Origin of the sequence: Phycicoccus sp. 3266 (assembly GCF_031456495.1) — a bacterium.
Classification (GTDB): domain Bacteria; phylum Actinomycetota; class Actinomycetes; order Actinomycetales; family Dermatophilaceae; genus Pedococcus.
Genome location: NZ_JAVDUW010000001.1, coordinates 1 through 113,026, shown reverse-complemented (window position 1 = coordinate 113,026; position 113,026 = coordinate 1). Strand labels below are relative to the sequence as shown.

Sequence of the window (113,026 nt, the reverse complement as noted above, 5' to 3'; positions counted from 1 at the left end):
GGGGTCGTCAGCGGCGCAGCGTCACGGGGTGGTGCAGGGATGCGGCGATGTCGTCGGCCGTGCTCTGCAGGAGCTCGTGGGCCAGCTCGGCGAGCGCCCGCGACACGGCGAGCTCCTCGCCGATCTGCGGCACGTCCGGGTCCTTGGGGTTGCGGTCGGCCCAGCCGATGCCGCGCACGTTGGTGCTGCCGTCCTTGTGCAGGCGGATCTCCGCGCGGGTGCGTCCGTCGTGCTCGTCCAGGGAGATCGAGATCCCCCAGGTGCCGTCGTGCGTCATGGCGTCCTCCTCGGTGCGGGCTCACGCCCACGCTCCACCGGGCGCCGATCGCCCACCCGGGTCCGAAGTCCCTGTTCCGGGTCGGGGGCGGCTCCCAGCATGGAACCGGTGCCGGGGGCCGGCGCCGCGCCGAACGGGAGAGGAACGAGGACATGACTGCGGAGAAGGACGACCGCACCAGCAAGGGCACGACCACGGACGAGACGGCGACCCGCGAGCGGATCGACGCCCTGCAGGCGGAGATCGTCGGCCTGCGGATGGAGCTGGCGCGCACCCGGATCGAGCAGTGGGCCGGCCGGCTCGACGACCTCGAGCTGCAGTACCACCTCGGGCGCATGGAGGCGGACGAGCGGCTCTCGGCGGCGCTCGCCGACGTCCGGCACCGGATCGCCAAGGCTCGCGCTCGTGCGGAGAACCGGGGTGAGGCCGCGGAGGAGGCGGTCGAGGCCATCACGTCGGGCGTCGAGCACGCGTTCGACGACCTGCGCCAGGCCATGGTCCGGGCCAGGGACGCCGTCACCCACTGAGGTGGCGGCTCGGGGGGAGCGCGGCCGGCACAGCGGGTCCGTCGGGGGGCGACCGGCGTGTCGGCTGCGCGGTGCGCGACTTTCGAACACGTGTTCGGTAGGTTTCTCCACAGGTGGCGTCCCGCCAGACCAACCGTCCACAGGCCCGCACTCGGCCTCGCGACGGCTGTCGGTGCCGACACCTAGCGTCTGACCCGAACGCAGGAGAGTGCGAGGCCAACCAGAGCCCAGGCTGCAGCAGGGTCGACGGCAGGCGCGCCCGACACGAGACGAAAGAAGGAAGCGTGGCGAAGATGGCCGCACCGACCAACCCCTCCGCAGTGGGAGTGGACCAGAAGTCCAGGTCCCTCGACACCGTCATGGGTCAGATCGAGAAGAACTTCGGCAAGGGCGCGGTCATGCGCCTCGGCGACGACGTCCGACCCCCCATCGAGGTCATCCCCACGGGGTCGATCTCCCTCGACGTCGCGCTCGGCATCGGCGGTCTGCCGCGCGGCCGCGTCGTCGAGATCTACGGCCCGGAGTCCTCGGGCAAGACGACCGTGGCGCTGCACGCCGTGGCGAGCGCCCAGCGCAACGGCGGCATCGCGGCGTTCATCGACGCCGAGCACGCCCTCGACCCCGAGTACGCCAAGAAGCTCGGCGTCGACACCGACGCGCTCCTCGTGTCGCAGCCCGACACCGGTGAGCAGGCGCTCGAGATCGCCGACATGCTGATCCGTTCCGGCGCGCTCGACATCATCGTCATCGACTCGGTGGCGGCGCTCGTGCCGCGCGCCGAGATCGAGGGCGAGATGGGTGACAGCCACGTCGGCCTCCAGGCGCGCCTGATGTCGCAGGCGCTGCGCAAGATCACCGGTGCGCTCAACACCACGGGCACCACCGCGATCTTCATCAACCAGCTCCGCGAGAAGATCGGCGTCATGTTCGGCTCGCCGGAGACGACGACCGGTGGCAAGGCGCTGAAGTTCTACGCCTCGGTCCGCCTCGACGTGCGCCGCATCGAGACGCTCAAGGACGGCAGCGAGCCGGTCGGCAACCGCACCCGGGTCAAGGTCGTCAAGAACAAGGTGTCCCCGCCGTTCAAGCAGGCCGAGTTCGACATCCTGTACGGCCAGGGCATCTCGCGTGAGGGCGGCCTCATCGACATGGGTGTGGACCACGGGTTCGTCCGCAAGTCCGGCGCCTGGTACACCTACGACGGCGACCAGCTCGGGCAGGGCAAGGAGAACGCCCGCAACTTCCTCAAGGACAACCCCGACCTCGCCAACGAGATCGAGAAGAAGATCAAGGAGAAGCTCGGCATCGGCCCGCAGGTCGACAAGCCGGCCGAGGTCGTGCCCGAGGTTCCGGTCGAGTTCTGACCGGACCTGACCTGATCTGACCGCTCCACCGGTCACCGCTCATGACTGACAAGCGCGCTGCGGCCTGGGCTGCCCTCGAGGCAGCCCAGGCCGCGACGTCGGCTGAGGGACCGGCCTGGTTCGGCGACGCCCCACCCACCGCTCCTGAGCCGGGTGGGGCCCCGGAGCACAAGCGCCGGGGCCGCCGCCCGCAGGCGTGGCAGCCGATCCCGGGCGACCCCGAGTCCGACCCCACGACCCGTGACGGTGAGCCGGACGCCGAGGACGTCGCCCGCCAGATCGTGCTGCGGCAGCTCGCGATGGCGCCGCGCAGCCGTAAGCAGCTGGCCGACAAGCTGCGCCAGCGCGGCTGCGCCGACGACGTCGCCGAGCGCGTCCTCGACCGCATGACCGAGGTGGGCCTCATCGACGACGAGGCGTATGCCGGGATGCTCGTCCGCTCCCAGCAGTCCAGCCGCGGGCTGGCCAAGCGGGCGCTGGCGCGCGAGCTGCGCACCAAGGGCGTCGACGACGAGACGGCGCAGGCCGCCCTCGAGGAGGTCCGCCCCGAGGACGAGCGCGAGCAGGCCGAGCGCCTGGTCGCCAAGAAGCTCCGGACCATGCACGGCCTCGACGCCACGGTGCAGACCCGCCGGCTCGCCGGCATGCTCGCCCGCAAGGGCTACCCGGGCGACCTGTCGATGCAGGTCATCCGCGAGGCCGTCCGCGGCGCCCCCGAGCACCAGCGCGACTGAGGTCCGTATCCTCGGCTGCGTGTCATGGTCGCAGTCACCGAGTCCCGTCGGGCTCGCTGCACGGCGGCTTCGCACGGTGGCCGGCGCGACCCGCACCCCTCGCAGGAACCGGCACCTGGCCAACCTCCTGGCCTTCATCGCCGGCATGCTGAACTCCGTCGGCTTCGTCGCGGTGTCGGTCTACACCTCGCACATGACCGGACTGACCGCGACGGTGGCGGACTCGCTGGTCCTGGGGCCGGTGCGCCTGGTCGGCATCGGGGTGGAGGCGATTGCCTGCTTCGTCCTCGGCGCCGGCACCTGCGCCATCGTCTTCAACTGGGGGCGTCGGCGGCACCACGAGGCGCGTTTCGCTAACGTCCTGGTGCTCGAGGCGTTGCTCATCCTCGCGTTCGGGGGCCTGGCCGACCAGCTGACCTGGCGGCACCGGAACCTCGTCTTCGTCGCGGTGCTGTGCTTCACCATGGGCCTGCAGAACGCGATCATCACCAAGATCTCCGCGGCCCAGATCCGCACCACCCACGTCACCGGCATGATCACCGACATCGGCATCGAGCTGGGGAAGGCCGCCTACCGCAGCCGTCGGTCCGGCGAGCCGCCTGTCGTGGCCGACCTGGGCAAGCTCGGCATGCTCGCCGGTCTCGTGACCCTCTTCTTCGTCGGGGGGGTCGCGGGCGCTGCCGGCTACGTGGCGCTGGGCTTCACCGTCCTCCTCGCGCCCGCCCTGGTGCTGCTGCTGGTCGCCGCACCGCCACTCGTCGTCGACCTCCGGGCGCGCTGAACCGTTCGGCGGCGACCCGGCATACGCACGCTGGGGGAGCACGTACCCTTGTCGGTGCGATGACGACCACAGCTGCCAACCCCTCTGCCGGCACGAAGACCTACGACGTGCGCACCCACGGGTGCCAGATGAACGTCCACGACTCCGAGCGGCTCGCCGGCCTGCTCGAGACAGCGGGCTACGTCGACGTCAACAGCCTGCCCGCGGGTGAGCGCCCCGAGGCCGCGGACGTCGTCGTCTTCAACACCTGCGCGGTCCGCGAGAACGCCGACAACAAGCTGTACGGCAACCTCGGCCAGCTGCGTCCCGCCAAGACGAGGAACCCCGACATGCAGATCGCCGTCGGTGGGTGCATGGCGCAGAAGGACCGCTCGACCATCGTCCAGCGTGCCCCCTGGGTCGACGTCGTCTTCGGCACCCACAACATCGGCAGCCTCCCGGCCCTGCTCGACCGCGCGCGGCACAACAAGCGCGCCGAGGTCGAGATCCTCGAGAGCCTCGAGGTGTTCCCGTCGACGCTGCCCACGCGCCGCGACTCGGCCTACGCCGGCTGGGTGTCCATCTCGGTGGGCTGCAACAACACCTGCACGTTCTGCATCGTCCCGAGCCTGCGCGGCAAGGAGGCCGACCGCCGCCCCGGCGACGTCCTCGCCGAGGTGCAGGCGCTCGTCGACCAGGGCGTCGTCGAGGTCACCCTGCTGGGGCAGAACGTCAACACCTACGGCGTCGAGTTCGGCGACCGGCTCGCCTTCGGCAAGCTCCTGCGCGCGTGCGGCGAGATCGACGGCCTCGAGCGGGTGCGGTTCACCAGCCCGCACCCGGCGGCCTTCACCGACGACGTCATCGCCGCCATGGCCGAGACCCCGAACGTCATGCCCAGCCTCCACATGCCGCTGCAGTCCGGCTCGGACAAGGTCCTCAAGGACATGCGCCGCTCCTACCGCAGCGCCAAGTTCCTCGGCATCCTCGAGAAGGTCCGGGCGCAGATCCCCGACGCCGCCATCACCACCGACATCATCGTCGGCTTCCCGGGTGAGACCGACGCGGACTTCGAGGAGACGCTGCGGGTCGTGCGCGAGAGCCGCTTCTCCAGCGCCTTCACGTTCCAGTACTCCATCCGCCCCGGCACCCCGGCCGCGACGATGCCCGACCAGCTGCCGAAGGCGGTCGTGCAGGAACGCTACGACCGCTTGATCGAGCTGCAGGAGGAGATCTCCTGGGCCGAGAACCGCGCGATCGAGGGCCGGGAGGTCGAGGTCCTCGTCGCCACCGGCGAGGGTCGCAAGGACACCGAGACCCAGCGCCTCTCCGGCCGGGCCCGGGACAACCGCCTCGTCCACTTCGCCGTGCCCGAGGGCGCCGAGAAGCCGCGCCCCGGCGACATGGTCACCGTCGGCGTCACCTACGGCGCGCCGCACCACCTCGTCGCCGACGCCGCCCTCTCCGGCGGTGCGTATGCCGTGCGCCGCACCGCCGGCGGCGACGCCTGGGCGGCGCTCCAGGACCAGCCCACCGGCGGCGGCAAGCCGGCCGTGAGCCTGGGCATGCCGGGCGTCGGCCGGCCCGCCCCGGTAGCCGCCCCTGGCTGCAGCTGAGGTTTCGGCCCCCGCCGGACGCGACCGCACCGATCTGGAAGACTCCCCGCATGACCGTGCGCCCCATCGTCATCACGGGCGAGCCCGTCCTGCACCGTCGGGCCGAACCCGTGCAGCACTTCGACGCCGAGCTCGCCGAGCTCGTCGCCGACATGTTCGAGACCATGGACGCGGCGAACGGCGTCGGCCTCGCCGCACCCCAGATCGGCGTGGGGCTGCGCATCTTCACGTGGCAGATGGAGAACGACGACGGGGTCCCGGCGCGCGGTGTCGTCGTCAACCCGTACGTCACGGCGTCCAAGCCTGCGCTCGAGGACCCGGACCCGCACGACGAGGTCGAGGGCTGCCTGTCGGTGCCGGGGGAGAGCTTCCCGCTGAAGCGCGGTCTCAGCGCCAAGGTGACGGGCTTCGACGTCGAGGGCAACGAGATCGCGTTCGAGGCCAGCGGCTGGTTCGCCCGGTGCATGCAGCACGAGTACGACCACCTCAACGGCTTCCTCTACGTCGACCGGCTCAACGACCGCTGGGGCCGGAAGGCCCGCAAGGCCGTCAAGAAGCAGGGTTGGGGCGTGCCCGGGCACTCGTGGATGCCGGGTGTCGACGAGGACCCGTTCGGCCACGACGCGCCGGACGAGCACGATCTCTGACGCGGTGACCTCCCACCCCGGGACCGCCCGACCCCTCGTGGTCGCCGTGGTCGGGCCGACTGCGACTGGCAAGTCCGACCTCGGCCTGCACCTTGCGGAGGAGCTCGGCGGCGAGGTGGTGAACGCCGATGCCAGCCAGCTCTACCGCGGCATGGACATCGGCACGGCCAAGCTCCCCGTGGCGCAGCGCCGTGGCATCCCGCACCACCAGCTCGACGTGCTGGAGGTGACGCAGGAGGCCAGCGTCGCGGCATACCAGCAGGCGGCACGGGCCGACATCGCAGCCGTCCAGGACCGCGGTGCCCATCCCGTGGTGGTGGGCGGCTCGGGGCTCTACGTCCGGGCAGCCCTCGACGTCCTCGACATCCCGCCCACCGACCCGGCGGTGCGCGCCCGGCTGGAGGGCGATGCGGACGCGGTCGGCCCCGAGGCGATGTACGAGCGCCTCCGTGACGTGGATCCCGTTGCGGCCCGGGGGATCGAGTCCCGCAACGTGCGCCGGGTGGTGCGCGCGCTCGAGGTGGTCGAGCTCACGGGACGGCCGTTCTCGGCCACCATGCCCCGTCGCGAGCACCTCCAGCCGACCGTCACGATCGGGCTGCGCCTGGACCGCGGCGTGCTCGACGAGCGCATCGGGCGCAGGGTCGCCCGCATGTGGGAGGACGGGCTGCTCGACGAGGTCCGCGACCTGGAGCGTCGAGGCCTGCGCGAGGGCCGCACCGCCTCCCGGGCGCTCGGCTACGCGCAGGCCCTCGCCGAGCTCGACGGCACGATGACGCGCGACGAGGCGCAGCAGCAGACGACCGCGATGACGCGGCGGTTCGCCCGGCGGCAGGAGTCGTGGTTCACCCCCGACCCGCGGATCGCCTGGCTGGACCCGACGGACCCCGAGCTCGTCCCGCGGGCCGTGGCGCTGGTCCGGGCTGCGATCGGCGACAATGGCGAACATGGCTGACCAGATCGCCTTCACCAAGGGGCACGGCACCGAGAACGACTTCGTCCTCGTCCCCGACCTCGAGGGCGCCCTCGACCTGACCGCGCAGCAGGCCGCCCGCCTCGCCGACCGGCACGCCGGCATCGGCGGCGACGGGGTCATCCGGGTCGTGCCGAGCGCTGCAGCCACCGAGCCCGGCGTGCTGGCACAGGCCACGCACGCCCGCTGGTTCATGGACTACCGCAACGCCGACGGCAGCGTCGCGGAGATGTGCGGCAACGGGACCCGCGTGTTCGCCACCTACCTGCGTCGTGAGGGGCTGGAGACCGCGGACGAGTTCGCCATCGCCACCCGCGCCGGCACCAAGGTCGTCCGGTTCGAGGGGCAGGGCTCGGACGCGCTCATCGCCGTCAACCTCGGCCCGTGGCGGCTGGCCCAGCCCGCGATCGCCGAGGACGAGGGCTTCGACGCGCTCGTCCACCTGCCCGGGCACGAGCCGATGTCTGCCCTGAGCCTCGACCTCGGCAACCCGCACACCGTCGTCGCGCTGCCCGAGCAGGTCGACCTCGACGCCCTCGACCTGCACCTCGCGCCACTGGTCAACCCGGCCCCCGAGCACGGCACGAACGTCGAGCTGGTCCGCCCGCTCGGCGCCGGCCACGTCCGCATGCGCGTGCACGAGCGCGGGGTGGGGGAGACCCGGTCCTGCGGCACGGGCGCTGCGGCCGCCGCCCTGGCGACCCGCTTCTGGGCGGGTGGCCAGGGGGACACCTGGACGGTCGACGTCCCGGGTGGCCGCCTGCGGGTCCGCGCCCTGCCGGGCGACGAGGTGGAGCTCGCCGGCCCGGCGGTCCTCGTCGCCGACGGTGTCACGTCGCTGGGCTGAACCGATCCCTCGCCGCCTCGGACACCGGGGTGAAGAGGTTGACCAGGTTGCCGTCCGGGTCGCGCAGCAGCATGGACCGGTTGCCCCACGGCATCGTCGTCGGGACCTGCTCGACGACCTCCACGGAGTCGCGCAGCCGGTCGTGCTCGGCGTCCACGTCGTCGACGAACCACTCGATGATCACCGAGCGGTTGGCGCTTGGTTCGGCCAGCCGGTCGCCGAAGAAGGCGAGGGTCTCGGTGCCCGCGACGGCCAGGGTGGCGCGGTCGCTCGCCAGCTCGGCGAAGGCGGGGGTGACCCAGCGGGCGGCGCGGCCGGTGACGAGCTCGTAGAAGGCGACCAGGCGCGCGACGTCGTCGGTGATGACGCGGACGGAAGCGAAGGTCGTCGTGGGGGTGGGGCTCTGTGCGTTTGTGGTCATGTCGGCGACGCTAGGCTTGCTTGCGGCCAGTTCCTGACCGGTATGCCGGTGGGGCCGGTCCTCAGGACGGCTGGGGTCGGTCCTCAGGAGGCCCGGCGGACCTCGAGCACCCGGAAGCCCTTGTCAGAGGCGTACCGGGACACGGCATACACCTCGGCCGGAAGCTGCTCGGAGAGCCAGCGCTGCAACGAGTCCGCGCCGAGGTTCTTCTGCACGACGAGGTAGGCCACCCCGCCCGGCGCGAGCCGCGGCAGCCAGGTGAGCATCAGCTCGTGCAGGACCGCCTTGCCGACCCGGATCGGTGGGTTGGACCAGATGAGGTCGAACGACAGGTCGGCGGGCACGTCCTCCGCCCGGCCTGCGTGGACGTGCGGCAGGTCGAGCGAGCGGGCGTTGGTGCGCAGCAGGTCGAGCGCGCGCTCGTTCACGTCCACGGCATACACCCGCGCCCCCGGCGCCCGCAGGGCCAGGGTGAGGGCGATGGGTCCCCAGCCGCAGCCGAGGTCGAGGAAGGTCCCGGTGGTCGGGGGCTCGGGTGCCTCGCGGAGCAGCACCGCGGTGCCCTTGTCGAGGCCGTCGGGGCTGAAGATGCCGCCCGCGGTGCGGACGGTCACGTCCCGCCCCGCCAGCCGGACGGTCAGGCTGCGCTGCTGCTCGGGACTCGCGGGGGAGGCGGTGAAGTAGTGGTCGCCGGTGCTCATCACGGGACACCGTAGCGGCGCACCGGGACGCCTCCTCGGGACCACCCGTCGGACCTCGCCGCACCCAGCGAGCGGCCGGTCCGGACTAAACGGTTCGCAGCAGGTGTTGCAGGGTGAGAACCTAGAGGGGACATGACGAAGCAGAACATCTTTGACCAGAGGGCCACGGCGCTGGCCGACGAGGAGCAGATCCTCGACAGCGACCTGGCCACGTTCGACGGCGACCAGTACGACCGCGAGGAGCGGGCGGCCCTGCGCCGTGTCGCCGGGCTGTCCACCGAGCTCGAGGACATCACCGAGGTCGAGTACCGGCAGCTGCGCCTCGAGCGCGTGGTCTTGGCCGCGGTGTGGACCGACGGCACGCAGGAGGACGCCGACAACTCGATGCGCGAGCTCGCCGCGCTGGCCGAGACGGCCGGCTCGGAGGTGCTCGCAGGTGTCGTGCAGCGGCGCAGCCACCCCGACAACAGCACCTACCTCGGCAAGGGCAAGGCGCACGAGCTGCGCGACATCGTCGTCGCCGAGGGCGCCGACACCGTCATCTGCGACACCGAGCTGACCCCGTCGCAGCGGCGCGCGCTGGAGGACGTCGTCAAGGTCAAGGTCATCGACCGGACCGCCCTGATCCTCGACATCTTCGCCCAGCACGCGAAGTCCCGGGAGGGCAAGGCCCAGGTCGAGCTGGCCCAGATGCAGTACCTGCTGCCGCGCCTGCGCGGCTGGGGTGAGTCGATGTCCCGCCAGGCCGGTGGCCAGGCCGCGGGCGGCCAGGGCATGGGCTCGCGTGGTCCCGGTGAGACGAAGATCGAGCTGGACCGGCGCCGCATCAACCAGCGGATGGCCAAGCTCCGGCGCGAGATCAAGGAGATGAAGACCAGCCGCGACACCCGGCGGCTCTCCCGTCGCGCCAACGCGGTCCCCAGCGTGGCGATCGCCGGCTACACCAACGCCGGCAAGTCCTCCCTGCTCAACCGGCTGACGAACGCCGGCGTGCTCGTGCAGAACCAGCTGTTCGCCACCCTCGACCCCACCGTGCGCCGGGCCGAGACCGAGGACGGCCGCCTCTACACGCTCGCCGACACCGTCGGGTTCGTCCGCCAGCTGCCGACCCAGCTCGTCGAGGCGTTCCGCTCGACGCTGGAGGAGGTCGGCGACGCCGACCTGCTGCTCCACGTGGTCGACGGCTCGCACCCCGACCCCGAAGGCCAGATCAGCGCCGTCCGTGCGGTCCTCGCCGACGTCGACGCCGCCGACGTCAAGGAGGTCGTCGTCGTCAACAAGGCCGACGCGGCCGACCCCGAGGTCCTCGACCGGCTGCGCCGCCACGAGAAGCACTGCGTCGTCGTGTCGGCCCGCACCGGACAGGGCCTGGCCGAGCTCCGCGCGCTCATCGCCGACGAGCTGCCGCGGCCGTCGATCGACGTCGACGTCCTGCTGCCGTACGACCGGGGCGACCTGGTCAGCCGGCTGCACCAGGAGGCCGACGTGATCGCCAGCGAGCACACGTCGGACGGCACGCGCGTCAAGGCCCGGGTCAACGCCGACCTCGCCAGCGAGCTCGCGGCATACGCCGCCTGACCCGCACCACTCGGTCCTCGGCGTCCGCGAGACACTGGCACCCATGGAGATCCGGCTCGGCGGACTCGACACGCCCGAGGTGGCGGTCGTGCTGGCCGAGCACCTCGCCGACATGCACCGGTACAGCCCGCCCGACAGCGTGCACGCCCTCGACCTCGAGCGGCTCGCCGCGCCCGACCTGACGTTCTGGAGCGTCTGGGACGGCGAGCAGGCCATCGGCTGCGGCGCCCTCCGCGAGCTCGACCCGACCCACGGCGAGGTGAAGTCGATGCGCACGGGCTCGGCGCACCGCCGCCGCGGCGTGGGCGCCCTGGTGCTGCGCCACCTCGTCGCCGAGGCCCGCGGGCGCGGCTACCGGCGGCTCAGCCTGGAGACCGGCCCGCAGGCCGAGTTCGCCCCCGCGCGCGCGATGTACGCGCGGCACGGGTTCGTCGAGTGCGGGCCGTTCGGCCCGTATGCCGCGGACGAGTTCAGCGTGTTCATGACCCTCGAGCTCGACGGGGTGCCCGTCGACCTCCGGTCCGGTGGCGTGGCGTCCGGCGAGGAGCGACGAGCCGGAAACCCTCGCCGGGCGTAGCGTCGGCGCATGGCTGACCACAGCGCGACCGTGATCGGGCTCACCGGGGTCACCGGGCGGTTGGGCCGCAAGGTCCTCGACCGCCTGGTGGCTGCAGGCGCCCCGGCCGTGCTCCTCGCGCGCCACCCCGACCGCGTGGAGGCCCCCTCGCAGTGGGTGCGGCGCCGCTGCGACTACGCCGACCCGACCGGTGCGCGGGAGTCCCTGCGTGGGATCGACGTCCTCCTCATGGTCTCCGGGGCGGAGACGCCCGACCGGGTCGACCAGCACATCGCATTCGTCGACGCGGCGGTGGCAGCCGGGGTGCGGCACGTCGTCTACACCTCGTTCCTCGGCGCCGCGGCGGACGCCACGTTCACCCTGGCCCGCGACCACTGGGCCACCGAGGAGCACCTGCGCGCGAGCGGGCTGTCGTGGACCTTCCTGCGCGACAGCCTGTATGCCGACTTCCTGCCGATGATGACCGTCGACGGCGCGATCCGTGGGCCCGCGGGCGACGGACGGGTGGGGGCCGTGGCGCAGGACGACATCGCCGACGCGGTCGTGGCCGTCCTCACCGACCCCGAGCAGCACGCCGGTGCGGCGTACGACCTCACCGGTCCCGAGGCCCTCACCCTGGACGAGGTGGCGCAGGTGGTCAGCGAGGTGACCGACACGCCGACCCGCTACGAGCCGGAGACGCTCGAGGAGGCCTACGCCTCACGCGCGTCCTACGGCGCCCCGGACTGGCAGGTCGATGCCTGGGTCTCGACGTACACGGCGATCGCCGCCGGTGAGCTCGCGACCGTCAGCGACGCCGTGCCGCGGCTCACCGGCCACCCGGCGACCAGCCTGCGCGAGCTGCTCCAGCGCGGCTGACACGGGTCACGCGCTCTCGGGGAGGCGGTAGACGGACACGTGCGAGCGGGACTCGGCCGTGAACTCCGAACGGTCCCAGTCGGCATACCTCGCCTCCAGCTCGAACCCGGCCAGCCGGCCCATGAGGTCGAGCTCCGCTGGCCAGATGTACCGCTGCGCGCTGATGCCGTGCCGGGCGTCGCGGCCACGCCCGAAGCGGAAGTGGTGCGAGACGACCTGCTGCGCGACGGTGTCGTAGGTGTCGAGGCCGACGTACCCCGGTTCGGCGGCGAAGACGGTGGCCGGTGACCCCGGCGGCAGCTGGCGCAGCTGCGGCACCCACAGCTCGACGACGAACCGGCCACCGGGCGACAGGTGCCGCGCGGCGTTGCGGAAGCACTCGACCTGGGCCTCCTGGGTGAGCAGGTTCGAGACCGTGTTGAAGACGAGGTAGACGAGCCCGAACTCGCCGTCGACCCGCGTCGTCGCCATGTCGCCGACCGTCACGGGCAGCTGCGCCTCGCCCACCTTCTCGCGCAGCCTGGCCACCATCGGCTCGGACAGCTCGATGCCGGCGACGACGACGCCACGTTCGCGCAGCGGTATGCCGACGCGGCCGGTGCCGATAGCGAGCTCGAGGGCGGGGGAGTCCCCGGCGAGGCCGGCGAGGAAGTCCACGGTCGGGCCGAGCACCTCGGGGGCGAACATGCCCTCGCCCGGGGTGTCGTATAGCGCGGCCGCCGTCTCGTCCCAGCTCTCGTCCTGCTCCATGGCCGTGACGGTGTCAGGTGCACGCGCCGGCCGTCCACGGCATTTCGGTCACAGGCGGCGGTCAGAGGCGGCGGTCAGAGGACAGGTCAGAGGCGGCGCAGGGCGGTGGTGAGGACGACCGGCTCGCCGGCCTCGTCCGACGCATCGAGGTCGACCGTGGCCTCGACGACCCAGTCGTGGTCGTCGTCGGGGTCGGCCAACGTCTGCCGGACCAGCCACAGCCGGTGCTCGGGTGCCTCGTCCTCGCCCTCGGGAAGCCCGGTTGGAGGTCCGGTCGTGACGTCGACGGCCAGGAGCGCCGGTCCGCGGGCGGCCGCGTCCGTGCCGATGGCGTCGTGGTCGTCCCAGTAGGCGCCGAGGGCCGCGTCCCACGCGGCCTCGTCCATGAGGGGCTGGCGAGGCGGCTCGGGCAGCGCGGCATTCGTCCGCTCCAGCGCGGCGAGGTCCACGAACCGGTCGCGGCTGGCCAGCTCGACCCGGCGGAACATCGCGTTGCGCACCATGACCCGGAAGGCGCGTTCGTTGCCGGTGATGGGGCGGCTCGGACGCGTGCCGAGGTGCGCGTGCAGCCCCTCGAGGTCGGCGAGCCGCTCCTGGGCGTCGGGGTCGGTCAGCGCCTCCCACTCGTCCAGAAGTGAGGAGTCGGTCTGGCGGATCGTCTCGCCGAGCCACTCCAGCAGCTCGTCGAACTGCTCGTCCCGCGCGGCAGCCGGGACGAGCTGGCGCAGCGTCCGGTAGGCGTCGGTGAGGTAGCGCAGGACCGTGCCCTCCGAGCGCGACAGCTGGTACGCCGACACGAACTCGGTGAACGTCATGGCGCGCTCGTACATCTCGCGCACCACCGACTTCGGCGACAGGGCGCTCTCGCCCACCCAGGGGTGGCTTCGCCGGAAGATCTCGAACGTCGCCTCGAGCAGGTCCTCCAGCGGCTTGGGCCAGGTGACGTCCTCGAGCAGCGTCATCCGCTCCTCGTACTCGATGCCGTCGGCCTTCATCTCGGCGACCGCCTCGCCCCGGGCCTTGAACTGCTGGGCCAGCAACACCTGCCACGGGTCGTCCAGGATCGCCTCGACGACGGAGACGACGTCGAGCGCGTGGGTGGGGGACTCGGGGTCGAGCACCTCGAACGACGCCAGCGCCAGCGGCGACAGCGGCTGGTTGAGGGCGAAGTCGTCCGACACGTCCGGGTCGAGCTCGACGCCCCGCCCGTCGGGGCCTGGAGGTGAGACGCGTTGCAGCACACCCGTCTCGAGCAGCGACCGGCCGAGGGTGATCGCGCGTCGGGCGAGCCGTGCCCGGTTGCGCGGCGTCTCGTGGTTGTCGCGCAGCAGCCGGGACAGCGCGCGCACGGGGTCGCCCGGGCGCTGGACGACGTTGAGCACCATGGCGTGGTCGACCCGCATCCGGGACACCAGCGGCTCGGGCTCGGCGTGCACGAGCTTGTCGTAGGTCTGCTCGGTCCAGGAGACCGTGCCCTCCGGCGGCTTCTTGCGCTGGACCTTGCGCTGCTTCTTCGGGTCGTCGCCCGCCTTGGCAAGGGCCTTGGCGTTCTCGATGACGTGCTCGGGTGCCTGCACGACGACCGAGCCGCTCGTGTCGAACCCCGCGCGCCCGGCCCGCCCCGCGATCTGGTGGAACTCCCGGGCGCGCAGCACCCGCTGCCGCGACCCGTCGTACTTGACCAGCGCGGTGAAGAGCACCGTGCGGATCGGCACGTTGATCCCGACGCCGAGGGTGTCCGTGCCGCAGATGACCTGGAGCAGGCCGTCCTGCGCCAGCTGCTCGACGAGCCGCCGGTACCGCGGCAGCATCCCCGCATGGTGGACGCCGATCCCGTTGCGCACCAGCTGCGACAGGGTCTTCCCGAAACCTGCGGTGAAGCGGAAACCGCCGATCCGCGCGGCGATCGCCTCCTTGTCGACCGAGCGGGTCGCCTTCTGCGCGAGGAGGGCCTTGGCGTGGTCGAGCGCCGCCGCCTGGGTGAAGTGGACGACGTAGACCGGGGCCTGCCGCGTCGTCAGCAGCTCCTCCACCGTCTCGTCGAGGGGTGTCATGGCCCAGGAGAAGGACAGCGGCACCGGCCGCTGGGTGCCCGTCACGAGGGCGGTCTCGCGGCCGTTGCGCCGGGTCAGGTCCTCGGCAATCGGCGTGACGTCGCCGAGCGTGGCGGACATGAGCACGAACTGGGCCTGCGGCAGCTCCAGCAGTGGCACCTGCCACGCCCACCCGCGGTCCGGTTCGGCGTAGTAGTGGAACTCGTCCATGACGACGAGCCCGACGTCGGCGTCGCGGCCCTCGCGCAGCGCGATGTTGGCGAGGATCTCCGCGGTGCAGCAGATGATCGGCGCGTCCGGGTTCACCGACGCGTCGCCGGTGAGCATCCCGACCTCCGAGGCACCGAACAGCTCGCACAGGTCGAAGAACTTCTCCGACACCAGGGCCTTGATCGGCGCCGTGTAGAAGCTGACCCGGTCGCTCGCCAGCGCGGCCAGGTGCGCACCCGTGGCGACCAGCGACTTGCCGGAGCCGGTCGGGGTCGACAGGACGACGTTCTCGCCGTCGAGCAGCGCCACCAGGGCCTCGTCCTGGTGCGGGTAGAGCGGCAGCCCGCGCTCCTCCGACCAGCCGGCGAACGCGGCATACACGTCGTCGGGGGAGGCGCCCACGGGCACGAGGTCGGCGAGCGGCGCGGTGGAGGTCATCGCGAGCATCTTCGCAGGTCGCCAACCGGGTGAGCCCATGGCGCCCGGCGGGGTACGGCCGACTCGGCCATACTCGGGGCGTGCGGGTGGAGTTCGAGCGCAGCCGGGGGAAGAGCCTGCTGGCGCTGCTGGGGTGCATCGGGTTCATCGCCGTGTCGGTGCTGCTGGTGCTGTTCGGCGGGGCGTTGGGCGTCGTCGTGGGGGTGCTCGGGGCCGTCACGTTCGGCGTGTTCCTCGTGTCTGGGTGCGCATGGCCGTGCGGGGCGGTGGCCTCGTGGTCGACGGCGAGGGGCTGGACGACCACAGCTCCGCCACCGCGGTGGGTCGGGTGCCGTGGGCCGACGTCGTCGAGGTGTCGGAGCGGACCGACCTAGGCAGTCCGGTCGTCGTGGTCACGGTGCGGAACCCCGACAGCTACCTCGCGCGCATGGGGCGGCTCCGACGCTCCGCGGCCCGCGCCAACCTGGGTCTGGTCGGGTCGCCGGTGACCCTGGCGAGCACCGGCCTGCGGACCGACCACGCGCGCCTGCTCCGGACGCTCCAGGAGGCGTTCCTGGACTACCAGCTGCGCCACCCTCCGGTGCCCGGGCGCGGCGTCGGTGGGCCCCGGTAGCGTCCGGCGCGTGCCCGCACCACCCTTCCAGACAACCACCCGCCGCCTCGTGCTGCGGCGTCCCACCGAGGCCGACCGCGACTTCCACTCGACGGTCCACAGCGACCCGCGGCTCTACACGCACGCGCCGCACGTGCTGGGCACCCCCGAGACCAACGCCGAGTTCCTCGCCCGGATCCTCCGGCACTGGGACGAGCACGGTTTCGGCTACTGGGTGGCGCAGGACCGCGAGTCCGGTATGCCGGTCGGCTGGGTGGGCGTGCAGCGCGGCGACGCCTACCTCAACCTCTACTACCGCTTCGTGCTCGAGGCGCAGGGGCGCGGGCTGGCCCGCGAGGCCGGGCGTGCGGCCGTCGCGATGGCGACCGAGTGGGGTCCCGACCTGCCCGTCCGTGCCCTGGTCAAGGAGCACAACACCGCCTCGGTGCGGACAGCCCTCGCGAGCGGTCTGGCGCGCACGGGGCGAGAGGTCGTGCTGGCCGACGACCGGCCCGACGAGGCGCTGTCGCTCGTGTTCGAGGCGCCACGGGTGGAGCGGGTCGACCTGCTCGACGCCGCCACCCGCGAGGACCTCGTCGACCTCTGGCAGCGGGTCAACGACGCCGGGGGAGCGGTGGGGTTCCTCCCGGGGGCTCCCCGGGAGGACGTCGCCGCCGTCGTGGCGCGGCACGAGGAGCAGATGGCCGCCGGCAACGCCGTGGCCGGAGCCCTGCGCGACCCCGACGGCGAGCTGGTCGGCTGGGCGTGGTGGGTGCGGCCGGAGAACCCGCTGCTGCACCACGGCCGGTGGCTGTACCGGCTGATGGTGGACCCCGACCGGCAGGGTCGCGGCCTCGGGCTCGTCCTCATGGCCGGGCTGCACCGGTTGGCTCGGCAGGAGGGTGCGGAGCTGCTCCAGCTGTCGGTGCGCAGCGGGTCCGGTGCGAGCCGGCTCTACCGGCAGGTCGGGTACGTCGAGGTCGGCAGGATCCCGGGTGCGATCCGGGTCGGCGCGGGCGACGACCGCGACGACGTCACCATGGCCCGGCGGGTCGACGGCGGCCCGCTCGTGGCCCATGGCGGGGACTGAACCGCGGTCCGCGGGGCCCGTGTGCACACCCCTCCGGGCTGACACCGCCACCCCATAGGCTGGCCCAATGGCGACCCTCGACGAGCTCCTGCACGCCGCCGTCCAGGGGGTCGGCGGCATCGAGCGGCCCGGCCAGGTCGCCATGGCCCACGCGGTCCAGGAGGCGGTCGAGAAGGACGAGCACCTCCTCGTGCAGGCGGGCACCGGCACCGGCAAGTCCCTCGCCTACCTCGTCCCCGCGATCCTGCACGCCCAGGCCACCGGCAAGCCCGCCGTCGTCGCGACCGCGACGTTGGCTCTGCAGGCCCAGATCGTCGACCGCGACATGCCGCGGCTGGCCGACGCCCTCGCGCCCCTGCTGCGGCGCCGGCCCACCTACGGCCTGGTCAAGGGCCGTCGCAACTACCTCTGCGCGCACAAGCTCGAGGGCGGCTTCCCCGACGACGAGGACGGCCTCTTCGACGTCGGCGAGGTCGACCGGGCCGCGTCGAGGCTCGGCGCCGAGGTCGTGCGGCTCCGGGAGTGGGCGGAGGTCACCGAGTCCGGCGACCGCGACGAGCTCGTGCCCGGCGTGAGCGAGCGGGCCTGGCGGCAGGTGTCGGTCAGCGCGCACGAGTGCATGGGCGGCAAGTGCCCGATGATCGCCGAGTGCTTCGTCGAGCGGTCGCGCGAGGCCGCCAAGGAGTGCGACGTCATCGTCACCAACCACTCCTTCATGGCGATCGACAGCTTCGAGGGCCGGCAGATGCTCCCCGAGCACGACCTGCTCGTCGTCGACGAGGGACACGAGCTCGTCGACCGGGTCACCTCGACGGTGACCGACGAGATCACCGCCAACGCGGTGGCCGCCGCGGCGAAGCGTGCCTCCCGGCTGGCCGAGTCGACGGAGGCGGTCGACGACGCGGCGGCCTTCCTGCAGGGGGTCCTCGACGAGCTGCCCGAGGGGCGGCTCACCGGCATACCGGACTCGCTCGGGCTCGCACTCGCGCGGGTGCGGGACACGACGCGCCAGGTGCAGTCCGAGCTCAAGCCCGAGAAGGGGACCGAGGCCGACGGCACCCGCAAGGTCGCCCAGGCCGCCATCGACGAGGTCTTCGAGAACACCGCCCGGGTGCTGGAGGAGCGCGAGCTCGACGTCATCTGGGTGAGCCGTGACCCGCGCCGCGGCACGATCCTGCGGGTCGCCCCGATGAGCGTTGCGATGCTGTTGCGCGACAAGGTGTTCGGCGACCGCACGGTGGTGCTCACGTCGGCGACCCTCGAGCTCGGGGGCACGTTCGACGCCGTCGCCGGGACCATGGGGCTGCGCGGAGAGGGTGCGCCCGAGTGGCGCGGGCTCGACGTCGGCAGCCCCTTCGACTACCCGCAGCAGGCCATTGCCTACGTCGCCCAGCACCTGCCTGCGCCGGGGCGCGACGGCCTCAGCGACGCGGCGATGGACGAGATCGAGGCGCTCGTCCGGGCGGCCGGCGGCCGCACCCTGGGGCTGTTCTCCTCGATGCGGGCTGCCAAGGCCGCCACCGAGGAGATGCGCAAGCGGTTCGACGGCGACATCGGGTTCCTGTGCCAGGGCGAGGACCAGGTGACGACACTGGTGCGCCAGTTCGCGCGTGACCCGCAGACCTGCCTGTTCGGCACCCTCACGCTGTGGCAGGGCGTGGACGTGCCGGGCTCGTCGTGCCAGCTCGTCATCATCGACCGCATCCCGTTCCCGCGCCCGGACGACCCGCTCGCCTCCGCGCGCTCGCAGGCCATCGCCCGCATGGGCGGCAACGGGTTCATGGCCGTGTCCGCGACCCACGCCGCGCTGCGGCTCGCGCAGGGCGCCGGGCGGCTCATCCGCCGCTCCGACGACCGCGGCGTGGTCGCCTTCCTCGACTCGCGCATGATGACGGCGCGGTATGCCGGGTTCCTCCAGCGCTCGCTGCCGCCCTTCTGGCCCACCACCGACCGCGAGCGCGTGCTCGCGGCCCTGCGCCGCCTCGACGAGACCGCACCGCCGCCGGTCGAGGTGCGCGAACCGGCGCTGCGCGGCGCCACCGGCGCGCTGGCCGGCACGACGATGGGCCGCGTTGGGGAGGACGCCGCAGAGCACCCCCGGCCGCCGGTGGAGGACCCCCGACCCGTGGCCGAGGACCCGCCGCCGGCGCCGTCGGCCCGCACGGCCGTGACCGGCGGGCACGCGTGGACCGCCGACGCCGACGAGGAGCTGCGCGACGGTGTCGAGCTCGGCCTGTCGGTGGAGGAGCTGGCCGAGAGCCTGGAGCTGCCGCCGGACGTCGTCGCCGCCCGGCTCAAGGGACTGGGCCTCGACGCCTCGGGCGCCACCACGATGTCCTTCGACTGAGCCACCTTCTCGACTGGGTCAGCGCTTCGACGGAACCGGCCGCGTGGGCTGGGCGCGCCATACTGGCCGCATGGGTGACACGTTCTCGATGCGGGTGGTCGGCGACGGTCCGGTGGCGGACGCGTTGCTCGCCATGACCCCGCCCCTCGGCTGGGACGTCACGGTCACGGCCGACGACACCAGCATCCCCGACGGGCTCGACGCGCTCGTCGTCACCAGCCACCACGACGGGGTCGACGGTCCGGCCATCCTGGCCGCGCTCGCGGCCGGCACGGCATACATCGGGGCGATGGGGTCCCGACGCACCCAGGCGAGGCGGCGCGAGTGGCTGCTCGCGCAGGGCGTCGCGCCGGAGGAGCTGGACACGGTCCGGGCGCCCATCGGACTCGACATCGGCGCGGACTCGCCTGCGGAGATCGCGGTGTCGGTGCTCGCCGAGGTGGTGGCGACCCGCGCGGGCCGCACGGCCGTCGGATCGGTCGCCGACCGCGACGGCGCGATCCACCCCGGCCTCGCGCCGGGTGAGGCCACCTGCCCGGGAGGCTGACGGGCAGACCCGGGGCGGCCCACGGCGCCTTCGGCGCTGTCGTCCCCACGTGGCAGGCTGTGCCCGTGACCGCGACACCCACCCGCAGCGTGCCGCCGCTCGTCCTGATCGCCGGTCCCGAGGGCGTGCTCGCCGAGCGCGCCCTGGCCAGCACCCTGGAGGAGCTCAAGGCGACCGCCCCGGACCTGGAGGTGGTGCGGCTCGCGGCGGCGACGTACGAGGCGGGCTCGATCGGGATCCACGCCAGCCCGTCCCTGTTCGGCGGCGAGAAGTGCCTCGTGGTCGAGGACCTCGACGAGGCGCCGGACGAGCTGCAGGAGGACCTGCTCGCCTTCCTCGCCGCTCCCGAGCCGGACGTGACCCTGGTCGTCACCCACAAGAGCGGGCAGCGCGGCAAGAAGGTCCTGGACACGCTGAAGAAGTCCAAGGCGCGGGTGCTCGACGCGCCCGCGATCAAGACGGACCGCGACAAGAGCGAGTTCGCGACGCACGAGTTCCGCCGTGCCGGCCGCAAGGTGACCCCCGACGCCGTCCGTGCCCTCATCGAGGCCGTGGGCAAGGACGTCCGCGAGCTCGCCGCAGCCTGCAGCCAGCTCGTCGCCGACACCACCGGCGTGGTCGACGAGGAGCTCGTTGCCAGGTACCACGGGGGCAAGGTCGAGGCGACCGGCTTCCGGGTCGCCGACGCCGCGGTCGCCGGCCAGACCGGCGAGGCGCTGCGGCTGCTCCGGCACGCGATCGCCACCGGCGTGGACCCCGTGCCGATCGTGGCCGTCCTGGCCCAGCAGCTGCGCCAGCTGGTCAAGGTGGGGGCGGCGGGACGGGGCCGGTCCGCCGATGTCGCGCGCGAGCTCGGCATGGCGCCGTGGCAGGTCGACAAGGCCCGGCGCGGGCTGTCCGGCTGGGGCCCCGAGGGCCTCGCCGAGGCCATCCAGGCGGTTGCGCAGGCGGACTTCGAGGTCAAGGGCGGCGGCCGTGATCCCGTGTATGCCGTGGAGCGGGCGATCCTAACCATCAGCGAGGCCCGCACGGGGCGCTGAGTGCCCGCACCTGTGCGCGCGTGAATGGAGTTGCGAAGCAGGCCCTGGAACAGCCTCCCGGGGGCGGTCGCAGGCAAGGCTCGCCGTTTTGGGGGAGTGGGGACCCGGCTGGTAGATTTCCTCCTCGCGTGCGCGCCTAGGTCGTGCGCGCACGACAGCAACACCCAGAGCCGCTCAACCACAGGTGCCCCACGCCTGGTCCCGAGTGGCTTCTGCCGCCCTCTAACGGCAACCCACCGACCAACCAGAAAGAAACACCCTGTGGCAAACATCAAGTCCCAGCTGAAGCGGATCAAGACGAACCGCGTGGCGACCGAGCGCAACAAGGCCGTCAAGAGCGAGCTCAAGACCCACATCCGCAAGTTCCGCGAGGCTGCCGCTTCCGGCGACGCCGCCGCGGCGCAGGAGGCGCTGAAGATCGCGTCCAAGAAGCTCGACAAGGCTGTGAGCAAGGGCGTCATCCACGCCAACCAGGCCGCCAACAAGAAGTCGGCCATGGCGAAGAAGGCCGCCTCGCTCTGAGGCACCCCTGACGTCTCGAAGGGCCGGTCACCGTCACGGTGACCGGCCCTTCGTCGTGCCGCGGCCCGGTCGGCGGACCGTCCGGGCCGCCCTCGGCTCGGGCGACCGCCCTCAGCTCGGGCGACCGCCCTCAGCTCGGGCGACCGCCCTCGGCCCACGGCGTGCCCCCTCAGCCCAGGGCGAGCGCCTTGAGCCGGGTCAGGTCCCCGTTGAACCAGTCCTGGTCGAGCGGGCTGTCGGTGTACTGCCAGAACGTGTAGTACGACCACCCCGCGGGAAGCGTGCCGACGGTCGAGCTGTACCGCGCGATCCACAGCGGGTTCGTGCTGGCGAACTGGCTGGTGTTGCCGGTGCAGGTCGTCCACCAGCTCGTCGTGCTGTAGATGACCGCGTCCCGCCCCGTGCGCGCCTTGTACCGGCTCGTGAACGCCGCGATCCAGCTGCGCATGGAGGACTGGCTCAGGCCGTAGCAGGTCGCGCCGTAGGGGTTGTACTCGATGTCGAGGACGCCGGGCAGCGTCTTGCCGTCGGCCGACCAGCCGCCCCCGTGGTCGACGAAGTAGTCGGCCTGCGACGTGCCGGAGGAGTTGTCCGGTAGGGCGAAGTGGTACGAGCCACGGATCATGCCGACGTTGTACGAGCCGTTGTACTGCTGGGCGAAGTAGGAGTTCTGGTACGACGTGCCCTCGGTGGCCTTGACGTAGGCGAACCGCTTCCCCTGGGACCACCACGAGGCCCAGTCGACGTTGCCCTGCCACTTCGACACGTCCATGCCCGGGGTCTGGGTGGCGGCTGCCAGGCTCGTCGCGCCCGACGGGGCCGTCACGGGCGGGGCCGGCCGCGACGTCGGGCCGCCGTCCTGCTCCCACCCCATGTAGGCGTCGCCGCCGGCCCGGATGCCGGCGTCGCGCGCGGCCGGGGTCGGGCGGGCGCCGGCGGTCGCTGTCCCGGGCGAGGTCGTCCCGGAGGGTGCGGCGTCGGCCGGCGCGGCCATTAGGGTCGCCACGCAGGCGAGTGCGGCGGCGATGGTGGCCGCGGCGGTCGTGGCCCTGCGTGGAAGCGTGCGGGTGTTCATGTGTCCCCCTCGTCTCGGTGGTCCCCTGGCCATCCGTGACGCTAGGGGCGGCATCCCATCGACAGGTCAGCGCGCGGTGAGGGGTTGCCCAAGAGGGAGGCAAATCTGCGCCAAGACGCCCCAGCCCGTCGAGCCGCTCAGCGGTGGGCGTCGCGGACCGCGTCGGCGACCTGCTCGAACCGTGCCCGGTCGAGCACGGAGCCCTCGCGGCGCACGGCCGCGGGGTCGACGCGCAGCACCCGGTCGACCCTGACCTCGCTCGGGCGACGCTGCCGGTCCCACGCGCCCACGCCGATGTCGACCCACTGCCGACCCCACCGCGCCTCGTCGGCGGCGTCGCGGTCGTGGTCCTTGCTGGTCAGCATGAGGCCGAGCAGCCACGCGCCGTCGCGGCCGACGACCAGCACGGGGCGGTCCTTGCCCTGGGCATGGTCCTCCTCGTAGGGCACCCACGTCCACACGATCTCGCCCGGGTCGGGCTCGCCGTCCGGGCTGGGGGAGTAGGAGAGCCGGGGAGTGCCCGTGTAGTCGCCCGGATAGGCACGAGCACCGGGGGTGGTGGCTGCCGGACCGCGGGCCGCCTGCCCGGGCACCCGGGTCGGCGGCTGGGTGCCGTCCCTGCGGCGTGCCGGGCGGGCCCGTCCGAGAAGTCGCTGCAGGAGTCCGCGCATGCGGGCACGCTACGCGAGAGCGGCTGGGGGAGCCGGTCTCACCACCCCCGGCGGTGGGCGAGCCAGGCCAGGAAGGTCCGTGCCATCTGGGCCTGGTGCGCCCGGACGGCCGACTGCGTGCTGTCGACGTCGGGGTGGCTCGCGTGCTCGACCATGAAGCCGATGATGACGGCGAGGAACGCGTCCACCGCGTCGGGGTGCACGCCCGCCAGCAGCGGCGACTCGAGCGCCAGGCGGTCGGCGTCCAGGCCCTGGTGTGCCATGAGGGGCAGCAGCCCGACGAAGTCGCACCAGCCCGGCCCGCGGGCCACCCAGTTCCAGTCGACGAACCGGGCACGCCCCTCCGGTGTCATGAGCATGTTGTCGGGCCGCAGGTCGCCGTGCACCAGGCAGTCCCCGACAAGGGCGCCGGCGGCGCTCCGGCCGAGCTCGGCGACCTCGTGCGCCTGCTGGGGGCTCAGTCTGGGGCTGCCGTCGGGCCAGGGCCGTGCTCCCGTCGCGAGGTCGTCGAGGCAGGTCAGCGCCACCTCGTCCCCACCGACCTCCTCCGCGACCGTGGAGTCCGTGAGCTGCACGACGAGGTCCGCGGGCAGAGCGGCCCACTCGACGCAGGCCTCGTGCGCCGCCGCGGCCTCGGCGGGCGTCCACGGCATACCAGGTAGGTGGCCGTGGATGGCCTCGAGCACGCTCACGTTCCACACGTCGGCCGCTCCCGTCCCGAGGAGACGGGGCGCGCCGGCGCGCCCGTCCAGCAGGGCCAGCACGGCCGCCTCGCGGGGGAGGGCGGCGTGCGCGAAGGGGTGGTGGGGGTCGGCCGCCTTGGCGAAGACCCGGCGACCGTCGCGCAGCTCGAGCAGCCCGGCATACGCCCCGGTGAACCCGCTCGTCACGGCCGGGTGCGCATGCGCCACCTCGGCCCCGGCCACACCGGCGATGCGCAGCCGGACGACCTCGGGCAGGTCGGCGAACTCGGGCCGACGCGACGTGAACCGGTAGTCGACGTCCGCGGTCATGCCGTCCTCGGGGGCACCGAGCAGAGGTTCACCGCGTCCCACCTGCCGCCCCACGCCTGCGGACTGCTTCCGCGACCTCGGCGAAGCGCGCGGCATCCAGGGCGGCACCCTCTCGTCTGACCCTGCGGGGATGGATTCGGACGACCCGGTCGACGCGGACATCGCTCGGGCGCCCCTGCCGGTCCCACGGCCCGCTGCCGATGGCCACCCAGCACGGGCGTGTGTACCCACGCTCGGCCTCGATGCTGCTCCGCGCCCGCGTCGTCAGCATCAGTCCCAGCAGCCACCTGCCGTCGCGCCCGATGAGCAGGACAGGACGGTCCTTCCCCTTGCGGTGGTCCTCCTGGAAGGGCACCCATGTCCACACCACCTCGCCCGGATCGGGCCGTCCATCCTGCGCGGGTGCATACGTCATCTCCGGTACGCCCACGAAGTCCCCGGGGTAGGCGCCGGTCAGTCGCCGCCAGATCCGGATCCACCAGGAAGTTCCCTCGGCCGCCTGTGTCGACGTCGGTCCCGGCGCGGTCACCCGCGGTCCTTGGGGCGCCACAGGAGGCGACCGGGGCGGCGGCGGTCGCGCAGCGCGTGCGAGCGCCAGACCAGGACCGGGTGGGACGCGAGCGCGTTGACCCACCACACGAAGAAGCCGGTCTCGGTGGTCGCGCGGTCGGCCAGGGCGTTCACGTCGACTGTGCGGTTGAGGTACTTCCCCGCCGCGAGGGTCGCCATCGCGGCGGCGCTGCCCTGGGGAACCATCGCGTATCCGAAGTTGTCGGCGGTGTACTCCTGGCTGCGGGACAGGGTCGAGCCGAGGAACGGGATCCACGACGCGCCGCTGATCCCCAGCAGCCGCCAGTAGCTCGTGTGGCCCGCCGCGATGTGGCCGACCTCGTGTCCGATGATGAACCGCAGCGCGTCGGGGTTGCGCGCCTCGCCACCGATCTCGAACAGGTCGCTGTAGACGAAGATGAACTTGCGGAACCCGTGCCCGGACGCGGCTGCGTTGATCATGCCGTTGCCGAGGACGACGTAGGCGTCGGGCAGCTTGGTCAGGCCGTGGTGGGCTGCGGCCTCGACCAGCATCTGGTGCGCCTGCGGGTACTGGGTGGGGCTGATCTTGACGCCGCTGAGGCGCAGCTGGGCGTAGAGCTGCCCGCGCGCGAAGTAGACGATGACGGGTGCGGCGAGGAAGAAGACGGCGTACGGGTCGGGCTGGCGGCGCTCGACGATCGCCGACGCGACCTCGTACCCCGCGAACGACCACACGAGCACCGACCCGAGCAGGACCAGGACGAGGCAGAGGTTCTCGAGCGGGTGGCGCAGGTGCGTGCGGACGCCCTTGCGGTACCCGGGCGGGAACATCGGGCCCATCGGTCCGGTCGGGCCGACGGGCGGTGCGTACTGGGTCTGCTCGGCCATGGTCCCCTCGATCTGTGCGCGGTCGCCCCGATCGTATGTCGGGTTCCTCCGCATCCCGTGGACGCCCCGGCGCCCGGTGGGTGGACGGGCGGACGCCCGGTGGGCGGACAGGTGGACCGTGGGGGAATGCCGCACGCGAGCCGTCCCGTTGCACCTCGCGTGACCGACGCCCAGACCGCCGTGCCCGTCGTCGACCAGGTCGACCCTGTCGGTCCCGAGGTCCGGCCGGCGCACATGCGGCTCGCCCTGCTGGCGCTGGCGGTGGGCGGGTTCGCCATCGGCACCACCGAGTTCGTGACGATGGGACTGCTGCCGCAGGTCGCCGACGGCGTCGGCATCGACATCCCGACCGCCGGTCACGTCGTGTCTGCGTATGCCGCCGGCGTCGTCGTCGGCGCGCCGGTGCTGGCGACCCTGGGGTCGAAGCTGCCGCGCAAGACCCTGCTGCTGTGGCTGATGCTGGCCTTCGCCGTCGCCAACGGCCTCTCGGCGCTGGCGGGCAGCTACGGCCTGCTCATGGTCGCCCGCTTCCTCTCCGGCCTGCCGCACGGCGCGTACTTCGGCGTCGGCTCGCTCGTCGCCGCCTCGCTCGTCCCGACGCACCGCCGCACGTGGGCGGTGTCGATGATGATCGCGGGGCTCACGGTGGCGAACATCGTGGGTGTCCCGCTGACGACGCGCCTCGGCCAGGCCTACGGGTGGCAGTGGCCGTATGCCGCGGTGAGCGTGATCGCGCTCGTCACCGTGCTGGCGGTGTGGCGCTGGGTGCCGTTCTGCCCGGCCGACGGCGGGGTGTCCGTGCGCTCGGAGCTGTCGGCGCTCAAGCGGCCGCAGGTGTGGCTCGCGCTCGGCATCGGGACCGTGGGCTTCGGCGGCATGTTCGCGACGTTCTCCTACATCGCGCCGACCATGACCGACCTCGGTGGCTTCTCGAGCGCGACCGTGCCGGTGATCCTGGCCCTCTACGGGGTCGGCATGACCGCCGGCGCCATGCTGTCCGGACCGGTGTCGCGGTTCGGGCTGCTCCGCGGGATCACGCTCTCGCTGGTCACGATCGCCGTCATGCTCGCCCTCTTCGGGCCGGCCGTGCAGGCGTCGCAGGTGCTGGCGCTCGTCGCGGTCTTCCTGCTCGGCCTGCTGCCGAGCGTGCTCGTGCCCATGCTCCAGACCCGCCTCATGGACGTCGCGCACGAGGGCCAGGCGCTCGCGGCCGCGCTCAACCACTCGACCCTCAACATCGCCAACGCGCTCGGCGCCTGGCTCGGGTCGATCGTGCTCGCGGCCGGTCTGGGGTACGAGTGGCCCTCGCGGGTCGGTGCGATGCTCGCCGTCCTCGGCGTGGGCATCGCCCTGTGGTCGCTCGCCCTCGACCGTCGGACCGCGGCGCGCTCGGCCTGACAGAGGGCGCCGAAGTCCCAGACCTCGGCGCCAGGGGGTGGGTGGAACCCCGAAGTCCCAGACTTCGGCCTACAGGGGTGCGTGGAACCCCGAAGTCCCAGACCTCGGGGCGCAGGTGGTCGGGAACGGCAGGCCCGGGTGGGGCGTCACCGGCACACCGCGGCGCATGGGAGGATGGACCGATCCGTCCGTCCGACGTCCTCGTGAGGTTCGAAGCACCCGTGTCCCCCCTGGCCCGCACCGCGCTGCAGCCTGCCGCGACGCCGCCGGAGCTGATCCGGAACTTCTGCATCATCGCCCACATCGACCACGGCAAGTCGACGCTGGCCGACCGGATGCTTCAGATGACCGGCGTCGTCGACGAGCGGGCCATGCGCGCCCAGTACCTCGACCGCATGGACATCGAGCGCGAGCGCGGGATCACGATCAAGTCGCAGGCCGTCCGCATGCCGTGGGAGCTCGACGGCACGACCTACGCGCTCAACATGATCGACACCCCCGGGCACGTCGACTTCACCTACGAGGTGTCGCGGTCCCTGGCGGCGTGCGAGGGCGCGGTGCTGCTCGTCGACGCGGCGCAGGGCATCGAGGCGCAGACCCTGGCGAACCTCTACCTCGCCATGGAGAACGACCTCACGATCATCCCGGTCCTCAACAAGATCGACCTGCCCGCGGCGCAGCCCGAGAAGTATGCCGACGAGCTGGCCGGGCTGATCGGGTGCGACCCCGAGGACTGCCTGAAGGTGTCGGGCAAGACCGGCGTGGGTGTCGAGCCGCTCCTGGACGAGATCGTCCGGCAGCTGCCCGCCCCGGTCGGCGTGGCCGACGCCCCGGCCCGGGCCATGATCTTCGACTCGGTCTACGACACCTACCGCGGCGTCGTCACCTACGTGCGAGTGATCGACGGCCACCTCAGCCCGCGCGAGCGCATCCAGATGATGTCGACGCGGGCGACGCACGAGCTGCTCGAGATCGGCGTCATCAGCCCGGAGCCCGTGCCCTCCAAGGGGCTCGGGGTCGGCGAGGTCGGCTACCTCATCACGGGCGTGAAGGACGTGCGCCAGTCCCGCGTCGGCGACACGGTGACGAACCAGTCCAAGCCGGCCAAGGACGCGCTCGGTGGTTACCGCGACCCCAAGCCGATGGTGTTCTCGGGGCTGTACCCGATCGACGGGTCCGACTACCCCGACCTGCGCGACGCCCTCGACAAGCTCAAGCTCAACGACGCGGCGCTGGTCTACGAGCCGGAGACCTCGGCGGCGCTGGGCTTCGGCTTCCGCATCGGCTTCCTCGGCATGCTGCACCTCGAGATCGTCCGCGAGCGGCTCGAGCGGGAGTTCAACCTCGACCTGATCTCGACGCTGCCGAACGTCGTCTACGACGTGACGATGGACGACGGCAAGGAGATCGTCGTCACCAACCCGAGCGAGTTCCCCTACGGCAAGGTCGCCTCGGTGACCGAACCGGTGGTCCGGGCCACGATCCTCGCCCCGAGCGAGTTCATCGGCGCCATCATGGAGCTCTGCCAGCAGAAGCGGGGGAGCCTGCGCGGCATGGACTACCTGTCCGAGGACCGCGTCGAGATGCGCTACACCCTGCCGCTGGCCGAGATCGTCTTCGACTTCTTCGACCAGCTGAAGTCGCGCACGCGCGGCTACGCCTCGCTCGACTACGAGCCCGACGGCGAGCAGGAGGCCGACCTGGTCAAGGTCGACATCCTGCTGCAGGGCGAGACCGTCGACGCGTTCTCGGCGATCGTCCACAAGGACAAGGCCTACGCGTACGGCGTCATGATGGCCAGCAAGCTCAAGGACCTCATCCCGCGCCAGCAGTTCGAGGTGCCGATCCAGGCGGCCATCGGCGCCCGCATCATCGCCCGCGAGAACATCCGCGCCATCCGCAAGGACGTGCTGGCCAAGTGCTACGGCGGTGACATCAGCCGCAAGCGCAAGCTGCTCGAGAAGCAGAAGGCCGGCAAGAAGCGGATGAAGAGCATCGGCACCGTCGAGGTCCCGCCGGAGGCCTTCATCGCAGCCCTGTCGAGCGACACGGAGAAGTCCAAGAAGTAGGGGTTACCGGCCGGTAGCATCGCCGGCATGGTCGACACGTACGCGCTCTACCGACGGCTCGCGGCATACCCCCAGGGGAACCGGCTGTTCTCGCTCGTCTTCGAGCAGGCGGCGCCCTACTTCCGCTCGGCACGGCCGCGGTTCGTGAGCCTCGAGCCGAACCGCGCCGTGCTGACCGTCCGCAAGCGCCGGCGGGTGCAGAACCACCTGGGCACCGTGCACGTCATCGCCATCTGCAACGGCCTCGAGGCGGCGATGGGGGCGCTGGCCGAGGCGAGCATCCCGCCCACGCGGCGCTGGATCCCCAAGGGGATGGACGTGGCCTACACCGCCAAGGCGACGTCCGACATCACCTGCGTCGCCGAGACCGACCCGGCCGACTGGGAGCGCGGTGGCGACACCGACGTGCCGGTCCGGGTGCGCGGCGTCCGGTCCGACGGCACGACCGTGGTCGAGGGCGTCATCCGCCTCTGGGTGACCGACAGGCCCGACAGGGCCGCCAAGGCGGCCGGCGCCGCCACCTGAGGCTCAGTCGCGCAGGCGCCCGCGGAGCTGGGCGACCTGGTCCTCGCTCCAGCCGTTCTCGAGCAGCCAGCCGGCTGCGCCGCCGTGGCGCTCGGCGAGCACCGCGAGGATGCGCTGCATGGTCTCCGGCCGCGGCAGGTGGTGGCTCATCGGCTGGTCCCGGAGCACCTCCTCGTATGCCGGCCGCGCCATGAGGCGCGCCACGATCGCCTCGATCCGCTCACCGGTGGCGACGTAGTCGGCGACGACGTCCTCGTCCGCGACCCCGGCCACCGAGAGCGCGAGGCCGACCACTGTCCCGGTGCGGTCCTTGCCCGCGGCGCAGTGCACGATCGTCGCTCCACGGCTCTCGGCCACGACCTGCAGCGCGCCGAGGACGGAGTCCGGGCGGTCGGCGAGGTAGCCCAGGTAGTGGCTCGCCCAGTAGTCGTCGTCGCGCCGCGGCGGCTTCGGGCGCTCGGTGCCGGCGGACTTCGACCACGGCAGGACCAGGGCGTCCTCGGCGCTGACCTCCATCTCGTCGTCGCGGAAGAGCGAGTGCCGGTGGTGGGTGGCGAGCTCGCGCACCTGCAGCGGGCCCGGCCCCTCGATCCGCACCTCGATGTCGCTGCGCAGGTCGACGATGTCGGTGACGCCCACCTGCTCGACGAGGTGCCGGACGTCGGCGTCGGTGAGGTCCTGCAGGTTGTCCGAGCGCAGGAGCCTCCCACTGGCGACCGTGGCGCCGTCGGTCGTGGGGAGTCCGCCGACGTCGCGCATGTTGACGACGCCGTCGAGGTCGATCCAGCCGGAGGTGCTCACCCGACCGACTCTAGGTGCCGTCGGTGTCGAGCAGGTGGCCGGCACCCGACGACTCGGCCGCGTCGGCGACGGCAGCCGCGACGACGAGGTCGCTCAGGCCGTTGCCCAGGTTCTGGCAGACGACCCGGCCCGCGGGACGGTCGTGCTCGAGCAGGTCGCCGGTCCAGCCGGAGGGTGACGGGTAGTCCCCGAGCCGCCCGGTCGCCCGGACGGCCTCGAACTGCTCGACGTCGTCGGCGGCCAGCACGGCACCCGTCGCCAGGCCGGGGCCGACGGAGGTCGCGTAGTCCAGCGGCAGCAGCAGCGCGTCCGGGGACACCCACGACGGGTCCAGGTGGGCCCCCACCACCCCGATGCTGAGGGCGGTCACCACGACGGCCGCACCACGCACCGCCTCGGCCGGGTCGTCGGTGGAGCGCAGGCTCACCTCGGGCACCTCGCGGGCGGCCCAGTCCTGCAGGTCCCGCCGCGCCGCCTCGCGCCGGGCGTAGACCCGCACGTCGGTGTGGCCCAGGGCTGCCAGGACGCGCAGGTGCGAGCGCGCCTGGACCCCGGCACCGGTGATGGCCACCGCGGCGCCGTCCGGTGCGAGCGCCTGGATGCACGCCCCGGAGACCGCGGCTGTGCGGGCGGCGGTGAGCACCCCGGCCTGCAGGACGCATCGGGTGCGCCCGGTGCCGCCGTCGTTGACCACCACGAGGCCGTCGGCGGTCGGGAGCCCGGCGGCAGGGTTGTCGGGGAAGATGGTGATCCACTTGCACCCCAGCAGGTTCCGCGCGGGCCACGCGGCAGGCATCGCGTTGGCGAAGCTGCCGGGGACCGTGTGGACGGCCGGCTTCGGCGGGACCTCCACGTCACCGGACGCGCGGGCAACCAGGGCGTCGCGGGCCAGGGCGACGGTCTCGAGCGGTGTCGGGAGCAGGGCCGCCACATCGGCGTCGGTGAGGAAACGCACTCGCCGAACCTACGCGGGACCTGCCCCCGAGGGTTTCCCGGGGCACAAGGTGAGGGCCTCGGAAAGTATGAGTTTCCGAGGCCCTCTACGACTCGGACCGAGGTCCGGGTCGGCGCTCCCACCGAGGTGGGGGCGTGCCACCATTTCTAGTCGCCGGACCGCGGCTCCACAAGGGCTTTCCCGCAGGTGGGAGGCCCTTTTTCGACGGCGTCCGGCGTGTCGCCGGGACACGCCGGACGCGCTGTGACGGGTGGGACGACGGCCTGCCCGGCGGCCGCGGCCGAGCGGCCCCGGAAGCCCTGAGACAATGGTGCCCATGCCCAGCGCCCTGCCCGACGGCGACCCCGCGCCGCCCGACGGGCGGCTGCCGGAGGCCTCGCTCGCGACCCTCGCGGAGCGGCCCTTCGGGGTCTACCTGCACGTCCCGTTCTGCCGGGTCCGCTGCGGCTACTGCGACTTCAACACCTACACGCTGCTCGAGCTCGGCACGGACGGCGCCGGCGTCTCCACGTTCGCCGACGCCGCCCTCAAGGAGCTGGCGCTCGCGGGCGAGGTGCTCGGACCGGCCGTCCCCGAGGTCGGGACCGTCTTCGTCGGCGGCGGCACGCCCACGATGCTGGCCGCCACGGACCTCGCCCGGATGCTGCACGGCATACGGGAGCAGTGGGGGCTCGCCGACGACGCGGAGGTGACGACCGAGGCCAACCCGGACTCGGTGACACCCGAGTCGCTCGGCGTCCTCGCCGACGCCGGCTTCACCCGCGTCTCGCTCGGGATGCAGTCGGCCGTGCCGCACGTCCTGCGCACCCTCGACCGCACCCACGACCCGGCGAACGTCGCCCGCGCGGTCGACGCGGCCCGCGCGGCGGGGCTGCAGGTCAGCCTGGACCTGATCTACGGGACGCCGGGGGAGAGCCTGGCGGACTGGCGCACGAGCCTGGACGCCGTCGTCGCGCTGCAGCCGGACCACGTGTCGGCCTACGCCCTCGTCGTCGAGGACGGCACCCGGCTCGCCGCCCAGGTGCGGCGCGGTGAGGTCGCCGCGCCCGAGGACGACGACGAGGCCGTGAAGTACGAGCTCGCCGACGAGGTGCTCTCGGCCGCCGGCTACGACTGGTACGAGGTGAGCAACTGGGCGAGCCGCCCGGCCGCGCGCTGCCGCCACAACGAGGGCTACTGGGACGACGGCAACTGGTGGGGCGTCGGCCCCGGCGCGCACAGCCACGTCGGCGGCGTGCGCTGGTGGAACGTCAAGCACCCGACCGCGTATGCCGGCCGGGTCGCGGACGGGGTCAGCCCGGCCCACGGCCGGGAGACCCTGACCGCCGAGCAGCGGTACGACGAGCGGGTCCTGCTCGGGGTGCGGCTGGTCGACGGGCTGCCGCTCGCGGACCTGCGCGACGAGGGGCGCACCGCGGTGGCCGGACTCATCGCCGACGGGCTGGTGGACGCGGCAGCGGCCCTGCGCCGCCAGCGCGTGGTGCTGACGAGGCAGGGCCGCCTGCTGGCCGACACCGTCGTGCGACGGCTCCTCGGCCTGCGTTAGTGCTCGGGCAACCGCCCGAGCCGGCTCACTTGACGAAGCGGATGGTGAACGGCGGGTCGTACCACTCCCCGGCGTTGGCCCGCATGGCGGCGATCGCGTGGAGGACCACCGCTGCGACCACGACAATCGGGTAGAGGACGAAGCCGACGAGCACGACCATCAGGACGCCCGAGACGATGAGGCCGATCAGGGCGGTCAGCTGCACGTTCACGGCGTTGGCCGCGTGGGCCCGGACGAACGGGCCGCGGTCGCGGTAGACGAGGTAGATGATCAGGCTGGCGACGAAGCCCAGGGTGCCGGCGCTGACGACCATGGCCACGCCGGAGATGACGTGGGTCAGGGTGGCCCAGGTCCTCTCCTCCTGCTGCGACATCGGCTGCGCGGGCTGCGGCTGGTACTGCGGTTGTTGGGTCATTTCTCCTCCGTGGATGGTGCCTTCACCCAGTCAAGCGCATGGGGACCACGGATCGTCCCGGTTTCGGGGTGCGCTCAGGGCAGCGTCAGGGCCGACCCTGAGCGGTGGCCGCCGCGGCGTCAGTGACCGGGCTCGGTCACGAAGTCGATGAGCTCCTCGACGCTGGCCAGCAGGGTCGGCTCGAGGTCGGCGTACGTGCGGACCGTGCCCAGGATCTGCTTCCACGCCCGGGCGATGTCGGCCTGGCTGTCATGGGCCCAGCCGAGATGGGCGCAGATTCCGTGCTTCCAGGAGGTCCCGCGGGGGATGACCGGCCAGGCGTCGAGCCCGAGCCGCTCGGGTCGCACGCTCTGCCACACGTCGACGTACGGGTGCCCGAGGATCCGCACGTGCGCGGCATACGGCTGCAGGCGGCGGGCCTCCTCCACGACCCGGTGCTCCTTGGTGCCGGGCACGAGGTGGTCGACGAGGACGCCCATCCGGCGTCCGGCGCCGGGGGAGAAGTCCCGGATGGCGGCGGACAGGTCGTCGACGCCGTCGAGCATCTCGACGACGACGCCCTCGATGCGCAGGTCCTCGCCCCAGACCTTCTCGACGAGCTCCGCGTCGTGCCGGCCCTCGACGAAGATCCGGGACCCGCTCGCCACCTTGGCGCGCACGCCCTCGACGGCGCGCGACCCCGAGGCGGTGCGAGACGAGGCCTCCTTCGCCGCGGCGAGCTGGGCCCGCGCCGCTGCTGTCGGGGGAGTCAGGACGACCGGGGCGCCGTCGAGCAGGAAGCCGGGGCCGAGCGGAAAGCCCTTGGTGCGGCCCCGCCGGTCCTCGAGGTGGACGACCCGCATGCCGCCCGCCTTCTCGACCCGGACGACCGCGCCGCACCAGCCGGTCTCGACGTCCTCGACGACCAGGCCGGTCTCGGCCTCCACCTCCGTCGCGCGCCCGCGAGGGGGCTTGCGCCAGTCGGTGGAGAGCACGTCGGAGCCATAGCGGTCGGGCACCGGGGAAGGGTATGCCGGGTGCGCCGGCCGTCCACGCGGACGCGCCGGTCGATGCGGCCGGGACGCGCCGAACGACATAGACTTGGCACTCCGAGGGTGTGAGTGCCAACGTGGGGAGCTGCCACGGACGGCCCCGCCCGCGGTCGAAGTGCCAGCCGAACGGAGGAGCGCCATGAGCGAAGAACGACGCCTCGCCGTGCTGCGCGCCATCGTCCAGGACTACGTCGAGACGTCCGAGCCGGTCGGGTCCAAGGCGCTGCTCGAGCGCCACCACCTCGGGGTGTCAGCGGCGACGGTCCGCAACGACATGGCCGTGCTCGAGGAGGAGGGGCTGATCGCGGCCCCGCATACCAGCGCCGGGCGGGTCCCCACCGACGCGGGGTACCGCCTGTTCGTCGACCGGCTCAGCTCGGTGAAGCCCATGTCCGCGGCGGAGCGCGCCGCCATCGCCCACTTCCTCGAGGGTGCCGTCGACCTCGACGACGTCGTCGACCGCACGGTCCGGCTGCTCGCGCAGCTGACCCGCCAGGTCGCCGTCATGCAGTACCCGTCGCTGACCCGGTCCTCGGTGCGGCACATCGAGTTCGTGCCGATGGGCGGCCAGCGGCTGATGGTCGTGCTCATCGTCAACACCGGCCGGGTCGAGCAGCGGGTCATCGAGACCACCGCCGACCTCACGACGACCGAGGGAGAGGCCACCCTCGGGCTGGTGCGCGCCAAGGTCAACGCCCGGGCCGTCGGGGAGCGCCTCGTCGACGCGTCCGCAGCGCTGTCGTCGCTGCCGGAGGAGTTCGAACCCGCCGACCGCGACCTCGTGCGTGCCGTCGTCCAGTCGCTGGAGGACGCCCTGGTCGAGGAGCGCGAGGAGCGGGTCGTCCTCGCCGGCACGGCCAACCTCGCCCGCGTCGGCACCGACTTCCCGCTCACCATCGGGCCGGTCCTCGAGGCGCTCGAGCAGCACGTCATCCTGCTCAAGCTGCTCGGGACCGCGCGCGAGACCTCCGACGCCGTCTCCGTGCGGATCGGCCACGAGAACCCGTTCGCCGGGCTGCAGTCGACCTCGGTCGTCTCGACCGAGTACGGCACCGGGGCCGACCTCGTCGCCGGGCTCGGTGTCCTCGGCCCGACCCGGATGGACTACCCGACCACCATGGCCTCGGTCCGGGCGGTCGCCACCTACGTCTCCCGGATCCTCGCGCAGTGAGCGCCGGGTCCACCTCCCGCAGGGCCGTCACCGCCGCCGGCTCCCCGACCGTGTCGATGCACCACTGACAAGGATCTTCGTGAACGACTACTACCAGGACCTCGGCGTCTCGCGGGACGCCACCGCCGAGGACATCAAGCGGGCCTACCGCAAGAAGGCCCGCACCCTGCACCCGGACGTGAACCCGAGCCCGGAGGCGGAGGAGCAGTTCAAGAAGGTGTCCCAGGCCTACGACGTGCTCTCCGACCCGGAGAAGCGCCGCTCGTACGACATGGGCGCCGACCCGTACGCCGCCGGGGCCGCGGGCTTCGGCCATGGCTTCTCGTTCAGCGACATCATGGACGCGTTCTTCGGCGCCGGTGCCGGCACCGCCCAGCGCGGCCCGCGCTCGCGCCAGCGCCGCGGCCAGGACGCGCTGATCCGCCTCGACATCGACATGGCCGATGCCGTCTTCGGTGCCGAGAAGGAGCTCACGGTCGAGACGGCCGTCGTCTGCTCCACCTGCCACGGCGACGGCGCCCAGCCGGGCACCTCGCGCCGGACCTGTGACGTCTGCGGCGGTCGCGGGGAGATCCAGCAGGTGCAGCGGTCCTTCCTCGGCCAGGTCATGACCAGCCGTCCCTGCATGACCTGCCAGGGCTACGGCGAGGTGCTCGTCAGCCCCTGCTTCGAGTGCTCCGGCGACGGCCGCGTCCGCACCCGCCGCACGCTGACCATCAAGGTCCCGGCGGGCGTCGACACCGGCACCCGCATCCAGCTCACGGGCGAGGGCGAGGTCGGCCAGGGCGGCGGCCCCGCCGGAGACCTGTACGTCGAGGTGTCCGTGCGGCCGCACGCGACCTTCCAGCGTCGCGGCGACGACCTGCACGCCACGGTCGAGCTGCCGATGACGGCAGCCGCGCTCGGCACGACCCTGAAGCTCGACACCTTCGACGGCTCCCAGGAGCTCGAGGTCAAGCCGGGCACCCAGGCCGGTGACGCGGTCACGCTGCGCGGTCTCGGCGTGACGCACCTGCGCGGCGGCGGCCGTGGCGACCTGATCGTCCACGCCAACGTCATGACCCCGACCCGCCTCGACGAGCAGCAGGAGGAGCTCCTGCGCCAGCTCGCGGTCCTGCGTGGGGAGGAGCGCCCCGAGGGCCGGCTCGCACCCGCCAACCAGGGCCTGTTCGGCAAGCTGCGCGAGGCGTTCAAGGGCCGCTGAGCCCCCACCCGGCCATGACCCTGCCGCTCTTCCTCGTCGACCCGGCCCTCGTGGCCTCCGCCGCGCCCGGCTCCGCCGTGGTGCTCGACGGTCCCGAGGGCCGGCACGCGGCCACGGTGCGCCGCATCGCCGCGGGCGAGCGCGTGCTGCTCGCCGACGGTGCGGGGAGACGTCTGGTCTGCGAGGTTGCGGGAGCCGGCCGCGCCGAGCTCGACCTGCGGGTGCTGGAGGTCGAGGAGGTGGCCGAGCCCCGGCCGCGGTTCGTGCTGGTGCAAGCCCTGGCCAAGGGCGACCGGGACGACCAGGCGGTCGAGGCGGCGACCGAGTGCGGGGTCGACGAGGTGGTCCCCTGGCAGGCGGCCCGGTGCATCGTGCAGTGGCGCGGGGAGCGCGGGGAGAAGGCCCGCGGCAAGTGGGTCGCGACGGTCGTCGCAGCGGCCAAGCAGTCCCGCCGGGCGCGGGTGCCCGTCGTCGCCGAGCTGGCCACGACGAAAGCGCTCGCCGACCGCGTGGCCGGCGCCGCGGCGGCATACGTCCTGCACGAGGACGCCACCACGAGCCTGGCGAGCCGGACGCTCCCGACCGAGGGCGACGTGGTCGTCGTGGTGGGGCCCGAGGGTGGCATCACCCCTGAGGAGGTGGCTGCCCTCGAGGCGGCCGGCGCGGTGGCCGTCAGGTTGGGCGACACCGTGCTGCGGTCCTCCAGCGCCGGTCCGGCCGCGCTCGCGGTGCTGAGCGCGGCCGGACGCTGGCGCTGAGGGCAGGGCCCGCCGACCGGGATCCCGCCGTGGGTCCAGCCGGGGGAGTCAGCCGACGGTGAAGGGCACGGTCCGCTGGGCGGTGATCCCCTGGCCGTCCGCCTGGCTGACCTCGAAGACGCGGATCGAGTAGCTCCCCGCGGGCAGCGTGCCGAGCTGGATCGAGTAGGAGCCCTGTTGGGGCGCACCGGCCGAGGCCATGGTGTGCCCGCTCCTGACCTTCGTGCCGTCGCGGTCGAGCTCCCAGCTCACGGTCGCCTCGAACACGATGGCCTGGCCGGTCACCGTGACCGGCTGCGTCGCGGACACGAGCTGGTCCGGGCGGGGTGAGGTCACCCAGATGGCAGCCAGGTCCTCGTACAGGCGGTCCGCCGACGGCCGGGTGAAGGTGCGGCCCGCCGTCGCGATCGCCCCGAACAGCTTGGCGTCCTTGCCCTGGACCGTGAAGCGGACCGGGACGTTGCCCTTCTGCACCGCCGCCTGCGCCGTCCAGACGAGCTCCTGGACCGCCAGCCGTCGCACGTCGGCCGTCGTGTCCGCGCCCGAGGCGCCCGGCGTGGCGAGGTCGACGGTGATCAGCTTCGGCGAGACCGTGACCGCGCGGATGCTCTGCCCTGCCCACGGCGCGAGGTAGCCACCGTCAGGCGTGGTGGAGGTGGGCGGGCGCAGGGCGAGCCCGAGGGCGGCCTTGGCCCGCGCCGCCGCGTCCCCGGTGGTCACCGGGCCGGGCAGGAACTCGCGGTACAGGCCGTACGCGGTCCTGTCGCCGCCCTGCGGGCCGACGAAGTAGACCGGCAGGGTGGTCGGTCCGGGGCCGGCCGTGAGGATCGCGCTCCCCGAGGTGACGGCCGACGGCGTGGACGGGCCGCTGCCGGTCGGCGCAGGCGCGACCTGCGAGGTGGTGGGCCCGGTCGTGGCAGGCGCTGCCGTGCGCGTGGAACGGTCCTGGCCGGCCCACCACACACCGCCCGCGATGAGGGCGACGGCCGCCGCGGCGGCGACGGGCACGAGCCAGCGGCGCGGGCCGGAACCGGCGCGGGCGCTCACCGGCCCTGCCTCTCGGGCCTGGTGCAGGATCGCCTCGAGGCGGTCTGGTGGTCGGACACTGCGGGTCTCCTCTGCGAGTTCGGTGCGGAGCTGGTCCTCGAGCCTGCGGAGCTCCCCGGGCTCGAGGCGGGGGTCGAAGCGGGCGTCAGGCGTCGGGTGGTCGGTCACGACACCTCTCCCATCCGGTCGCGCAGGCCGGCGAGCCCGCGGTGGGCGTGGGCCTTGACCGAGCCGGCGGAGATGCCGAGGGCGTCGGCGATCTCCGCCTCGCTGAGGTCGAGGTAGTAGCGCATCGTCAGCACCTCTCTCTGGCGCTGCGGCAGGCTGCCCAGCGCTCGGACCATGGACCGCCTCGCCTCCGACCCGAGCGCCCGGTCCTCGGCGCTCGCCTCGGCGCGCCGGCCGGGTGTCCCGGCGTCGGCGCGCTCGCGGGCGAGGTGCCGCTCCTCGACGCCCCGGTGCCGAAGGCTCGACCGCGCGCCGTTGACGACCGACCGGCGCAGGTATGCCGTGGCCTTCTCCGGGTCGCGCAGCGAGTCCCAGCGCCGGTGGACCGCGATGAAGGCCTCCTGGACCACTTCCTCCGCGGCGAGGTCGTCGCGCAGGAGCAGCCACGCCAGCCGGACGAGGCCGGCCCAGTGGGCGGCATACAGCTCCCGCACGCCCTCGTCGGCGCCCGGGTGCCCTTCGTCGCTCCGGTCGCGCACGGCCACGCCCAACGGTCCCACGCCCCTTCGACGCGTTGGTCGACCCCGAGGTTGACGCGCCGGTCGACCGACCTGCGCCGGTTTCCCGGCGCCCCCCACGAGCGGTCCCGGCGCGCAGCCTGCGCCAGGCGCTGGCTAGTCTCTGGACATGGCCGACGCCGACTGCATCTTCTGCAGGGTCCTCTCGGGTGACATCCCCGCTGACGTGGTGCGCGAGGACGAGCACACGGTGGCCTTCCGCGACCTCGAGCCGCAGGCGCCGACCCACGTGCTGGTCATCCCGCGTCGTCACGTCCCGGACGTGGGCACGCTGGCGGTGCAGGCGCCGGACGAGGTGGCCCCGCTGTTCGCGGCCGTGCGCGCCGTCGCCGAGCAGGAGGGGGTGGCCGAGCGCGGCTACCGCAGTGTCTTCAACACCGGGGCCGAGGCCCACCAGACCGTCTTCCACGCCCACGTGCACGTCCTCGGCGGCCGGGCAATGACGTGGCCGCCCGGCTGAGGCGCACCGTAGACTGGGCGGACCATGGCAGACGCTGATCATTCGACCTCACTGGGCGCTGACGCCGACGAGGCCCGCCCAGTGCCCACGCACACCGTCGTGATCCCGCCGCAGGTGCAGATGGTGACCCTCCTCGGTCCGCGCGACGAGCTGCTGCGCACCATGGAGCGGGCCTTCCCGCAGCTGCAGATCCACGTGCGGGGCAACGAGTTCCACCTGTCCGGGCCCAGCGCCGAAGTGGCGCTGGCCGAGCGCACGGTCGACGAGCTGCTCGCCGTCATCGAGGGCGGCCAGCCGCTCAACCGCGACGCCGTCGAGCGCTCGATCCAGATGCTCCGGGCACAGACCGTCGAGCGCCCGGCCGACGTGCTCACCATGAACATCGTCAGCAACCGTGGCCGCACCATCCGCCCCAAGACGCTGAACCAGAAGCACTACGTCGACGCGATCGACGAGCACACCGTCGTCTTCGGCATCGGCCCCGCCGGCACCGGCAAGACGTACCTGGCCATGGCCAAGGCCGTCCAGGCACTGCAGGCCAAGCAGGTCAACCGGATCATCCTGACCCGGCCCGCGGTCGAGGCGGGCGAGCGGCTCGGGTTCCTGCCCGGCACGCTCAACGACAAGATCGACCCGTACCTGCGCCCGCTCTACGACGCGCTGCACGACATGATCGACCCGGAGTCGATCCCGCGGCTCATGGCGGCCGGCACGATCGAGGTCGCGCCCCTGGCGTACATGCGCGGCCGCGCGCAGCCGGTCGACACCCGGGTGCTGACGCCGCAGGGGTGGGCACGGTTCGGCGACCTGCAGGTCGGCGACCTCGTGGTCGGCTCCGACGGCCTGCCGACCCCGGTCCTGGGGGTGTACCCGCAGGGCCGCAAGCCCGTGTACCGCGTGACCGCCCAGGACGGTGCCTCCACCCTGGCGTGCGGTGAGCACCTGTGGACGGTCCGGACTCGCGACGACCGACGTCGTGGGAAGTGGCGCACGCTGCAGACCCAGGACATGGTCGGGTCCCTCCGGTCCTTCCACGCCCACCGGTACGAGCTGCCGCTCGTCGACCCCGTCGAGTTCGTCGGGCACGAGGTGCCGATGCACCCGTACGCGCTCGGTCTGCTGCTCGGTGACGGGTGCACGACCACGTCGACCACGCCGTCCTTCTGCACTGCTGACCCGCAGCTCGCCGAGTCCCTGCAGCGGAAGCTCTCGTCGATGGGCATCGAGGTCACCCACAAGGCCGGCTACGACTACGTCCTGCGCCACCCCGCAGTCGGCCGCGGCGGTCTGCGCGTCGCGAACCCGGTGACCACGGTCATCCGCGACCTCGGCCTCGCGGGCGCGACGTCCGGCCTCAAGTTCGTTCCGGATGTCTACAAGTTCAACGCCGCGTGGGTTCGCTTCGCCGTCCTCCAGGGCCTCCTCGACACCGACGGCGGCCCGGTGACCCAGCGAGGTCGCACCTGCCGCATCCAGTACTCGACGACGTCCCCGCAGCTGCGCGACGACGTGGTCTTCCTCGTGCGCTCCCTGGGCGGTGTGGCGTATGCCCGAACCCGCCCCGCGGAGGGACGCGAGCCCGGCTTCGCCAACGGGCGTCCCGTCACCCACAACAGCGACGCCCACGTCGTGGACATCCGTCTCCCGGAGGGCTTCGTGCCCTTCGGCCTCGAGCGAAAGCGCGCGGCATACGACGCCATGGGTGGTGGGCGGCCCCAGCGGTACATCGAGTCGATCGAGCCGGCCGGCGAGGCTGAGACGATGTGCATCTCGGTCGCGGCGCCGGACAGCCTGTACGTCACCGAGGACTTCCTGCTGACGCACAACACCCTCAACGACGCGTTCATCATCCTCGACGAGGCGCAGAACACCTCGCCCGAGCAGATGAAGATGTTCCTCACGCGCCTCGGCTTCGGCTCCAAGATGGTCGTCACGGGTGACGTCACCCAGGTCGACCTGCCCGACGGCACGCGGTCCGGCCTGCGCGTGGTCCGCGACATCCTGGCCGACGTCGAGGACATCCACTTCTCCATCCTCACGCCGCAGGACGTCGTCCGGCACCGGCTCGTCGGCGCCATCGTCGACGCGTACGGCCGCTGGGACGACGCGCAGCAGAGCCGCGGCCAGCAGGCCCGGGGTGGCCGCGAGCAGGGAGGGCGAGGGCAGCATGAGCGTCGACGTCCTCAATGAGACCGACTACCAGCTCGACGAGCTCGAGCTGGTGGCGCTGAGCAAGTACGTCATGACCCAGATGCGGGTCCACCCGGGCGCGGACCTGTGCCTCCGGCTGGTCGACGAACCGGCCATGGAGGTCCTGCACGTGCAGTGGATGGACCTGCCGGGACCGACCGACGTCATGAGCTTCCCGATGGACGAGCTGCGTCCCGGCCGCGAGGGCGAGGAGCCCGAGGAGGGCGTCCTCGGCGACATCGTGCTGTGCCCGAGCGTCGCGGCCCGGCAGGCCAAGGAGGCCGGCCACGCGACCGAGGAGGAGCTGCTGCTCCTCACGACGCACGGCATCCTGCACCTGCTCGGCTACGACCACGCCGAGCCGGACGAGGAGCGCGAGATGTTCGAGCTCCAGCGGCAGCTGCTGCTGACCTTCCTCGCCGGCCGCGGCCGGCCCTCGTCCTGAACGGGGAAGCCGTGACCGGAGTCGTCGTCGCCGCCCTCCTGTCGATCGTCGTCGCGTTCGTGCTGGCCGCGGCCGAGGCGGCGATCTGGAAGATCTCCCGCGTCCGCGCGAACGAGCTGGTCGAGGAGAACCGCACCGGCGCGAAGTCGCTGGCGCGCATCATGGGCGACTCCGCGGCATACCTGTCGGTCACGGCGTTCCTGCGCGTCGTGGCGGAGGCGACGACGGCCGTGCTCATCACGCTGGGGACCATCGACCTCGTCGACGGCTTCTGGACCCGGCTGCTCATCGCGATCGGCGTCATGGCGCTCGTGTCGTTCGTCATCGTCGGTGTCTCGCCGCGCACCCTGGGCCGGCAGCACTCCGACACGGTCGCCCTGCTCGCCTCGCCGCTCATCATCGGGCTGCGCACCATCCTCGGCCCGGTGGCACGGGTGCTCATCGCGCTCGGCAACGCCGTCACGCCGGGCCGCGGCTACCGGGACGGCCCGTTCCAGAGCGAGTCCGAGCTGCGTGACCTCGTCGACCTGGCGGGGGAGAGTGCCGTCATCGAGGCCGACGAGCGGCAGATGATCCACTCCGTCTTCGAGCTCGGCGACACCGTGGCGCGCGAGGTCATGGTGCCGCGCACCGACATGGTCACCATCGACGGCGAGAAGTCCCTGCGGTCGGCGATGTCGCTGTTCCTGCGGTCCGGCTTCTCCCGCATCCCGGTGGTCGGCGACGGGTCCGACGACATCCTCGGGCTCCTGTACTTCAAGGACGTCGCGCGTCGCGTCAACGCCGACCCCGAGGCCGTCACGCTCCCCGTCACCGCGCAGATGCGGCCGATGCACTACGTCCCGGAGAGCAAGCCGGTCGACGACCTGCTGCGCGAGATGCAGCACGACCAGAGCCACTTCGCCGTCGTGGTCGACGAGTACGGCGGCACTGCCGGCCTGGTGACGATCGAGGACATCCTCGAGGAGATCGTGGGCGAGATCGCCGACGAGTACGACCGCGAGGCGCCGGGCGTCGAGGACCTGGGGGACGGCACGATCCGCGTGCCGGCGACGATGGACATCGACGACCTGGCCGACCTGTTCGACGTCGAGATCGAGGAGGACGAGGTCGACACCGTCGGCGGCCTGATCGGCAAGATGATCGGCCGGGTGCCGATCGTCGGCTCGAGCTGCGAGGTCGCCGGGCTGCGGCTCACCGCCGAGCGGATGGCCGGGCGGCGGCACCGGATCGCGAGCGTCATCGTCGAGCCCGTCCGGCTCGAGGAGGGCGCCGCGGTGCACGGTCACGGGTCGGGTTCGGCGGGCACTACGGTGGAGCCTGAGCGCGAAGGAGTGTCATGAGCCGCAACGGGTCCACGGGTGGAGGCGCCTCCGCGTCGCAGGGCGGTGCCGGCGGTCCTGCCGCCGGGCAGGCAGGCGGGTATGCCGGCCGGCAGGCAGGCGGGTATGCCGGCCAGCAGCCGGGCGGGTACGTTGCCGGCTTCGCGTGCCTGGTCGGGCGCCCGAACGCGGGCAAGTCGACCCTGACCAACGCCCTCGTCGGCCAGAAGGTCGCGATCACCTCCTCCAAGCCGCAGACGACGCGCCACACCATCCGCGGCATCGTCACCACCGACAGCTCGCAGCTCGTTCTCGTCGACACCCCGGGACTGCACAAGCCCCGGACGCTGCTTGGGGAGCGGCTCAACGACGTCGTGCGCGAGACCCTGCTCGAGGTCGACGTCATCGGCTTCTGCCTGCCGGCGGACCAGAAGCCCGGGCCCGGTGACGCGTTCATCGCCCGCGAGCTGGCCGAGGTGCAACGGGCCAAGCGCAAGCCGGTCGTGGCCATCGCCACGAAGATCGACCTGGTCGACCGGCAGCGGCTCGCCGAGCACCTCATCGCCATCGACCAGCTCGGGTCCTGGGACGAGATCGTCCCCTGCTCGGCGACCAACGGCTCGCAGGTCGACGACGTCGCCCGCCTCCTGTCCTCTCACCTGCCGTCATCGCCCGGCCCGCTCTACCCCGAGGGGGTCCTCACCGACGAGCCGGAGGCGGTCATGATCGCCGAGCTGGTCCGCGAGGCCGCGCTCGAGGGCGTCCGCGACGAGCTGCCGCACTCCCTCGCCGTCGTCGTCGAGGAGATGGTCCCGCGTGAGGGCCGCCCCGCGGACAACCCACTGCTCGACGTGCGGGTCAACGTGTTCGTCGAGCGGCCGTCGCAGAAGGCGATCGTCATCGGTCGCGGGGGCTCGCGGCTGCGCGAGGTGGGGACCAACGCCCGACGCGGTATCGAGGCCCTGCTCGGCCAGAAGGTGTTCCTCGACCTGCACGTGAAGATCGCCAAGGACTGGCAGCGCGACCCCAAGCAGCTCCAGCGCCTCGGTTTCTGACGCCTCCCTTCGATGGGCGTGGCGAAGGTCACGTCTGCGGATTGGTCTGTGCGACAACGGTCTTCGCCGACACGGCGTGGTTTGTCCGTTACCTGATTTGTCTGTCGCCGTTGACCTCGGCACAGTGGTGCGTTGGCCCGAAGAGGTTTTGATACGCAACCAACGAGAACAACGGAGGAGTGGCACGCCTGCGTGCCAGACACCACGTGACGACACAGCTGACGAAGACAGGTCCGGCCGGACCCGGTGAAGCCGGCCACCAGACCGACACCCTCGAACCCGTCCACCCCGCCCTCGACCCCGTGATCGAGGACCACCCCGCGGAGGAGCCGCAGAAGCTCGACTCGATCGTGTTCGGCGTGACCGCCGTCATCGCGATCGGCTTCGTGCTGTGGGGCTTCCTGTCGACCGACACCCTCAGCACCGCCTCGACCAGCAGCCTCGGCTGGGTCGTGCACAACATGGGCTGGCTGTTCGCCCTCGTGGCGTCCGGCTTCGTGCTGTTCGTGATCTGGCTCGCCGCGGGCAAGTTCGGTCGCATCCCGCTCGGCCGCGACGACGAGGAGCCGGAGTTCAAGACGGTCTCCTGGATCGCGATGATGTTCAGCGCGGGCATGGGGATCGGCCTGATGTTCTACGGCGTCTCCGAGCCGCTGTCGCACTTCGTGAAGCCGCCGCCGGGCACCGGCGCCGCCGGCAACGAGCACGCCGTCCAGACGGCGATGGCCACGACGCTGTTCCACTGGACCCTGCACCCCTGGGCGATCTACGCGGTCGTGGGCCTCGCCGTTGCCTACGGCGTGTTCCGCAAGGGGCGCTCGCTGCTCATCAGCTCCGCCTTCGCACCGCTGCTCGGTGAGAAGCGCGCGGGCGGCCCGGCGGGCAGGGTCATCGACATCCTGGCCATCTTCGCCACGCTCTTCGGCTCCGCGGCCTCCCTCGGCCTCGGCGCCCTCCAGATCGGCTCCGGCCTCGAGATCGTCACCGGCATCGGCAAGGTCGGCAACGGCGTCCTCGTCGCGATCATCACGGTGCTGACCGTGTGCTTCATCCTGTCCGCGGTCTCCGGTGTCGCGAAGGGCATCCAGTGGCTGTCCAACATCAACATGGTGCTGGCCGTCGTGCTCGCCGTCTTCGTGTTCGTCGTCGGTCCGACCGTCTTCATCCTCGACCTGGTCCCGACCGCGGTCGGCTCGTACTTCCAGGACCTCGCGATGATGTCCGCCCGCACCGACGCGGCCGGTGGCAGCGCGATGCAGGAGTGGCTGTCCGGCTGGACGATCTTCTACTGGGCCTGGTGGGTCAGCTGGACGCCGTTCGTCGGCATGTTCATCGCCCGCATCTCGCGTGGCCGCACGATCCGCCAGTTCGTGACCGGCGTGCTGCTGGTGCCGAGCGTCGTGTCGCTGGTGTGGTTCGCCATCTTCGGTGGCGCCGGCATCGACATGCAGCGCGGTGGCACCGACCTCGCCAGCGAGGGCTCGTCCGAGGCGTCGCTGTTCGCGATGCTCGGCCACCTGCCGCTGTCGACGATCACCTCGGTCATCGTCATGGTGCTCGTCGCGATCTTCTTCGTCTCCGGCGCCGACGCGGCCTCGATCGTCATGGGCACGCTCTCCGAGCGCGGGACCCTGGCGCCGAGCCGCAAGACGGTCATCTTCTGGGGTGCCGCGACCGGCGCCGTCGGTGCGGTCATGCTGATCGTCGGCGGCGAGGACGCCCTCTCCGGCCTGCAGAACATCACCATCGTCGCGGCCCTGCCGTTCCTGCTGGTGATGGTGGGCCTGGCGGTCGCGTTGGTGAAGGACCTCAGTGCCGACCCGCTCATCGTGCGCCGGGCGTATGCCGTGGCCGCGGTCGAGCAGGCCGTGGTCGCCGGCGTGACCGAGCACGGTGACGACTTCACGCTCACCTTCGAGGAGGCGGCGCCCGGCGAGGGCGTGGGCGACCTGGTGACCACCCCCACGACGACCACGACGGCCGCCGCGAGCCCTGCCAACGACCGCGAGGATCCGGCCACATCGTGAGCCGCTGACCGGGCCGCAGTCCGAGCCGACCTATCCTTGGTCCCATGCGAGTTGGAGTGTTTGGGGCCACAGGACAGGTCGGCTCGGTCATGCGTGCGCTGCTCGACGAGCGCGGCTTCCCGGTCGACGAGATGCGCTACTTCGCGTCGGCGCGCTCAGCCGGCACCACGCTGCCGTGGAAGGGCGAGGACGTCACGGTCGAGGACACCGCCACGGCTGACTTCACCGGCCTCGACATCGCGCTGTTCTCCAACGGCGGCTCCACCTCCAAGGAGTGGGCGCCGAAGGTCGCGGCCGCCGGTGCCGTCGTGGTCGACAACTCGAGCGCCTGGCGCAAGGACCCCGACGTGCCGCTGGTCGTGAGCGAGGTCAACGCCGACGACCTCGACACGATCCCCAAGGGCATCGTCGCCAACCCGAACTGCACCACCATGGCCGCGATGCCGGTGCTCAAGCCGCTGCACGACGCGGCCGGGCTCGTGCGGCTCACCGTCGCGTCCTACCAGGCCGTGTCCGGCTCGGGTGGCAAGGGCGTGGCCGAGCTCGACACCCAGCTGCGCGGTGGGTATGCCGCGGGCGACCCCCGAGGCCTCGCGCTGGACGGGCGTGCCGTCGCCGTGCCGGAGCCGAACGTGTACGCGGTTCCCGTGGGCTTCAACGTGATCCCGCTCGCCGGCTCGATCGTCGACGACGGCTCGCTGGAGACCGACGAGGAGCAGAAGCTGCGCAACGAGTCGCGCAAAATCCTGCACATCCCCGACCTTCGCGTCTCGGGCACCTGCGTGCGCGTCCCCGTCTTCACCGGCCACTCGCTGGCGATCCACGCGGAGTTCTCGCAGGACCTCAGCCCCGAGCAGGCGCTCGAGCTGCTCGGCCGCGCGCCGGGTGTCGTGGTGAGCGACGTCCCGAACCCGCTCGAGGCCGCGGGCCGCGACGAGGTGTTCGTCGGCCGCGTCAGGGTCGACCAGTCGGCTCCCGAGGGCAAGGGCCTGGTGCTCTTCGTCGTCGGCGACAACCTGCGCAAGGGCGCGGCGCTCAACGCCGTCCAGGTCGCCGAGGAGCTGCTCAAGCGCCGCTGACGGCGTCGCGCGCGCATCGCCGCCGGGCGGAACACGCTGGTCTGCGCACAGACGAGCGTGTCACTGCGCGCAGATCCGCTCGCTGCGCACTGGTACGCGGATCTGTGCACAGACGGGCGGTTCGGGGGACCAGAACGGGCGACCCGTGACAAACGGCACCCCGCGCATACGCGATGTGACCGTTTCGTCCCTGCTCCTTGTGCCGGTACCCGGGGAGCCCTCCGCGGGTGTTCCTTGGACGGGCGGACCGGCAGGCGACGGGCGTGCCGGCCGCACAGTCGCGAGGAGCTCACAGTGGAACGACGAATGTGGCGGGTCGTGGTGGCAGGGGCTGCGGTGGGGATGTCCGCCGTCGCCTTCCAGGCGGTGCCCGCGCTCGCAGCGGCCGGGGGAACGGGGCACACGGTCACGCAGACCGAGACCCAGCACGGCACGTGGACCGAGACAGGGGACAACGACTTCTGCACCGGCGAGACGATCTCGCCCACCATCACCGGCAACTCGGTCATGCACGTGACCTGGTTCCCCGCCGGTGACGAGGTCTGGGGGACCTTCACGACGGAGGGGACGGGATCCTTCGTCCAGCCGTCGACCGGCCTGACCTACAGCGGCCGCGTCACGGTGTGGGGCAACTTCAACGTCAACGAGAAGAACAGCAACGACACCTTCACGGCGACGTTCACGCTCTCCGCGGTCGACGCGAACGGCGTCACCCACCTCGAGGTCGGGCACGAGGTCGCGCACGTCGCGTTCAACGCCGTCGACCCGATCGACCCGGTCGTGTCCTTCGACAAGATGTCGGTGACCTGCTCCTGAGCCGTCGGCCGACCAGCGAGCGGGGTCGAGACGGCCGCGCCGGACGACGTCAGCGGACGGCGCGCCAGACGGACTCGACCTCGCTCGCGCCCGGCGACCAGGGAGCGATCCACGGGCCGGTGCCCTCGCTCGGGTCGAGCACACCCTCCTCGAGCCAGGTGTAGTCGCCGGCCAGCACGCCCTGCGCCAGGCGGCGGTCGTCGTCGTCGGTGTTGGACCACAGCGCCGTGAAGAGCGCCTCGACCCGCAGCCGGCTCTGCTCGCAGAACGTGTCGGCGAGCCGGTAGGCCGAGCGCCCCCTGGCCTCGTCGTCGGTCCGCAGCATCTCGGCCCGGCTGCACGCCGCCGTCATCGCGAACAGCTCGGCACCGATGTCGACGACCCGGCCGAGGAACGCCTGGCGGTACTCCATCCCCGCCTGCCACCGCGACATCCCGTAGAAGGTCTGCCGGGCCAGCTTGCGGCTGGACCGCTCGACGGACCGCAGGTGCCGCGCGAGGTGGCCGAACTCGGCATACGACGTCGGCACCGCGCCCCTGCCGGCGACGAGCTGGGGCAGCCACTTCGCGTAGAAGCCGCTGGCGCCCGCCGCGGCCCGCGCCTTGTCCTCGAGCGTCGCGTCCTTCTCGGCCAGCGCGCCGGCGGCCTTGAGGTGGGCGTCGACGGCCTCGCGGGCGATGAGCAGGTGCATGATCTCGGTGGAGCCCTCGAAGATCCGGTTGATGCGCAGGTCGCGCAGCATCTGCTCGGCCGGCACGGCGCGCTCGCCCCGGGCGCGCAGCGACTCCGCCGTCTCGTACCCGCGCCCACCGCGGACCTGCACCAGCTCGTCGGCGATCCGCCAGGCCATCTCGCTCGACCACAGCTTGGCCAGGGCCGCCTCGATCCGGATGTCCTTGCTGCCGGCGTCGGCGAGCTGGGCCGAGAGCTCGAGCACCGACTCGAGCCCGTAGGTCGTCGCGGCGATGAACGCGATCTTCTCGGCGACCGCGCCGTGCTCGCCGATGGGCCTGCCCCACTGGACCCGTTCGGCCGACCACTCGCGCGCGATCTTGAGCGACCACTTGCCCGCCGCCGCGCACATCGCCGGGATCGACAGCCGCCCGGCGTTCAGGGTGGTGAGGGCGATCCGCAGGCCCTCACCCTCCTTGCCGAGCCGGTTCCCAGCGGGCACCCGGACCTGGTGGAAACGGGTCAGCCCGTTCTCGATCCCCTTGAGCCCCATGAACGAGTTGCGCCGCTCGACCGTGATGCCCTCGGCCGTGCCATCGACGACGAACGCGGTGATCCCGCCCCTCTGGCCGTCGTGCTCGGGCACCCGGGCCATGACGACGAGCAGCTCCGCGACGACACCGTTGGTGGTCCAGAGCTTCACCCCGTCGAGCAGGTATGCCGTGCCGTCCTCGGTGGGCGTCGCCGTGCTCGCCATCCGCGCGGGGTCCGAGCCGACGTCCGGCTCGGTCAGCAGGAACGCCGAGATCGAGCCGGCGGCGCAGCGGGGGAGGAAGGCCTGCTTCTGCTCGGCCGTGCCGACGAGCTTGACCGGCTCGGGGACACCGATCGACTGGTGCGCCGACACCAGCGCGCCGAGGCTCGGGTGCGCCGAGCCGATGAGCATGAGCGCCTTGCCGTAGGCGGACATGGTCAGGCCGAGGCCGCCGTACTCGCGCGGGATCTTCATGCCGAACGTGCCGATCTCGGCCAGCCGGGCCAGGTCTTCGTCCGGGATCCTCGCCTCGCGCTCGATCCGGGCGCCGTCGATGGTGGCGCACACCTCGCGCAGCCGGGCCAGGAACTCCTCGCCGCGTGCCTCGTCCTCGCTGCTGGCCCGGGGGTGCGGGTGCACGAGGTCGAGGTCGAAGTGGCCGAGGTAGAGCCCCTTGGCGAAGCTGGGCCGCCGCCACTCGGTCTCGCGCGCCTCCTCCGCCACGGCGCGCGACTCGCGTTCGCTGGCGTCGACCCGCGGGGTCGTCCCCGCGCCCTCGCGCTGCCCTGCTTCCTGGCCTGCTCCCTGCCGGACGTCACTGCTCATGACATCGCCTCCCTCGCCCCAGTCTCGCCCCGGGGTGCGGGAAGCGAAAGCCCGGCGCGGACGCCTCTGCGCCCGGGGCGCCGGTCGTCAGAGGTCGGTCATCCAGTGGCGCCACGTCTGGGTGACGTGCATGCCGACGTGCTCGTAGAGACCCAGCGCGCCCGTGCGCGAGTCGGTCGACAGCTCGCTCACCGTCGCGCCGTGCTCGCGGGCGCGCTCGAAGGCGTCGACGAGCAGCGCCCGTGCCAGCCCCAGCCCGCGCTGGTCGCGGCGGACCGCGATGGCGTCGACGTAGCCCGTGTCGCCGGCGAGGATCGTGTAGCAGACGCCGACTTCGGTACCGCTGCCGTCGGTCACGAACCGGATCTGCCACGGCTCGAAGCCCGGCCGCAGCGGACCCCGGGGTGCCCAGTCGTCGTAGCTCGACGGGTCCCGGTCCGGCCACTCGTTGAAGGCGTCCTCGATGAGCTGGAAGGCGGTGCGCCCGTCCCGGTCGCCGGGCACGAGCTCGCGCAACGCATATCCCTGCGGCAGCGGCTGCGGCTCGATGGCGCTGTCGGCCGGGACCTGGAGCACCCACGACGTCCAGCCCTCGCGGTAGCCGCGCTCCTTGAAGAAGTCCTCGGCGCCGCTGCCGCCGGGGACCGTCTGCCCCACGAGCCGCGAGCCACCGGACCGCGCGCACTCCTCGAGCCAGTCGGCGACGAAGGTGCCGATGCCCCGGCCGCGGTAGTCGGGGTGGACCGCGGCGTCGGCGCGACGTCCCTTGAACACCTCGCCGAACGCGGCCAGTCGCTCGCGATGCCACACGCCGATGCTCTGGGTCGCGAGGTCGAAGCTCGCGCGCGCCCAGTCGCCCTGGATGTCCTCGAGCTCGATCGCGGCCTGGCCGATGTCGTGCGTCTCCGCCGCGCGGACGACCTCGACGACGGCCTGGGCGTCGGCCGGCTGGTGCGGGCGGGCGGTGAACCCGTCGGGAAGTGCCATGGCCGCATCGTGCCGGGTGTGGGGGAGCGCCTGCACGCCGTTTTCGTATGCCGCGGGGCCGGCGCCGGTCGAGCGGCCACGACGTGCCGACGAACCGGACGAGATGTCGGCGTGTCCTGACCCCTCGACCAGGTCGCGCAGTTGTGAGAGAGTCCTCTCGAAACAGTCCTCTCACATCTGCCGAGGTTCTCCCATGGCCAACCCGTACGGCGACGTCGAGCTCGACCCGAGGGGCATGCGGGCGCTCGCCCACCCGGTCCGGCTCGCGATCCTCAGCCGGCTGCAGGGCGACGGGCCCAGCACGGCCACGGCCCTGGCACCCCTCGTGGGCGCGACCCCATCGGTCACGAGCTGGCACCTGCGCCACCTGGCCGAGCACGGGCTGGTCCGCGACGCGGACGTCGAGTCCGACGGCCGGCAGCGCTGGTGGGAGGCGGTCGGCAGCGGCTTCCGCTTCGCGGCGACGGACGAGGCGAGCCTCGACGCCGCGACCGTGCTCGAGCGGACGATCATGGAGCAGGCAGCCGCCCTGCCCGAGCGCTGGGCGCGGGACGTGGAGCCCCTCCTCGAGGTGGACTGGCGGCGGTCGGCCGGGCTGTCGAACACGACCGTCGAGGTGACGGCCGACGAGCTCGCCGACATCGAGGCGGCCATCGAGCAGGTGCTCGCGCCGTACGTCCTGCGCAAGCGCGGCCGCCGTCCTGAGGGCGCCCGGCGGGTGCGGATGCTGCGCTACGTCCTGCCCGAGGCGCCCGCCGTGGACGACCCCGGCCACGGCGTCGGTGCGACGGGGGCGGCAGCAGGTGCGACCGCGGCTGCGGGCGAGGACGGGGGCGACCGCCCGTGACCGTCGGGGACGGGTCTCGCGCGCGGCCGCTGTGGCGCGACCGGCGGTTCGCGACCTACTGGGTCGGCCAGGGGGTCTCGCAGTTCGGTGACCGGATCACCGAGCTGGCGCTGCCGCTCATCGCCGTGACGACGCTGCACGCCGAGGCCCGGACGGTGGGCCTGCTCACCGCAGCCGTCTGGGCGCCCAACCTGGTGTCGCTGTTCATCGGGACGTGGGTGGACCACCACGAGCGCAAGCGCCGGCTGCTCGTCCTCGCGGACCTGCTCCGCGCGGCCGCCCTCGTCACGCTCCCGCTCGCGCACTGGTTCGGGCTGGTCACCCTGCCCCAGCTCTTCGCCGTCGCCCTCGTCGCCGGGCTCGGGCAGGTGCTCTACCAGACCTCGTACCCGAGCTTCTTCGTCGGGCTCGTCCGCCGGGACCAGTACGTCGAGGCGACCAGCCTGCTCAGCGCCACGCGGTCGGCGTCGTTCGTGGCCGGCCCGGCGGTGGCAGGTGGCCTGATCCAGGCGCTGACGGCCCCCGTCGCGACGGTGGTCGATGCGGCCTCCTTCCTGGTGTCCGCCGTCCTCATCGGGCGGGTCCGGGTGGCGGACCTCCCGGTCGACCCGGCGCCGTCGGGCGGCCTGCTCCGGCGGGCCCGCGACGGGATGGCGCTGGTCGTGCGACACCCGTACCTGCGTCCGTCGCTCCTGTGCGCCACCACGGTCAACTTCTTCAACCTCATGGTGGGCGCCCTGCTCGTGCTGTTCGCCAGCCGGGAGCTCGGGTTGTCGGCCGGGCTCATCGGGCTCGCCCTGGGCGTCGGTGCGACCGGCGGCCTGCTCGGGACGGTGGCGGCGGGGCGGCTGTCGAGGCGGTTCGGCATGGGCCGCACGATCATCGCCGGGGCCGTGCTGTTCTCCGCCCCGTTCGCCGGCCTGCCACTCGCCGGCGGCCCCGTGTGGTCCCGGGTGGCGGTTCTCGCCCTCGTCGAGTTCGTCTCGGCCTTCGGGGTGATGTGCTTCGACGTCCCGCTCAACGCGGTGATGGCCGCCGTCACCCCCGACCCCGTCCGCAGCCGGGTCACGGGCGCGTTCGCGACCGTCAACTACGGCATCCGGCCGCTGGGAGCGGTGGTCGGCGGTCTCCTCGGTGACGCGATCGGCGTCCGGCTGACGCTGGTGGTGGCGGCCGTCGGCGGCACGCTCGCGTTCGCCTGGCTCCTCCGGTCACCGATCGCCACCACCCGCGGCATGGACGACCTCGACGTGCCCGCGCCGGCGACCGCTCCGGCGGCGGCCGGCTGACTCAGCCCGGCGCGAAGCCCCAACCGCGCTCGGCGAGGGCGTCCCGGAGGAACCGCACGGCCACGGGTCCGACCCCGTGCAGCGCGGCGAGCTCGTCCTCGCGCAGCGCCCGCACCTGCTCCAGGGTCCAGATGCCCTGCGCACGCAGCGCCCGCGCTGCCGGTGCACCGATGCGGGGGAACGGCGTGCCGTCGGGTGCGGCCACCCGGTCGGCACGCGGCGAGCCCGACTCCGCGTCCACCACCGCCGCACCCCGCGGCGAGAGCCGGTAGCCGATGTCGAGGGACTCGGTGAGCCCGAGCTCCTTGAGCTTGCGGACGTCCCGCTTGAACGACGGGGTGTCGCGCCCGAGCTCGGCGGCCAGCTCGGGAGCGCGGACGGTGGGGAAGCGGTCGATGATCGCGAGGGTCGTGCGCGTCCACGGCCCGATGGCCGACGCGGCGTCGAGCCGGTCCAGCCGCCGGCGGATGGCGGCCACCTCCTCGGCGTCCGGCACGGCGGCGCGCAGCTCCTCGCGCGGGTCGGCGCCGGCATACCTCAGCCCGACGCGCCACACCGGCCGGTCCGCCTTCGCCGCCAGCATCCCCTTCAGCTGCGCGACGGACTGGGCGCCGGCACGCCGCGCCTCGGCGGCGGTGATCCGCGACGGCGCGACCTGGTCCACGCTGGTGACCTCGAGGACCCCGACCCGGGTGCGCAGCCGGGTGCCGACGAGCACCCGGGGCCGCTCCCACCGGCGGAAGGCGAGGTCGACGTCGCCGGCCCTGATGGCCGCCAGGGTGTCGGGCCGGATCATCACGGGCCGAACCTACCGACGGACCTTCGGCCCTGTCTCCTCCCCGGAGCGCGCGGTCGAGTGGTCTGGGGAGAGAGAGGTCGTCATGACCGGACACACAGTCGCCACGCGGCCGGTGCGCCGCTCCACACGCATGGAGCGGGAGATCGGGTACATCGTCGGTGCCGTCGTCAACGCGCTCCTGCTCGGGGCGGTGAACGGGTGGCCCGGCTGGGACGCCGTGCCCTTCCTCACCGACGACACGCGCCTGGTGCTCGGCTGGGTCAACGCCTCCCTCGTCGTCGGCCTCCTCGCCAACCTCCTGTATGCCGTCACCGACCCGCCGCGCGTGCGCGCGGGCGGCGACCTGGTCCAGAACCTCGTGGGGCTGGCCGCCATGGTGCGGATCTGGCAGGTGTTCCCGGTGGACTTCGCCGGGGGTGGGTTCGACTGGGAGCTGCTGGCTCGCTGGGTGCTGGCCGTCGGCATCTTCGGCGCCTCGGTGGCGGTGCTCGTCGCCGTCGTCCGTCTCGTGCGGGGCACGCGTCCTTGACGCATGCCGGCCGCTGATATGCAATATATCGCGTGCCCGTCCCCGCCCTCGCAGCCGCCACGCTGCCCCGACAGCTGCTCCGCGACGACGTCTACCAGCGGCTGAGGGCGGCCATCGTCGACGGCACCCTCGAGCCGGACGAGGTCGTCCGCGACCAGGACCTGACCGCCTGGCTCGGCGTGAGCCGCACCCCCGTCCGGGAGGCCCTCCTGCGGTTGCAGCAGGCGGGACTCGTCACCGCGACACCGGGACGCTCCACCCGCGTGGCGTCCCTCGACGCCCGTGCCACCCGGGACGCCCAGGCGGTGGTCGCCGCCGTCCACGAGGTGGCCGTCCGGGCCGCGGTCGCGCAGCTCACCGCCGACGACCTCGCCGCCATGGCCGACGCGAACCGGCGGTTCAGCCGGGCACTGCGGCACGGCGACGCCGAGGCCGCGCTCGCGGCGGACGACGAGCTGCACGGCATACCGGTGCGGGCGGCGGGCAACGCGGCGGTCCGCGACGTCCTCGAGCAGTACACCCCCGTCCTGCGCCGCGTGGAGCGGCTGCGGTTCGGCTCGCTCGACGCCCGTGGGTCGGTGCGGCTGCACGACCAGCTCATCGCCGCGTGCACCGCCCGCGACCCCGAGGCCGCCGCGCGCGCGAGCACCCTGACCTGGCAGACCCTCGTCCCACTCCTCGACCGCGCCACCGGAGGCACGCTGTGAGCATCACCGACTACGACCGCTACCCGCTCACCTTCGGGCCCAGCCCGGTGCACCGGCTCGACCGGCTCACCGCCCACCTCGGCGGTGCGCAGGTGTGGGCCAAGCGCGAGGACTGCAACAGCGGCCTGGCGTTCGGGGGCAACAAGACCCGCAAGCTCGAGTACATCGTCCCCGACGTCCTCGCCTCGGGTGCGGACACGCTCGTCTCCATCGGCGGCTACCAGTCGAACCACACCCGCCAGGTCGCCGCGGTCGCGGCGAAGCTCGGGTTGAGGTGCCGGCTCGTGCAGGAGAAGTGGGTGGACTGGGACGACCCGGTCAACGACAGGGTCGGCAACATCCTGCTGTCGCGGATCATGGGCGCCGACAGCCGGCTCGACCCGCACGGCTTCGACATCGGCATCCGCTCCTCGTGGGAGGACGCCCTGCGGGAGGTCGAGGAGTCCGGTGGTACGCCGTACGGCATCCCGGCGGGTGCCTCGGAGCACCGGCTCGGCGGGCTCGGCTTCGCGAACTGGGCGTACGAGGTGGCGGAGCAGGAGCGCGAGCTCGGCGTCTTCTTCGACACGGTCGTGGTGTGCACCGTCACCGGCTCGACTCACGCCGGCATGGTCGCCGGCTTCGCGGCCCTCGAGGATGCCGGCGGCCGGCCCCGCCGGGTCATCGGCATCGACGCCTCCGCCACGCTGGAGAAGACCCGCGCCCAGGTCGAGCGCATCGCCAGGCACACGGCGTCGCTCATCGGGCTCGAGCGCGAGCTGCGCGACGACGAGGTGACCGTGTTCGAGGGGTGGGCCGGCGACCGCTACGGCATCCCGGTCGAGTCGACCGTGGAGGCGATCCTGCTCAGCGGGCGGCTCGAGGGGATGATCATCGACCCCGTGTACGAGGGGAAGTCGATGGCGGGCCTCGTCGACCTGGTGAGCTCGGGCGAGATCGGCAAGGACTCGACCGTCCTCTACGCCCACCTCGGGGGCCAGCCCGCCCTCAACGCGTACTCCGGGATCTTCCCCTTCTCGTCGTGACCGCCGGGGCGGCGCGGTCGTGACGGCGGGAGCTGACGGGAGGCGAGCAGCGGCGCTCGACCCACTGCTCGACACTGCGCTCCATGTCCGGATGGTGGGCGGGCCGGACCGGACGTTGGACGGATGCCGCGGACCCGGCATACCCTCGACGCGTGCGTTCCTCGCGCCTCCTTCTTCGCCGCCGCGGCGGGGCCTGACCGATCAGCCGCCCCTCGTCGCGGAGTTCGCGTTGCCGGCTGAGGCCCTCTCGGGCCACCCCAGCGAATCGTTAGGCGAGACACCATGATCCACCCCCAGCAGCCGTCGGGTATGCCGGTCGCGAAGTACGTGCCGTTCCAGGACCAGATCGCGGTGGACCTGCCCGACCGCACCTGGCCCACCAAGGTCATCGAGAAGGCGCCGCGCTGGTGCGCGGTGGACCTGCGCGACGGGAACCAGGCGCTCATCGACCCCATGAGCCCGGACCGCAAGAAGCGGATGTTCGAGCTCCTGGTCCGCATGGGCTACAAGGAGATCGAGGTCGGCTTCCCGTCCGCGAGCCAGACCGACTTCGACTTCGTGCGCATGCTCATCGAGGACGACATGATCCCCGACGACGTGACGATCCAGGTGCTGACGCAGTGCCGCGACCACCTCATCGAGCGCACCTTCGACGCGATCCGCGGCGCCAAGCAGGCGATCGTCCACTTCTACAACTCGACGTCGGTGCTGCAGCGGCGCGTGGTGTTCGGCCTCGACCAGGACGGCATCGTCGACATCGCGCTGCAGGCCGCACGCCTGTGCCGCAAGCTCGAGGAGACCATCCCCGACACGACGGTCTACTACGAGTACAGCCCGGAGTCCTACACCGGGACCGAGCTCGAGTTCGCGGTACGGATCTGCAACGAGGTGGCCGACGTCATCGACCCGACGCCGGACCACAAGATGATCATCAACCTGCCGGCGACGGTCGAGATGGCGACGCCGAACGTGTACGCCGACTCGATCGAGTGGATGATCCGCCACCTCGAGCGGCGCGAGTCGATCGTCGTCAGCCTGCACCCGCACAACGACCGCGGGACGGGCGTGGCTGCGGCCGAGCTCGGCTACCTCGCCGGCGCCGACCGGATCGAGGGCTGCCTGTTCGGCAACGGCGAGCGCACCGGCAACGTCGACCTCGTGACGCTGGGCATGAACCTGTTCAGCCAGGGGATCGACCCCGAGATCGACTTCTCCGACCTCGACGAGATCCGTCGTACGGTCGAGCACTGCAACCAGCTCCCCGTCGCGGAGCGGCACCCGTGGGGCGGCGACCTCGTCTTCACGGCGTTCTCCGGGTCCCACCAGGACGCGATCAAGAAGGGCTTCGAGGACATGGAGCGCCAGGTGGCGTCGTCCGGGAAGTCGATCAACGAGCTCGTGTGGGGCGTGCCGTACCTGCCCATCGACCCGCACGACGTGGGGCGCTCGTACGAGGCCGTGGTCCGCGTCAACAGCCAGTCGGGCAAGGGCGGTGTCGCGTACCTGCTCAAGAAGGAGCACCAGCTGGACCTGCCGCGACGGCTGCAGATCGAGTTCAGCGGGGTCGTCCAGGCGAAGACCGACACCGAGGGCGGCGAGGTCAGCGCCGCGCAGCTGTGGGACGTCTTCCAGGACGAGTACCTGCCCGCGGTGGACGGCGGCCCCAACACGTGGGGCCGGTTCACGCCGGTCACGCACTCGCTCATCACCGAGGACGGCGGGGTCGACCGCATCACGGCCACCATGCTCGACCACGGCCGGGAGGTCACGGTCGAGGGCAGCGGCAACGGCCCCATCGCGGCGTTCATCGACGCGCTGTCGACGCTCGGGGTGGACGTGCGGGTGCTCGACTACGCCGAGCACGCCCTGTCCGCCGGTGGCGACGCGCGCGCGGCGGCATACGTCGAGTGCGCGGTCGGCGACCGGGTGCTGTGGGGCGTGGGCCTGCACGCCTCGATCGTCAAGGCCTCGCTGACGGCCGTGCTCTCCGCGGTGAACCGCGCCGAGCGGGAGTCCGCCACCGCCTGACGGACGACAGTCCGTGCGGCCTTCAGCAAAAGCACAGGGAACGACCCCATAGTGCGGCTCGTGGATGCGCGGGGGGAGCTGCACGGACCCGGCAGGTGGCTGCTGGGTGGCGTGCAGGTGCTCTGCGGTCTGCTCGGGTCGCTGCTGCTGCTGACTGCCGTGGGCGCGCTCCTGTGGCCGCGGGACCCCAACATCGTCTTCGAGCGTGGCCCGGTGTGGTGGGGGTTCCTCCTGTCGCTGGGAGCCGTGCTCGGGTTCGCGGTCGCGGGACGCGGCCTGCACGGGCTCGCCGGACGGCTGGGTGGCCGCCGCTGGGCAGGTGCCGCCTCGTGGGTGACGGGCCTGGTGCTCTCGGTGGCCGGGGCGCTGGCAGGGGTCTGGCTCGCCAGCCAGGTGCGGTACCAGTACGGCTGGGACGCCAGCATCCTCACCGTGCTGGCGAAGCGGCTGGACACCGGAGAGGGGTTGGGCCCCTACGGCATCGACTACCTGTCCCGGTACCCGAACAACATCCCCATGCTGGCCGTGGACCTCGGCTACCGGCGGCTCGCCGTGGCCTGGGACACCGACCCCTACACCGTGGCCACCACCGTGAACGGGATCGGCCTGTTCCTCACGCTGGTCGCGGTCTTCGCCGTGCTCCGAAGGCTCCGCGGCACGGGTTCCGCCGTGCTGGGTGTGCTGCTGGTTTTCGTGCTGCTGGGCGCCTCGCCCTGGATGGCCGTCCCGTACACCGACCTCCTGGCCGCCCCCCTGGTCGCGGGGGCGGTGGCGCTCGGTGTCGAGGCCGTGCACCGTCGCCACCTGCCGGTGCGGGTTTCGCTGCTCGCGGGTGCGGGCGCGCTGCTGGGCGCCGGGTACGCGGTCAAGACGACGCCGGCCACCACCGCCGTCGCCCTGCTCGTGGTCGCGCCGGCGCTCGTGCTCGCCGGGGTGGCGGCCCGCACGTCGAGGCTGCGCAGGGTCGCCGCGGGCGTCGTCGCCGTGGTCGCGGTGGTGGGCCCCTTCGCCGGCGCGAGCCACCTCGTCGACTCGTGGGCGACGACGCAGACGGGGACCGCCTCGCTCGACACGACGAAGTCCCCTCCGCTGGCGTGGTGGGCGGCGATGGGGCTCAGCACGACGAGGGCGGCCACGGACAACCCCTACTACGGAGGCTACGACGGCACGATGGTGAGGGAGTCGCGCAACCTGAGCGGCCCGGCCCTGGAGCAGTACTCGCAGGAACAGCTCAGCTCCCGCCTGGAGGCCATGGGGGCCGGTGGCGTCACGGCGTTCGAGGTCGACAAGCAGCTCTTCAACTGGGGCGACGGCATGTTCTTCGCCTGGGGCGAGGGGTTCGACAGCGAGCCGTCGGTGCTGAGGGTCCATGACGCCACGGCACGGTCCGTCCAGTCGTGGGCGCACGCGAGTGGAGCCGGCTACCCCGTGCGCGCGGCCCTGGTCGACGGCCTCTGGCTCTGCGTCCTGGCCCTCGCCGGCGCGGGACTGCTCGTGCTCTCGGCCCGGCCGAGGTGGCTGGGTGCCCGGGCGCCGGAGGTGACCCTGGTCGCCCTCGGCGTCCTCGGCATCCTCACCTTCACGCTGGTCTTCCAGGGCAGGTCGCGCTACCTGCTGGCCTTCGTGCCCCTCGTGGTCGTCCTGGCCCTGGCCGTCACCGGCGGGCGCCGGGACGCAGGTCCCGCGGGTGGGACCGCAGGGGCGTCACCGGACGCCGCGAGGGCGGAACTGGATGGAGATCCGGGGGCCGACGGCCTTGCTGGTCTTGGGGATGCAGTGGTCCCAGGTGCGCTGGCAGGAGCCACCCATGACCACAAGGTCCCCGTGCCCCAGCGAGAAGCCGATGGAGGACCCGCCTCCTCGCGGCCGCAGCATCAGTGATCGGGCCGAACCCACCGACAGGATCGCCACCATGGTGTCGGAGTCCTTGGACCGGCCGATGCGGTCACCGTGCCAGGCCACCGAGTCGCGGCCGTCGCGGTAGAGGCACATGCCGGCGGTGACGAACGGCTCACCCAGCTCCGCGGCATACCGGCGGCTCAGGGCCTCCCGCGCCTCGGCGAGCACGGGGTGGGGGAGGCGCTCGCCCTCCTCGTAGAACTTGAGCAGCCTGGGGACGTCGACGACGCGCTCGTACATCTCGCGGCGCTCGGCCTTCCACGGCACGTCGTGGTGCAGCTCGTCGAACACCCGGTCGGCGCCGGCGAGCCAGCCCGGCCGGTAGTCGACCCACGCCCCTCTCGACAGGGGCGTCCTGCTGAGCCCCGCGTCGAGGTCGTGGAGCGCCACGTCCTCACCGGTGTCGAGCAGCGATGCCTGCCATGCAGCGGTCATGCACCGAGCATACGCCCCGTTCGAACACATGTTCTAGTGATGCGGCATGTCGCCGTGACCGGCCCGCCTCCCGCGAACCGGCCGCCGGGTTGAGAGAATGGTGCGGTGCCCCTGTACCGCGACGAAGGCATCGTCCTGCGCACCCAGAAGCTGGGTGAGGCGGACCGCATCGTCACGCTGCTGACGCGCCGCCTGGGCAAGGTGCGCGTCGTCGGCAAGGGCGTCCGGCGCACCAAGAGCCGGTTCGGTGCGCGGCTCGAGCCCGGCATGCACGTCGACGTCCAGTGCTACGAGGGCCGCTCGCTCGACACGGTGACTCAGGCCGAGTCGATCGCGAGCTGGGGCGACGTCCTGGCGCGCGACTACACGACGTACACCGCCGCCGCCGCGATGCTCGAGACCGCCGACCGCCTCACCGAGGAGCGCGAGCCGAACCTCCAGCAGTACCTGCTGCTCGCCGGCGCCCTGCGCTCCATGGCCGAGGGCCAGCACGACCCGGGGCTGGTGCTCGACGCCTACCTGCTGCGGGCGCTCGCGATCGCCGGCTGGGCGCCGAGCTTCCACGACTGCGCCCGCTGCGGCGCGCCGGGCCCGCACCGCGCGTTCAACCTCGCGTCCGGTGGCACCGTCTGTCCTTCGTGCCGCCCGCCCGCCTCGGCGGCACCCGCCCCCGAGACCCTGTCGCTGCTCGCGTCTCTGCTCGCGGGGGACTGGGTCATCGCGGACGCCTCCTCCGGCCGGCACCGGCGCGAGGCCAGCAGCCTGGCGAGCGCGTTCCTGCAGTGGCACCTCGAGCGCGGTGTGCGATCGTTGCGCCTCGTGGACCGCCGCGACCCCGACCGCCCCGAGACCAACCCGGCCATCACCTGGTCGGCCCCGCCGCCCGTCGAGGCCGCTCCCGTGGAGCGGGTCGCTCAGGCCCATGCCGCGCTCGCCGGACGGACGGGAGAGGCGTGAGCACGGCATACGCGAAGCCGTTCCCGCACCCCAGCGGGGCGACGCCGCCCCCGGTCGCGCGCGAGCTGGTGCCCGACCACGTCGCGGTCGTGATGGACGGCAACGGCCGCTGGGCCAACCAGCGCGGTCTCCCGCGGACCAAGGGGCACGAGGCGGGCGAGGCCGCGCTGCTCGACGTCGTCGCAGGCGCCATCGAGATCGGGGTGGGCCACCTGTCGGCCTACGCGTTCTCGACCGAGAACTGGAAGCGCAGCCCCGACGAGGTCCGCTTCCTCATGGGCTTCAACCGCGACGTCATCCGGCGCCGCCGCGACCAGCTCCACGAGTGGGGCGTGCGGATGCGCTGGGTCGGCCGCCGTCCCCGCCTGTGGGGCTCGGTCATCAAGGAGCTCGAGGTCGCCCAGGAGCTGACGAAGGACAACACCGGCCTGACGCTCTACTTCTGCGTCAACTACGGCGGCCGCGCCGAGATCGGTGACGCCGTGCAGCGGATCGCCGAGCAGGTACAGCGGGGCAAGCTGAAGCCCGGGTCGATCGACGAGAAGACGGTCGCGCGCTACCTGCCCGAGCCGGACATGCCCGACGTCGACCTCTTCGTGCGGTCGTCGGGGGAGCAGCGGACCAGCAACTTCCTGCTGTGGCAGAGCGCCTACGCCGAGATGGTGTTCCAGGACACGCTGTGGCCGGACTACGACCGGCGCCACCTGTGGCAGGCGATCGAGACGTATGCCGCGCGCGACCGCCGCTACGGCGGGGCCGTCGACCTGCCGGGCACCTCTGCGTGAGCGGAGGACCCAGTCCCGCGAGCGACGCGGTCGCCCCCACCGGCCCCGCCCGCGCCGGTGTGCCTGCGGCGTTCGACCTGCGCGGGCGGGTCGCGCTCGTGACGGGCGCCGGCGCGCCCGACGGGATCGGCATGGCCACCGCCCGGCTGCTCGGCACCCTCGGCGCCGCCGTCGCGGTCGCGGCCACGACGGACCGTGCGGCCGAGCGCGCGACCGAGCTCGAGGCGGCGGGCACGCCGGCGCTCGGGGTCGTGGGCGACCTCACCGACCCCGACGGGGTGGCCCGCGTGCTCGCCGAGGTCACGCGTGCGCTGGGCGCACCCACCGTCCTCGTCAACAACGCCGGCATGACGAGCGTCGCCTCACCGGCCGTGGACGTCACGTCATCCGGCGGCACGGAGTCCGGCACGGCGGGGTCGATGGATCCCGACCGCTGGCGGCTGGCACTGGCCCGCAACCTCGACACCGCCTTCCTGGTCACGAGGGCCGCGCTGCCGGCGATGGAGGAGACCGGCTGGGGCAGGGTCGTCATGGTGTCGTCCCTGACCGGGCCCGTGATGGCCATGAGGGGGGAGGCCGGGTATGCCGCCGCGAAGGCCGGGCTCGTGGGCCTGGCCCGGTCGGTGGCCGTCGACTACGCCGGCCGGGGCATCACGGCCAACGCGGTCGCGCCCGGCTGGATCGCGACCGGGAGCCAGACGGCCGACGAGGTGCGGCACGGCCGGCTGACGCCGGTGGGCCGCAGCGCGACCCCCGACGAGGTGGCTGCTGCGGTGGCCTTCCTGTGCAGCCCCGGCGCGTCCTACGTGACCGGCCAGTGCCTGGTCGTCGACGGCGGCAACAGCATCGCCGAGGAGCGGGGCTGGCTGTGATGACCAGTCACAGCTGGCGGACCGCGGCGGGTGGCGTTCTGGGCGCGCGCCGGACGAGGGTCCCCGCTCAGCAGAGGTTCGTGACCTCAGCAGACGGTGCACCCTGTGCTGAGAGCACGAAGGTCTGCTAGCAGAGGTTCGTGCCGACGCATCAGGGGGTCGTGCCGGGCCAGCAGAGGTTCGTGCCGACGCATCAGGGGGTCGTGCCGGGCCAGCAGAAGGTCGTGCCGACGCAGCAGAGGGTCGTGCCCTGGTCAGCGTCAGGCGGAGGCGCAGTCTGTCAGCGTCAGGCGGAGGCGCAGTCGGCGCAGGTGCCGACGATCTCGACGGTGTGCTCGACGTCGCGGAACCCGTGCGCCGCGCTGACGGCGGCGGCCCAGGACTCGACCGCCGGGCCCTCGACCTCGACCGCCCGGCCGCACTTGCGGCAGACCAGGTGGTGGTGGTGACCGGTGGAGCAGGCGCGGTAGACCGCCTCGCCCTCGTCGGTCCGCAGCATGTCGATCTCGCCGTCGGCCGCCATGGCCTGAAGGTTCCGGTAGACGGTGGCGAGCCCGACGGGGTCGCCGCCCTCGCGCAGGAGGGCGTGCAGCTCCTGGGCGGAGCGGAACTCCGAGCTGCCCGACAGGACCGCTGCCACGGCGGCCCGCTGGCGCGTGGGCTTGCGCGGGGTGGTCGTCATCGGGTGCCTCCCTGCGTGCGGGTGCCTGCGTGCTCGTCCTGGTCGTCCCCGCTGTCGCCGGGGGCGACGGCGCCGGCTGCCACCTCGGCCCCGTGGGCCTCGTGCGCGGCGTGCTCGTCCCAGTGACCCTCGTGGGCAGCGTGCCGGTGGTCGCCGTGGAGGTAGTCGACGTGGTCGCCGTGCGCGATGGCGGGGTGGCCGCAGGCCGGACCGTGCTCGTGGTCGTGCCGCTCCGCCCGGCGGTGCCGGCGGGCGCTGCTCCGGGCCACGACGGCCGAGGCGGCCGAGACCACCACGAACGCGCCGATCGCCAGCAGCACGATGGTCCCGCCGGACGGCGTCTCGGCGTAGAACGAGGTCACCACGCCGCCGACGCTGGACAGCACGCCGATCAGCACGGCCCACCGCACCGACGAGCGGAAGGACCGCCCGAGCAGCTGGGCGGTCGCGTTCGGGATAATCATGAGCGCGGAGATGAGCAGCAGCCCCACCACGCGCATCGAGACGACCACGGTGACGGCGGTCAGCACCGCCAGCGCGATGTTGAGGCCAGTCACGGGCAGGCCCGAGGCACGCGCATACTCCTCGTCGTTGGCCACCGCGAACAGCCACGGGCGCAGCAGCCACGTCGCGAGCAGGACGACGAGCGCCAGCCCGGCGAACACCCAGAGGTCGCGCTGGTCTGCGGTCGTGATCGCGCCGAAGAGGTATGCCGTGAGGTTGGCCGGTGAGCTCGACGGCGACTTCGCGATGATGACGACACCGGCGGCGATGCCGCCGTAGAACATCACCGCCAGCGCGATGTCACCGCTGGTGCGCCCGCTGGCGCGGATCAGCTCGATGCCCACGGCCGCGGCGACGGCTGCGACCAGGGCGGTCAGGACGGGCGCCTGTCCGGTCAGCACCCCCACGGCGACACCGGCCAGGGCCACGTGGCCCATCCCGTCGCCGATGAGCGAGAGGCGTCGCTGCACGAGGAAGACGCCGACGAGGGGGGCGGCGATGCCGACGAGCACGGCGGCGACGAGCGCCTGGCGCATGAAGCCCAGGGCGAGCAGCTCGGTCATCGGGGGACCTCCTGGTCGTGGCACTGCGGGGACGGCGCGGACGATGGGGTGGGCACGGCCTGGTGGCGCGGCCCGGCGCGGCGTGTCACCGGGGACCACCACCGCGGGGGTCCACGGGACCTGCGGTCGGCGTGAAGACGCGGGTCGGGGCGTGGTCGTCGACGTCGTCGTGGTGGCCGTCGTGCCGCTCGTGGCGACCGGACGTGTACTCCCGCAACGGGCCGTCGAACCGGATGCGGCCGCCGTCGACGACCACGACACGGGTGACGACCTCGGCGAGCGCGGCCAGCTCGTGCGTGACGACGACCATCGTGGTGCCGGCGGCGGCGAGCCGGGCCATCACGTCGGCCAGCACGCGCTGGTTGGCGACGTCGACGCCGGCCGTCGGCTCGTCCATGATCAGGACGTCGGGCTCGGAGGCGAGGGCGCGAGCGATGAGCACCCGACGCTGCTGGCCCCCGGACAGGGTCGTGACGTCGGCGCCGGGGCGGTCCGACAGGCCGACCAGCTCGACGGCCCGGTCGACGACCGTGGTCTCGTGCGCGGTGCGCAGGACCGGTGCCCACCAGCGGTGGTGGGACAGGCGGCCCGCCTCCACGACCTCGCGCACCGTGGCTCGCACGGAGGACGAGAGCGTGTGGCGCTGCGGCACGTAGCCGATCCGCGAGTGCTGGGTGAAGTCGTCGCGAGGGACGCCGAACAGCAGGGCGCGGCCGGCGACGCGGTCGTTGAGGCCGAGCAGCCCGCGCACCAGCGTGGATTTGCCCGACCCGTTGGGCCCGAGCACGGCGACGACCTCCCCGGCCGAGACCGTCAGGTCCACCCCGCTGATGACGGCGTGGTCGCCGTACCCGAAGGCGGCTCCCTCCAGCTGGAGGATGGGGGGCGTGGTCGTCATGAGCACTCCTGTCCGGATCGGAGGACCTGCAGGTTGCTGCGCATCACCGCGAGGTAGTCGGTGCCGCGGCTGTCGGAGGTGATGCCCTCGATGGGGTCGAGCACAGCGACCCGGGTGCCCGTCTCCCGCGCCAGGGTGTCGGCGACGGCGGGGCTGACGAGCGTCTCGGCGTAGATGGTCGTCGCGCCCACCGCGCGCACGTGCGCGGCCACGGCGGCGAGCTCGGCCGGGTTCGGCTCGGCCTCGGGGTCGAGCCCGGTGATGCCCTCCTGGTGCAGCCCGTAGCGCTGCGCGAGGTAGCCGAAGGCGGCGTGCGACGTGACGAGGTCCTTGCTGCGGCAGCTGGCGAGCCCGGTGCGGTACTCGCCGTCGAGGGCGGTCAGGTCCGCCTGCAGGGCCGCCGCGTTGTCCCGGTATGCCGTGGCGTGGGCGGCGTCGAGCGCGGCCAGCCGGTCGGCGACGGCCTTGGCGACCGCCGCGTAGCGCTGGGGGTCCAGCCAGAAGTGGGGGTCGACCGCACTGTGCGCCGCGGTGGTGGCGGCGCTCTCGCCGGCGTGGTCGTGGCCGGCCTCCGTGCTGACGAGGGAGAGGTCGGCGGCGGGGGAGACGTCGAACGCCTGGCGGGCCGCGTCCTGCCGCACCGCCTGGTCGACCGCGGGCTGGAAGCCCTTCTCGTAGACGACCAGGTCGGCGGTGGCCATGGCGCCCACCTGGCGCGGGGTGAGCTCGATGTCGTGCGGCTCGCCGCCCGGCTTGGTCAGGCCCTGCACCCGGACGTGGTCGCCGCCGATCCGCTGGACGAGGTACTCGAGCGGGTAGAACGCGGCGGAGACGGCCAGGCGCGTGCTCCCGTCGGCCGCGGTGCCCGTGCCCGTCCCGCAGGCCGTGACGCCCGTGAGGGCGAGGGCGGCGAGCCCGAGGACGGTGACGTGGCGGCGAAGCGACATGACAACGATTCTCATCTGAAATGAGAATCGTTGTCAACTGTGCCCTGTCGCCGGGGCGACGACCCGCGACCCGCGGACCTCGCCCGCAGCCGATGCGGGCGTCAGGTGCGCGGGACCGCCTGGATGACCGTGATGGCGAGGGCCATGACGACGACCGTGGCGCGACCGGCGCGGGCGCCGCCGTCCAGGGCCGGCCAGCCGAGGTAGAGCGTCCACGCGAGGAAGAGGACGACCGGCACGAGGAGCAGCCAGCCGAGGCCGGGCAGCGCGATCCCGCCGACCATGAGGGCCAGGACCACGAGGAACGGCACGGCGCGGGGCAACCGGTTGAGTCGCTGGAGCAGGGGCAGGCTGACGGACTCGATCCGCTGGCGTGTCGTGGTGGGCACGGACGAAACCCTACGACGGGCCGCGGTGGGCCCGGGACACCGCGTCGAGGCCGCAGCGGGCGCACAGTAGCCTTGCCCGCATGGCAGCGCCCTCCACCATCGACACGGTCGTCTCCCTCTGCAAGCGCCGGGGCTTCGTCTTCCCCAGCGGCGAGATCTACGGCGGTACGAGGTCTGCCTGGGACTACGGTCCGCTCGGCGTGGAGCTCAAGGAGAACATCAAGCGCCAGTGGTGGAAGTCCATGGTCACCGGCCGCGACGACGTCGTCGGCCTCGACTCCTCGATCATCCTGCCGCGCCAGACCTGGGTCGCCAGCGGCCACGTCGGCGAGTTCACCGACCCGCTCACCGAGTGCCAGTCCTGCCACAAGCGGTTCCGCGTGGACCACATGCAGGAGGCCATCGCGGAGAAGAAGAACGCCAAGAAGGGCGCCGGCGACGCCGACGTCGACCCCGACTCGATCCCGCTGGCCGAGATCGCCTGCCCGAACTGCGGCACGCGCGGCGCCTGGACCGAGCCCCGCGAGTTCAACATGATGCTCAAGACCTACCTCGGCGTCATCGAGGACGAGTCCGGCCTGCACTACCTGCGGCCCGAGACGGCGCAGGGCATCTTCGTGAACTTCCTCAACGTCATGAACGCCTCGCGCAAGAAGCCGCCGTTCGGCATCGGCCAGACCGGCAAGAGCTTCCGCAACGAGATCACCCCGGGCAACTTCATCTTCCGCACCCGCGAGTTCGAGCAGATGGAGATGGAGTTCTTCGTCAAGCCGGGTGAGGACGAGGAGTGGCACCAGTACTGGATCGACGAGCGCACCCGCTGGTACACCGACCTCGGCATCAACCCCGACAACCTGCGTCACTACGAGCACCCGGCCGACAAGCTGTCGCACTACTCCAAGCGCACGGTCGACATCGAGTACCGCTTCAACTTCACCGGCTCGGAGTGGGGCGAGCTCGAGGGCATCGCCAACCGCACCGACTTCGACCTCACGACCCACAGCAAGCACTCGGGCACCGACCTGGTCTACTTCGACCAGGCCAGCGGTGAGCGCTACACCCCGTACGTCATCGAGCCGGCAGCCGGTCTGTCCCGCTCGCTCATGACGTTCCTCGTCGACGCGTACACCGAGGACGAGGCGCCCAACACCAAGGGCGGTGTCGACAAGCGCGTCGTGCTCAAGCTGGACCGCCGGCTCGCACCGGTCAAGGCCGCCGTGCTGCCGCTGTCGCGCAACGCCGACCTGTCGCCCAAGGCCCGCGACCTGGCCGCCCGCCTGCGCCGGAGCTGGAACATCGACTTCGACGACGCCGGGGCCATCGGCCGCCGCTACCGCCGTCAGGACGAGATCGGCACGCCGTTCTGCGTCACGGTCGACTTCGACACCCTGGAGGACCAGGCCGTCACCGTGCGCGAGCGCGACACCATGGCCCAGGAGCGCGTCTCGCTCGACAAGGTCGAGGAGTACCTCGGCAGCCGCCTGCTGGGCTGCTGACCCCTCGGCCCACCGCCTGCGCCCCCTGCCCGCGACACGTCGCGGGCAGGGGGCGCGGTCGTCCCCACCGCGCTCCCGTGCCGTCCTGCGCGACGAGGGGGAGAATCGCGGTGGAGAGGGGTTCGGGTGCAGCGCGAGGTCGACGAGGACTTCGCCCGCTACGTGCGGGCGCGGCAGCACTCGTTTCTGCGCGCGGCATACCTGGTCTGCGGTGACGCCGGGGTCGCCGAGGAGGTGTGCCGCGACGCCTTCAGCTCGCTGGCCCTGCGCTGGGACCGGGTGCGCACGGGGGACCCTGACGCCCACGTGCGCAGGGTCCTCTACCGCGACGCCATGTCGGCCCTGCGCCGCGCGCGCAGGGACTCCATCGCCGGAGCCCTGTCGCAGCTGGACGACGACGGTCCGGCGCGGACCGGCCGGGTCGAGGTCCACGAGGCGCTGGCCGCGCTGACGCCGAAGCAGCGGGCGGTGGTGGTGCTGCGGTACTTCGAGGGGCGCAGCGTGGACGACAGTGGGGAGGTGCTGGGGACCTCGGCCGCTGCCGTCGAGGGCCTCGCCCGCGCCGCGGTCGCCCGGTTGCGTGCCCGCGTGCCCGACCTCGGGGCCGGCCTGGCGGGGGAGGCGCTGCCGTGACCGACCGCGACCTCGGTGCGCTGCTCCAGCGGGCCTCCGCGGACCTCGTCGAGGTGGACCTCGTCGACGACGCCTGGGGTGGCGCCCTGCAGGAGCGCGCGCGCCGGCGCCGCGCGGTGACGGGCGGGCTCGGCGCGGTGGCCGTGGCGGCGCTCGCGGTGACCGCCCTGCAGGTCACCGCGGGCGACCCCCACCCGGTTCCGAGCTACTCGGTCACCACGCCCCCGACCACCGGCACCCTCGGCGACCGGACGCCCTACGCGGCGCTGCCGCTCGAGGGGGTCGAGGGGGGCCTGCCGCTGTTCGAGGCGGGGCTGCCCCAGGTCGTCGACGCGTACGGGCCGAGCACGCGCCTGTCCACCCTCGCCACACCCCCGCGCGACGTGGTCGCCGTGGTCCTGCGCCGCGACGGGGGCGGCTACCGGCCCGTGCTGGTGACGCGGGCGGGGGAGCAGGTCGTCGTGGACCGGCTGCTGCTCTCGCCCACGCGCAACCGCGCCGGCGACACCTCGGCGCCACTGGGGCCGCGCGCGTTCGGTGCCGGGCGCTGGGTCGTGTTCCCGCAGCCGGGGAAGGTGGTGCGGCTCGACGTGCGGGACGGCTCCGTCACGACGTATGCCGTGCCGTCGCCGTACGTCGACTCGGCCGGGTGGGGTGCGGCCGCCGGGGAGGTCCGCGTGCGGGCCGGCGGCCAGGCCTGGACGCTCGACACCTCGTCGCCGGGGGCCGCCGCGGTGCCGGTCGACGCCTCGGTGCCGGACGGTGCGACCGCACTCGAGCTGGCGCCGGGCAGCCAGGCGCTGCGGGTCTCCCGCTTCGACCCGACGTCGCACGCCCGGGTCGGCGAGCGCTCCGTCGCCGCACCGGTCACCGAGCTGTGGGGCCCGACCGTGGCGTCGGCGCAGTGGGTGGCCACCGGGGCGTTCCTGGACCAGGACGTCACGTACCCGCTCATCCGGCGCGGCAACGGCCCGATCTACCAGGGGCTCGTCGCCGTCCGGCCCGACAACGGGTCGGTGGCCGTGCTGGCCGCACCCGAGAACCCCGACGGCCAGGTGGGGCGGGTGACCCGGTGCTGCTCGGTGCTGGCCTGGGCAGACCCCCACACCGCGCTGCTGCAGACGGTCGGCGCGCACGGGTCGTGGGTGCTGGCGTGGGACGTCGAGAGCGGGCGCGTCATGCGGGTCACCCGGATCGCCGCGAACCCGGCCGAGCAGGAGGTCCCGCGGGTCGCCCTCGATCTCGGGAGCCGGTCCTAGCCGGGGCGCCGCGGGGAGGTGGCACGCGGACGGGCCTCACTTCCAGAGTGCTGCCAGCTCCGCGGCCAGGGCTCGTCCCTGCTCGTGTCCTCCGCGGGCGGCCTGCGGCCGGGTGGAGGGGTCGAGGGCGTTGGCGTCGAAGACGGCCCCTGCCGCGGCGTCGGGGAAGACCGTCTCGACTCGGCTGCCCGCCTCCCGCAGCTCGCGGACCTGCGTCGCGAGGTCCATGCCCCAGGCCGCCGGCATCCGCGACCTGCCGCCGAACGGTGACAGCACGAGCACGCGCTCGCACCCAGCGGCGAGGTCGGCGTTCTCGCTGCGCCGGTAGCCGCCGTTGAGGTACCAGCTCTCGCCGATGCGGTACGGCGTCATCGCCGAGGTGCTGGCGGCGACGGCGTCGACCAGGTCGACGCCGCTGTCGCGGTCGAAGACGACCGGCTCACCGGTGCGGGCGTCGACGGCCGCGATGAGCACCCGCCGGTCGGGCCACCGGCTGCCCGGCAGCCGGGAGGCGACGACGTCGCGCCACCGGGACGTGCCCGAGTCGTCGGCACTCATGCGCCCGAGCGCCGCCGCGCCCATCCGGCGCCTCATGTCGGCCGGGTCCGATGCCGCGGCGATGACGTCGTTCGACCAGTCCAGGTAGGCGCTTCCCGTGACGCCCCGGGCGGGGCCGGACCCCCGGTCCGGGCCAACGGGCCCGTCCCGGCCCGGGGACCGGGAGGGCGCCGACTCGGCGAGGACGGCGGCATACAGCTCGGCGAGCGGGGAGCCGCTCGTCACCTGGGCGGCCACGGTGGACCCGGCCGACGTGCCGATGACGACGTCGGCGTCGGTCACGTCGAGACCTGCGTCGGCGAGGCCGGCGAGCAGGCCGAGCTCCCAGGCGTTGCCGGCCGCTCCGCCGCCGGCCAGGACGAGTGCGCGCATGCGAGGCATTGTGCCCCGGACGGGGTGCCTGACAGACGGCCGGGAGCCGGCTGACAAAGGTCACGGGGAGCTCGTGACGCGTGTGTGGCGCCCGTCGTGCCGGCTCCGGGCACGCTTCCTGCCATGACACAGACGCAGACACGCGCGGCCGCGCCGACCACCGGGGTGCCGGCGGTCCGGCTCGCGGGCCTGGCGAAGAGCTTCGGCAGCGTCCGTGCCGTACGGGGGATCGACCTCACCGTGCGGCCGGGCGAGATCGTCGCCTTCCTCGGCCCCAACGGCGCGGGCAAGACCACCACCATCGACATGATGCTCGGGCTGTCCCGCCCGGACGGCGGCACCGCCGAGGTGTACGGCATGGACCCGCAGGCCGCGGTGCGCCACGGCCTCGTCTCGGCCGTCATGCAGACCGGGGGGCTGCTCAAGGACCTCACCGTCGCCGAGACCCTCCGCCTGACCGCCAGCCTGTTCAGCGACACGCGGCCGGTCGAGGAGGTGCTGGCCCGGGCGGGCATCACCGAGATCGCCGATCGGCGCGTGGTCAAGTGCTCCGGCGGCCAGCAGCAGCGCCTGCGCTTCGCCATGGCCCTGCTGCCCGACCCCGAGCTGCTGGTCCTGGACGAGCCGACGACGGGCATGGACGTGACCGGACGCCGGGACTTCTGGGCGGCGATCCGCGAGGACGCCGAGCAGGGACGCACCGTCATCTTCGCGACGCACTACCTCGAGGAGGCGGACGCCTACGCCGACCGCATCGTGCTAGTGAGCCAGGGCCAGGTCGTGGCCGACGGGACGGCGGCCGAGGTGAAGTCCCTCGTCTCGGGCCGTACCGTGCGAGCGACCCTGCCCGAGGCGGATGTCGCTGTGCTGCAGGCGATCCCGGGCGTCGAGACCGTCGAGGTCCGGGGCGACTCGGTCCTGGTGGCGTCCACCGACAGCGACGCCGTCGCCCGGCACCTGTTGACCCACACGGCCGCCCGCGACCTCGAGATCACCTCTCGCGGTCTCGAGGACGCCTTCATCTCCCTCACCGCCGAGCCGGCCGCCGAGGCCGGCCCCGCGGCCGGCCAGACCACCGAAGGAGCGCGCCGATGAGCGCCACCGCCTCGACCCCCAGCACGACCTCGACGGTCGCTGCCGTCCCGCAGCGGACCGTGCCGCCCCTGGGGGGCTTCAACGCCACGCTGCTGCGGCTGGAGGTCCGCCGCATGCTGCGCAACCGCCGCACCGTGATCTTCTCGGTCGTCATGCCGGTGCTGTTCTTCCTGATCTTCGGCACCGGCAAGTCCTACTCGAACCAGGACGCGGGCCACGGCAACGTCGCCGCGTTCATCATGTTGTCGATGGCGCTGTACGGCGCCATGCTCTCCACCACCGGCGGCGGGGCGATGGTGGCGGTCGAGCGCAGCCAGGGGTGGAGCCGCCAGCTGCGGCTCACCCCGCTGACGTCCACGGCATACATCGCCGTCAAGGTGCTCGTCGCGATGCTCCTGGGCGCCACCTCGATCGTCGTGACGTATGCCGCGGGAGCGCTCAGCGGCGCGCACATGGACTCCCAGCTGTGGCTGGAGACCGGCCTCATCGCCTGGGTCGGGTCACTCGTCTTCGCGGCGTTCGGGGTGTTCATGGGCTACCTGCTGCCGAGCGAGAACGTCATGCAGATCATCGGGCCCGGGTTGGCGCTGTTCGCCTTCCTCGGCGGGCTGTTCGTGCCGCTGGACCAGATGGGTCACACGTTCGCGACGATCGCCAAGCTCACCCCGATGTACGGCCTGAGCCAGCTGGTCCACTCCCCGCTGACCGGCGACAGCCCCGGCACCGCGGCCGTCGTCAACGTGCTCGTCTGGCTGGCGGTGTTCGCGGGAGGCGCGGCGTGGCGGTTCCGCCGCGACACGGCGCGGGTCTGATCTCGGCCGCGCTGCGTACGCTCACGGCCCCCGACTCTGAGAGGCTGGGGGTCGTGAGCGAACGCACGGGTGCTGCGGACTTCGCGGAGCCGCGTCCACGGTTCTTCGCGGGGGACGAGACCGCAGGCTGGCGGGCCCGCCTCGGGGCCCTGCTGCTCGGTGGGGTCTGGCTGGTTTTCCTGTCCGACGCGTACACGCAGGCCTGGGCCAAGCGGGACGAGCCGCGTGCCGACGGCGGCCTCATCATCCTGACCGCGTTCGTCGTGCTGTACCTGCTCAGCTTCAGCCACCTGCGGTCGGCGGTATGGGGCACGCGGTTCGTCGCGCCCGCAACCCGCTGGTACGTCAGCCGGCTCGCCCTCGTCTACTGGGCCGGGCTGGCAGTGCTCGCCGCCCTCGCCACGGTCACGATCGGCCAGGAGGGCGCCTCGACGTGGGTGTTCCTCGCGGTCTCTGGGCTGTGGACCTTCCGGATCCGGGTGGGGCTGTGCATCGGCCTGGTCCTGGTGGCGGTGTACGAGTTCCTGACCTTCCACCTGCACGGGTGGAACCACAACCCCGGCATCAGCATGTCGATCGTCCTGGCCATGCTCGCGGTCACCGGCGGGATGCTCGCGTCGCAGCGGCAGCGGGCGCTCGCCGAGGCACGCGAGGAGAACGCCCGCCTGGCCATCCAGGAGGAGCGCAACCGGATGGCGCGCGACGTCCACGACATCCTCGGCCACAGCCTCACCGTCATCACCGTCAAGGCCGAGCTCGCCGCGCGGCTGCTCGAGGTCAGCCCCGAGCGGGCGCAGGCCGAGGTCGAGGACCTCGAGCGGCTCGCGCGCGACGCGCTCGCCGACGTCCGCCAGGCGGTGGCCGGCTTCCGGGACATGTCGCTGCCGGCCGAGCTCGCCCGCGCCCGGTCCTCGCTCGCCTCCGCCGGGATCGAGGCCGAGCTGCCGAACTCGACGGAGGCGGTGCCGACGCGGCTGCGCGAGCTGTGCGCCTGGGCCCTGCGCGAGGGCGTCACGAACGTCATCCGGCACAGCGGCGCCACGACCTGCACGGTGACGCTCACCGAGCGCGGCATCACCGTCGCCGACGACGGTGCCGGCACCGGCGCTGGACAACCCGGCACGGGCCTCATCGGCCTCACCGAGCGCGCGGCCGCCGTCGGTGCCTCCCTGCGCACCCGTCGCCTCTCGCCCCAGGGCTTCGAGCTCTCGGTGCTGGCAGCCGACGGGCTCGACCAGACCCGAACACCCCGACCGGACAAGGTGGATGCATGACGATCCGACTGCTGCTCGCGGACGACCAGGCGCTCGTGCGTGGCGCCCTGGCCTCCCTGCTCGGGCTGGAGCCCGACATGGAGGTGGTCGCGGAGGTGGGCACGGGCGACGAGGTCGTGCCCGCGGCCGTCACGAGCAACCCGGACGTCGCGCTCATCGACGTGGAGATGCCCGGGCTCGACGGCATCGCCGCCACCGCCGCGCTCCACGACGCCCTGCCGGCGGTGCGTGTGCTCATCGTGACCACCTTCGGGCGGCCCGGGTTCCTGCGCCGGGCGCTGCAGGCCGGGGCGAGCGGGTTCGTCGTCAAGGACACGCCCGCCCGACAGCTCGCCGAGGCCGTGCGCCGCGTGCACTCCGGGCTGCGGGTCGTCGACCCCTCGCTGGCGGCCGACTCCCTCGCAGGTGGCGAGTCGCCCCTGACTGCCCGGGAGACCGAGGTGCTCATCGCGGCCCGCGGCGGCGGCTCGGTGGCCGACATCGCGCGGCAGGTCATGCTGTCGGAGGGGACGGTGCGCAACCACCTGTCCTCGGCGATCGGCAAGACGATGGCCCGCAACAGGGCGGACGCCGTGCGGATCGCCGACGAGTACGGCTGGCTCTGAGAAGCGGGGTGACCGGGGTCAGTCGCCGGTCGCCACGGGGCGGGTCGGGTCGGTGATCCAGTCGCTCCAGGACCCGACATAGAGCGCAGCCTCGATCCCCGCCTCGTGCAGGGCCAGCACCTCGTGGGCTGCCGTGACGCCGGACCCGCAGTACACGCCGACCTCGACGCCGTCGCGGACTCCGTTGTCGGAGAACAGCTTCCGCAGCGCTTGAGGCGGCAGGAAGCGCCCGTCCGGCTGGGCCGTGGTCGTCGTGGGCAGGTTCGCCGCACCCGGCACGTGACCGGCCACGGGGTCGATCGGCTCGGTCTCGCCGCGGAACCGCTCGGCAGCGCGCGCGTCGAGCAGCAGGCCGTCGCGGGCCACCCGGGCCGCCCCGTCGGCATCGAGCACGGACAGCTCGCCGTCGAGCCCGGCCTCGAACGTCCCGGCGCCCGGCTCGGGGACCTCGGTCGTGACGGGGCCACCCGCGCGCTGCCAGGCGGCCAGGCCGCCGTCGAGGACGCGCACGTCCTGCGCCCCGAAGTGGCGCATGACCCACCAGGCCCGCGCCGCGGCATACGAGGGGCCCTGGTCGTAGACCACGACGCAGGAGGCGTTGTCGGCGCCGCACCGGCGCAGGGCCTCCTGCACCGCGTGGCCGGTGGGCATGGGGTGGCGGCCCCCGGGACCGGGCGGGCCGGCTAGCTCGGCGTCGAGGTCGACGTGGTGGGCGGCCGGCAGGTGGGCGGCCTCGTACAGGTCGCGCCCGGGCGGCCCGCCGGACCCCGACAGGCTCCACTGGACGTCGACGAGGACCAGACCCTCGAGTCCCTCCTCCAGGAGGGCCTCGGCGGACACGAGCGCGCGCATTCGGCCATCCAACCAGCAGGTGGGACACTGGTGCGGCCATGACCGTCACCACCGCACCGAACGCCGTCCTGCCGCCGCTCCAGATCGGGCGGCACACCATCGAGTCCCCGGTCGTGCTCGCACCCATGGCGGGCATCACGAACCGCGCCTTCCGCAAGCTGTGCCGCGAGTACGGCGAGGACGGGCTCAGCCGCGGGGGAGCCAGCGGCTCCACGTCGCTGTACGTCAGCGAGATGATCACCTCCCGCGCCCTCGTCGAGCGCACCCCGGAGACGATGCGGCTCATCGAGCACGACCCGGAGGAGCACCCGCGCTCCATCCAGCTCTACGGCGTCGACCCGGCCACCGTGGCCGCCGCCGTCCGGATGCTCGTCACCGAGGACCGCGCCGACCACATCGACCTCAACTTCGGCTGCCCGGTCCCCAAGGTCACCCGCAAGGGCGGCGGCGCCGCCCTGCCGTGGAAGCGCGACCTGTTCGAGGGCATCGTCACGGCCGCGGTCCGCGAGGCCGAGCCGTATGCCGTGCCGGTCACCGTCAAGATGCGCAAGGGCATCGACGACGACCACCTGACCTACCTCGAGGCCGGTCTCACCGCCGAGCGGGCGGGAGTCGCCGCCGTGGCACTGCATGGGCGCACGGCGTCGCAGGCGTACTCCGGCGAGGCCGACTGGACCGCGATCGCCCGTCTCAAGGAGACCGTGCGGTCGATCCCGGTGCTGGGCAACGGCGACATCTGGTCGGCGGAGGACGCCGTGCGCATGGTCGAGGAGACGGGCTGCGACGGCGTCGTGGTGGGACGCGGCTGCCTCGGGCGGCCGTGGCTGTTCACCGACCTGGCCGCGGCCTTCGCCGGCAGCCCGGTGCGGGTGCAGCCGACGCTGGGCGAGGTCACGGCGACGCTGCGCCGGCACGCCGTCTACCTCGTCGACTTCTACGACGACGAGCTCAAGGCCTGCCGCGACATCCGCAAGCACATCGCCTGGTACCTCAAGGGGTTCCCGGCCGGGTCCACCGTCCGCAACTCGCTGGCCCTGGTCGACTCGCTCGAGTCGCTGGACGAGCTGCTGGCGACCATGGACGCCTCGGCCCCGTGGCCGGGCGAGCCCGCCGAGGGACAGCGCGGCCGGGCCGGGTCGCCGCGCGTCGTCGCCCTTCCCGACGGCTGGCTGTCGAGCCGCGAGCTGAGCGCCGACCACCGCCGCGCGGTGGCGGAGGCCGAGCTGTCGGTCTCGGGCGGCTGAGCTCCAGACCATAGGGGGCGCCCGCCGGCAGCCCCAGTCCTTGAGCGATCGCAGCGGCCAGAACCGCTGCGATCGCTCAAGGACCGCCGGGACAGAGACCGGTCAGGCGTTCTGTGCGGCCGCTCCGTGGCTGAGCGCCTCGAGCAGGGCGTCGTTGAACGCCGGGATGTCGTCCGGGTTGCGGCTGGTGATGAGGTTGCCGTCCTGGACGACCTCCTTGTCGACCCACTCGCCACCGGCGTTGCGGATGTCGGTCTGCAGGCTCGGCCACGAGGTCAGCGTGCGGCCCTGGACGACGCCGGCCTCGACCAGCGTCCACGGTGCGTGGCAGATGGCCGCCACCGGCTTGCCGCTGGCAACGAAGTCGCGGACGAAGCCGACTGCGGTCTCGTCGGTGCGCAGCGCGTCGGGGTTGGCGACGCCGCCGGGCAGGACGAGGGCGTCGTAGTCGTCGACGGAGGTGTCGCCCACGGCGGTGTCGACCGGCCGGGTCTCGGCCTTGTCCAGGTGGTCGAAGGTCTGCACCTCACCCGTCTCGGGGGACAGCAACTTGGGGGTGGCTCCGGCCTGCTCGACGGCCTTCCACGGCTCGGTCAGCTCCACCCGCTCGATGCCCTCCTTGGCGACGAGGAAGGCCACGGTCTTTCCACTCAGGTCTGTCATGACTCCACCCTCCGTCGGGCTCTGGGACCTCGCAATCCGGGGAGCCGTGGCCGGTGTCACAGCACCCCGGCGAGCCGCTCGACGGCCTGCTGCATCTGCCCGGCCTGCACCCGACGGAAGCCCATGGCCAGGCCGGGGCGGGTGCCCGACCGGCGGAAGCGCGGCGACACCGGCTCCACCGTCACGCCGGCCCTCGACGCCGCGGCGGCCAGCTCCACGTCGGACCGCCCCGTGTCGCCCAGCCAGGCGCAGACGTGCAGCCCGGCCGAGGACGGCACCACCTCGAGCGTCCCCTCCGGAAGGGCGTCCAGCGCCGCGAGCAGGGCCGCACGGCGCTCGGCATACAGCGCGGTCACGCGACGCACGTGGGGGGCGAGCAGCCCCTCGGAGAGGAAGCGCGAGAGGGCGCCCTGGGTGACGGCGTCGCCCTGCCAGTCGCTGAGCAGCTTCGCGGCCCGCACGGCGTCCTGCACCGACCGCGGCGCGATGACGTACCCGACCCGCAGCGACGGCATCAGCGTCTTGGAGAAGGACCCGACGTAGACCACCCGGCCGTCGCGGTCGAGGCTCTGCAGGGGTGCGAGCGGCCTGTCCTCGTACCGGAACTCGCTGTCGTAGTCGTCCTCCACGATGACACTGTTGCGACGGGATGCCCACTCCAGCAGGGCGATCCGTCGCCGCAGCGACATCACGGCACCGGTGGGGAACTGGTGCGACGGCGTGACGTAGACCAGCCTCGCGCGGCGTGGCATCGCGTCGACGACCAGGCCCTCCTCGTCGACCGGGACGCCGATCACCGTCGCACCGTGCGATGCGAACAGCCGCACCGCGGCGGTGTAGCCGGGGTCCTCGACGACGACCACGTCGCCGGGCTCGACGAGCGCCCGGGTGACGACGTCGAGGCCCTGCTGGGCGCCACCGGTGAGGACGACGTCGTCCGGCCCTGCTGCCACGGAACGGGACTGGCCGACGTGCCGCGCGACCTCCCGCTGCAGGTCCGGGTGGCCCCCGCCCGCGTAGGCCGACGCCTGGAGCAGCGACGGCCGCAAGGTGGCGGAGACGAGCCGGCGCCAGGTGGCGAGCGGGAAGAGGCTGGTGTCCGGGCCGCCCACCGACAGGTCGAACCCGACCGGGGTGGCGTCGAGGACGGGCGGCGGCAGCGACGACCAGACCTCGCGCGGCCGCACCTCCCCGGCCGGGGCCCGGCGCGAGCGGCGCGGCTGCACCTCGGGCGCCACGTACGTGCCCGAGCCGACGCGGCTCTCCAGGAACCCCTCCGCCGCGAGGCGGTCGTATGCCGTCGCGACGGTCCCGCGCGCCACCCCCAGCCGGGCGGCGAGCTCGCGGGTCGGGGGGAGCCGGTCCCCGGGGGACAGGCGCCCGTCGAGGACCGCGTCGAGCAGGGCCCGGTACAGCCGCACCGTGCGGTCCCCGCCCGAGCGCAGGTCGCCACCCGGGTCGCGGCCGAGGTCGAGGTGCAGCTCCATGGCGCCACCGTAGATTGGCCCAAATGACCTGCCAAGGGTTGGCCCTTCTGACAGGTCCAATGCGTGGGCACGATCGACCCATGAGCACACGCCTGTCCGTCCCCCAGGGGGCTGCCCTGTCCATCGGTGCCGTCCTGGGGACGGGGGTCATCACGCTGCCCGCGCTCGCCGCCGGGATCGCCGGCCCGGCGTCGCTGGTCGCGTGGCTGGCGCTCGTGCTCCTCAGCGTCCCGCTGGCGCTCACCTTCGCGGCGATGGGTGCGCGCTTTCCGGACAGCGGTGGGGTCTCGACCTACGTGGGCCGTGCCTTCGGGACCCGGGCGGCGGGGGCCGTCGGGTGGTGCTTCTACTTCGCGATCCCCGTCGGCGCACCGCCGGCCTCGCTCATGGCCGGCGGCTACGTCGCCGACGCGGTCGGGGGCGGTCGCCGGACGGCCGTCGTCGTGGCGGCCGCGCTCATCGGGGGAGTGGGCCTGGTGAACGCTGCCGGCCTGCGCCTTTCCGGCCGGGTCCAGCTCGTCCTCACCGGGGTCCTCGCCACGCTCATGGTCGTGACCGTGGCGGCAGCCCTGCCGCACGCCCGCTGGGACCACCTCACGCCCTTCGCCCCGCACGGCTGGGCCGCCGTGGGCACCGCCGCGGCCCTGCTCGTGTGGGGGTTCGCCGGGTGGGAGGCCGTCGCGTCCCTCGCCGGCGAGTACCGCACACCGCGGCGCGACGTCCCCCGCGCCACCGGCATCGCGATCGTCGTCGTGGGCGTCCTCTACCTCGCGCTCGCGGCGACCAGCCTGCTCGTGCTGGGCCCGGCGACGGCGCGCAGCGAGGCCCCGCTGTCCGACCTGCTGGCGGCAGGGGTGGGCGGCTCGGTCCGCATCGTCACCGCCCTCGTCGCGGTGCTGCTCACGATCGGAGCGATGAACGCCTACTACGCGGGCGGCTCACGGCTGGGGGCCGCCCTCGCGCGTGACGGCGCCCTCCCCGTCGCGCTCGCGCGCGGCAGCGGTCCGGGCGAGGTGCCGCGGCGCAGCCTCGCGCTGGTGGCGGGCCAGTCGATGGCGTGGCTCGTCGCCGCCGAGGTGCTGCACCTGGGCCTGACGCCCCTGATGCTGATGGCGACCGGCTGCTTCACCCTCGTCTACGTGCTCGGCACTGCTGCGGCCGTCCGCCTCCTCCCGCGGGGTGGCGCCGCCTGGTGGACGGCTGTCGTCGCCCTCACCTCCGTGCTGGTGCTGCTCGTCATGAACGGCTGGCACGTCGCCTGGGCCCTCGGCGTGGTGGTCGCCTCGCTCGCCTGGCAGGGCGCTGCCGCACGTCGGCGCCGCGTGGCACCCTTGCGCCATGGCACGGCGCTACGCGGCGGGGACGCCGGGCGGGACCCCGGAGAGACCTGCGACGTTCTTCAGCGGGCCTGAGGAGTTCCGGGCCTGGCTCGAGGCCCACCACGAGAGCGAGACCGAGCTCTGGATGGGGCTGCACAAGAAGCACGTCACCGAGCGCGGGCTCCTGTGGGAGGAGGCCGTCGTCGAGGCGCTGTGCTTCGGCTGGATCGACTCGGTGGCGCAGCGGGTCGACGAGGACACCACGCGGCAGCGCTGGACCCCACGCAAGCCGGGCAGCACCTGGTCGCAGATCAACATCGCCGCGGTCGAGCGCCTGACGGCCGAGGGGCGGATGAGGCCGGCCGGCCTCGCGGCCTACGCCAGGCGGCGCGAGGACCGCTCGGGCACCTACTCCTACGAGGGCGACGAGCGCGAGCTCGACCCCGCCCACGCCGCGCAGCTCGCCTCCGACCGCGCCGCCTCCGCGTTCTGGCACGCGGCGACGCCGTCCTACCGCCGGGTCGCAGTCCACTGGGTCACCAGCGCCAAGCAGCAGGCCACGCGCGACAGGCGCATGGCGCAGCTCGTGGCCGACAGCGCCGCGGGCAGGCTCATCGGCCCGCAGCGGTACGGCGAGCAGCCAAAGTGGGTCGAGCGGGCGGCGCAGGCGGCCAGGGCGGCGTCGGCGGCCGGGTCCGCGACGGCTGCGGACTCCGGGTCCGCGACGGCCGCGGGCGATGGGGCCGGGGCGGCGGGCGACGCCTGAGCCGGCGGGATCTAGGCTCGGCCCGTGGGGTACACCGAGGCCGACCGGGAGCGCTGGGTCCGCGAGGACCCCGTGACCAAGCGCGCCGACCGCGACGACTTCGCCCGCGACCGCGCCCGGCTGGTGCACTCCGCCTCGCTGCGCCGCCTCTCGGCCAAGACGCAGGTCCTCCAGCCCGGTGACGACGACTTCGTGCGGAACCGACTGACCCACTCCCTGGAGGTCGCGCAGATCGGGCGCGAGTTCGGCGCCGCCCTCGGCTGCAGCGCCGACGTCGTCGACACCGCCTGCCTCGCCCACGACCTCGGTCACCCGCCCTTCGGCCACAACGGCGAGCAGGCGCTGGACGCGGTGGCGGCCGGCATCGGCGGGTTCGAGGGCAACGCCCAGACGCTTCGGCTGCTCACCCGGCTCGAGCCCAAGCGGGTGCACCCCGACGGACGGCCGGCCGGGCTCAACCTCACCCGCGCGAGCCTCGACGCGTCCACCAAGTACCCGTGGCCCTGCGGCCAAGGTCCTTCCGGCACAACCAAGTTCGGTGTGTATGCCGACGACCTGCCGGTCTTCGAGTGGTTCAGGGGGGACCGGCCCCCGGGTCGCCGCTGCATCGAGGCCGACGTCATGGACTGGTCGGACGACGTCGCTTACTCGGTGCACGACGTCGAGGACGCGGTGGCCTCCGGCCGGCTCGACCTGCGCCGGCTGCGCGACGCGACCGACGTCGACAGCGTGCTCGCGGTCGCGACCGGCCTCTACGCCGCCGACCTCGGGACCGACGCCCTCGGGGCCGCGCTGGAACGGGTGCTGGCCACCGGTGCGGTGCCCGCGGCATACGACGGCTCGCGAGCGGACCTGGCAGCCCTCAAGGACATGACCTCGCGGCTCATCGGGCGGTTCGTCCTCGCGGTGGAGCGTGCCACGCGCGAGCGGCACGGCGACGGCGACCTCACGCGGTACGACGCCGAGCTGGTGGTCCCTGACGACACCCGGGCGGAGTGCGCCGTCCTCAAGGCGGTGGCCGCGCACTTCGTGATGCACGCGCAGGAGCGGCTCGACGTGCTGGCCGGGCAGCGCGAGGTCGTGCGCGACCTCGTGGCGGCCTACCTGGCCGACCCCGTCGGCCGGCTCGACCCGGACCTGCTCGCCGACTGGAAGGAGGCGCCCGACGACGGCGCCGCGCTGCGGGTCGTCGTCGACCAGGTCGCCTCGCTCACCGACGTGCGCGCCCTGGCCCTGCACGCCGCCTGGAGCTGAGCTCGGCCGAAACGCTTGCGGGGGCGCCACTGGGCCGTCGGCTGACCTTCCGCCCCGCCCGGTGCCGTTCGTGGCACCGGGGCCACGAACGGCGGTGCGAACGGCCTGGTGGCGACCGTTCGTGGCGTCAGCGCCGCGGACGGCGGTCAGCCGGCGAAGGCGCGCGCCTGGCCGACGACCGCGAGGCCGACGATCGACCCGGCGGGCGGGACCTCGTGGCCGTTGACCCGCGCGGTGACGACCGTGCGGTCGGCCTGCAGGCGGAGGGCGACGAGGGCGTCGTGGCCGAAGTAGGTCGTGGAGACCACCTCGGCGCAGGGGATGCCCGGCGACATGGTGCGCAGCTGGATCTGCTCGGGGCGCAGCAGCACGTCCACGGTGCCGGCCGGCGCGGGCTGGTGCACCGGAAGGGTGCCGAGGGCGGTCACGACGGAGGTGCCGTCGGCCCGCCCGCGCAGGAACACCGCGTCGCCGAGGAAGGCGGCCGCGTGCCGGTCGGTCGGGGTGGCGTACACCTGCGACGGCGTCCCCACCTGGGAGAACCGGCCCTCGTGCATGATCGCGACCTGGTCGGCGAACGACAGCGCCTCGGCCTGGTCGTGCGTGACGAGGACGACCGTGATGTCCTCGTGGGCAAGGGCGTCCGACACCGCCTCGCGGGTCGTGGCGCGCAGCCCGGCGTCGAGCGAGGAGAACGGCTCGTCGAGCAGGACCAGCGTGGGCTTGCGGGCCAGCGCCCGGGCGAGGGCGACGCGCTGCTGCTGGCCGCCCGAGAGCTGGTCGGGCCGGCGGGCCGCGAGGTCGGGGGTGAGGCCGACGAGCTCGAGCAGCTCGGCCACGCGCTCGCCGGCGCGGCGGGCCGCCCGCGGCAGGCCGTAGGACACGTTCTGCCCCACGGTGAGGTGCGGGAAGAGGTTGCCCTCCTGCGCGACGTAGCCGATGCCCCGTCGCTCGGGGGCCACCCAGCGGCCGGGGCCGACCACGACGGTGTCGCCGAGCGTCACCGTGCCCTCGTCGGCGGGCTGGAAGCCGGCGATGACGCGCAGCAGCGTGGTCTTGCCGCAGCCCGACGGCCCGAGGATGGCCGTCGTCGTCCCGGACGGCACCTGCAGGTCGAGGCCGTGCAGGACGGGCCGGCCGTCGTAGGACGCGGCCACCCCCTCGATGCGCAGCGTGGTCACAGTGCAGGCTCCTCGTCGTTCCGTCGCAGCAACAGGTAGGTCAGGGGTGCGGACACGAGCACCAGCGCCGCGGCATACGGTGCTGCGCCCGCGTAGTCGATGCTCTCACTCGCGCTCCAGAACGCCGTCGCCAGCGTCTGCGTGCCCGTCGGCGCGAGCAGGAGGGTCGCGGTGAGCTCGGTCGACGTCGCGATGAACACCATCGCGAAGCCGGCCAGCACACCCGGCGCGGTCAGCGGCAGCGTCACCCGCAGGAAGGCGCGCATCGGCCGGTCGCCGAGTGCCCGCGCCGCGTCGGTGAGCTCCTCGGGCGCCTGCGCGAGCGAGGCGCGGATGCTCACCATCGCGCGCGGGATGAAGAGCACGACGTATGCCGCGACGAGCACCGCCGCGGTCTGGTAGACCGGCCGGGCGTACCGGACGGCGAGGGTGACCAGGGCGAGGGCGATGACCACCCCGGGCAGCGACGACGCCACGTAGGTGGCGCGCTCGACGAGCACCGACAGCCACGAGCGCCTGCGGGCGATGAGCCACGCCACGGGGAAGGCCGCCACGACCGAGACCAGGCCGGCCAGGATCGCCAGGCGCAGCGTGCCCCACAGCGTCGAGACGAGCTCGGCCGGGTCGAAGGTGCTCTCGGTCAGGCCGCCGGAGCCGGCGCGGAACCAGTAGACGAGGCTGCCGAGCGGCACGCCGAGCGCGAGGACCGTCAGGAGCGCCATGCCGGCGAGGGCGGGCACGGTCCAGCGGCCGAGGCGTGCGGGCAGGGCCCGGCGGGTGGTGCCGCGGCCGAGACGGGCGTACCGCGTGGTGCCGCGCAGCAGCTGCTCGGCGGTCAGGAGAGCCAGGCACAGGGCGATGAGCACGAGCGCCAGCAGGCTGCCGGCGGAGTTGGAGAACGCCACCTGGAACTGCTCGAGGATCGCGGTCGTGAACGTCGGGAACCGCAGCATCGCCAGCACGCCGAACTCGGACAGCAGGTGCAGCGACACGAGCAGCATCCCGCCGAGGGCCGCCGGCCGGAGCTGGGGGAGGACGGCCCGGAAGAACGCGCGCCACGGGCCGAGGCCGAGCGAGCGCGCCGAGTCCTCGAGCGACTGGTCGAGCCCGCGCAGCACCGCCGCCACGGGCAGGAACACGAACGGGAAGTACGACAGGGTCGTGACGAGGACGGCCCCGTTGAGCCCCTGGAGGTCGGGACGCACGGTGACCCACGCATACGAGTTGACGAAGGCGGGCACGGCGAGCGGCGCCACCATGAGCACCCGCCAGAACCGGGCCCCCGGCAGCGAGGTGCGCTCGACCAGCCAGGCGGTCGCGATCCCCAGCACCGTGGTGAGGGCGACCGTGCAGACCACGAGGCCGGCGGTGTTGCGCAGCAGCTCGCCGACGCGCGGGCGCCACAGCAGGTTCCACGCCGCCGCCGGCCCGACGTCGAACGCCTTGACGACGACCACCACCAGCGGGACGACGCACAGCGCCGCCACGGCCAGGGCCGCGACGGTGACTGCTGCGGGGGTCGGTCCCGCGACGGGGCGAGGGGAGCGGGCCACCTAGAGGATGCCCGCCTGGGTCATGAGCTCGATGACCTTGGGGCCGTTGAGCGTGTACGGGTCGACCTTCGGGGCCTCGAGGCTGTCCAGCGGCTCGAGCGCCTTGTCCGAGGCCACCCCGTTGCCGACGGCGTACTCCTTGGCGTCACTGGTGGCGAGCATCTCCTGGCCCTCCTTGCTCGTGACGAAGGCGAGGAACTTCTGGGCGTTGGCCGCGTGCTTGCTCGACTTCAGGACGCCGCCGCCGGAGATGCTCACGAACGCGCCCGGGTCCTGGTGGCGGAAGTAGAGCAGCTTGGTGTTCTTGCTGCCGGCCTTGGTGAGCGCCTGGTCGCGGTACCAGTAGTAGTGGTACATGATCCCGACCGGGACCTGGCCGGCGTTGACGGCCTTCATCACGGCGATGTTGTTCTGGTAGACCTGCGCGCCGTCCTTGAGGCCCTTGAGCCAGGCGGCGGTCTTCTGCTCGCCCTGGGTCGCGAGGATGGCACTGACGATGGCCTGGAAGTCGGCACCGCCGGCCGCCGCGCCCCACTTGCCCTTCCAGGCCGGGTCGGCGAGGTCCATGATCGACTTCGGCAGCTGCGACTCGCTGATCTTGGAGGGGTTGTAGACGAGGACCGTCGAGCGCGCCGCGATGCCCACCCAGTCGTCGGTGCTGGGGTGGTAGCTCGACCCGACCTGCGCGATCGTCGCCGGGTCGACCTTGGCCAGCAGGCCGGCGTTCTGCACGGTCGTCATCGCGGGGGAGTTCTCGGTGAGGAACACGTCCGCCGGGCTCTTGGCCCCCTCCTGGACGATCTGCGAGCCCATCGAGGAGTCCGAGCCGTAGCGGATCTGGACCTTGATCCCGGTCTTCTCCTGGAACCTCTTCGCCCACGCCTGGGTGAGGTTCTCGTGCTGGGCGCTGTAGATGGTCAGCTTGTCCGGGTCGAGCGAGCCCTTGGCCTCGAGGCTGCCGCTGCCACAGGCCGTGAGGGCGAGGGCGGCGGTCGAGGCGAGGGCGACCAGGACGGTGCGGCGAGGGAGCACGCGGGTTCTCCAGACTCGGATCGGCTTGCAAAGGCAAGGCTTACCTTACCTTCGGCCGGGCGGACCTCCGAATCCGCCCGGGCGCCGGAGGGAGTGAATCGGGTCACCGCTCGGGCCGAGGGTGCCTCGGTTAGCCTCCGGGCATGACCGCGCCGGGACCGCTCCTCCAGCAGGGCGACGGCGCCGCCCCCTCCGCCGCCCGCTCAACGGTGCTGCTCGTGCTCGGGGCCGTGGCCTGCACCGCTGCAGCGCTGTTCGGCCACGCCGTCTACGTCGACCCCTTCAGCCTGCGGGGCCAGACGCTGCCACTCGTCGTGCTCGCGGCGGTGGGCCTGCTCGTCCTGCCGCTGGTGGTGCGGTCGCGACGGACCGGCCCCGACCTCGGGGCGCTGCTCGTCGCCGCCTGGGTCAGCTGGTTCGGGGCCAGCCAGCTGCACGGGACGCCGTTCCCGTACGGCGGCATGTCGGCCGACATCGCCCGGCTCACCGCCGCCGCGACCAAGTTCTCCGTGCACCTCGGATCGACCGACCTGCTCGTCAAGGGACTGCCGATCGAGTACCCGCCCCTGTTCCCCTGGGTGGTCGGGCGCGTGTCCGCCCTGACGGGGAAGCCGGCCTGGACGCTCGTCGGCGTCGCCTCCGTGGCCTTCTGCGGACTCGCCGTCCTCGTGGGGTACCTGCTGTGGGCCCGGGTGGTCACCGGACCGTTGGCGCTCGCGCTGTGCGCCCTGCCGGCGGCCGTCTACGGCGACCCGCGCAAGGCGCACGAGGTGGCTGCCCTGTCGGTCATGGTGCCCTGGGTGCTCGCCGGCCTGGCGCGCCTCGGTCGCGCCGCGACCCCTGCCCTGTCGTGGTGGGCCACCGGCATCGTCGGCGGCCTGCTGCTCACCGACTACCAGGCCTACCTCGTCTTCTCGGTGGCCGGACTGCTCGTCGTCGTGGTCCTCGGGCTGTGGCACGGGCCCCGCTGGCCGTACCTGCGGCACCTGGTGCTGGCGACGGTGACGGCGGTCCTCACCGCCTCGTGGTTCCTCGTCCCGTGGCTGTCGGACCTCCTGCGGCTCGGCGGCGACGGCAGCGCCGACCTCTTCGTGCCGTTCGAGATCCAGCGCGACCCGCTGCACCTGCCCTGGCACGGACCGGTCCAGGTCGGGGTGGTCCTGACCGGGGGCCTGCTCCTGCTCCTCTGGCACGCCCGGCGGAGTGACTGGGCCCGCGTGCTCCTGGCCGTCGCCCTGTCGGCCATGACGTACCGCTGGGTGATGCTGTGGCGCTACCACCGCACCGGGCACACCGGCTTCCTGCAGTACACCGACCGCCTCTACGACGGCGTGCTCGTGCTGGGGTTCGTCCTCGGGCTCGCGGCCTCGTGGCCCGCGGTGGCCGCCCGCTTCCGCCGGGGCGGGCGGGTCCCGGCTCGGCTGGCGGTCCTGCCCGGCGTCCCGGCCCTCGCCGCTGCGGCCGTCGTCGTGCTCGGGCTCGGGACCTACTGGGACGGGCAGCGCCTGGGTCACCCCGACACCCCGGACACGCCGAACTTCGCCCGGCTCGCACACGCGAGGCAGCTCCCGGACGGCGGCTGGCCGCGGTACAACGCCGAGGCCGGTCATAGCGCGACCATCCCGGCCGACCAGGTGCGCGCCGTCGTCGAGCGCGAGTACGGGCGGGGAGCCGTGCCGACGGTCCTCAGCTACGACGAGTCGCTGTCGAGCTACTTGCCCTGGTACCAGTACATCGGTGTGGGCGCGAACTCCGCGAACTCGCTCGCGAACTGGCCGCACCGCGAGGCGGAGGTGTGGCGGCTCTCGGCGGTGCACGACCCGAAGGCGTTCGCCCAGGCGGCCACCCGGCTGGACGGTGGCTCCGTCGACGTGTTCGTGCTCAAGGGCGTGAACCGCTGGTTCATGTGGCGGGACGTGCGCTTCGAGAAGGGCCAGTTCGCGCAGCCGTGGTTCCACACGACGCTCGTCGGCGGCAACACGTGGGTGTTCACGCGCGTCGGGGCCCAGGTGGAGCACACGGCATACCCGCGCTGAGCCCGGTCGGGGACGCCACGGGGCCGGTGCTGTGGAACTGCCCACGCCCGCCCCGGGGCCACCACCTAGACTCGGCGGCGAACAGGAGGGCCAGTGGCGGGTCGGATCAAGACCGACGACATCGCGCTCGTGAAGGAGCGCTCGTCGATCGAGGACGTCGTGCGCGAGCACGTCACGCTGCGCCCGGCCGGCCCCGGCTCGATGAAGGGGCTGTGCCCCTTCCACGACGAGAAGACGCCGTCCTTCACCATCCGCCCGGCCGTCGGCGCGTGGCACTGCTTCGGCTGCGGCGAGGGCGGTGACGTCATCTCCTTCGTGCAGAAGGTCGAGCACCTCACCTTCACCGAGTCCGTCGAGCGGCTGGCGGGCAAGCTCGGTCTCGAGCTGCACTACGAGGAGGGCGGGCGCCCGCGCGACGGCGAGAGCCTGGGCCGCCGGTCCCGGCTGGTCGAGGCCCACCGCGCGGCGCAGGAGTTCTACCTCGAGCGGCTGCTGGAGTCGCAGGAGGCGCGCATCGGCCGCGACTTCCTGCGCGAGCGCGGCTTCGGTGGCGACGCGGCGCGCCGGTTCGGGGTCGGGTTCGCCCCTCGCGGCGGCGAGGAGCTGAGCCGCCACCTGCGGGCCAAGGGCTTCAGCGACGAGGAGCTCGTCCTCGGCGGGTTGTCCGGGCGGGGCAGCCGCGGCATCTACGACCGGTTCCGCGGGCGACTGGTCTGGCCGATCCGCGACATCACCGGCGACACCGTCGGCTTCGGCGCACGCCGGCTCTACGACGACGACCGGATCGCGGCGAAGTACCTCAACACCTCCGAGACGCCTATCTACAAGAAGTCGACCGTGCTCTACGGCCTCGACCTGGCGAAGAAGGCCATCGCGGCCGAGCGCAAGGCCGTCGTGGTCGAGGGCTACACCGACGTGATGGCGTGCCACCTGTCCGGTGTCGAGGGCGCGGTCGCCTCGTGCGGCACCGCGTTCGGCGTCGACCACATCAAGGTGCTGCGGCGGATCATGCGTGACGAGGCGGACCTCGCCCCGGCCCGGGTGGTCTTCACCTTCGACGGCGACGCCGCCGGGCAGAAGGCCGCGATGAAGGCGTTCGGCGAGGACCAGCGCTGGGCCTCCCAGTCGTTCGTCGCCGTGGCCGAGGGCGGAATGGACCCGTGCGAGCTGCGGATCGCGCAGGGCGACGACGCCGTGCGCCACCTCGTCGACGACGCCGTGCCGATGTTCGAGTTCGCCGTGCGCACCACCATCGCCCGGTTCGACATGTCGACGGCCGAGGGACGGGTGCAGGCCATGCGCGCGGCCGCGCCGATCGTGAACTCGATCCGCGACAGCTCGATGCGCCCGGAGTACGTCCGCACCGTGGCGGGGTGGATCGGCGTCGAGGTCGAGCAGGTGCAGGCCGAGGTCGCCCGGGCCGGACGCATCGCCGCCCGCGACGCCCAGAAGGACTCCGGCTCCGCGCCGAACCTCCCGGACGCGGACGCCGTCCCCGAGCCCTCGGAGCAGGAGGCGCGCGCGGCCCTGCCCCCGCCCGACCTGCGCGACCCGGTCGTCTTCGCCGAGCGCCAGCTGCTGCAGACCGTCCTGCAGTACCCCGGCAGCTTCTCGCCCGCCGACCTCGACGCCATCGAGCCGACGGCCTTCACCGCCCCAGCCCACCGTGCGGTCTTCGACGGCATCCGCGGCGCCGGCGGACCCCAGCCCGGGCTCTCGGCGAAGGCGTGGGCCGACCGGGTCACCGAGGCCGCCCCGCTGTCCGTGCGCGGCCTCGTCGCCGAGCTCGCCGTCGCCGAGCTGCCCACCCGGATGGACAAGGCCACCGGACTGCCCGAACGCCGCTACGTCGACGCGCTGCTCGTGCGCGTCCAGGAGGTCACCCTGACCCGCAAGATCGCCGACGCCATGTCCGCCATGCGCCGCATGGCGGCCGACCCGCACAGCGACCCCGCCAGGGCGCGGGCGCTCAGCGCCGAGCTGCAGGACCTCCAGCGCGAGCTGGCCCAGCTGCGCGAGAGGGCGTCGTGATGGCCCTGTCGCTGCGACGCCGGCCGCGGCTGGCCCCCGGCGTCCGCTCCGCGCTCGAGCTCGGCGCGGGGGAGCGCGTCCTGTCGTGGGGCGAGGAGGAGGGCACCGGCACCACCGTCGTGGCCACCAACCACCGCGTGTATGCCGTGGCGGCCGGCGACGGGGGCAGCCGGCCCGCTGGGGTGGCCCTGCGCCGCCCCTGGCACGAGGTCGACGCCGGCACCTGGTCGTCCGAGCTCGGCCAGCTGACGGTGACGTGGGTCGACGGGGCGCGGCCCACGCAGTGGACGCTGGGGGTGACGTCGATGGTGCCCGAGACCGTCAGGGAGCGCGTCCAGGCCAGCGTGGTGCTCACGCACCGGGTCGACCTCGGTCGTCGGCGCACGGCTCGGGCGGTGATCCGCCAGGAGCTCGCGACCGGCGCGCTCGTCGAGCAGGTGCTCCTCGGCAAGGGCACCCCGGCCTCGGACGAGGAGGTCTCGCAGGCCGCCGAGGCGGCCCTCGCGTACCTCCGTGAGCAGGTCGGCCTGGGCTGACCGGGACGGGGTCCGCCCCGTTTTCAGAACCGCGCGCATCCTTTGCTATGGTTGCGCAGCGCTGAGGGCGGGATGCCGCCGAAGCCATTCCCCCGTAGCTCAATTGGCAGAGCATTCGACTGTTAATCGAAGGGTTGTTGGTTCGAGTCCAACCGGGGGAGCAGACAGAGGACCCACCACCGAGTGGGTCCTCTTCTTTTGTGCCCCGGCCGCGTAACCTCGTGCCGCCCGCTGACGATGACCGCTCGTGAACGGTCCGAAACGGACGCCACCGCAGGAAAGGTCCCCCCATGCCCGCACTTCCCCGTACTCTCGCCGGCCGTCGCCGGGTGTATGCCGCGGTGGCCGTGGCCGCCGTGTGCGTCGCCGGAGCAGCCGCGACGGCAGCGACGGCCTCGCCGTCGCACCTCTCCCACCAGCAGGTCAGCGTGACGCCCGCCGGTGCGAGCACCACGCAGGCGCCCGAGCCGACCGAGACCGAGAGCCCGGAGCCCACTGAGACGGAGACGCCCGAGCCCACTGAGACGGAGAGCCCGGAGCCCACGGAGACGCAGGCGCCCGAGCCCACCGAGACCGAGAGCCCGGAGCCGACGAGGACAGAGGCGCCCGAGCCCACCGAGACCGAGAGCCCGGAGCCCACGAGGACAGAGGCGCTCGAGCCGACGCAGTCGGGTGAGGACTCGTCCGACCACCAGGGTGAGGACCAGTCCGACCACCAGGGTGAGGACCAGTCCGGCGAGGACTCCACCTCGGGCGACCAGGGCGACCACCACGACGGCGAGGAGGGCGGCGACGGCCAGTCCGACGGTGGTGACCACAGCTAGCGGGTCGAGCACGGCGGTGGGTCGCACGGCGGCCCACCGCCCCCGCACGACCGCGTCCGGCTCCGACGGGTCGGCCGACGACGACCTCGCGGCCGCCGCCCGGGGCGACCAGGCGGCGCTGCGGCGGATCTACGAGGACCTCGCCCCTGCCGTCCACGGCTACCTGCGCGGCCACGGGGCGCCGGAGCCGGAGGATGCGACGAGCGAGGTGTTCCTCGCCGTCTTCACCCGTCTCGACACCGTCGTGGGCGGCGCGGAGGGCCTGCGGACACTGGTCTTCTCCGTGGCCCACGCCCGCCTCGTGGACCAGCTCCGCCGCGTCGCGAGGAGGGCGCCGTCCCTTCCGTACGAGCAGGCGCGCGACGACCGGGTCGCGCCCTCCGCGGAGGAGGTCGCCCTGCGGCGCGACGGCGTCGCGCGGGTCGAGTCGGTCCTGGCCGGCCTGCCGGGCGACTACCGGGACGTCGTGCTGCTGCGCGTCGTCGCGGACCTCGGTGTCGCCGCGACGGCCACGGTGATGGGCCGTTCGGAGGGTGCCGTGAAACAGCTGTACCGGCGCGCGCTGCTGGCCCTGCGCGACGTCGTGGGGGACGAGGGGGTAACCGGATGACCCGGTCGGACGATGACGCAGACGTGACAGGCAGGAAGGAGGACCTCGTGGAGCCCACCGGCGACGCCGCGCTCGAGGAGTTCCTCCTGCGCGTCCACGAGCTCGGGACGGGACCGGCGCCCGCGCCCAACGCCCGGCTGGCGGCCGTGCTCGGCGCTCCCGCGCCGGCCCGCGTGCGACGCCTCGCTCCCCGGACCGTGGCGGGCGCGACCGCCCTGGGTGTCGCCACCCTCCTCGGCACAGGCTGGGCTGCCGCTGCCGCGGACCAGCTCCCCGCGCCGGCCCAGCGAGCGGTGGCGCGGCTGACGGCAGGCTGGCTCCCCGGCATACCGCACCCGGAGGACCAGCGGACCGGTGCCGGGACGTCGCCCTCCGCGGTCCTGCCCGTCCCGACGACCACGACGCTGCCCGTGCCGACGAGCGACGACCCGACGGGCGACGCGAGCCGGCCGCCGGTGCGGCAGTCGGTGGCCCCGGCCCGACCGGGTGGCACGAGGAGCGACGACGCCGAGGGCCAGGACGGCGGGGACCGGGACGGTTCCACCTCGCAGGACAGGGACGGGGAGGACCAGGAGTCCAGCAGTCCCAGCCCTTCCGGCACCCGGACGACGTCCGACGACGGCCGGGACGACGACAGCGGGACGGGCGGCGGCTCGCAGGCGGGCGCGACCGACGACTCGACGAGCGCGACCGGCGACGGTGCGACCGACACCAAGGACGACGGGGACGGCGGCGGCTCGGGCGGTTACCACGACGGGTCGAGCACCAGCTCAGGCGGCCAGGCCGGCGACGGCTGAGGCCCGCTGGCCACCCGCCGTCAGGGCGGGGCCCCGGGAAGTCCCCTGCCTCCCGGGGTCCCGCCGTGACGGTGCGGGGCGCGGCACCGTCCCCGGGAGGACGGTGTGGGGCACGGCACCGTCCCCGGGAGGACGGCGCCGGGGCGCCCGCCTCAGCGCGTCGGTACCGGAGCGGCTGCCTCGTCGACCTCGCCGTCGGCCGGACCCGCCGCGTGCAGGGTGGTGCGGCCCCGGCGCGACAGCCGGCGCTCGACGGAGACGGCCAGCCGGGACAGCGAGTAGTTGATGACGATGAAGATGATCGCCGCGACGATGTAGGCGGGGACCGTGTTGGCGAAGTTCGAGCCGGTGATCTTCGCCGCCGACAGCAGCTCGGCGTACGTGATCTGGTAGCCGAGCGCGGAGTCCTTGAGCACCGTGACGAACTGGCCGATGAGGGCCGGGAGCATGGCCGTGAGGGCCTGGGGGAGCTGGATCGAGCGCAGCACCTGGCCGGGGGTCAGGCCGATCGCCAGTCCCGCCTCGCCCTGGCCCTTGGGCAGTGAGTACACGCCGGAGCGCACCAGCTCGGCGATGACCGAGCCGTTGTACAGCGTCAGGCCCGTGACGACCGCGGCCAGCGGGTTGACGTCGTTCGCGAAGATGCCGCTGGTCGTGTAGACGCCGAAGGCGAAGATCATCATGATCAGCACCGGCACGGCGCGGAAGAACTCGACGACGACGCCGCACACCCAGCGGACCGGCGCCACGGTGGAGAGCCGGCCGATGCCGAACAGCAGGCCGAACAGTCCCGCGAGGACGATCGAGACGGCGGCAGCCTTCAGCGTCCCCAGCACGCCGGGCAGCAGGTAGTCGCGCCAGATCGCCCGGTCGGTGACGAACGGCTCCCACATGAAGCCCTGGAGCTGGTCGGCCGCGGCCATCTTGCGCAGTGCGATGTAGAGGCCACCGAGCAGCAGGACCAGGCCGAGGACCGCCAGCAGCGCGTGCCGGCGACGGGCGCGGGGCCCGGGGGCGTCGAAGAGGACGGACTGGGCGCTCATCGCTTCACCGCCAGGCGACGCGACATGTTCGTGAAGGCGAGCCCCACCGGGAGGGTGAGGATGACGAAGCCGATCGCGAACGGCAGGAACACCTCGAGGCCACTTCCCTTGTTGTCGATGACGACCGACATGAGGTTGGCCGCCTCACCCACACCGATGACTGCGGCCACGGTCGTGTTCTTGGTCAGCGCGATGATCGTCGAGCCGATGGGGGCGATCGAGCCGCGGAACGCCTGGGGCAGCAGCACCTCGCGCATGCTCTGGCCGAAGGTCAGCCCGATGGAGCGCGCGGCCTCAGCCTGGCCGACCGGGATGGTGTTGACGCCCGAGCGCAGCGCCTCGCAGATGAAGGCGCCGTGGTAGACCGACAGCATCACGACGGCCCAGCGGAAGGCGTTGGTCTTGACCACGTTCGCGTCGAGCTGGATGCCCAGGATGTACGTCAGGCCCAGGATGCTGAACACCATGAGCAGCGTCAGCGGCATGTTGCGGAAGACGTTGACGTACCACGTGCCCAGCAGCCGCAGGATGCGCACCGGGGACAGCCGAAGGACCGCGATGATCGTGCCGAGGACCAGGGAGCCGATCGTGGACAGGACGGCGAGCTGGATGGTCACCCAGAACGCCTTGAGGATGTCGTCGCCGTACGTGGCGAGGATGTCACCCATGCGTGCAGCCTTCCGTTGCCGTGGGGTTGCCGAGCGCGTGCCGCGGTGTGCCGCCCGCTCCGGGGAGCGGGCGGCACATCCTCAGCGCGGTGGTGCCGGTCAGGAGCAGGCGTCCTGCTTCGGCGGGTTGAGCGCGGTGTCGACCTTGAACCCGGCCGGGCCCAGGTTGTCGTCGACGGCCTTCTGCCAGTCGCCGGAGTCGATCATCTTCTTGAGCGCTGCGTTGATCTTCTCGCAGGTGGCGGTGTCGCCCTTCTTGATCCCGATGCCGTAGCGCTCCTCGGAGAAGGTCTTGCCGACGACCTTGAGCTTGCCCTTGTACTGGTCCTGCGCGGCGTAGCCGGCGAGGATCGTGTTGTCGGTCGTGAGGGCGTCGACGCCCTTGGAGACCAGCGCCGCGACGCACTCGGAGTACGTGCCGAACTCCTGCAGCTGCACGCCCGGGTACTTGGCCTTGACCTTCTGGGCCGAGGTCGAGCCGGTGACCGAGCAGAGCTTCTTGCCGGTGAGGCTGTCCGGGCCGGTGATCGAGGAGTCGTCGGCGCGCACGAGCAGGTCCTGCCCGGCGATGAAGTACGGCCCGGCGAAGGAGACCTTCTCCTTGCGCGCGTCGGTGATCGAGTAGGTCGCGACGACCATGTTGACCTGGCCGGTCGAGATGAGGGTCTCGCGCTGGGCCGACGGGGCCTGCACCCAGGTGATGTCCTTCTCGGAGTGTCCGAGCTCCTTGGCGACGTACTTGGCGACGTCGACGTCGAGGCCGGTGTAGTCCGAGCCCTTCTTCAGGCCGAGGCCGGGCTGGTCGAACTTGATGCCGATCTTGAAGCCGCCACCACCGCCTCCGCCGCTGCCTCCGTCCTTCGCGCTGTCACCGCAAGCGGCCAGCGCGAGCGCGAGCACCGATGCGGCGGCAACCGCGCCAATCTGGCGAACCTTCATGTGTTTCCTCCTGTTGTGGTGGTTCAGTGCGTCAGGATCTTGCCGAGGAAGTCCTTGGCGCGGTCCGAGGTCGGCGCCGTGAAGAACGTCTCGGGCGCGGCCTCCTCGACGATCTGGCCGTCGGCCATGAAGACGACGCGGTTGGCCGCCTTGCGGGCGAAGCCCATCTCGTGGGTGACGACGACCATGGTCATGCCGTCCCGGGCGAGGCCGACCATGACGTCGAGGACCTCGTTGATCATCTCGGGGTCCAGGGCCGAGGTCGGCTCGTCGAAGAGCATGACCTTGGGCTCCATGGCCAGGCTGCGGGCGATCGCCACGCGCTGCTGCTGGCCGCCGGAGAGCTGGGCCGGGTACTTCTGCGCCTGGTGGGCGACCCCGACGCGCTCGAGCAGCTCCAGCGCGCGTTTCTCGGCGTCCTTCTTCGGTGTCTTGCGCACCTTGATCGGGCCGAGCGTGACGTTCTCGAGGATCGTCTTGTGGGCGAAGAGGTTGAAGGACTGGAAGACCATGCCGACGTCGGCCCGCAGCTGCGCGAGCTCCTTGCCCTCCTCGGGGAGGGGCTTGCCGTCGATGGTGATCGAGCCGGTCTCGAATGTCTCGAGCCGGTTGATCGTGCGGCACAGGGTGGACTTCCCCGAGCCGGAGGGGCCGATGACGACGACGACCTCGCCCTTGCCGATGGACAGGTTGATGTCCTGCAGGACGTGGAGGTCGCCGAAGTGCTTGTTGACGCCTTCGAGGACGACGAGTGGCTCCGTCATGCGGGGCAACCTACCCGTTGCCGGACGATCCGTCCTTGCCCGGCCCCCCGGAAACGGGGCAAACCGGACCTACGCGACGCGTCGGGACGGGGCGGAGCCGAAGTGCTCGAGCCGGCCCGCGCGGTGGTGACTGCGCCAGTTCGCGAAGCCGGCCGGGTCGCGCTGCTGGACGAGGAAGTACCAGGCGTACCGGAGCGCGTCGGGACCTCGTCGCCAGCGCAGCCCGGGCTGGTTCGTGAGGTAGCCGAGGTTGCGGAAGGTGAGGTCCCGGCGGCTCGGGTCGCGGGGCACCAGGACGTGGGCACGACCGCCCCACAGGGGCGCCCAGTCGTCGTGCCCCTGGGGGTGGTGGTATGCGGCGGGGGCACACGTGCCGAACGCGAGGCCGCTGCGACGCAGCCGGCGGTGGATCTCGACCTCGTCCCCGCGGACGAACAGGCGCGAGTCGGGCACCCCGACGACGTCGAGGGCCCGGGCGGAGAAGAGTGCCCCGTTGAACAGGTTGGCCACGTCCGGCACGAGGACGTCAGGGCCGAGCTCGGCGGCCCGGCGCACCCACCGCAGGCCGCGGCGCAGGGGGAAGGCGAGCCGGTCGGGGTCCTCCTCGTCGACCACGAGCGGCGAGACGACGTCGAGGTCGTGGTCGGCGGCGCAGGCGAGCAGCCGACCGAGGGTCCACGGCGACCCGGGCATGCCGTCGTCGTCGGCGAGCCACACCCAGTCGGCGCCCAGGGCGCGTGCGGTGAGCACCCCGTACGCGAAACCGCCTGCGCCTCCGAGGTTGGCCCGTGAGGGCAGGTAGGTGTGCGGCAGCCCGCACTCGGCCACGACCCGCTCGGTGTCGGGGTGGGCGCCGTTGTCGACGACGACGACGTGGTCGGGCCGGCGGGTCTGGGCGGCCACGGCGCGCAGGCACCGGCGCAGCAGGGGAGCGCGGTCCCGCGTCACGACGACGCACACGAGCCGCGTGGGGTCGGCCGAGGCCGAGACGGCGGTGGCGGGTCCGTGGACGGAGGCGGTGAGGGGCAGGTGCGGCACCGGCCCGACGCTAGGCAGCCCGGGCGAGCGTCGGGGGCCCGTGCGGTGAACGCACGGTGCACCGCACGCGTCCGTTCCCGGACCGGCCACAAGTTGTGGCGGGCGGGCTCACTGCGGGCCACGAGTTGTTCACCGGGGCGTCGGCTGCGCTCCCTACCTTCGGCGCCGTGAGCACCCCCTTCTCCCTGCTGCTGCCGGTCTACCGCGGCGACCGGGCCGACCACCTCATCCGGGCGTTCCAGAGCACGGTGACGGAGCAGACCCTCCGGCCCTCGGAGGTCGTCGTGGTCCAGGACGGCCAGATCACGGCCGACCTCGCCTCCGCCCTCGAGCGCCTCGAGTCGGCCAGCCCGGTGCCGGTCCGGCGGCTGCGCCTGACGCACAACGTCGGCCTCGCCCAGGCGCTGCAGTGCGGCCTGTCTGCCTGCAGCCACGAGGTGGTCGCGCGGATGGACGCCGACGACATCAGCCTGCCGCACCGCTTCGCCACGCAGGTGCCGCTCGTCGAGTCGGGCGTCGACCTCGTCGGGTCCTCGCTCGTCGAGTTCGGCGAGGACGCCGACGGCACCTCGACCCGCACCCTGCGGATCCCGCCGCTCGCGCCGGCCGACATCGCCGAGCAGGCGCGGCTGCGCAGCCCGTTCAACCACCCCACCGTCGTCTACCGGCGCTCCGCCGTGCTGCAGGCCGGCGGGTACCGCGAGCTGCCGCTGCTCGAGGACTACTGGCTGTTCACCCGGATGATCGACTCCGGCGCGGTGGTCGCCAACATCGAGGAGCCGCTCGTGCTCTACCGGGTCGACGCCGGGTCGTACGAGCGCCGCGGCGGCTGGCGGCTGCTCCGCTCGGAGGTCGGGCTGCAGCGCCGGCTGCGGGCCGAGGGCTTCACCACCCGGGGGCAGGCCGCCCGCAACCTCGCCGTGCGCGGCGGCTACCGGGTCGTGCCCGTGGCACTGCGCAGGAGCCTGTACCGCCGACGGTTCACCACCGACGGCCCGCTCGCGGCCACCCTGCCGCCCGCCCTGCCGCCCGCCCTGCCGTCGGCCCTGCCGCCCGCCCTGCCGTCGGCACCCGCGGGTCCCCGGGGGGAGGTCGCATGAGGGCCGACCTGGTCGTCGTGGGGTCCGGGCTCTTCGGCCTCACGGTCGCCGAGCAGGCCGCGCAGCGCGGGCTGGACGTGGCGGTCGTCGAGCGCCGGGACCACGTGGGCGGGAACGCCTGGAGCGAGCGCGACCCCGACACGGGCATCGAGGTGCACCGGTACGGCGCGCACCTGTTCCACACCTCCAACGAGCGCGTGTGGGAGTACGTCAACCGCTTCACGGCCTTCACGGCATACCGGCACCGGGTCTGGACGGTGCACCGCGGCGAGGTGTTCCCGCTGCCCATCAACCTGGGCACGGTGAACCAGTTCTTCCGCGCGAACCTCGGCCCGCAGGCGGCGCGCGAGCTCGTCGCCCGCCAGGCCGCCGAGGTGACCGGCGAGCCGGCGAACCTCGAGGAGAAGGCGGTCTCGCTCATCGGCCGCCCGCTCTACGAGGCCTTCGTCCGCGGGTACACCGCCAAGCAGTGGCAGACCGACCCCACCGAGCTGCCCGCGGAGGTCATCAGCCGCCTGCCGGTGCGCTACACGTACGACAACCGCTACTTCGACGACCGCTTCGAGGGCCTGCCCGTCGACGGGTATGCCGCGTGGCTGACCCGCATGGCGGACCACCCGCGGATCTCGGTGCACCTCGAGACGGACTTCCTCGCCGAGGGCCACGCCCTGTCCCGGGACGCGGTGCGGGGGAACGTGCCGGTGGTCTACACCGGTCCGCTGGACCGCTACTTCGGGGACGCGCACGGGGCCCTCGGCTGGCGCACCCTGGACTTCGAGCGCGAGGTGCTGCCCGTGGGCGACTTCCAGGGGGCGCCGGTCGTCAACTACGCAGACGACGACGTCGACTTCACGCGCATCCTCGAGTTCCGGCACTTCCATCCCGAGCGGGACCACCCGACGGACAGGACGGTGGTGGTGCGGGAGTACTCGCGGTTCGCCGGGCCGGGTGACGAGCCGTACTACCCGGTGAACACGCCCGAGGACCGCCGGCGGCTCCTGGCCTACCGGGAGCTGGTGGCGCAGGAGCGCAGCCAGGGCGTCGTCTTCGGCGGCCGGCTCGGCTCCTACCAGTACCTCGACATGCACATGGCGATCGCCTCCGCCCTAAGGACGGTCGACGACCTCGACGACCTGGTGGCGACCGTTCCCGCGGCCGGCCGGCGCCTGTCGGAGGTGGTCGTGTGACCTCGCCGGCCACCGGGGGATCCGTGCTCGCCCGGGTCGTGCTGCCGACCGACGGCGACCTCGACGTCCTGCCGCTCTACGTCGACGGCCAGCAGGTGCCGACCGTCCTCGACGACGAGGAGGGCACCGTCCTGCCCGTGCCGTACGACCAGAACCCGGACCAGGTGGTGGGGCGTCGGGGCTACCGGGTCGGGCACGGCCGGCGCGCGTCCTTCGCGACCTACTTCAACGCCTTCCCGGCGTCGTACTGGCGGCGCTGGACCGAGCTGCGCTCGGTGGTGCTGCGGGTCCGCGCCACCGGTACCGGCACGCTGCTGGTCTACCGCTCGTCGGCCGTCGGTGCCGTGGCCCGTGTCGCGGCCGAGCGGCTCGACGGGACGGCAGAGGTCCGCGTCCCCCTGCCGCTCGACGCGTTCGGCGACGGTGGCTGGTACTGGTTCGACCTCGTGGCGGGCAGCTCCGAGCTCGTCCTCGACGAGGCCGACTGGCTCGCCGAGGAAGCTGCGCCGCACCCCGGCACGGCGACGGTCGGGATCACCACCTTCAACCGGCCGGCATACTGCACCGCGCTGCTCCGGCAGCTCGGGGACGGAGAGCTCGACGACGTGCTCGACGAGGTGCTCGTGGTCGACCAGGGGACCGACCGGGTCCGGGCCGACGACGGGTATGCCGCGGCCGCGGCCGGGCTGGGGGAGCGGCTGCGGGTGTTGGAGCAGCCGAACGTGGGCGGCTCCGGAGGGTTCTCGCGGTCGATGCTCGAGACCCTGGACGCCGGGCACAGCGACCACGTCCTGCTGCTCGACGACGACGTGGTCTGCGAGCCCGAGGGGATCCGGCGGGCCGTCGTCTTCGCCGGCTGGACGACCACCCCGACCGTGGTGGGCGGGCACATGTTCTCGATGCACCGCAGGTCGGTGCTGCACGCGTTCGCCGAGCGCGTGGTGCCGTGGCAGTTCCGGTGGACCCCTGCGGCCGCGACCGAGCACGACCACGACCTGGCCCACTCCAACCTGCGCTCCACGCCCTGGCTGCACCGGCGGGTGGGTGCCGACTACAACGGCTGGTGGATGTGCCTGCTCCCCGTCGCCGTGCTGCGGGAGGTGGGGCTGTCGCTGCCGGTCTTCATCAAGTGGGACGACGCCGAGTTCGGCCTGCGTGCAGGGGCCGCCGGCTTCCCGACGGTCTCGCTGCCCGGGGCGGCGGTGTGGCACGTCCCGTGGACCGACAAGGACGACAGCGTCGACTGGCAGGCGTACTTCCACGCCCGGAACCGGTTCGTCGCCGCGCTGCTGCACTCGCCGTACGATCGCGGTGGCCGCATGGTGCGCGAAAGCCTGGCCATCCAGCTCAAGCACCTCATGGCCATGCAGTACTCCGCCGCCGCGCTGCGCCACCAGGCCCTGCTCGACGTGCTCTCCGGGCCCGAGCACCTGGTGGGGTCACTCACGACGACGCTGCCGCGCGTCCGGGCGCTGCGGGGCCAGTTCGTCGACGCCCGGGTGTCCGTCGAGCGCGGGGACCTGCCGCCGGTTCGTCCCGGCCGCCCGCGCAAGCGGGACGTGGTCACCGCCAAGCCGAGGACGCGGGCGCAGGTGCTCGCCTCTGCCGCCCTGGGCCTCGCGCGCCAGCTGCGACCGGTGGCGGCCACCGCCTCGACCGCCCCGGAGCGCGAGGTGGCGGCGGTGGACGCCGGCTGGTGGACACTGTTCCGGCTGGACTCCGCGCTGGTCTCGACCACCGACGGCACCGGTGCGTCGTGGCACCGCCGCGACCGTGCGGCGGCTGTCGACGCGACCCGGCGGGCGGTCGCCGTGCACGAGCAGCTGCTGCGCGAGTGGCCCCGCCTCGCGCAGGAGTACCGCGCCGCCCTGCCCGACCTCGTGGGCGTCGACGCCTGGCGCAAGGCACTGGACCTGCCGGTCGCCGACACCACGGAGCAGGCGCCGTGAGCGTCACCGCGATCGACCCGGCGCCCCTCGTCGTCCAAGGGCGCGGGGGCGGCCTGCGTGAGGTGGGCCGACGGCGCTACCTGCTCACGCTGCTCGTCCGCAAGGAGCTGCGGGTCCGCTACCGCGCCTCGGTGCTCGGGCTCGGCTGGTCCTACGTCAAGCCTGCCGCGCAGTTCGGCGTCTACTTCGTCGGCCTCGGGATGGTGTTGCGGCAGAACGCGATCGGCGACTACGCCGTCTATCTCTTCGGTGGACTCGTGGTCGTCACAGCGTTCAGCGAGGCAGTCGGCAACGCCACCCGCTCGGTCGTGACGAACGCCGACCTGGTCCGCAAGATCTTCCTGCCGCGTGAGCTGTTCCCGGTGGCGAGCCTGTGCGTCAGCGCCGTGCACCTCGGGCCGCAGCTGCTGGTCCTCCTCACGGGCGCGCTCGTCGCGGGGTGGCGCCCCGACCCCGTCGGCCTGCTGGCGCTGGTCGTGGGGCTGCTGCTCACGGGGCTGCTCGCCCTCGGCCTCGGCCTGCTGCTCGGCGCCGTCAACGTGCTCTTCCGCGACGTCGAGAACCTGGTCGACCTCGTCCTCATGGTGCTCGTGTGGACCAGTCCCGTCCTCTACCCGTGGCAGCGGGTCGCCGACCTCCTCGGCCACGGCTCGGTGTGGTTCGCGGCATACCAGGCGAACCCTCTCACCGTCGCCGTCGAGCTGGTGCACCGCGGCACGTGGTCGCACGCGTCCCCGGCCAACGCCGCCGCCGGCCCGGACGGGCTCGTGGCGCGCACGGTCGTGGCCATCGCGATCGCCTCCCTGTTGCTCCTCGTGGGCCAGGCCGTCTTCCGCCGGCTCTCGGGCCGCTTCGCCCAGGAGCTCTGACGTGCGTCCCCGCAGCGCGATCGAGGTCGACGGCGCCTCCAAGCAGTTCCGGCTCCGGCACACCCACTCGCTCAAGGAGAGCCTCGTCTGGGCGGTGCAGGGACGCAGCCGCACCGACGAGTTCCAGGCCCTGCACCCGCTCGACCTGCGCATCGACGAGGGCGAGTGCGTGGCCCTGCTCGGCCGCAACGGGTCGGGCAAGTCCACGCTGCTCAAGCTCATCGCGGGCGTGATGGCGGCCGACACCGGCGAGGTCCGGGTCCGCGGCCGGCTCGCCGGCCTGCTCGAGGTCGGGGCCGGCTTCCACCCCGACCTGACCGGCCGGGAGAACGTCCACCTCAACGCCTCGATCCTCGGGGTGGAGCGGTCGCTCATCGAGGCGCGGTTCGACGACATCGTCGAGTTCGCCGACATCGGGCCGTTCCTCGACACGCAGGTGCGCTTCTACTCCTCGGGCATGTTCCTGCGGCTCGCCTTCGCCGTGGCGGTCCACACCGAACCCGACGTCTTCCTGGTCGACGAGATCCTGGCCGTGGGCGACGAGCCGTTCCGGGCCAAGTGCCTGCAGCGGATCGGCGAGCTCGCCGCCGAGGGGCGCACGCTCGTCGTCGTCAGCCACGACCTGCCCCTGGTCGAGAGACTGTGCACCCGTGGTGTGGTGCTCGAGCACGGTCGGGTCGTGGCGGACGGGCCGGTGGGCGAGTCCGTGGGCCGCCTCCGGGCGGCGGGGTGAGCGGCGGCACCGTGCGGCCGGCGGGCGCAGCGTGAGCTGGGTCGGGGCGGTGCCGGCGGTCGCCACCGCGGCACTGGCGCTGTTGCTGCCAGGTCTCCTGCTCGGGTGGTGCCTGCGGCTGCGCGGCACCCTGCTCGCCGGGCTCGCCGCCCCGCTGTCGGTGACGGTGGTGTCGGTGACCGGGGTGCTGGCCCAGCTCGTGGGCGTCCCGTTCGGGGCGGTCCCCGTGCTGCTGTCCACGGTGGTGGCCGGGCTCGTCGGTGCTTGCGTGGTGGTGCTGCTCGACCGCAGTCCAAGCCCGAGCGCGGCACGGCCCGTGGCCCGGGCTTCGGCACGGTCCGCGGCCCTGCGCGCAGCACGGCGCGCCGTTGCCACCCGCGCACCGGACCGTCCCCGCGTCCTGGCCGCCGGCCTGGCCGGCTGCGTCGTGGCAGCCGGCTGCGGCACGCTCGCCGTGCGCCGCGGCATACCCGACCCGGCGTCGTTCCCGCAGACCTACGACGCGGTGTTCCACCTCTCCGCGGTCTGGCACGTCGTGCGCACGGGTGACGGGTCCGCGCTCACCCTCGGCGTGGTCGCCTCGCCGGGACGCACGCACGCCTTCTACCCGGCGGCCTGGCACGACGTGGCCGCGCTCGTGGTCCAGCTGTCGGGTGCGCCGGTCACGGTGGCGGCCAGCGCGGTGTCGCTCGCCGTCGTCGCCATCGTGTGGCCACTGAGCTCCCTCCTGCTGGCCAGGGCCGCGTTCGGCCCGAGGCCGGCCGTGCTCTTCGCGGCCGCCGCCGTGTCGACCGGCTTCTCCGCGGCGCCCTACCTCCTGCTGTCGTACGGCACGCTGTGGCCGAACGCGCTCGGGACCGCGCTCCTGCCGGCCGTCCTGGGAGTCGCCGTGTCGCTGGCCCGGCGCGACGGTGTCGCCTGGCCCTCGGCTCTCGCGGTCGCGGTCGCCGTCCTGCCCGGCCTCGCGCTGGCCCACCCGAACGTGGTGGTGAGCGCCCTGCTGCTCGTGACGGCCCTGGTGGCAACCGAGGCGGGCCGGTGGGCGGGCGCCCGGCACCCACGCCGCCGCCGCCGCGTGACGACCGTGGTGACGGCGGGGCTGGTGGTCGGGCTCGTCGAGCTGTGGCTCGTCGCCCGGTCCCCGCTCTTCGCCACCACGCGCGGCACGTCGTGGCCGTCGAGGCAGACGGTGGCGCAGGCGGCCGGCGAGTGGTTCGCGGCGGCGCCGATGCGAGCGCCCGTCCCGTGGGTGCTCGCCGTCCTCGTGCTGGTGGGCCTCGGGGTCGCCGCGCGCACCCCCCGCCACCACTGGCTCGCCGTGACGCACCTCGTGGCCGGCGCGGCATACGTCCTCGTCGCGGGCAGCGACGGACCGGTGGCCCGCGCGCTGTCCGGTCCCTGGTACGACGACCCGTTCCGCCTCGCTGCGCTGCTCGGCGTGACCGCGGTGCCGCTGGCGGCCCTGGGGTCGTGGCGGCTCGCAGTCGTCGTGGCGGGCGCCTCGAGGGCGTGGCGGTGTCCCGCGTTCGTCGCGAGTCTGCGCAGACCGGGGCCCGCCGTGGCGACGCTCACCCTGCTGGTCCTGCTCGTGGGCGGCGGCGGGTATGCCGGTGCCAACGCGCGGGTGCTCGCGACCTGGTACGCCGGTGGTGCCCTCGCGGGGGCGCCGGAGCAGGCGCTCCTGCGGAGCCTCGGGCGGATCGTGCCGCCGGGTGAGTCGGTGGCGGGCAGCCCGTGGACCGGCGCGTCCCTGTCGGGGCCGCTCGGTGGGAGGGACGCGGTGTTCCCGCACCTCAGCGGCGGGTGGGGGAGCGACCGCGAGCTGGTGGCGGCCCGCCTCGACGAGGCCGCCACCGACCCCGGGGTCTGCGCGGCCGTGCGACGGCTGCACGTCGGCTACGTCCTCGACGGCCCCAGCACCTTCTGGCCGGACGACCCCCGGCAGGACGCGTACCCGGGCCTGCGCGTGGCAGGGGCGCCGGGTTTCGAGCCCGTCGCGACGGGCGGACGGCTGACGCTGTACCGGGTCACCGCGTGCGACCCGGTGACGGCGGCTCCCACGCTCGCGGCACAGGCGGGTCGACGGGCGTCCGGCTGAGGGCGGAATCGCCGCTGTGCGCCCCCATGGCCGAAAGTAAAGGTTTCGTCCCTTCCGGCCTGCACGTGCAGATCAGGAGTAGCCTCGAAGAGGTAGTCGGGCGTGCACCCCCGTCATCGGCCCGCCACCGCGCCAGGAGTTCCCTCGGGACCCCGGCGGTGCGACCTCCGGGTCGCGCAGTGCCCCCGCCGAGTTCCCACAGCGGGGGCACTGCAACGACATGGCCCCGGTGCGGGTCAGAAGACCACGGTGGCACCCATCGCGACCGTCCGGTCGGCCGGCAGCCGGAAGTACTCGACCGGGGACGCCGCGTTGTGCGCCAGGGCCAGGAAGAGCCGCTTGCGCCACGCGGGCAGCTCGGTGCCCGGACCGCGCTGGAGGGCGATGCGGGACAGGAAGTAGTACGCGTCGTCGGGGTCGACCTCGACCAGGCCGCGGTCTCGGGCCAGCCTCAGGGCCTTCGGGACGTCCTGGTCCTCCTGGAACCCGAACCGCAGCGTGAGGTGCGTGATCGCGTCGTAGGGGTCACCGAGGTCGTCGACCTCCACGCGGTCGGAGTCGGCCACCACAGGGATGTTCTCCGACGTGGTGCTGACGATGAGGACCGTCTCGTGGATCACGTGGTTGAACGTCGCGTTCTCGCGCAGCGCCAGTGGTGTCGACGTCTTGTCGGGGTGCAGGAAGACCGCCGTGCCCGGCACCTTGCCGACCGGGTCGTCCTGCAGCCAGTCGATGAACGGCTCGAGCGGGCCCTCCATGCCGGAGCGGCGGTCGGTGACGAGGGTGCGCCCTCGCTGCCAGGTCAGCATGACGGTCGCGACCAGTACCGCGATGAGCAGGGGGAGCCAGCCGCCGTGCAGCACCTTGGTCAGGTTTGCCCCGAAGAACGTCAGCTCGAGGACGAGCAGGGGCACTGCCAGCAGGGCCAGCTGCACCCGGCTCCAGCCCCAGGCCGACTCGGCCAGGATGAGGAACAGGGTGGTCGTGATGAGGAAGGTGCCGGTCACCGCGAGGCCGTACGCCGTGGCGAGCCGCTGGGAGGACTGGAACGTGACCAGGAGCAGCATGACACCGACGAACAGGGTCCAGTTGACCGCAGGCACGTAGATCTGGCCGTGCTCCTGCCGGGACGTGTGGCGCACGGTGAGCCGCGGCAGGTAGCCGAGCCGCTCCGCCTGCCGCGACACCGAGAAGGCACCGGAGATGACGGCCTGCGACGCGATGACCGTCGCGGCGGTCGCCAGGACGACGAGCGGGACCCCGAGGGCGTCCGGGGCGAGGTGGAAGAACGGGTTGGCCGCGGTGTCCGGGTGCTGCAGGATCATGGCGCCCTGACCGAGGTAGTTCAGCGTCAGTGCGGGGAACACCACGACGAACCACGCCCGGCTGATCGGACCCCGCCCGAAGTGGCCCATGTCCGCGTACAGCGCCTCCGCACCGGTGATCGACAGGACCACCGCGCCCATGGCGACGAACGCGATGAAGGGGTGGTCGACGACGAACAGGACGGCGTGGTGCGGTGAGAGCCCGCCGAGGATCGCCGGGTCCTGCACGACCTGCGCCGCGCCGAGGACCCCGAGCACGAGGAACCACAGCACCATCACCGGGCCGAAGAAGCGTCCGACGAGCTGGGTGCCGTACCGCTGCACCCCGAACAGCAGGGCGATGATCGCCGCGCCGATCGGGACGACGAGGTGGCCGAGCTGGGGCGCCGGCACCGAGAGGCCCTCGATCGCCGACATCACCGAGATGGCGGGCGTGATGACGCTGTCGCCGTAGAACAGCGACGCCCCGAGCACGCCGAGCAGCATGACGAGCGTGAACCGCCTGCCGCCGGGGCGCACCGACCGCCTGGCCAGGGCCGCGAGGGCCATGACGCCGCCCTCACCGTCGTTGTCAGCGCGCAGGATGAAGTACACGTACTTCACCGACACGACCAGGGTGATCGCCCAGAACACGAGGGAGATCACGCCGTAGACGTCACCCGGTGAGGTCTTCACCATGTTGTGGTCGATCGAGAAGACCGTCTGCAGGGCGTACAGCGGGCTGGTGCCGATGTCGCCGAAGACGACGCCCAGGGCGGCCAGCGCGAGTCCTGCGCCTCGTCGCGGGGCGTGGCCCGGTTCGTGTGTCACAGGACGATGATCCTCCCACGGTGGTGGTGTGACCCGGCGCACCCGGTCCGACTGGTGGGCCCCGGTATGCCGTGTGCCCGGGGTGCGGGGGTGACCAACGATCACCCTTGCCTCGGGCTGACGGGAAGCCCGGCCATGGCCGCGGGTTCGGGCGCCGCCACGGCATACACGTCACCGCCGCCGAGGGATCGCTCGTCGGACTCGGCTGCCAGCCGCCGTCGTACACGGGCAACTCCGCCCACGAGTGCATGGTCGAGCCCGAGGGCCACTCGACCATCACGGTCCAGGGCAACGTCGCCGCCACCGACGCGCTCGCCTTCCTCCTCAACGGCGCGACGGTCAACGGCACCTTCACGGGTGGCGGCTCGGAGATCCCGTGGTCGATCAAGAACAACACCACGGCAAGAACCTGACCTGCATGGGGCTCACGCCGGGTGTGTCCGGCGGGTTCGTCCCCGGCAGCGTCAACGTCGTGGGCCGCAACGCGATCGGGCAGTGCGCCTCGCTCGTCTGAACGAGGTTCACCCGGCCAGTCCGTAGGGGCCGCACCGGCGCCCGCCTGCCACCCCACGTCGGGGTGGCAGGCGGGCTCGTGGGTTGCAGGTCGGGCCTTCTGCAGGTGCTGCGGCTCCGCGTCAGTGGCTGGGGACAGCCGCCGCGAGAGCCCGCCGCTCCGCGGGTGAGGGGACGAAGCCGGAGTGCGGCTCGGCCCGCAGCACCTCGACGTCCAGGGCCTTCTGCCACCGTGCGACGGCGATGCAGCAGACGACGTTGCAGACCGTGCTCGTGAGGGCGCGCGCCTCGCTCATGAAGCGGTCGATCCCCACGATCAGGGCGACACCGGCCACCGGCACGTGCGGCATCACGGACAGGGTCGCCACGAGGGCGACGAAGCCGCTGCCGGTGACGCCCGCCGCACCCTTCGACGTGAGCAGCATCATGCCCAGCATGAGCGCGATCTCGCCCCAGCCCAGGTGGATGTCACAGGCCTGGGCGATGAACATCGAGGCCAGGGTCAGGTAGACGGCGGTGCCGGTCAGGTTGAAGGAGTAGCCGGTCGGCACGACGAGCCCGACCACGCCGCGGTCGCACCCGAGCCGTTCGAGCTTGGACAGCAGGCGCGGCAGCACCGGCTCGCTCGAGGAGGTCGCGAGCACGATGAGGATCTCGTCGCGGAAGTACTTCAGGACCTGCCAGAGGCTGACCCCGCTGGCCCTCGCCACGATGCCCAGGCCGACGACGACGAAGACGACGCACGCCAGGTAGAAGGCGAGGATCAGCAGGCCCAGGTTGCCGATGGAGTGGGCGCCGTACTTGCCGACGGTGAAGGCCATGGCGCCGAAGGCGCCGATCGGCGCGAACCGCATCAGGAAGCCGAAGACGACGAAGAAGAGACGGTTGAAGCTGTTCACCACGTCGAGGGCGAGCTGTCCCGTCGGCCCCAGCCTGGTGAAGGCGAAGCCGCACAGCAGGGCGAGAAGGAGGACGGGCAGGACCTGCCCGTCGGCGAAGGCACCGACGAACGTCGTCGGGATCAGTCCGAGCAGGAACTCGACCGGCGTGCTGTCCTTCAGCTCACCGCTGACCTTGGCCGCCACGCTGCCGTCGAGGTGGGCCGGGTCGACGTGCATTCCCGTGCCCGGGTGGAGGAGCAGCACCGCCCCCAGGCCGAGCGCGAGGGCGAGCGCGGTGAGCGCGTAGAAGAGCCCAAGGGCCCGCAGGAGCGTGGGGCCGACCTTCTTGACGTCGGTCATCGAGGTGATGCCGCTGACGATGGTGCAGAACACGATCGGGGCGATCATGAACTTCACCAGCTTCACGAAGGCGTCGCCGAGGGGCTTGAGGCCGGCACCGAGGTCGGGCCACAGGGCCCCGACGAGGATGCCCAGCGCCACACCGAGCAGGACCTGGACGTAGAGGTGCCCGAGGATTGGTTTGATCTTCATTGAACAACTTCCTGGGTCGGCCCCCCGGTGACGAGAGGCGCATCTGAGGGTAGGTGGTGTCGCCTAAGCCACGGTCCGTGCGACCTCGATCTGGGCGACTGCGAGCTGTCGAGCGGCGCGGTCGAGGACGACCTCGACGACGGCGCCGTCCGCGTCGGTCACGACCTCGGTCGTGACCACGCCCGCAGGGGTGCCGATGCGAAGCCGGCGCGTTCCCTCCGCATCGGGGGAGGGACGCAGGCTGCGGGCGACGAGCGAGCCGGGGATGGTGGCCGCGGTGGAGACCGCGACGGCCGAGGTCAGGCCGATCGCGGGGTGGGGGGCGAACATCGAGAGCATCCGCACCCGCAGGTCGTGGGTGTCGGCCGCGACGTGCGACCCGTCGGCTGCCGTGTACGGGGCTGGGGGAGCGACCAGCCCGACCTTCGGGATCGCGTGCTGCGGCGGGTCGTCGGGGGCGCGCAGCCCCATCGCGAGACCGGCCGCGGCCCGCAGCTCCAGGAGCCCGGGCATCCGGTCGTCGAGCGGCGCCGTCATGGAGGACAGGTCGACGCCGAGGTCGCTCGCTTGCGCGAAGACGGCCGGAGCGCCGGCATCGACCATCGTCACCCCGACCGCAGCGCCCCGGGCGAGCGGGAGGCGGTCGCTCGCGCTCCCGGTGGGCAGCAGCGCTCCGGTCGTCTGCCCCCAGGGCGCGTGGAAGGACAGCCGCACCGGGACACCCGGTGCGGTGCTGCCGGGGACGCGCGCCTGCCCGGAGGTGGGAACCCGCCGGCGGGGCGTGGCGACGGTGCCGCTCAGGACGGCTCCCGTGTTCAGGTTCCGCATCGTCACCCGGGTCGCGACGTCCCCGGCGGGGACGATCCCGTTCTGGACCGCGAACAGGGCGATGGCCGTGGCGCAGTTGCCGCAGTTGGAGCCCAGCTCGACGGTGGCCTGCCCGATGCCGACCTGGGCGAAGAGGTACTCGAGGTCCGCCGGGCCGTCGGGGGTGGCCGTGATGACGGCTGCCTTCGAGGTGGTCGACGTCCCGCCACCCACGCCGTCGAGCTGCCGGGAGTCGGCCGCACCGAAGGCGTCGGCCAGGAGGGCCAGCACGTCATCACGCGTGGCCGCGTGCCGGGCCACGTCACCCGCGTCGAACAGCCAGCACTTGCTGGTGCCGCCTCGGTACCACTGCCCCCGGAGCTGCACGTCCTTCTCCTGTCCGTCGTGGGGGCCGCTGTGACCCCTGTCCACGGACAACCATCCCGACCCTTCGACTTCAGCACAATCACAGGAAAGTGGACCGGTATGCGGTTTTGCTAAAGTCGTGTGCATGGCGGAGATGGACCTGCGGCGACTCCACGTCCTCCGCGAGGTGGGTCGTTGCGGATCGCTGACGGCGGCAGCGGCAGCGCTGTCCTTCACGACGTCGGCCGTGTCCCAGCAGGTGACCAAGCTCGAGCGCGACATGGGCGTGCCCCTGCTCGAACGTCACCCGCGAGGCGCCGTCCTGACCGAGGCCGGTCGAGCCCTTCTCCGGTATGCCGAGGACATCGACCGGACCATCGACGCCGCCCGCGCCGAGATGGGGGAGTTCGCCGACCTGCGTCGCGGCCAGCTGCGGCTGGGCACCTTCCCGACGGTGGGCGCCTCGCTCATGCCCGAGGTCGTGCTGGCCTTCCGCGCCCGCCACCCCGAGGTGGCCGTCACGGTGGTCAGTGCCCGGCGCGCCGGGCTCGTCGACAGGCTCAAGCGGCGTGACATCGAGCTGACGCTGCTGTGGGACTACCCGTGGCAGCGCGTCGAGGACGCCGAGCTCTCGACGACCACGCTGCGCAAGGACCCGACGCTCCTGCTCCTCCCGCGCAGCCACCCGCTGGCAGGCGCCGACGTCGTCAGGGTGGAGCAGCTGCGTGATGAGCAGTGGGTGGTCCGGGACGAGCACCCGGTGGCTGACGTGCTGCGGCGCGTGTGCCGTCGTGCGGGTTTCGAGCCGGACGTCGCCTTCGCCGCGAACGACTACCAGGAGACCCAGGGGATGGTCGCGGCCGGGATCGGGATCGCCCTCGCACCCCAGCTGGCCCTCAGTGCCCTCCGGCCCGACATCGTGGCGGTGCCGTTGAAGGACTCTCCCAGCCGCCGGATCCTGTTGGCACGCCTGGCGGACCGGACGCTGAGTGCGGCCGGGCGCGAGGCCACTACGGTGTTCCGCAGCGTCGCCGCCGGAACCGGCCGCCGCGGCTAGGTGTACTGACCGGGCACGTTGGTTGAGGGAGTGTGATTCCTCGATCTGAGGGGATGACGTGGGAGGGCCTCCCGCGGTGGAGTGGAACTGCTGAAGGTTCACTTCGCCAAACAGGAGGCCCTCGTGTCCCACGCTAACGCTGCGTTGACTCCTCGT

General features: G+C 72.9%; 105 protein-coding genes, 1 tRNA gene and 3 pseudogenes. 69 read left to right on the top strand and 40 right to left on the bottom strand.

Translation table 11 applies throughout. The features are described from left to right. Positions 1-7 precede the first annotated feature (7 nt). Complete coding sequence (locus J2X64_RS00545; protein ID WP_310148080.1) at positions 8-277, bottom strand: DUF1876 domain-containing protein; 270 nt, start codon at positions 275-277, stop codon at positions 8-10. 152 nt (positions 278-429) lie between these two features. Here J2X64_RS00545 and J2X64_RS00540 point away from each other — a divergent pair, with 152 nt between their 5' ends. From J2X64_RS00540 to dapF, 8 genes are all read left to right on the top strand, one after another. Continuing rightward, the gene (locus J2X64_RS00540; protein WP_310148077.1) at positions 430-804 is read left to right on the top strand and encodes a hypothetical protein; all 375 of its coding nucleotides are present in this window, start codon (positions 430-432) and stop codon (positions 802-804) included. 293 nt (positions 805-1,097) lie between these two features. Then, complete coding sequence (recA, locus tag J2X64_RS00535) at positions 1,098-2,168, top strand: recombinase RecA (RefSeq protein WP_310153064.1); 1,071 nt, start codon at positions 1,098-1,100, stop codon at positions 2,166-2,168. A 41-nt stretch (positions 2,169-2,209) separates the two neighbouring features. Further along, the gene (locus J2X64_RS00530; RefSeq protein ID WP_310148075.1) at positions 2,210-2,902 is read left to right on the top strand and encodes a regulatory protein RecX; all 693 of its coding nucleotides are present in this window, start codon (positions 2,210-2,212) and stop codon (positions 2,900-2,902) included. 19 nt (positions 2,903-2,921) lie between these two features. After that, positions 2,922-3,683: a YoaK family protein gene (locus tag J2X64_RS00525; protein ID WP_310148072.1), complete on the top strand. Its 762-nt coding sequence runs from the start codon at positions 2,922-2,924 to the stop codon at positions 3,681-3,683. A gap of 59 nt (positions 3,684-3,742) precedes the next feature. Further along, on the top strand, positions 3,743-5,278 hold the full coding sequence (gene miaB / locus J2X64_RS00520; protein ID WP_310148069.1) for a tRNA (N6-isopentenyl adenosine(37)-C2)-methylthiotransferase MiaB: 1,536 nt from the start codon (positions 3,743-3,745) through the stop codon (positions 5,276-5,278). Between the two features lie 50 nt (positions 5,279-5,328). Continuing rightward, the gene (gene def, locus J2X64_RS00515) at positions 5,329-5,925 is read left to right on the top strand and encodes a peptide deformylase (RefSeq protein ID WP_310148066.1); all 597 of its coding nucleotides are present in this window, start codon (positions 5,329-5,331) and stop codon (positions 5,923-5,925) included. Positions 5,926-5,929: 4 nt separating this feature from the next. Then, positions 5,930-6,880, top strand: a complete 951-nt coding sequence (gene miaA / locus J2X64_RS00510; protein WP_310148064.1) for a tRNA (adenosine(37)-N6)-dimethylallyltransferase MiaA — start codon at positions 5,930-5,932, stop codon at positions 6,878-6,880. Continuing rightward, positions 6,873-7,745: a diaminopimelate epimerase gene (gene dapF, locus J2X64_RS00505; protein WP_310148060.1), complete on the top strand. Its 873-nt coding sequence runs from the start codon at positions 6,873-6,875 to the stop codon at positions 7,743-7,745. The genes miaA and dapF overlap by 8 nt, the downstream gene beginning before the upstream one ends. Here the strand turns inward: dapF and J2X64_RS00500 are convergent. After that, positions 7,729-8,166 carry a VOC family protein gene (locus tag J2X64_RS00500; RefSeq protein WP_310148057.1) on the bottom strand — a complete coding sequence of 146 codons (438 nt, stop codon included), beginning with the start codon at positions 8,164-8,166 and terminating at the stop codon, positions 7,729-7,731. The genes dapF and J2X64_RS00500 overlap by 17 nt on opposite strands. An 83-nt stretch (positions 8,167-8,249) precedes the next feature. Continuing rightward, entirely contained in the window at positions 8,250-8,867 is a 618-nt protein-coding gene (locus tag J2X64_RS00495; RefSeq protein WP_310148053.1) for a methyltransferase, read from the bottom strand. A 132-nt stretch (positions 8,868-8,999) separates the two neighbouring features. Here J2X64_RS00495 and hflX point away from each other — a divergent pair, with 132 nt between their 5' ends. From hflX to J2X64_RS00480, 3 genes are read left to right on the top strand one after another with little or no spacing between them, the layout of a single operon-like run. Then, on the top strand, positions 9,000-10,445 hold the full coding sequence (hflX, locus tag J2X64_RS00490; protein WP_310148051.1) for a GTPase HflX: 1,446 nt from the start codon (positions 9,000-9,002) through the stop codon (positions 10,443-10,445). A 43-nt stretch (positions 10,446-10,488) separates the two neighbouring features. Beyond that, positions 10,489-11,022, top strand: a complete 534-nt coding sequence (locus J2X64_RS00485) for a GNAT family N-acetyltransferase (RefSeq protein WP_310148048.1) — start codon at positions 10,489-10,491, stop codon at positions 11,020-11,022. Positions 11,023-11,031: 9 nt separating this feature from the next. Beyond that, positions 11,032-11,880, top strand: a complete 849-nt coding sequence (locus J2X64_RS00480) for an SDR family oxidoreductase (RefSeq protein WP_310148046.1) — start codon at positions 11,032-11,034, stop codon at positions 11,878-11,880. Between the two features lie 6 nt (positions 11,881-11,886). Here J2X64_RS00480 and J2X64_RS00475 read toward each other — a convergent pair whose 3' ends face one another. Both J2X64_RS00475 and J2X64_RS00470 read right to left on the bottom strand, forming a co-directional pair. Continuing rightward, positions 11,887-12,630 (bottom strand): class I SAM-dependent methyltransferase, encoded by a 744-nt coding sequence (locus tag J2X64_RS00475; RefSeq protein ID WP_310148044.1) that lies wholly within the window; start codon positions 12,628-12,630, stop codon positions 11,887-11,889. An 86-nt stretch (positions 12,631-12,716) separates the two neighbouring features. Continuing rightward, positions 12,717-15,332 carry a DUF3516 domain-containing protein gene (locus tag J2X64_RS00470; protein ID WP_310148043.1) on the bottom strand — a complete coding sequence of 872 codons (2,616 nt, stop codon included), beginning with the start codon at positions 15,330-15,332 and terminating at the stop codon, positions 12,717-12,719. 250 nt (positions 15,333-15,582) lie between these two features. Here J2X64_RS00470 and J2X64_RS00465 point away from each other — a divergent pair, with 250 nt between their 5' ends. The 6 genes from J2X64_RS00465 (at position 15,583) to rpsT (ending at position 21,470) form a co-directional block, all read left to right on the top strand. Continuing rightward, positions 15,583-15,945 carry an STM3941 family protein gene (locus tag J2X64_RS00465; RefSeq protein ID WP_310148040.1) on the top strand — a complete coding sequence of 121 codons (363 nt, stop codon included), beginning with the start codon at positions 15,583-15,585 and terminating at the stop codon, positions 15,943-15,945. Between the two features lie 10 nt (positions 15,946-15,955). Beyond that, the gene (locus J2X64_RS00460; protein ID WP_310148038.1) at positions 15,956-17,014 is read left to right on the top strand and encodes a GNAT family N-acetyltransferase; all 1,059 of its coding nucleotides are present in this window, start codon (positions 15,956-15,958) and stop codon (positions 17,012-17,014) included. A 67-nt stretch (positions 17,015-17,081) separates the two neighbouring features. Continuing rightward, complete coding sequence (locus tag J2X64_RS00455) at positions 17,082-19,361, top strand: ATP-dependent DNA helicase (protein WP_310148035.1); 2,280 nt, start codon at positions 17,082-17,084, stop codon at positions 19,359-19,361. Between the two features lie 70 nt (positions 19,362-19,431). Continuing rightward, the gene (locus tag J2X64_RS00450) at positions 19,432-19,908 is read left to right on the top strand and encodes an XdhC family protein (protein ID WP_310148033.1); all 477 of its coding nucleotides are present in this window, start codon (positions 19,432-19,434) and stop codon (positions 19,906-19,908) included. 65 nt (positions 19,909-19,973) lie between these two features. Continuing rightward, a complete protein-coding gene (gene holA / locus J2X64_RS00445; protein WP_310148030.1) occupies positions 19,974-20,948 on the top strand; it encodes a DNA polymerase III subunit delta in 975 nt (324 codons plus the stop codon). 261 nt (positions 20,949-21,209) lie between these two features. Beyond that, positions 21,210-21,470 (top strand): 30S ribosomal protein S20, encoded by a 261-nt coding sequence (gene rpsT, locus J2X64_RS00440; RefSeq protein WP_310148027.1) that lies wholly within the window; start codon positions 21,210-21,212, stop codon positions 21,468-21,470. A 169-nt stretch (positions 21,471-21,639) separates the two neighbouring features. On the opposite strand, the gene J2X64_RS00435 is transcribed toward rpsT, so the two are convergent. The 5 genes from J2X64_RS00435 to J2X64_RS00415 form a co-directional block, all read right to left on the bottom strand. Further along, positions 21,640-22,545, bottom strand: a complete 906-nt coding sequence (locus J2X64_RS00435) for a GH25 family lysozyme (protein ID WP_310148025.1) — start codon at positions 22,543-22,545, stop codon at positions 21,640-21,642. 137 nt (positions 22,546-22,682) lie between these two features. After that, positions 22,683-23,216: a type II toxin-antitoxin system PemK/MazF family toxin gene (locus J2X64_RS00430; RefSeq protein ID WP_310148021.1), complete on the bottom strand. Its 534-nt coding sequence runs from the start codon at positions 23,214-23,216 to the stop codon at positions 22,683-22,685. Between the two features lie 38 nt (positions 23,217-23,254). After that, positions 23,255-24,229, bottom strand: a complete 975-nt coding sequence (locus tag J2X64_RS00425) for a phosphotransferase (protein WP_310148018.1) — start codon at positions 24,227-24,229, stop codon at positions 23,255-23,257. Between the two features lie 28 nt (positions 24,230-24,257). Next, the gene (locus tag J2X64_RS00420; protein ID WP_310153061.1) at positions 24,258-24,644 is read right to left on the bottom strand and encodes a type II toxin-antitoxin system PemK/MazF family toxin; all 387 of its coding nucleotides are present in this window, start codon (positions 24,642-24,644) and stop codon (positions 24,258-24,260) included. A 110-nt stretch (positions 24,645-24,754) separates the two neighbouring features. Next, positions 24,755-25,648, bottom strand: a complete 894-nt coding sequence (locus tag J2X64_RS00415) for a M48 family metallopeptidase (protein ID WP_310148016.1) — start codon at positions 25,646-25,648, stop codon at positions 24,755-24,757. Positions 25,649-25,807: 159 nt separating this feature from the next. On the opposite strand from J2X64_RS00415, the gene J2X64_RS00410 reads away from it, so the two are divergent. From J2X64_RS00410 to J2X64_RS00400, 3 genes are all read left to right on the top strand, one after another. Continuing rightward, complete coding sequence (locus tag J2X64_RS00410; protein ID WP_397443993.1) at positions 25,808-27,046, top strand: MFS transporter; 1,239 nt, start codon at positions 25,808-25,810, stop codon at positions 27,044-27,046. Positions 27,047-27,276: 230 nt separating this feature from the next. Then, entirely contained in the window at positions 27,277-29,115 is a 1,839-nt protein-coding gene (gene lepA / locus J2X64_RS00405; protein WP_310153056.1) for a translation elongation factor 4, read from the top strand. A 27-nt stretch (positions 29,116-29,142) separates the two neighbouring features. Next, the gene (locus J2X64_RS00400; protein ID WP_310148013.1) at positions 29,143-29,640 is read left to right on the top strand and encodes a hotdog fold domain-containing protein; all 498 of its coding nucleotides are present in this window, start codon (positions 29,143-29,145) and stop codon (positions 29,638-29,640) included. A gap of 3 nt (positions 29,641-29,643) precedes the next feature. On the opposite strand, the gene J2X64_RS00395 is transcribed toward J2X64_RS00400, so the two are convergent. After that, the gene (locus tag J2X64_RS00395) at positions 29,644-30,441 is read right to left on the bottom strand and encodes a tyrosine-protein phosphatase (RefSeq protein WP_310148008.1); all 798 of its coding nucleotides are present in this window, start codon (positions 30,439-30,441) and stop codon (positions 29,644-29,646) included. Between the two features lie 10 nt (positions 30,442-30,451). Next, positions 30,452-31,396 (bottom strand): ornithine cyclodeaminase family protein, encoded by a 945-nt coding sequence (locus J2X64_RS00390; RefSeq protein ID WP_310148005.1) that lies wholly within the window; start codon positions 31,394-31,396, stop codon positions 30,452-30,454. Positions 31,397-31,712: 316 nt separating this feature from the next. Between J2X64_RS00390 and hemW the strand changes: the two genes are divergently transcribed. Further along, positions 31,713-32,942, top strand: a complete 1,230-nt coding sequence (gene hemW / locus J2X64_RS00385) for a radical SAM family heme chaperone HemW (protein WP_310148002.1) — start codon at positions 31,713-31,715, stop codon at positions 32,940-32,942. A 25-nt stretch (positions 32,943-32,967) separates the two neighbouring features. On the opposite strand, the gene J2X64_RS00380 is transcribed toward hemW, so the two are convergent. Together J2X64_RS00380 and J2X64_RS00375 are read right to left on the bottom strand one after the other, a co-directional pair. Continuing rightward, positions 32,968-33,357, bottom strand: a complete 390-nt coding sequence (locus J2X64_RS00380) for a DUF4870 domain-containing protein (protein ID WP_310147999.1) — start codon at positions 33,355-33,357, stop codon at positions 32,968-32,970. A 119-nt stretch (positions 33,358-33,476) separates the two neighbouring features. Continuing rightward, complete coding sequence (locus J2X64_RS00375; RefSeq protein WP_310147996.1) at positions 33,477-34,355, bottom strand: DUF3097 domain-containing protein; 879 nt, start codon at positions 34,353-34,355, stop codon at positions 33,477-33,479. 172 nt (positions 34,356-34,527) lie between these two features. Here J2X64_RS00375 and hrcA point away from each other — a divergent pair, with 172 nt between their 5' ends. From hrcA to J2X64_RS00360, 3 genes are all read left to right on the top strand, one after another. Then, positions 34,528-35,559, top strand: coding sequence for a heat-inducible transcriptional repressor HrcA (gene hrcA, locus J2X64_RS00370; RefSeq protein WP_310147993.1), 1,032 nt, complete (start codon positions 34,528-34,530; stop codon positions 35,557-35,559). 79 nt (positions 35,560-35,638) lie between these two features. Further along, entirely contained in the window at positions 35,639-36,763 is a 1,125-nt protein-coding gene (gene dnaJ, locus J2X64_RS00365; RefSeq protein WP_310147990.1) for a molecular chaperone DnaJ, read from the top strand. Positions 36,764-36,777: 14 nt separating this feature from the next. Beyond that, positions 36,778-37,521 (top strand): 16S rRNA (uracil(1498)-N(3))-methyltransferase, encoded by a 744-nt coding sequence (locus tag J2X64_RS00360; protein WP_310147988.1) that lies wholly within the window; start codon positions 36,778-36,780, stop codon positions 37,519-37,521. Positions 37,522-37,569: 48 nt separating this feature from the next. On the opposite strand, the gene J2X64_RS00355 is transcribed toward J2X64_RS00360, so the two are convergent. Together J2X64_RS00355 and J2X64_RS00350 are read right to left on the bottom strand one after the other, a co-directional pair. Further along, positions 37,570-38,736, bottom strand: coding sequence for a Gmad2 immunoglobulin-like domain-containing protein (locus J2X64_RS00355; protein ID WP_310147985.1), 1,167 nt, complete (start codon positions 38,734-38,736; stop codon positions 37,570-37,572). Next, positions 38,733-39,275 carry a SigE family RNA polymerase sigma factor gene (locus tag J2X64_RS00350; protein ID WP_310147982.1) on the bottom strand — a complete coding sequence of 181 codons (543 nt, stop codon included), beginning with the start codon at positions 39,273-39,275 and terminating at the stop codon, positions 38,733-38,735. The genes J2X64_RS00355 and J2X64_RS00350 overlap by 4 nt, the downstream gene beginning before the upstream one ends. 148 nt (positions 39,276-39,423) lie before the next feature. Here J2X64_RS00350 and J2X64_RS00345 point away from each other — a divergent pair, with 148 nt between their 5' ends. The 10 genes and pseudogenes from J2X64_RS00345 (at position 39,424) to J2X64_RS00300 (ending at position 48,708) form a co-directional block, all read left to right on the top strand. Continuing rightward, positions 39,424-39,774, top strand: coding sequence for a histidine triad nucleotide-binding protein (locus tag J2X64_RS00345; RefSeq protein WP_310147979.1), 351 nt, complete (start codon positions 39,424-39,426; stop codon positions 39,772-39,774). A 24-nt stretch (positions 39,775-39,798) separates the two neighbouring features. Beyond that, positions 39,799-40,524 (top strand): annotated as a pseudogene (locus J2X64_RS00340) (PhoH family protein); the annotation flags it as partial. Continuing rightward, positions 40,513-41,331, top strand: a pseudogene (locus J2X64_RS00335) (LAGLIDADG family homing endonuclease); the annotation flags it as partial. The pseudogenes J2X64_RS00340 and J2X64_RS00335, both read left to right, overlap by 12 nt. A gap of 270 nt (positions 41,332-41,601) precedes the next feature. Beyond that, positions 41,602-41,964, top strand: a pseudogene (locus J2X64_RS00330) (PhoH family protein); the annotation flags it as partial. Next, entirely contained in the window at positions 41,942-42,409 is a 468-nt protein-coding gene (ybeY, locus tag J2X64_RS00325) for an rRNA maturation RNase YbeY (RefSeq protein ID WP_310147976.1), read from the top strand. The pseudogene J2X64_RS00330 and the gene ybeY, both read left to right, overlap by 23 nt. An 11-nt stretch (positions 42,410-42,420) precedes the next feature. Beyond that, complete coding sequence (locus J2X64_RS00320) at positions 42,421-43,752, top strand: hemolysin family protein (protein WP_310147973.1); 1,332 nt, start codon at positions 42,421-42,423, stop codon at positions 43,750-43,752. Further along, positions 43,749-44,786 (top strand): GTPase Era, encoded by a 1,038-nt coding sequence (era, locus tag J2X64_RS00315; protein WP_310147970.1) that lies wholly within the window; start codon positions 43,749-43,751, stop codon positions 44,784-44,786. Before J2X64_RS00320 ends, era begins: the two co-directional genes overlap by 4 nt. A 206-nt stretch (positions 44,787-44,992) precedes the next feature. Then, positions 44,993-46,813 (top strand): BCCT family transporter, encoded by a 1,821-nt coding sequence (locus J2X64_RS00310; RefSeq protein WP_397443992.1) that lies wholly within the window; start codon positions 44,993-44,995, stop codon positions 46,811-46,813. Positions 46,814-46,857: 44 nt separating this feature from the next. Continuing rightward, entirely contained in the window at positions 46,858-47,892 is a 1,035-nt protein-coding gene (locus J2X64_RS00305; RefSeq protein WP_310147967.1) for an aspartate-semialdehyde dehydrogenase, read from the top strand. A 294-nt stretch (positions 47,893-48,186) separates the two neighbouring features. Then, positions 48,187-48,708: a hypothetical protein gene (locus J2X64_RS00300; RefSeq protein WP_310147965.1), complete on the top strand. Its 522-nt coding sequence runs from the start codon at positions 48,187-48,189 to the stop codon at positions 48,706-48,708. 49 nt (positions 48,709-48,757) lie between these two features. Here J2X64_RS00300 and J2X64_RS00295 read toward each other — a convergent pair whose 3' ends face one another. Both J2X64_RS00295 and J2X64_RS00290 read right to left on the bottom strand, forming a co-directional pair. Further along, on the bottom strand, positions 48,758-50,740 hold the full coding sequence (locus J2X64_RS00295; RefSeq protein ID WP_310147962.1) for an acyl-CoA dehydrogenase family protein: 1,983 nt from the start codon (positions 50,738-50,740) through the stop codon (positions 48,758-48,760). Positions 50,741-50,827: 87 nt separating this feature from the next. Continuing rightward, positions 50,828-51,727 (bottom strand): GNAT family N-acetyltransferase, encoded by a 900-nt coding sequence (locus tag J2X64_RS00290; RefSeq protein WP_310147959.1) that lies wholly within the window; start codon positions 51,725-51,727, stop codon positions 50,828-50,830. A gap of 193 nt (positions 51,728-51,920) precedes the next feature. Between J2X64_RS00290 and J2X64_RS00285 the strand changes: the two genes are divergently transcribed. Beyond that, a complete protein-coding gene (locus J2X64_RS00285; protein ID WP_310147955.1) occupies positions 51,921-52,574 on the top strand; it encodes a helix-turn-helix domain-containing protein in 654 nt (217 codons plus the stop codon). Beyond that, positions 52,571-53,863 carry an MFS transporter gene (locus tag J2X64_RS00280; RefSeq protein ID WP_310147953.1) on the top strand — a complete coding sequence of 431 codons (1,293 nt, stop codon included), beginning with the start codon at positions 52,571-52,573 and terminating at the stop codon, positions 53,861-53,863. The genes J2X64_RS00285 and J2X64_RS00280 overlap by 4 nt, the downstream gene beginning before the upstream one ends. Position 53,864: 1 nt before the next feature. On the opposite strand, the gene J2X64_RS00275 is transcribed toward J2X64_RS00280, so the two are convergent. Then, entirely contained in the window at positions 53,865-54,659 is a 795-nt protein-coding gene (locus J2X64_RS00275; RefSeq protein ID WP_310153052.1) for a hypothetical protein, read from the bottom strand. 85 nt (positions 54,660-54,744) lie between these two features. On the opposite strand from J2X64_RS00275, the gene J2X64_RS00270 reads away from it, so the two are divergent. The 4 genes from J2X64_RS00270 (at position 54,745) to leuA (ending at position 58,951) form a co-directional block, all read left to right on the top strand. Beyond that, positions 54,745-55,191 (top strand): hypothetical protein, encoded by a 447-nt coding sequence (locus tag J2X64_RS00270; RefSeq protein WP_310147951.1) that lies wholly within the window; start codon positions 54,745-54,747, stop codon positions 55,189-55,191. Positions 55,192-55,223: 32 nt separating this feature from the next. Further along, complete coding sequence (locus J2X64_RS00265) at positions 55,224-55,898, top strand: GntR family transcriptional regulator (RefSeq protein WP_310147948.1); 675 nt, start codon at positions 55,224-55,226, stop codon at positions 55,896-55,898. Continuing rightward, positions 55,895-56,923 carry a 1-aminocyclopropane-1-carboxylate deaminase gene (locus tag J2X64_RS00260; RefSeq protein ID WP_310147945.1) on the top strand — a complete coding sequence of 343 codons (1,029 nt, stop codon included), beginning with the start codon at positions 55,895-55,897 and terminating at the stop codon, positions 56,921-56,923. Before J2X64_RS00265 ends, J2X64_RS00260 begins: the two co-directional genes overlap by 4 nt. A 282-nt stretch (positions 56,924-57,205) precedes the next feature. Beyond that, entirely contained in the window at positions 57,206-58,951 is a 1,746-nt protein-coding gene (leuA, locus tag J2X64_RS00255) for a 2-isopropylmalate synthase (RefSeq protein ID WP_310147943.1), read from the top strand. Between the two features lie 1,704 nt (positions 58,952-60,655). Here the strand turns inward: leuA and J2X64_RS00250 are convergent. Further along, complete coding sequence (locus tag J2X64_RS00250; protein ID WP_310147941.1) at positions 60,656-61,285, bottom strand: alpha-ketoglutarate-dependent dioxygenase AlkB; 630 nt, start codon at positions 61,283-61,285, stop codon at positions 60,656-60,658. Positions 61,286-61,390: 105 nt separating this feature from the next. Between J2X64_RS00250 and recO the strand changes: the two genes are divergently transcribed. From recO to J2X64_RS00235, 3 genes are read left to right on the top strand one after another with little or no spacing between them, the layout of a single operon-like run. Further along, positions 61,391-62,242, top strand: a complete 852-nt coding sequence (gene recO / locus J2X64_RS00245; RefSeq protein WP_310147939.1) for a DNA repair protein RecO — start codon at positions 61,391-61,393, stop codon at positions 62,240-62,242. Next, complete coding sequence (locus J2X64_RS00240) at positions 62,239-63,027, top strand: isoprenyl transferase (protein ID WP_310147937.1); 789 nt, start codon at positions 62,239-62,241, stop codon at positions 63,025-63,027. The genes recO and J2X64_RS00240 overlap by 4 nt, the downstream gene beginning before the upstream one ends. After that, positions 63,024-63,899: an SDR family NAD(P)-dependent oxidoreductase gene (locus J2X64_RS00235; RefSeq protein WP_310147934.1), complete on the top strand. Its 876-nt coding sequence runs from the start codon at positions 63,024-63,026 to the stop codon at positions 63,897-63,899. The genes J2X64_RS00240 and J2X64_RS00235 overlap by 4 nt, the downstream gene beginning before the upstream one ends. A gap of 286 nt (positions 63,900-64,185) precedes the next feature. On the opposite strand, the gene J2X64_RS00230 is transcribed toward J2X64_RS00235, so the two are convergent. The 5 genes from J2X64_RS00230 to J2X64_RS00210 form a co-directional block, all read right to left on the bottom strand. After that, positions 64,186-64,581 carry a transcriptional repressor gene (locus J2X64_RS00230; protein WP_310147932.1) on the bottom strand — a complete coding sequence of 132 codons (396 nt, stop codon included), beginning with the start codon at positions 64,579-64,581 and terminating at the stop codon, positions 64,186-64,188. After that, a complete protein-coding gene (locus J2X64_RS00225; protein ID WP_310147929.1) occupies positions 64,578-65,648 on the bottom strand; it encodes a metal ABC transporter permease in 1,071 nt (356 codons plus the stop codon). Before J2X64_RS00225 ends, J2X64_RS00230 begins: the two co-directional genes overlap by 4 nt. 85 nt (positions 65,649-65,733) lie before the next feature. After that, on the bottom strand, positions 65,734-66,546 hold the full coding sequence (locus J2X64_RS00220; protein ID WP_310147927.1) for a metal ABC transporter ATP-binding protein: 813 nt from the start codon (positions 66,544-66,546) through the stop codon (positions 65,734-65,736). Then, positions 66,543-67,493: a metal ABC transporter substrate-binding protein gene (locus tag J2X64_RS00215; RefSeq protein WP_310147923.1), complete on the bottom strand. Its 951-nt coding sequence runs from the start codon at positions 67,491-67,493 to the stop codon at positions 66,543-66,545. The genes J2X64_RS00220 and J2X64_RS00215 overlap by 4 nt, the downstream gene beginning before the upstream one ends. Positions 67,494-67,594: 101 nt before the next feature. Next, positions 67,595-67,882: a DUF6703 family protein gene (locus J2X64_RS00210; protein WP_310147920.1), complete on the bottom strand. Its 288-nt coding sequence runs from the start codon at positions 67,880-67,882 to the stop codon at positions 67,595-67,597. Positions 67,883-67,962: 80 nt separating this feature from the next. On the opposite strand from J2X64_RS00210, the gene J2X64_RS00205 reads away from it, so the two are divergent. From J2X64_RS00205 to J2X64_RS00195, 3 genes are all read left to right on the top strand, one after another. After that, positions 67,963-69,378, top strand: a complete 1,416-nt coding sequence (locus J2X64_RS00205) for a glycine--tRNA ligase (protein WP_310147917.1) — start codon at positions 67,963-67,965, stop codon at positions 69,376-69,378. 126 nt (positions 69,379-69,504) lie between these two features. Further along, positions 69,505-70,011, top strand: coding sequence for a sigma factor-like helix-turn-helix DNA-binding protein (locus J2X64_RS00200; RefSeq protein ID WP_310147914.1), 507 nt, complete (start codon positions 69,505-69,507; stop codon positions 70,009-70,011). Next, entirely contained in the window at positions 70,008-71,270 is a 1,263-nt protein-coding gene (locus tag J2X64_RS00195; protein WP_310147911.1) for a hypothetical protein, read from the top strand. Before J2X64_RS00200 ends, J2X64_RS00195 begins: the two co-directional genes overlap by 4 nt. A 36-nt stretch (positions 71,271-71,306) precedes the next feature. Here the strand turns inward: J2X64_RS00195 and J2X64_RS00190 are convergent, their stop codons facing one another. Continuing rightward, on the bottom strand, positions 71,307-72,200 hold the full coding sequence (locus tag J2X64_RS00190) for a patatin-like phospholipase family protein (protein ID WP_310147908.1): 894 nt from the start codon (positions 72,198-72,200) through the stop codon (positions 71,307-71,309). Positions 72,201-72,323: 123 nt separating this feature from the next. On the opposite strand from J2X64_RS00190, the gene J2X64_RS00185 reads away from it, so the two are divergent. The 4 genes from J2X64_RS00185 to J2X64_RS00170 are packed head-to-tail and all read left to right on the top strand — an operon-like array spanning position 72,324 to position 75,986. After that, positions 72,324-73,295 carry an ABC transporter ATP-binding protein gene (locus tag J2X64_RS00185; RefSeq protein WP_310147903.1) on the top strand — a complete coding sequence of 324 codons (972 nt, stop codon included), beginning with the start codon at positions 72,324-72,326 and terminating at the stop codon, positions 73,293-73,295. Beyond that, a complete protein-coding gene (locus tag J2X64_RS00180; protein ID WP_310147901.1) occupies positions 73,292-74,107 on the top strand; it encodes an ABC transporter permease in 816 nt (271 codons plus the stop codon). The genes J2X64_RS00185 and J2X64_RS00180 overlap by 4 nt, the downstream gene beginning before the upstream one ends. A gap of 53 nt (positions 74,108-74,160) precedes the next feature. After that, positions 74,161-75,381, top strand: a complete 1,221-nt coding sequence (locus J2X64_RS00175) for a sensor histidine kinase (RefSeq protein ID WP_310147898.1) — start codon at positions 74,161-74,163, stop codon at positions 75,379-75,381. Continuing rightward, positions 75,378-75,986 carry a response regulator transcription factor gene (locus tag J2X64_RS00170; RefSeq protein ID WP_310147895.1) on the top strand — a complete coding sequence of 203 codons (609 nt, stop codon included), beginning with the start codon at positions 75,378-75,380 and terminating at the stop codon, positions 75,984-75,986. The genes J2X64_RS00175 and J2X64_RS00170 overlap by 4 nt, the downstream gene beginning before the upstream one ends. 18 nt (positions 75,987-76,004) lie before the next feature. On the opposite strand, the gene J2X64_RS00165 is transcribed toward J2X64_RS00170, so the two are convergent. Further along, entirely contained in the window at positions 76,005-76,838 is an 834-nt protein-coding gene (locus tag J2X64_RS00165; RefSeq protein WP_310147892.1) for a sulfurtransferase, read from the bottom strand. A gap of 38 nt (positions 76,839-76,876) precedes the next feature. On the opposite strand from J2X64_RS00165, the gene dusB reads away from it, so the two are divergent. After that, complete coding sequence (dusB, locus tag J2X64_RS00160) at positions 76,877-78,082, top strand: tRNA dihydrouridine synthase DusB (RefSeq protein WP_310147889.1); 1,206 nt, start codon at positions 76,877-76,879, stop codon at positions 78,080-78,082. Positions 78,083-78,184: 102 nt separating this feature from the next. On the opposite strand, the gene J2X64_RS00155 is transcribed toward dusB, so the two are convergent. Further along, complete coding sequence (locus J2X64_RS00155) at positions 78,185-78,745, bottom strand: type 1 glutamine amidotransferase domain-containing protein (RefSeq protein WP_310147886.1); 561 nt, start codon at positions 78,743-78,745, stop codon at positions 78,185-78,187. Positions 78,746-78,801: 56 nt separating this feature from the next. Next, a complete protein-coding gene (locus tag J2X64_RS00150) occupies positions 78,802-80,232 on the bottom strand; it encodes a PLP-dependent aminotransferase family protein (protein WP_310147883.1) in 1,431 nt (476 codons plus the stop codon). An 80-nt stretch (positions 80,233-80,312) separates the two neighbouring features. On the opposite strand from J2X64_RS00150, the gene J2X64_RS00145 reads away from it, so the two are divergent. From J2X64_RS00145 to J2X64_RS00135, 3 genes are read left to right on the top strand one after another with little or no spacing between them, the layout of a single operon-like run. Continuing rightward, complete coding sequence (locus tag J2X64_RS00145) at positions 80,313-81,644, top strand: amino acid permease (protein WP_310147881.1); 1,332 nt, start codon at positions 80,313-80,315, stop codon at positions 81,642-81,644. Then, a complete protein-coding gene (locus tag J2X64_RS00140) occupies positions 81,571-82,317 on the top strand; it encodes a YdeI/OmpD-associated family protein (RefSeq protein WP_310147877.1) in 747 nt (248 codons plus the stop codon). The genes J2X64_RS00145 and J2X64_RS00140 overlap by 74 nt, the downstream gene beginning before the upstream one ends. 24 nt (positions 82,318-82,341) lie before the next feature. Next, positions 82,342-83,571: a deoxyguanosinetriphosphate triphosphohydrolase gene (locus J2X64_RS00135; RefSeq protein ID WP_310147875.1), complete on the top strand. Its 1,230-nt coding sequence runs from the start codon at positions 82,342-82,344 to the stop codon at positions 83,569-83,571. A 146-nt stretch (positions 83,572-83,717) separates the two neighbouring features. On the opposite strand, the gene J2X64_RS00130 is transcribed toward J2X64_RS00135, so the two are convergent. Genes J2X64_RS00130 through J2X64_RS00120 form a run of 3 tightly spaced genes read right to left on the bottom strand, consistent with a single transcriptional unit; the run spans position 83,718 to position 87,337 of the window. After that, the gene (locus J2X64_RS00130) at positions 83,718-84,752 is read right to left on the bottom strand and encodes an ABC transporter ATP-binding protein (protein ID WP_310147872.1); all 1,035 of its coding nucleotides are present in this window, start codon (positions 84,750-84,752) and stop codon (positions 83,718-83,720) included. Next, positions 84,749-86,305, bottom strand: a complete 1,557-nt coding sequence (locus J2X64_RS00125) for an iron ABC transporter permease (RefSeq protein WP_310147871.1) — start codon at positions 86,303-86,305, stop codon at positions 84,749-84,751. The genes J2X64_RS00130 and J2X64_RS00125 overlap by 4 nt, the downstream gene beginning before the upstream one ends. Continuing rightward, positions 86,306-87,337 (bottom strand): iron ABC transporter substrate-binding protein, encoded by a 1,032-nt coding sequence (locus tag J2X64_RS00120; protein ID WP_310147868.1) that lies wholly within the window; start codon positions 87,335-87,337, stop codon positions 86,306-86,308. 143 nt (positions 87,338-87,480) lie between these two features. On the opposite strand from J2X64_RS00120, the gene J2X64_RS00115 reads away from it, so the two are divergent. From J2X64_RS00115 to J2X64_RS00085, 7 genes are all read left to right on the top strand, one after another. Then, complete coding sequence (locus J2X64_RS00115; protein WP_310147865.1) at positions 87,481-89,373, top strand: arabinofuranosyltransferase; 1,893 nt, start codon at positions 87,481-87,483, stop codon at positions 89,371-89,373. Positions 89,374-89,466: 93 nt separating this feature from the next. Further along, positions 89,467-91,404, top strand: a complete 1,938-nt coding sequence (gene dnaG / locus J2X64_RS00110) for a DNA primase (protein WP_310147862.1) — start codon at positions 89,467-89,469, stop codon at positions 91,402-91,404. Then, positions 91,404-91,940: a hypothetical protein gene (locus J2X64_RS00105; RefSeq protein WP_310147859.1), complete on the top strand. Its 537-nt coding sequence runs from the start codon at positions 91,404-91,406 to the stop codon at positions 91,938-91,940. Before dnaG ends, J2X64_RS00105 begins: the two co-directional genes overlap by 1 nt. Positions 91,941-92,028: 88 nt before the next feature. Continuing rightward, positions 92,029-92,101 (top strand) — tRNA-Asn (locus tag J2X64_RS00100). A gap of 129 nt (positions 92,102-92,230) precedes the next feature. After that, complete coding sequence (locus J2X64_RS00095) at positions 92,231-92,764, top strand: hypothetical protein (protein ID WP_310147856.1); 534 nt, start codon at positions 92,231-92,233, stop codon at positions 92,762-92,764. Beyond that, a complete protein-coding gene (locus J2X64_RS00090) occupies positions 92,751-93,374 on the top strand; it encodes an RNA polymerase sigma factor (protein WP_310147853.1) in 624 nt (207 codons plus the stop codon). The genes J2X64_RS00095 and J2X64_RS00090 overlap by 14 nt, the downstream gene beginning before the upstream one ends. Positions 93,375-93,397: 23 nt before the next feature. Then, positions 93,398-94,171 carry a hypothetical protein gene (locus J2X64_RS00085; RefSeq protein WP_310147850.1) on the top strand — a complete coding sequence of 258 codons (774 nt, stop codon included), beginning with the start codon at positions 93,398-93,400 and terminating at the stop codon, positions 94,169-94,171. 152 nt (positions 94,172-94,323) lie between these two features. On the opposite strand, the gene J2X64_RS00080 is transcribed toward J2X64_RS00085, so the two are convergent. From J2X64_RS00080 to J2X64_RS00060, 5 genes are all read right to left on the bottom strand, one after another. Further along, positions 94,324-95,214, bottom strand: a complete 891-nt coding sequence (locus J2X64_RS00080; RefSeq protein ID WP_310147848.1) for an amino acid ABC transporter permease — start codon at positions 95,212-95,214, stop codon at positions 94,324-94,326. After that, positions 95,211-95,882, bottom strand: coding sequence for an amino acid ABC transporter permease (locus J2X64_RS00075; protein WP_310147845.1), 672 nt, complete (start codon positions 95,880-95,882; stop codon positions 95,211-95,213). Before J2X64_RS00075 ends, J2X64_RS00080 begins: the two co-directional genes overlap by 4 nt. Positions 95,883-95,981: 99 nt before the next feature. Next, positions 95,982-96,821, bottom strand: coding sequence for a glutamate ABC transporter substrate-binding protein (locus tag J2X64_RS00070; RefSeq protein ID WP_310147842.1), 840 nt, complete (start codon positions 96,819-96,821; stop codon positions 95,982-95,984). Positions 96,822-96,844: 23 nt separating this feature from the next. After that, the gene (locus J2X64_RS00065) at positions 96,845-97,585 is read right to left on the bottom strand and encodes an amino acid ABC transporter ATP-binding protein (protein WP_310147839.1); all 741 of its coding nucleotides are present in this window, start codon (positions 97,583-97,585) and stop codon (positions 96,845-96,847) included. Positions 97,586-97,654: 69 nt separating this feature from the next. Then, positions 97,655-98,623, bottom strand: coding sequence for a glycosyltransferase family 2 protein (locus tag J2X64_RS00060; RefSeq protein WP_310147836.1), 969 nt, complete (start codon positions 98,621-98,623; stop codon positions 97,655-97,657). Positions 98,624-98,790: 167 nt separating this feature from the next. Between J2X64_RS00060 and J2X64_RS00055 the strand changes: the two genes are divergently transcribed. From J2X64_RS00055 to J2X64_RS00030, 6 genes are read left to right on the top strand one after another with little or no spacing between them, the layout of a single operon-like run. Then, positions 98,791-99,723, top strand: a complete 933-nt coding sequence (locus J2X64_RS00055) for a glycosyltransferase (protein WP_310147834.1) — start codon at positions 98,791-98,793, stop codon at positions 99,721-99,723. Further along, positions 99,720-100,910, top strand: a complete 1,191-nt coding sequence (gene glf, locus J2X64_RS00050; RefSeq protein ID WP_310147831.1) for a UDP-galactopyranose mutase — start codon at positions 99,720-99,722, stop codon at positions 100,908-100,910. Before J2X64_RS00055 ends, glf begins: the two co-directional genes overlap by 4 nt. Further along, the gene (locus J2X64_RS00045; RefSeq protein WP_310147828.1) at positions 100,907-102,859 is read left to right on the top strand and encodes a glycosyltransferase; all 1,953 of its coding nucleotides are present in this window, start codon (positions 100,907-100,909) and stop codon (positions 102,857-102,859) included. The genes glf and J2X64_RS00045 overlap by 4 nt, the downstream gene beginning before the upstream one ends. Then, complete coding sequence (locus J2X64_RS00040) at positions 102,856-103,728, top strand: ABC transporter permease (RefSeq protein WP_310147826.1); 873 nt, start codon at positions 102,856-102,858, stop codon at positions 103,726-103,728. The genes J2X64_RS00045 and J2X64_RS00040 overlap by 4 nt, the downstream gene beginning before the upstream one ends. A gap of 1 nt (position 103,729) precedes the next feature. Continuing rightward, entirely contained in the window at positions 103,730-104,461 is a 732-nt protein-coding gene (locus J2X64_RS00035; protein WP_310147823.1) for an ABC transporter ATP-binding protein, read from the top strand. Positions 104,462-104,492: 31 nt separating this feature from the next. Beyond that, positions 104,493-106,559 (top strand): DUF6541 family protein, encoded by a 2,067-nt coding sequence (locus J2X64_RS00030; RefSeq protein ID WP_310147820.1) that lies wholly within the window; start codon positions 104,493-104,495, stop codon positions 106,557-106,559. Positions 106,560-106,795: 236 nt separating this feature from the next. On the opposite strand, the gene J2X64_RS00025 is transcribed toward J2X64_RS00030, so the two are convergent. Next, positions 106,796-108,694 carry a potassium transporter Kup gene (locus J2X64_RS00025; RefSeq protein WP_310147815.1) on the bottom strand — a complete coding sequence of 633 codons (1,899 nt, stop codon included), beginning with the start codon at positions 108,692-108,694 and terminating at the stop codon, positions 106,796-106,798. Between the two features lie 107 nt (positions 108,695-108,801). Here J2X64_RS00025 and J2X64_RS00020 point away from each other — a divergent pair, with 107 nt between their 5' ends. Then, the gene (locus J2X64_RS00020; RefSeq protein ID WP_310147810.1) at positions 108,802-109,107 is read left to right on the top strand and encodes a hypothetical protein; all 306 of its coding nucleotides are present in this window, start codon (positions 108,802-108,804) and stop codon (positions 109,105-109,107) included. Positions 109,108-109,329: 222 nt separating this feature from the next. Here J2X64_RS00020 and dctA read toward each other — a convergent pair whose 3' ends face one another. Beyond that, a complete protein-coding gene (gene dctA / locus J2X64_RS00015) occupies positions 109,330-110,640 on the bottom strand; it encodes a C4-dicarboxylate transporter DctA (RefSeq protein WP_310147807.1) in 1,311 nt (436 codons plus the stop codon). A gap of 63 nt (positions 110,641-110,703) precedes the next feature. Continuing rightward, positions 110,704-111,834 carry a PrpF domain-containing protein gene (locus J2X64_RS00010; RefSeq protein ID WP_310147804.1) on the bottom strand — a complete coding sequence of 377 codons (1,131 nt, stop codon included), beginning with the start codon at positions 111,832-111,834 and terminating at the stop codon, positions 110,704-110,706. A gap of 124 nt (positions 111,835-111,958) precedes the next feature. Here J2X64_RS00010 and J2X64_RS00005 point away from each other — a divergent pair, with 124 nt between their 5' ends. Next, entirely contained in the window at positions 111,959-112,870 is a 912-nt protein-coding gene (locus J2X64_RS00005) for a LysR family transcriptional regulator (RefSeq protein ID WP_310147802.1), read from the top strand. Positions 112,871-113,026 lie beyond the last annotated feature (156 nt).

Bases quoted from the DNA above. Each gene is read 5' to 3' on its own strand.
- J2X64_RS00545 (WP_310148080.1), bottom strand. From the start codon at position 277: ATGACGCACGACGGCACCTGGGGGATCTCGATCTCCCTGGACGAGCAC.
- J2X64_RS00540 (WP_310148077.1), top strand. From the start codon at position 430: ATGACTGCGGAGAAGGACGACCGCACCAGCAAGGGCACGACCACGGAC.
- recA (WP_310153064.1), top strand. From the start codon at position 1,098: ATGGCCGCACCGACCAACCCCTCCGCAGTGGGAGTGGACCAGAAGTCC.
- J2X64_RS00530 (WP_310148075.1), top strand. From the start codon at position 2,210: ATGACTGACAAGCGCGCTGCGGCCTGGGCTGCCCTCGAGGCAGCCCAG.
- miaB (WP_310148069.1), top strand. From the start codon at position 3,743: ATGACGACCACAGCTGCCAACCCCTCTGCCGGCACGAAGACCTACGAC.
- def (WP_310148066.1), top strand. From the start codon at position 5,329: ATGACCGTGCGCCCCATCGTCATCACGGGCGAGCCCGTCCTGCACCGT.
- dapF (WP_310148060.1), top strand. From the start codon at position 6,873: ATGGCTGACCAGATCGCCTTCACCAAGGGGCACGGCACCGAGAACGAC.
- J2X64_RS00500 (WP_310148057.1), bottom strand. From the start codon at position 8,166: ATGACCACAAACGCACAGAGCCCCACCCCCACGACGACCTTCGCTTCC.
- J2X64_RS00495 (WP_310148053.1), bottom strand. From the start codon at position 8,867: ATGAGCACCGGCGACCACTACTTCACCGCCTCCCCCGCGAGTCCCGAG.
- hflX (WP_310148051.1), top strand. From the start codon at position 9,000: ATGACGAAGCAGAACATCTTTGACCAGAGGGCCACGGCGCTGGCCGAC.
- J2X64_RS00485 (WP_310148048.1), top strand. From the start codon at position 10,489: ATGGAGATCCGGCTCGGCGGACTCGACACGCCCGAGGTGGCGGTCGTG.
- J2X64_RS00480 (WP_310148046.1), top strand. From the start codon at position 11,032: ATGGCTGACCACAGCGCGACCGTGATCGGGCTCACCGGGGTCACCGGG.
- J2X64_RS00475 (WP_310148044.1), bottom strand. From the start codon at position 12,630: ATGGAGCAGGACGAGAGCTGGGACGAGACGGCGGCCGCGCTATACGAC.
- J2X64_RS00470 (WP_310148043.1), bottom strand. From the start codon at position 15,332: ATGACCTCCACCGCGCCGCTCGCCGACCTCGTGCCCGTGGGCGCCTCC.
- J2X64_RS00465 (WP_310148040.1), top strand. From the start codon at position 15,583: ATGGCCGTGCGGGGCGGTGGCCTCGTGGTCGACGGCGAGGGGCTGGAC.
- J2X64_RS00455 (WP_310148035.1), top strand. From the start codon at position 17,082: ATGGCGACCCTCGACGAGCTCCTGCACGCCGCCGTCCAGGGGGTCGGC.
- J2X64_RS00450 (WP_310148033.1), top strand. From the start codon at position 19,432: ATGGGTGACACGTTCTCGATGCGGGTGGTCGGCGACGGTCCGGTGGCG.
- J2X64_RS00435 (WP_310148025.1), bottom strand. From the start codon at position 22,545: ATGAACACCCGCACGCTTCCACGCAGGGCCACGACCGCCGCGGCCACC.
- J2X64_RS00430 (WP_310148021.1), bottom strand. From the start codon at position 23,216: ATGCGCGGACTCCTGCAGCGACTTCTCGGACGGGCCCGCCCGGCACGC.
- J2X64_RS00425 (WP_310148018.1), bottom strand. From the start codon at position 24,229: ATGACCGCGGACGTCGACTACCGGTTCACGTCGCGTCGGCCCGAGTTC.
- J2X64_RS00420 (WP_310153061.1), bottom strand. From the start codon at position 24,644: ATGACGTATGCACCCGCGCAGGATGGACGGCCCGATCCGGGCGAGGTG.
- J2X64_RS00415 (WP_310148016.1), bottom strand. From the start codon at position 25,648: ATGGCCGAGCAGACCCAGTACGCACCGCCCGTCGGCCCGACCGGACCG.
- J2X64_RS00400 (WP_310148013.1), top strand. From the start codon at position 29,143: ATGGTCGACACGTACGCGCTCTACCGACGGCTCGCGGCATACCCCCAG.
- hemW (WP_310148002.1), top strand. From the start codon at position 31,713: ATGCCCAGCGCCCTGCCCGACGGCGACCCCGCGCCGCCCGACGGGCGG.
- J2X64_RS00380 (WP_310147999.1), bottom strand. From the start codon at position 33,357: ATGACCCAACAACCGCAGTACCAGCCGCAGCCCGCGCAGCCGATGTCG.
- hrcA (WP_310147993.1), top strand. From the start codon at position 34,528: ATGAGCGAAGAACGACGCCTCGCCGTGCTGCGCGCCATCGTCCAGGAC.
- J2X64_RS00360 (WP_310147988.1), top strand. From the start codon at position 36,778: ATGACCCTGCCGCTCTTCCTCGTCGACCCGGCCCTCGTGGCCTCCGCC.
- J2X64_RS00345 (WP_310147979.1), top strand. From the start codon at position 39,424: ATGGCCGACGCCGACTGCATCTTCTGCAGGGTCCTCTCGGGTGACATC.
- ybeY (WP_310147976.1), top strand. From the start codon at position 41,942: ATGAGCGTCGACGTCCTCAATGAGACCGACTACCAGCTCGACGAGCTC.
- era (WP_310147970.1), top strand. From the start codon at position 43,749: ATGAGCCGCAACGGGTCCACGGGTGGAGGCGCCTCCGCGTCGCAGGGC.
- J2X64_RS00305 (WP_310147967.1), top strand. From the start codon at position 46,858: ATGCGAGTTGGAGTGTTTGGGGCCACAGGACAGGTCGGCTCGGTCATG.
- J2X64_RS00295 (WP_310147962.1), bottom strand. From the start codon at position 50,740: ATGAGCAGTGACGTCCGGCAGGGAGCAGGCCAGGAAGCAGGGCAGCGC.
- J2X64_RS00290 (WP_310147959.1), bottom strand. From the start codon at position 51,727: ATGGCACTTCCCGACGGGTTCACCGCCCGCCCGCACCAGCCGGCCGAC.
- J2X64_RS00285 (WP_310147955.1), top strand. From the start codon at position 51,921: ATGGCCAACCCGTACGGCGACGTCGAGCTCGACCCGAGGGGCATGCGG.
- J2X64_RS00275 (WP_310153052.1), bottom strand. From the start codon at position 54,659: ATGATCCGGCCCGACACCCTGGCGGCCATCAGGGCCGGCGACGTCGAC.
- J2X64_RS00270 (WP_310147951.1), top strand. From the start codon at position 54,745: ATGACCGGACACACAGTCGCCACGCGGCCGGTGCGCCGCTCCACACGC.
- leuA (WP_310147943.1), top strand. From the start codon at position 57,206: ATGATCCACCCCCAGCAGCCGTCGGGTATGCCGGTCGCGAAGTACGTG.
- J2X64_RS00250 (WP_310147941.1), bottom strand. From the start codon at position 61,285: ATGACCGCTGCATGGCAGGCATCGCTGCTCGACACCGGTGAGGACGTG.
- J2X64_RS00230 (WP_310147932.1), bottom strand. From the start codon at position 64,581: ATGACGACCACCCCGCGCAAGCCCACGCGCCAGCGGGCCGCCGTGGCA.
- J2X64_RS00225 (WP_310147929.1), bottom strand. From the start codon at position 65,648: ATGACCGAGCTGCTCGCCCTGGGCTTCATGCGCCAGGCGCTCGTCGCC.
- J2X64_RS00220 (WP_310147927.1), bottom strand. From the start codon at position 66,546: ATGACGACCACGCCCCCCATCCTCCAGCTGGAGGGAGCCGCCTTCGGG.
- J2X64_RS00215 (WP_310147923.1), bottom strand. From the start codon at position 67,493: ATGTCGCTTCGCCGCCACGTCACCGTCCTCGGGCTCGCCGCCCTCGCC.
- J2X64_RS00205 (WP_310147917.1), top strand. From the start codon at position 67,963: ATGGCAGCGCCCTCCACCATCGACACGGTCGTCTCCCTCTGCAAGCGC.
- J2X64_RS00190 (WP_310147908.1), bottom strand. From the start codon at position 72,200: ATGCGCGCACTCGTCCTGGCCGGCGGCGGAGCGGCCGGCAACGCCTGG.
- J2X64_RS00185 (WP_310147903.1), top strand. From the start codon at position 72,324: ATGACACAGACGCAGACACGCGCGGCCGCGCCGACCACCGGGGTGCCG.
- J2X64_RS00180 (WP_310147901.1), top strand. From the start codon at position 73,292: ATGAGCGCCACCGCCTCGACCCCCAGCACGACCTCGACGGTCGCTGCC.
- J2X64_RS00170 (WP_310147895.1), top strand. From the start codon at position 75,378: ATGACGATCCGACTGCTGCTCGCGGACGACCAGGCGCTCGTGCGTGGC.
- J2X64_RS00165 (WP_310147892.1), bottom strand. From the start codon at position 76,838: ATGCGCGCGCTCGTGTCCGCCGAGGCCCTCCTGGAGGAGGGACTCGAG.
- dusB (WP_310147889.1), top strand. From the start codon at position 76,877: ATGACCGTCACCACCGCACCGAACGCCGTCCTGCCGCCGCTCCAGATC.
- J2X64_RS00155 (WP_310147886.1), bottom strand. From the start codon at position 78,745: ATGACAGACCTGAGTGGAAAGACCGTGGCCTTCCTCGTCGCCAAGGAG.
- J2X64_RS00150 (WP_310147883.1), bottom strand. From the start codon at position 80,232: ATGGAGCTGCACCTCGACCTCGGCCGCGACCCGGGTGGCGACCTGCGC.
- J2X64_RS00145 (WP_310147881.1), top strand. From the start codon at position 80,313: ATGAGCACACGCCTGTCCGTCCCCCAGGGGGCTGCCCTGTCCATCGGT.
- J2X64_RS00140 (WP_310147877.1), top strand. From the start codon at position 81,571: ATGGCACGGCGCTACGCGGCGGGGACGCCGGGCGGGACCCCGGAGAGA.
- J2X64_RS00115 (WP_310147865.1), top strand. From the start codon at position 87,481: ATGACCGCGCCGGGACCGCTCCTCCAGCAGGGCGACGGCGCCGCCCCC.
- J2X64_RS00105 (WP_310147859.1), top strand. From the start codon at position 91,404: ATGGCCCTGTCGCTGCGACGCCGGCCGCGGCTGGCCCCCGGCGTCCGC.
- J2X64_RS00095 (WP_310147856.1), top strand. From the start codon at position 92,231: ATGCCCGCACTTCCCCGTACTCTCGCCGGCCGTCGCCGGGTGTATGCC.
- J2X64_RS00080 (WP_310147848.1), bottom strand. From the start codon at position 95,214: ATGAGCGCCCAGTCCGTCCTCTTCGACGCCCCCGGGCCCCGCGCCCGT.
- J2X64_RS00075 (WP_310147845.1), bottom strand. From the start codon at position 95,882: ATGGGTGACATCCTCGCCACGTACGGCGACGACATCCTCAAGGCGTTC.
- J2X64_RS00070 (WP_310147842.1), bottom strand. From the start codon at position 96,821: ATGAAGGTTCGCCAGATTGGCGCGGTTGCCGCCGCATCGGTGCTCGCG.
- J2X64_RS00065 (WP_310147839.1), bottom strand. From the start codon at position 97,585: ATGACGGAGCCACTCGTCGTCCTCGAAGGCGTCAACAAGCACTTCGGC.
- glf (WP_310147831.1), top strand. From the start codon at position 99,720: ATGAGGGCCGACCTGGTCGTCGTGGGGTCCGGGCTCTTCGGCCTCACG.
- dctA (WP_310147807.1), bottom strand. From the start codon at position 110,640: ATGAAGATCAAACCAATCCTCGGGCACCTCTACGTCCAGGTCCTGCTC.
- J2X64_RS00005 (WP_310147802.1), top strand. From the start codon at position 111,959: ATGGCGGAGATGGACCTGCGGCGACTCCACGTCCTCCGCGAGGTGGGT.